The 115,343-nt window shown below is 61.3% G+C and carries 101 protein-coding genes, 1 other RNA gene and 1 pseudogene (1 of these 103 running past the window's edge); 66 read left to right on the forward strand and 37 right to left on the reverse strand.

From position 1 onward, the window contains the following. Positions 1-141 precede the first annotated feature (141 nt). The gene (gene hchA, locus J9885_RS03880; RefSeq protein WP_210548152.1) at positions 142-1,005 is read left to right on the forward strand and encodes a glyoxalase III HchA; all 864 of its coding nucleotides are present in this window, start codon (positions 142-144) and stop codon (positions 1,003-1,005) included. A 101-nt stretch (positions 1,006-1,106) separates the two neighbouring features. On the opposite strand, the gene J9885_RS03885 is transcribed toward hchA, so the two are convergent. Both J9885_RS03885 and J9885_RS03890 read right to left on the reverse strand, forming a co-directional pair. After that, a complete protein-coding gene (locus J9885_RS03885; RefSeq protein ID WP_210548153.1) occupies positions 1,107-2,210 on the reverse strand; it encodes an anhydro-N-acetylmuramic acid kinase in 1,104 nt (367 codons plus the stop codon). Positions 2,211-2,407: 197 nt separating this feature from the next. Further along, positions 2,408-3,721 carry a peptidoglycan DD-metalloendopeptidase family protein gene (locus J9885_RS03890; protein ID WP_210548154.1) on the reverse strand — a complete coding sequence of 438 codons (1,314 nt, stop codon included), beginning with the start codon at positions 3,719-3,721 and terminating at the stop codon, positions 2,408-2,410. Between the two features lie 114 nt (positions 3,722-3,835). Here J9885_RS03890 and tyrS point away from each other — a divergent pair, with 114 nt between their 5' ends. After that, complete coding sequence (tyrS, locus tag J9885_RS03895; RefSeq protein WP_134696963.1) at positions 3,836-5,035, forward strand: tyrosine--tRNA ligase; 1,200 nt, start codon at positions 3,836-3,838, stop codon at positions 5,033-5,035. A 78-nt stretch (positions 5,036-5,113) separates the two neighbouring features. On the opposite strand, the gene ygjK is transcribed toward tyrS, so the two are convergent. Further along, positions 5,114-7,594 (reverse strand): alpha-glucosidase, encoded by a 2,481-nt coding sequence (gene ygjK / locus J9885_RS03900; protein ID WP_210548155.1) that lies wholly within the window; start codon positions 7,592-7,594, stop codon positions 5,114-5,116. Between the two features lie 461 nt (positions 7,595-8,055). After that, entirely contained in the window at positions 8,056-9,312 is a 1,257-nt protein-coding gene (locus J9885_RS03905; RefSeq protein ID WP_134696961.1) for an adenylosuccinate synthetase, read from the reverse strand. A gap of 188 nt (positions 9,313-9,500) precedes the next feature. Here J9885_RS03905 and J9885_RS03910 point away from each other — a divergent pair, with 188 nt between their 5' ends. Next, positions 9,501-10,406, forward strand: coding sequence for a LysR family transcriptional regulator (locus J9885_RS03910; RefSeq protein WP_210548156.1), 906 nt, complete (start codon positions 9,501-9,503; stop codon positions 10,404-10,406). 78 nt (positions 10,407-10,484) lie between these two features. Here the strand turns inward: J9885_RS03910 and J9885_RS03915 are convergent, their stop codons facing one another. Both J9885_RS03915 and J9885_RS03920 read right to left on the reverse strand, forming a co-directional pair. After that, a complete protein-coding gene (locus J9885_RS03915) occupies positions 10,485-11,804 on the reverse strand; it encodes a TAXI family TRAP transporter solute-binding subunit (protein ID WP_210548157.1) in 1,320 nt (439 codons plus the stop codon). A 138-nt stretch (positions 11,805-11,942) separates the two neighbouring features. After that, entirely contained in the window at positions 11,943-13,079 is a 1,137-nt protein-coding gene (locus tag J9885_RS03920) for a PatB family C-S lyase (RefSeq protein WP_210548158.1), read from the reverse strand. 164 nt (positions 13,080-13,243) lie between these two features. On the opposite strand from J9885_RS03920, the gene J9885_RS03925 reads away from it, so the two are divergent. Further along, positions 13,244-14,416: an MFS transporter gene (locus tag J9885_RS03925; protein ID WP_210548159.1), complete on the forward strand. Its 1,173-nt coding sequence runs from the start codon at positions 13,244-13,246 to the stop codon at positions 14,414-14,416. Between the two features lie 45 nt (positions 14,417-14,461). On the opposite strand, the gene J9885_RS03930 is transcribed toward J9885_RS03925, so the two are convergent. Together J9885_RS03930 and J9885_RS03935 are read right to left on the reverse strand one after the other, a co-directional pair. Beyond that, positions 14,462-15,346, reverse strand: coding sequence for a LysR family transcriptional regulator (locus J9885_RS03930; protein WP_043762023.1), 885 nt, complete (start codon positions 15,344-15,346; stop codon positions 14,462-14,464). A gap of 87 nt (positions 15,347-15,433) precedes the next feature. Continuing rightward, positions 15,434-16,189, reverse strand: coding sequence for a YciK family oxidoreductase (locus J9885_RS03935; protein ID WP_043762022.1), 756 nt, complete (start codon positions 16,187-16,189; stop codon positions 15,434-15,436). A gap of 254 nt (positions 16,190-16,443) precedes the next feature. On the opposite strand from J9885_RS03935, the gene sohB reads away from it, so the two are divergent. Beyond that, complete coding sequence (gene sohB / locus J9885_RS03940) at positions 16,444-17,451, forward strand: protease SohB (protein ID WP_134696955.1); 1,008 nt, start codon at positions 16,444-16,446, stop codon at positions 17,449-17,451. Positions 17,452-17,523: 72 nt separating this feature from the next. Here sohB and astB read toward each other — a convergent pair whose 3' ends face one another. Further along, positions 17,524-18,861: an N-succinylarginine dihydrolase gene (gene astB, locus J9885_RS03945; RefSeq protein WP_210548160.1), complete on the reverse strand. Its 1,338-nt coding sequence runs from the start codon at positions 18,859-18,861 to the stop codon at positions 17,524-17,526. Between the two features lie 360 nt (positions 18,862-19,221). Here astB and topA point away from each other — a divergent pair, with 360 nt between their 5' ends. Both topA and J9885_RS03955 read left to right on the forward strand, forming a co-directional pair. After that, positions 19,222-21,843 (forward strand): type I DNA topoisomerase, encoded by a 2,622-nt coding sequence (topA, locus tag J9885_RS03950; protein ID WP_210548161.1) that lies wholly within the window; start codon positions 19,222-19,224, stop codon positions 21,841-21,843. Positions 21,844-21,956: 113 nt separating this feature from the next. Next, entirely contained in the window at positions 21,957-22,127 is a 171-nt protein-coding gene (locus J9885_RS03955; protein ID WP_210548162.1) for a hypothetical protein, read from the forward strand. A 30-nt stretch (positions 22,128-22,157) separates the two neighbouring features. Here the strand turns inward: J9885_RS03955 and J9885_RS03960 are convergent, their stop codons facing one another. The 11 genes from J9885_RS03960 to rimO all read right to left on the reverse strand — a co-directional run bounded on the left by J9885_RS03960 (position 22,158) and on the right by rimO (position 36,673). Next, positions 22,158-22,508 carry an MGMT family protein gene (locus J9885_RS03960; RefSeq protein WP_043762017.1) on the reverse strand — a complete coding sequence of 117 codons (351 nt, stop codon included), beginning with the start codon at positions 22,506-22,508 and terminating at the stop codon, positions 22,158-22,160. Positions 22,509-22,573: 65 nt separating this feature from the next. Continuing rightward, on the reverse strand, positions 22,574-24,127 hold the full coding sequence (locus J9885_RS03965) for a PAS domain-containing methyl-accepting chemotaxis protein (RefSeq protein ID WP_210548163.1): 1,554 nt from the start codon (positions 24,125-24,127) through the stop codon (positions 22,574-22,576). A 195-nt stretch (positions 24,128-24,322) separates the two neighbouring features. Next, positions 24,323-26,179, reverse strand: coding sequence for a beta-N-acetylhexosaminidase (locus tag J9885_RS03970; RefSeq protein ID WP_210548164.1), 1,857 nt, complete (start codon positions 26,177-26,179; stop codon positions 24,323-24,325). Further along, positions 26,164-27,036 carry a BadF/BadG/BcrA/BcrD ATPase family protein gene (locus J9885_RS03975; protein ID WP_210548165.1) on the reverse strand — a complete coding sequence of 291 codons (873 nt, stop codon included), beginning with the start codon at positions 27,034-27,036 and terminating at the stop codon, positions 26,164-26,166. The genes J9885_RS03970 and J9885_RS03975 overlap by 16 nt, the downstream gene beginning before the upstream one ends. Before the next feature lie 104 nt (positions 27,037-27,140). Further along, positions 27,141-28,880, reverse strand: coding sequence for a glycoside hydrolase family 9 protein (locus J9885_RS03980; protein WP_210548166.1), 1,740 nt, complete (start codon positions 28,878-28,880; stop codon positions 27,141-27,143). 84 nt (positions 28,881-28,964) lie between these two features. Beyond that, positions 28,965-29,963: an ABC transporter ATP-binding protein gene (locus J9885_RS03985; RefSeq protein WP_043762010.1), complete on the reverse strand. Its 999-nt coding sequence runs from the start codon at positions 29,961-29,963 to the stop codon at positions 28,965-28,967. Between the two features lie 11 nt (positions 29,964-29,974). Continuing rightward, on the reverse strand, positions 29,975-30,997 hold the full coding sequence (locus J9885_RS03990) for an ABC transporter ATP-binding protein (protein ID WP_210548167.1): 1,023 nt from the start codon (positions 30,995-30,997) through the stop codon (positions 29,975-29,977). 106 nt (positions 30,998-31,103) lie between these two features. Beyond that, on the reverse strand, positions 31,104-32,015 hold the full coding sequence (locus J9885_RS03995) for an ABC transporter permease (RefSeq protein WP_043762008.1): 912 nt from the start codon (positions 32,013-32,015) through the stop codon (positions 31,104-31,106). 1 nt (position 32,016) lies between these two features. Continuing rightward, the gene (locus J9885_RS04000; RefSeq protein ID WP_043762006.1) at positions 32,017-33,000 is read right to left on the reverse strand and encodes an ABC transporter permease; all 984 of its coding nucleotides are present in this window, start codon (positions 32,998-33,000) and stop codon (positions 32,017-32,019) included. 117 nt (positions 33,001-33,117) lie between these two features. After that, positions 33,118-34,800, reverse strand: coding sequence for an ABC transporter substrate-binding protein (locus J9885_RS04005; protein WP_210548168.1), 1,683 nt, complete (start codon positions 34,798-34,800; stop codon positions 33,118-33,120). A gap of 544 nt (positions 34,801-35,344) precedes the next feature. Further along, a complete protein-coding gene (gene rimO / locus J9885_RS04010; protein ID WP_210548169.1) occupies positions 35,345-36,673 on the reverse strand; it encodes a 30S ribosomal protein S12 methylthiotransferase RimO in 1,329 nt (442 codons plus the stop codon). A 299-nt stretch (positions 36,674-36,972) separates the two neighbouring features. On the opposite strand from rimO, the gene J9885_RS04015 reads away from it, so the two are divergent. The 42 genes and pseudogenes from J9885_RS04015 to J9885_RS04220 all read left to right on the forward strand — a co-directional run bounded on the left by J9885_RS04015 (position 36,973) and on the right by J9885_RS04220 (position 75,120). After that, the gene (locus J9885_RS04015) at positions 36,973-37,749 is read left to right on the forward strand and encodes a hypothetical protein (RefSeq protein WP_210548170.1); all 777 of its coding nucleotides are present in this window, start codon (positions 36,973-36,975) and stop codon (positions 37,747-37,749) included. Between the two features lie 148 nt (positions 37,750-37,897). Further along, positions 37,898-38,284: a hypothetical protein gene (locus J9885_RS04020; RefSeq protein ID WP_043761999.1), complete on the forward strand. Its 387-nt coding sequence runs from the start codon at positions 37,898-37,900 to the stop codon at positions 38,282-38,284. Between the two features lie 121 nt (positions 38,285-38,405). Then, positions 38,406-38,723 (forward strand): flagellar hook-basal body complex protein FliE, encoded by a 318-nt coding sequence (gene fliE / locus J9885_RS04025; protein WP_043761998.1) that lies wholly within the window; start codon positions 38,406-38,408, stop codon positions 38,721-38,723. A 55-nt stretch (positions 38,724-38,778) separates the two neighbouring features. Further along, positions 38,779-40,482, forward strand: coding sequence for a flagellar basal-body MS-ring/collar protein FliF (fliF, locus tag J9885_RS04030; RefSeq protein ID WP_210548171.1), 1,704 nt, complete (start codon positions 38,779-38,781; stop codon positions 40,480-40,482). Beyond that, positions 40,475-41,536, forward strand: coding sequence for a flagellar motor switch protein FliG (gene fliG / locus J9885_RS04035; RefSeq protein WP_043761994.1), 1,062 nt, complete (start codon positions 40,475-40,477; stop codon positions 41,534-41,536). Before fliF ends, fliG begins: the two co-directional genes overlap by 8 nt. A gap of 69 nt (positions 41,537-41,605) precedes the next feature. Then, positions 41,606-42,409: a flagellar assembly protein FliH gene (fliH, locus tag J9885_RS04040; RefSeq protein ID WP_210548172.1), complete on the forward strand. Its 804-nt coding sequence runs from the start codon at positions 41,606-41,608 to the stop codon at positions 42,407-42,409. Between the two features lie 59 nt (positions 42,410-42,468). Then, the gene (gene fliI / locus J9885_RS04045; protein WP_042076983.1) at positions 42,469-43,800 is read left to right on the forward strand and encodes a flagellar protein export ATPase FliI; all 1,332 of its coding nucleotides are present in this window, start codon (positions 42,469-42,471) and stop codon (positions 43,798-43,800) included. Positions 43,801-43,826: 26 nt separating this feature from the next. After that, on the forward strand, positions 43,827-44,267 hold the full coding sequence (gene fliJ, locus J9885_RS04050) for a flagellar export protein FliJ (RefSeq protein WP_210548173.1): 441 nt from the start codon (positions 43,827-43,829) through the stop codon (positions 44,265-44,267). Between the two features lie 76 nt (positions 44,268-44,343). Further along, positions 44,344-46,488 carry a flagellar hook-length control protein FliK gene (locus tag J9885_RS04055; RefSeq protein ID WP_210548174.1) on the forward strand — a complete coding sequence of 715 codons (2,145 nt, stop codon included), beginning with the start codon at positions 44,344-44,346 and terminating at the stop codon, positions 46,486-46,488. 57 nt (positions 46,489-46,545) lie between these two features. Continuing rightward, the gene (gene fliL, locus J9885_RS04060; protein ID WP_210548175.1) at positions 46,546-47,052 is read left to right on the forward strand and encodes a flagellar basal body-associated protein FliL; all 507 of its coding nucleotides are present in this window, start codon (positions 46,546-46,548) and stop codon (positions 47,050-47,052) included. 10 nt (positions 47,053-47,062) lie between these two features. Then, complete coding sequence (gene fliM / locus J9885_RS04065; protein ID WP_043761989.1) at positions 47,063-48,133, forward strand: flagellar motor switch protein FliM; 1,071 nt, start codon at positions 47,063-47,065, stop codon at positions 48,131-48,133. Between the two features lie 43 nt (positions 48,134-48,176). Beyond that, complete coding sequence (gene fliN / locus J9885_RS04070; protein ID WP_043761987.1) at positions 48,177-48,572, forward strand: flagellar motor switch protein FliN; 396 nt, start codon at positions 48,177-48,179, stop codon at positions 48,570-48,572. Then, complete coding sequence (gene fliO / locus J9885_RS04075; protein WP_043808438.1) at positions 48,569-48,949, forward strand: flagellar biosynthetic protein FliO; 381 nt, start codon at positions 48,569-48,571, stop codon at positions 48,947-48,949. The genes fliN and fliO overlap by 4 nt, the downstream gene beginning before the upstream one ends. Next, positions 48,936-49,691, forward strand: coding sequence for a flagellar type III secretion system pore protein FliP (fliP, locus tag J9885_RS04080; RefSeq protein WP_043761985.1), 756 nt, complete (start codon positions 48,936-48,938; stop codon positions 49,689-49,691). The genes fliO and fliP overlap by 14 nt, the downstream gene beginning before the upstream one ends. 25 nt (positions 49,692-49,716) lie before the next feature. Next, the gene (fliQ, locus tag J9885_RS04085) at positions 49,717-49,986 is read left to right on the forward strand and encodes a flagellar biosynthesis protein FliQ (protein WP_043761984.1); all 270 of its coding nucleotides are present in this window, start codon (positions 49,717-49,719) and stop codon (positions 49,984-49,986) included. 91 nt (positions 49,987-50,077) lie between these two features. Beyond that, positions 50,078-50,875: a flagellar biosynthetic protein FliR gene (gene fliR, locus J9885_RS04090; RefSeq protein WP_043761982.1), complete on the forward strand. Its 798-nt coding sequence runs from the start codon at positions 50,078-50,080 to the stop codon at positions 50,873-50,875. Then, complete coding sequence (gene flhB / locus J9885_RS04095) at positions 50,868-51,998, forward strand: flagellar biosynthesis protein FlhB (protein ID WP_210548176.1); 1,131 nt, start codon at positions 50,868-50,870, stop codon at positions 51,996-51,998. Before fliR ends, flhB begins: the two co-directional genes overlap by 8 nt. Positions 51,999-52,042: 44 nt before the next feature. Continuing rightward, positions 52,043-52,165 (forward strand): annotated as a pseudogene (locus J9885_RS04100) (flagellar biosynthesis protein FlhB); the annotation flags it as partial. Positions 52,166-52,596: 431 nt separating this feature from the next. Further along, the gene (flhA, locus tag J9885_RS04105) at positions 52,597-54,699 is read left to right on the forward strand and encodes a flagellar biosynthesis protein FlhA (protein WP_210548177.1); all 2,103 of its coding nucleotides are present in this window, start codon (positions 52,597-52,599) and stop codon (positions 54,697-54,699) included. Between the two features lie 16 nt (positions 54,700-54,715). After that, positions 54,716-56,269 (forward strand): flagellar biosynthesis protein FlhF, encoded by a 1,554-nt coding sequence (flhF, locus tag J9885_RS04110; protein ID WP_210548178.1) that lies wholly within the window; start codon positions 54,716-54,718, stop codon positions 56,267-56,269. 1 nt (position 56,270) lies between these two features. After that, positions 56,271-57,146, forward strand: a complete 876-nt coding sequence (locus J9885_RS04115; RefSeq protein WP_197068439.1) for a MinD/ParA family protein — start codon at positions 56,271-56,273, stop codon at positions 57,144-57,146. Further along, positions 57,139-57,855, forward strand: coding sequence for an RNA polymerase sigma factor FliA (locus J9885_RS04120; protein ID WP_042076843.1), 717 nt, complete (start codon positions 57,139-57,141; stop codon positions 57,853-57,855). The genes J9885_RS04115 and J9885_RS04120 overlap by 8 nt, the downstream gene beginning before the upstream one ends. 110 nt (positions 57,856-57,965) lie before the next feature. Beyond that, entirely contained in the window at positions 57,966-58,349 is a 384-nt protein-coding gene (gene cheY / locus J9885_RS04125) for a chemotaxis response regulator CheY (protein WP_010673934.1), read from the forward strand. 12 nt (positions 58,350-58,361) lie between these two features. Further along, complete coding sequence (locus J9885_RS04130) at positions 58,362-59,102, forward strand: protein phosphatase CheZ (RefSeq protein ID WP_043761972.1); 741 nt, start codon at positions 58,362-58,364, stop codon at positions 59,100-59,102. 11 nt (positions 59,103-59,113) lie between these two features. Beyond that, positions 59,114-61,267: a chemotaxis protein CheA gene (locus tag J9885_RS04135; RefSeq protein ID WP_210548179.1), complete on the forward strand. Its 2,154-nt coding sequence runs from the start codon at positions 59,114-59,116 to the stop codon at positions 61,265-61,267. A gap of 31 nt (positions 61,268-61,298) precedes the next feature. Next, a complete protein-coding gene (locus J9885_RS04140) occupies positions 61,299-62,411 on the forward strand; it encodes a chemotaxis response regulator protein-glutamate methylesterase (RefSeq protein ID WP_210548180.1) in 1,113 nt (370 codons plus the stop codon). 2 nt (positions 62,412-62,413) lie between these two features. Next, positions 62,414-63,151 (forward strand): flagellar motor protein, encoded by a 738-nt coding sequence (locus J9885_RS04145; protein WP_043761967.1) that lies wholly within the window; start codon positions 62,414-62,416, stop codon positions 63,149-63,151. A gap of 2 nt (positions 63,152-63,153) precedes the next feature. Further along, complete coding sequence (locus J9885_RS04150) at positions 63,154-64,062, forward strand: flagellar motor protein MotB (protein WP_210548181.1); 909 nt, start codon at positions 63,154-63,156, stop codon at positions 64,060-64,062. A 4-nt stretch (positions 64,063-64,066) separates the two neighbouring features. Beyond that, entirely contained in the window at positions 64,067-64,861 is a 795-nt protein-coding gene (locus J9885_RS04155) for a ParA family protein (RefSeq protein ID WP_134696609.1), read from the forward strand. Beyond that, the gene (locus J9885_RS04160) at positions 64,858-65,733 is read left to right on the forward strand and encodes a chemotaxis protein CheW (RefSeq protein ID WP_210548182.1); all 876 of its coding nucleotides are present in this window, start codon (positions 64,858-64,860) and stop codon (positions 65,731-65,733) included. Before J9885_RS04155 ends, J9885_RS04160 begins: the two co-directional genes overlap by 4 nt. 69 nt (positions 65,734-65,802) lie before the next feature. Next, a complete protein-coding gene (locus J9885_RS04165; protein ID WP_010673942.1) occupies positions 65,803-66,291 on the forward strand; it encodes a chemotaxis protein CheW in 489 nt (162 codons plus the stop codon). Positions 66,292-66,363: 72 nt separating this feature from the next. After that, positions 66,364-66,750, forward strand: a complete 387-nt coding sequence (locus J9885_RS04170) for a DUF2802 domain-containing protein (protein ID WP_043761963.1) — start codon at positions 66,364-66,366, stop codon at positions 66,748-66,750. A gap of 214 nt (positions 66,751-66,964) precedes the next feature. Further along, positions 66,965-67,600 carry a cytochrome c biogenesis heme-transporting ATPase CcmA gene (gene ccmA, locus J9885_RS04175; protein WP_210548183.1) on the forward strand — a complete coding sequence of 212 codons (636 nt, stop codon included), beginning with the start codon at positions 66,965-66,967 and terminating at the stop codon, positions 67,598-67,600. 3 nt (positions 67,601-67,603) lie between these two features. After that, positions 67,604-68,272: a heme exporter protein CcmB gene (ccmB, locus tag J9885_RS04180; protein ID WP_210548184.1), complete on the forward strand. Its 669-nt coding sequence runs from the start codon at positions 67,604-67,606 to the stop codon at positions 68,270-68,272. Positions 68,273-68,437: 165 nt separating this feature from the next. Further along, positions 68,438-69,178: a heme ABC transporter permease gene (locus tag J9885_RS04185; RefSeq protein WP_210548185.1), complete on the forward strand. Its 741-nt coding sequence runs from the start codon at positions 68,438-68,440 to the stop codon at positions 69,176-69,178. A gap of 2 nt (positions 69,179-69,180) precedes the next feature. Continuing rightward, positions 69,181-69,387, forward strand: coding sequence for a heme exporter protein CcmD (gene ccmD, locus J9885_RS04190; RefSeq protein WP_210548186.1), 207 nt, complete (start codon positions 69,181-69,183; stop codon positions 69,385-69,387). Beyond that, on the forward strand, positions 69,384-69,875 hold the full coding sequence (gene ccmE, locus J9885_RS04195; protein WP_210548187.1) for a cytochrome c maturation protein CcmE: 492 nt from the start codon (positions 69,384-69,386) through the stop codon (positions 69,873-69,875). The genes ccmD and ccmE overlap by 4 nt, the downstream gene beginning before the upstream one ends. A gap of 70 nt (positions 69,876-69,945) precedes the next feature. After that, entirely contained in the window at positions 69,946-71,901 is a 1,956-nt protein-coding gene (locus J9885_RS04200; RefSeq protein WP_210548188.1) for a heme lyase CcmF/NrfE family subunit, read from the forward strand. Beyond that, positions 71,898-72,428 (forward strand): DsbE family thiol:disulfide interchange protein, encoded by a 531-nt coding sequence (locus tag J9885_RS04205; RefSeq protein WP_042076868.1) that lies wholly within the window; start codon positions 71,898-71,900, stop codon positions 72,426-72,428. The genes J9885_RS04200 and J9885_RS04205 overlap by 4 nt, the downstream gene beginning before the upstream one ends. Before the next feature lie 10 nt (positions 72,429-72,438). Further along, a complete protein-coding gene (locus tag J9885_RS04210) occupies positions 72,439-72,921 on the forward strand; it encodes a cytochrome c-type biogenesis protein (RefSeq protein ID WP_210548189.1) in 483 nt (160 codons plus the stop codon). Beyond that, complete coding sequence (gene ccmI, locus J9885_RS04215) at positions 72,918-74,231, forward strand: c-type cytochrome biogenesis protein CcmI (protein ID WP_210548190.1); 1,314 nt, start codon at positions 72,918-72,920, stop codon at positions 74,229-74,231. Before J9885_RS04210 ends, ccmI begins: the two co-directional genes overlap by 4 nt. 79 nt (positions 74,232-74,310) lie before the next feature. Further along, entirely contained in the window at positions 74,311-75,120 is an 810-nt protein-coding gene (locus J9885_RS04220) for a VacJ family lipoprotein (protein WP_210548191.1), read from the forward strand. A gap of 112 nt (positions 75,121-75,232) precedes the next feature. On the opposite strand, the gene sodB is transcribed toward J9885_RS04220, so the two are convergent. After that, complete coding sequence (sodB, locus tag J9885_RS04225; RefSeq protein WP_010673954.1) at positions 75,233-75,817, reverse strand: superoxide dismutase [Fe]; 585 nt, start codon at positions 75,815-75,817, stop codon at positions 75,233-75,235. Between the two features lie 287 nt (positions 75,818-76,104). On the opposite strand from sodB, the gene J9885_RS04230 reads away from it, so the two are divergent. Then, positions 76,105-76,449, forward strand: a complete 345-nt coding sequence (locus J9885_RS04230; protein WP_010673955.1) for a Grx4 family monothiol glutaredoxin — start codon at positions 76,105-76,107, stop codon at positions 76,447-76,449. Positions 76,450-76,516: 67 nt separating this feature from the next. Here the strand turns inward: J9885_RS04230 and J9885_RS04235 are convergent, their stop codons facing one another. Beyond that, positions 76,517-77,728, reverse strand: a complete 1,212-nt coding sequence (locus J9885_RS04235) for an RsmB/NOP family class I SAM-dependent RNA methyltransferase (protein ID WP_210548192.1) — start codon at positions 77,726-77,728, stop codon at positions 76,517-76,519. 210 nt (positions 77,729-77,938) lie between these two features. Between J9885_RS04235 and J9885_RS04240 the strand changes: the two genes are divergently transcribed. The 5 genes from J9885_RS04240 to J9885_RS04260 all read left to right on the forward strand — a co-directional run bounded on the left by J9885_RS04240 (position 77,939) and on the right by J9885_RS04260 (position 83,046). Next, positions 77,939-79,927, forward strand: coding sequence for a reprolysin-like metallopeptidase (locus tag J9885_RS04240; protein ID WP_210548193.1), 1,989 nt, complete (start codon positions 77,939-77,941; stop codon positions 79,925-79,927). Beyond that, positions 79,924-80,247 carry a hypothetical protein gene (locus tag J9885_RS04245; protein WP_210548194.1) on the forward strand — a complete coding sequence of 108 codons (324 nt, stop codon included), beginning with the start codon at positions 79,924-79,926 and terminating at the stop codon, positions 80,245-80,247. The genes J9885_RS04240 and J9885_RS04245 overlap by 4 nt, the downstream gene beginning before the upstream one ends. Positions 80,248-80,401: 154 nt before the next feature. Beyond that, positions 80,402-81,040 (forward strand): pyridoxamine 5'-phosphate oxidase, encoded by a 639-nt coding sequence (gene pdxH, locus J9885_RS04250; RefSeq protein ID WP_210548195.1) that lies wholly within the window; start codon positions 80,402-80,404, stop codon positions 81,038-81,040. Between the two features lie 144 nt (positions 81,041-81,184). After that, complete coding sequence (locus J9885_RS04255) at positions 81,185-82,384, forward strand: GNAT family N-acetyltransferase (protein WP_210548196.1); 1,200 nt, start codon at positions 81,185-81,187, stop codon at positions 82,382-82,384. A gap of 140 nt (positions 82,385-82,524) precedes the next feature. Continuing rightward, on the forward strand, positions 82,525-83,046 hold the full coding sequence (locus J9885_RS04260) for an N-acetyltransferase (protein WP_043761935.1): 522 nt from the start codon (positions 82,525-82,527) through the stop codon (positions 83,044-83,046). A 76-nt stretch (positions 83,047-83,122) separates the two neighbouring features. On the opposite strand, the gene J9885_RS04265 is transcribed toward J9885_RS04260, so the two are convergent. Next, positions 83,123-84,163, reverse strand: a complete 1,041-nt coding sequence (locus tag J9885_RS04265) for a GGDEF domain-containing protein (protein ID WP_043761934.1) — start codon at positions 84,161-84,163, stop codon at positions 83,123-83,125. A 375-nt stretch (positions 84,164-84,538) separates the two neighbouring features. Then, positions 84,539-85,039, reverse strand: a complete 501-nt coding sequence (locus tag J9885_RS04270; RefSeq protein ID WP_043761930.1) for an SRPBCC domain-containing protein — start codon at positions 85,037-85,039, stop codon at positions 84,539-84,541. A 182-nt stretch (positions 85,040-85,221) separates the two neighbouring features. On the opposite strand from J9885_RS04270, the gene J9885_RS04275 reads away from it, so the two are divergent. Next, a complete protein-coding gene (locus tag J9885_RS04275; RefSeq protein WP_210548197.1) occupies positions 85,222-85,662 on the forward strand; it encodes a GNAT family N-acetyltransferase in 441 nt (146 codons plus the stop codon). 223 nt (positions 85,663-85,885) lie between these two features. Here J9885_RS04275 and J9885_RS04280 read toward each other — a convergent pair whose 3' ends face one another. Next, positions 85,886-87,271 carry an FAD-binding oxidoreductase gene (locus J9885_RS04280; RefSeq protein ID WP_210548198.1) on the reverse strand — a complete coding sequence of 462 codons (1,386 nt, stop codon included), beginning with the start codon at positions 87,269-87,271 and terminating at the stop codon, positions 85,886-85,888. A 379-nt stretch (positions 87,272-87,650) separates the two neighbouring features. On the opposite strand from J9885_RS04280, the gene dptF reads away from it, so the two are divergent. The 6 genes from dptF to J9885_RS04310 all read left to right on the forward strand — a co-directional run bounded on the left by dptF (position 87,651) and on the right by J9885_RS04310 (position 100,540). Further along, a complete protein-coding gene (gene dptF, locus J9885_RS04285; RefSeq protein WP_210548199.1) occupies positions 87,651-89,270 on the forward strand; it encodes a DNA phosphorothioation-dependent restriction protein DptF in 1,620 nt (539 codons plus the stop codon). A 2-nt stretch (positions 89,271-89,272) separates the two neighbouring features. Further along, the gene (dptG, locus tag J9885_RS04290) at positions 89,273-90,601 is read left to right on the forward strand and encodes a DNA phosphorothioation-dependent restriction protein DptG (protein ID WP_210548200.1); all 1,329 of its coding nucleotides are present in this window, start codon (positions 89,273-89,275) and stop codon (positions 90,599-90,601) included. Continuing rightward, a complete protein-coding gene (dptH, locus tag J9885_RS04295) occupies positions 90,582-95,693 on the forward strand; it encodes a DNA phosphorothioation-dependent restriction protein DptH (protein WP_210548201.1) in 5,112 nt (1,703 codons plus the stop codon). Before dptG ends, dptH begins: the two co-directional genes overlap by 20 nt. A 70-nt stretch (positions 95,694-95,763) precedes the next feature. Beyond that, the gene (locus tag J9885_RS04300) at positions 95,764-97,863 is read left to right on the forward strand and encodes a DEAD/DEAH box helicase family protein (RefSeq protein ID WP_210548202.1); all 2,100 of its coding nucleotides are present in this window, start codon (positions 95,764-95,766) and stop codon (positions 97,861-97,863) included. 197 nt (positions 97,864-98,060) lie between these two features. Next, positions 98,061-100,082 (forward strand): AAA family ATPase, encoded by a 2,022-nt coding sequence (locus J9885_RS04305; RefSeq protein WP_150388944.1) that lies wholly within the window; start codon positions 98,061-98,063, stop codon positions 100,080-100,082. Continuing rightward, positions 100,082-100,540 carry a hypothetical protein gene (locus J9885_RS04310; RefSeq protein ID WP_150388945.1) on the forward strand — a complete coding sequence of 153 codons (459 nt, stop codon included), beginning with the start codon at positions 100,082-100,084 and terminating at the stop codon, positions 100,538-100,540. The genes J9885_RS04305 and J9885_RS04310 overlap by 1 nt, the downstream gene beginning before the upstream one ends. A 101-nt stretch (positions 100,541-100,641) precedes the next feature. Here the strand turns inward: J9885_RS04310 and dndE are convergent, their stop codons facing one another. From dndE to smpB, 8 genes are all read right to left on the reverse strand, one after another. Continuing rightward, positions 100,642-100,989, reverse strand: coding sequence for a DNA sulfur modification protein DndE (dndE, locus tag J9885_RS04315; protein ID WP_150388946.1), 348 nt, complete (start codon positions 100,987-100,989; stop codon positions 100,642-100,644). Further along, positions 100,989-103,007 (reverse strand): DNA sulfur modification protein DndD, encoded by a 2,019-nt coding sequence (gene dndD, locus J9885_RS04320; protein ID WP_210548203.1) that lies wholly within the window; start codon positions 103,005-103,007, stop codon positions 100,989-100,991. Before dndD ends, dndE begins: the two co-directional genes overlap by 1 nt. Continuing rightward, the gene (gene dndC, locus J9885_RS04325; protein WP_210548204.1) at positions 102,997-104,631 is read right to left on the reverse strand and encodes a DNA phosphorothioation system sulfurtransferase DndC; all 1,635 of its coding nucleotides are present in this window, start codon (positions 104,629-104,631) and stop codon (positions 102,997-102,999) included. The genes dndD and dndC overlap by 11 nt, the downstream gene beginning before the upstream one ends. Then, positions 104,628-105,713 carry a DNA sulfur modification protein DndB gene (gene dndB / locus J9885_RS04330; RefSeq protein WP_041209432.1) on the reverse strand — a complete coding sequence of 362 codons (1,086 nt, stop codon included), beginning with the start codon at positions 105,711-105,713 and terminating at the stop codon, positions 104,628-104,630. The genes dndC and dndB overlap by 4 nt, the downstream gene beginning before the upstream one ends. A 134-nt stretch (positions 105,714-105,847) precedes the next feature. Then, positions 105,848-107,872 (reverse strand): DNA phosphorothioation-associated putative methyltransferase, encoded by a 2,025-nt coding sequence (locus J9885_RS04335; RefSeq protein WP_210548205.1) that lies wholly within the window; start codon positions 107,870-107,872, stop codon positions 105,848-105,850. Further along, positions 107,872-108,411: a hypothetical protein gene (locus J9885_RS04340; protein WP_210548206.1), complete on the reverse strand. Its 540-nt coding sequence runs from the start codon at positions 108,409-108,411 to the stop codon at positions 107,872-107,874. Before J9885_RS04340 ends, J9885_RS04335 begins: the two co-directional genes overlap by 1 nt. Before the next feature lie 164 nt (positions 108,412-108,575). Beyond that, positions 108,576-108,935, reverse strand: a transfer-messenger RNA (tmRNA) gene (ssrA, locus tag J9885_RS04345). 177 nt (positions 108,936-109,112) lie between these two features. Further along, a complete protein-coding gene (gene smpB, locus J9885_RS04350; RefSeq protein ID WP_017766150.1) occupies positions 109,113-109,601 on the reverse strand; it encodes an SsrA-binding protein SmpB in 489 nt (162 codons plus the stop codon). A gap of 168 nt (positions 109,602-109,769) precedes the next feature. On the opposite strand from smpB, the gene J9885_RS04355 reads away from it, so the two are divergent. Together J9885_RS04355 and J9885_RS04360 are read left to right on the forward strand one after the other, a co-directional pair. Beyond that, positions 109,770-110,204, forward strand: a complete 435-nt coding sequence (locus tag J9885_RS04355) for an SRPBCC family protein (protein ID WP_043761925.1) — start codon at positions 109,770-109,772, stop codon at positions 110,202-110,204. Next, complete coding sequence (locus J9885_RS04360; RefSeq protein ID WP_210548207.1) at positions 110,197-110,556, forward strand: RnfH family protein; 360 nt, start codon at positions 110,197-110,199, stop codon at positions 110,554-110,556. The genes J9885_RS04355 and J9885_RS04360 overlap by 8 nt, the downstream gene beginning before the upstream one ends. 78 nt (positions 110,557-110,634) lie before the next feature. On the opposite strand, the gene J9885_RS04365 is transcribed toward J9885_RS04360, so the two are convergent. From J9885_RS04365 to yiaY, 3 genes are all read right to left on the reverse strand, one after another. Then, a complete protein-coding gene (locus J9885_RS04365) occupies positions 110,635-111,270 on the reverse strand; it encodes an NAD(P)H-binding protein (protein ID WP_210548208.1) in 636 nt (211 codons plus the stop codon). A gap of 117 nt (positions 111,271-111,387) precedes the next feature. After that, positions 111,388-111,726, reverse strand: a complete 339-nt coding sequence (locus J9885_RS04370) for an outer membrane protein assembly factor BamE (RefSeq protein WP_005325779.1) — start codon at positions 111,724-111,726, stop codon at positions 111,388-111,390. A gap of 132 nt (positions 111,727-111,858) precedes the next feature. Further along, a complete protein-coding gene (gene yiaY / locus J9885_RS04375; protein WP_210548209.1) occupies positions 111,859-113,010 on the reverse strand; it encodes an L-threonine dehydrogenase in 1,152 nt (383 codons plus the stop codon). A gap of 392 nt (positions 113,011-113,402) precedes the next feature. On the opposite strand from yiaY, the gene udp reads away from it, so the two are divergent. After that, complete coding sequence (gene udp / locus J9885_RS04380) at positions 113,403-114,158, forward strand: uridine phosphorylase (protein WP_210548210.1); 756 nt, start codon at positions 113,403-113,405, stop codon at positions 114,156-114,158. A 127-nt stretch (positions 114,159-114,285) separates the two neighbouring features. On the opposite strand, the gene J9885_RS04385 is transcribed toward udp, so the two are convergent. Next, positions 114,286-114,981 carry an RluA family pseudouridine synthase gene (locus tag J9885_RS04385; protein WP_210548211.1) on the reverse strand — a complete coding sequence of 232 codons (696 nt, stop codon included), beginning with the start codon at positions 114,979-114,981 and terminating at the stop codon, positions 114,286-114,288. 197 nt (positions 114,982-115,178) lie between these two features. Between J9885_RS04385 and rihA the strand changes: the two genes are divergently transcribed. Next, on the forward strand, positions 115,179-115,343 hold the 5' portion of the coding sequence (rihA, locus tag J9885_RS04390; protein WP_210548212.1) for a pyrimidine-specific ribonucleoside hydrolase RihA. It continues 771 nt past the right edge of the window; the window shows 165 of its 936 coding nt (coding positions 1-165); its start codon is at positions 115,179-115,181; its stop codon lies beyond the right edge, outside the window.

Consider the following 115,343-nt stretch of genomic DNA (forward strand, 5'->3'; position numbering starts at 1 on the left):
ATTTTCAGCGGCGCGAATGCACCCTGAAGGCACCGGCAGAGGGCGCCGGAGAATGGCAGGAGTGAGGGATGGCTCCCGGTTGCCAGGCCCCCGACGGTCAATACTGTGTGAACGAGTCAACCCAGGATGGAGAGCAGTCCCATGACCGACAAGCCGAACGACGACAAGCAGCCGACCCCGGATCCGGCTGAACAGAATGCCTTTTTCCCCTCACCCTATTCATTGAGCCAGTTCACCTCGACCAAGTCGGACCTTGAGGGGGCCGACTATCCCGCGCCTTACCGTGGCGGCCGCTGGAAGATCCTGCTGATCGGGGCCGATGAGCGCTACCTGCCCACCGACAACGGCACCCTGTTCTCTACCGGCAACCATCCGGTCGAAACCCTGCTGCCCATGTATCACCTCGACAAGGCCGGTTTTGCCTTTGACATCGCCACCCTGTCGGGTAACCCGGTCAAGTTCGAGTGGTGGGCCATGCCGACGGAGGATGAGGCGGTCGTGGGGCTCTATGGCAAATACCAGGAGCAGTTTCGCCAGCCGGCCAGACTGGCCGATCTACTGGTGCGGGCGCTGGGCCCCGAGTCGGACTATCTCGGCGTGTTTATCCCCGGCGGGCACGGTGCCCTGATGGGACTGCCCGAGAGCCGCGAGATGAAGGCGCTGCTGGAGTGGGCCATGGCCAACGATCGCTTCATCATCACCCTGTGCCACGGGCCGGCGGCCCTGCTCGCGGTGGCCAACCCGCAGACCTTTGCCGGCTACAAGATCTGCGCCTTCCCCGACGAGCTGGATGCGCAGACCCCGGCGATCGGCTACATGCCGGGCCACCTCACCTGGCGTTTTGGCGAGCGGCTCAAGGGGATGGGGTTCGAGATAGTCAACAGCGGCATCTCGGGGGAGGTGTGTCGGGATCGCAATCTGCTGACCGGCGACAGCCCGCTGGCGGGCAATCCCCTCGGCAAGCTGGCCGCCACCACCCTGCTGGAAGCGGTGAGCCGTCGATAGCATCACGCCCTTGCAAGAGGGGCTGGCAGAACAGGCAGGTAATTAAAGAGCAGGGCCGTCGAGTGACGGCCCTGCTCTATTGGGTCTGGACCAGGCCTGGCTCAGGCGGGATAGAGAGCGCCCAGCACGGCGGGGCGGCTGGCACCGGTGACGGCCGGCAGGTTGCCGGGCTGGCGGTGGATAAAGCGCTGTGCCAGCCAGGCAAAGGCCGCCCCTTCCATCCAGTCGGGGGCAATCCCCAGCTCGGCCGTGTTGGCGATGTGCCAGCGGGGCAGCAGGGTGGCGAGCTCCGCCAGCAGCGGCGCGTTATGGGCGCCGCCGCCGCAGACATAGAGCTCGGGCCGGCTCTGCGCATCCGCCAGTGCGGGCAGCTGGCGGGCGATGCTGTGGCAGGTGAGCGCCTGCAGGGTGCGCTGCACATCTGCCGGGGCATGAGCGTGACCGGCCAGCTCGCCATCGAGCCAGTCGAGGGTAAACATCTCGCGCCCCGTGCTCTTGGGGTGGGGGGCGGCGAAGTAGGGGTGGGCCAGCAGCTGCTCCAGCAGCGCAGGGAGCAGCTTGCCGCTGGCGGCCCACTGACCGCCGGCATCATAGCTGGCACCCTTGGGGTGGTGGCGGCGATACCAGCCGTCGAGCAGGGTATTGGCCGGGCCGGTATCAAAGCCATAGACGCCATCCGCCTGGCCCGGCAACACCGAGATATTGGCGATGCCGCCGAGGTTGAGCACCACCCGCAGGGCACCGGGGCGGGCGAAGAAGGCCTGATGGAAGGCGGGCACGAGCGGGGCCCCCTGGCCGCCGAGGGCCATGTCCATGGTGCGAAAATCGGCCACCACATCGATGCCGGTCAAGGCCGCCAGCAGAGCCGCGTTGCCGATCTGCAGGGTAAAGCCGAGCTGGGGGCGGTGACGTATGGTCTGGCCGTGGCTGCCGATGGCACGAATATCGGCAGGCACGAGGCCGGCCTTGGCGAGCAGGGCCTGAGTGGCGGCGGCAAACTCGCGGGCGACCAGGTTGTCGGCCACCCCCATGCGGTCGATCTCGTTGTCCCCCGGGGTGCAGAGGGCGTGCAGCTCGTGAGCGGTGGGCCAGGGGTGGCTGAGGGCCGCTTCGACCTTGAGGTGCTCTCCGTCGATGACCACCAGCACGGCGTCAATACCATCCATGCTGGTGCCTGACATCAGTCCGATATAGCGCTCACTCATGACTTAACCCCTTCAGTGGTGCAGGGAGCCCGGGCGATACCATGTTCTGTCCCAGTTCTGGTCCCCGACATCAATCCGATATAACGCTCGCTCATCTCATCTCCCCTGTGTCGTCTTCAGCCAGCGGCCCAAGACGCGAGATAACAATCCGGGGGTCTTGCCCCTGGTATCCTGGTTCCAGGCCACCCAGCCTGGGCTCAACTGCCGTTGCTGTCCCGCTTGTTCTGGGCCAGATGCAGCTCTGCGCCGTCGAGCTTGGCGAGCTGGGGCATGGCCTGGGCCTTGAAGCTGGCCAGTTCCCGTCCGCCGAGGGACTCTGCCTGGGGCAGGGTGAGGGTGCGGGGATTCTTGTGCACGCCGCCCACCACGAATTCATAGTGCAGGTGCGGGCCTGTCACCCGGCCGGTGCCGCCGAGCAGGCCTATGGTCTGCCCCTGCTTCACCCGCTGCCCCTTGTTGACGGTGCGTTTGGAGAGGTGCAGGTACTTGGTCACGTAGTTGCCGGCGTGCTTGATGAAGACGTAGTTGCCGTTGAACTGGTTGTAGCCGGCGGCCACCACGCTGCCGCCACCCGCCGCCATGATGGGGGTGCCCACCGGCGCCACGTAGTCGATGCCGTTGTGGGGGCGCACCTTGCCGGTGACCGGATGCAGCCGGCGAGGGTTGAAGTTGGAGCTGATGTATTTGAAGTTGACCGGCGCGCGCAGGAAGCTCTTGCGCATCGCCTTGCCTTCCGGCGTGTAGTAGTTGCCATCCCCGTTCAGCACGGCGCGGTAGGTGGCACCCTGGTTGACGAACTCGGCAGCCAGGATATCGCCGGAGGCGACCCGCTCGTCATCCTGGTATTTCTCTTCATAGACCACCCGGAAGCTGTCCCCCGGCTGCAGGTCCTGGGCGAAGTCGATGTCCCAGCCGAAGATGGCGGCAAGATCCATGATCTGATCCTCGGTCATGCCAGCGTCCACTGCGGCCCCCCAGAAGCTGGAGCGGATCTCCCCCTTGGCCACCTGTTCGCGGGTGTCGAGTTCGAGCCGCACGGGTCTGGCCACGAAGCCCTCGTCCTTGCGGCTCACCTTGAGCGCCTGCTCCAGACTGTGGGGATAGTAGAGGCTGTGCAGCTCGCCGCCCTTGGTGAGCTTGAAGGTGAGCTCCTGGCCGGGTTTGAGCATGCGCAGGGGATCGGTGCCGGCGAGCTGATCGATGAGGTGCAGATCCGTGGTGCTGAGGCCAAGGCGCTGGAAGATGACCCCCATGTTGTCGCCGCTGCGCACCTTCACCTGTCTGGTGAGGTAGCTTGGCTTGGGCGGGGTGACCACGGGCTCGGCGCGGGCCAGCAGCGCCTCCTCGTCGACCTGCTGCTCGATGGCCAGCTCGTTGCCGTTGTCATCGACCCGGGTGGCGACCGCCTGCTCGCTCGGCCAGGCTGCCAGCATCATGATCAGAATGCTCAGGATAAGCACCATCTTGCGGTGCCAGGTGGGAAGAGAGTTGAAGGCGTGCCAAAGGACCATGAGAAGCAGACGACGTTGAATCCATAAGAAGGTCGGAGTTTACCGCCTTTCCAATTGGCCTGCCATTCCAGTAATATGTCTGGCCCTGTGGAATCGTGATTGGAGAGTCAAAAAATGTCCCAGCTCGAGGTGGCGCTAGCCGAGATCAAGCGCGGAGCGGAAGAAATTCTGGTAGAAGAAGAACTTGTCGCCAAGTTGAAGGAAGGGCGCCCGCTGCGCATCAAGCTGGGGATGGATCCGACCGCTCCCGACATCCACCTGGGTCATACCGTGATCCTGAACAAGCTGAAGACCTTCCAGGATCTGGGTCACGAGATCATCCTGCTGATCGGCGACTTCACCGCCATGGTGGGGGATCCCTCCGGCAAGAACGCCACCCGTCCGCCCCTGTCCGAAGAGGCCATCAAGCACAACGCCCTCACCTATGCGGAGCAGGCGTTCAAGATCCTCGACCCGGCCAAGACCCGCATCGAGTACAACTCCACCTGGCTGAGCGAGCTGGGTGCGACCGGCATGATCAAGCTGGCGGCCAAGCAGACCGTGGCCCGCATGATGGAGCGCGACGACTTCAAGAAGCGCTACAGCAACGGCCAGTCCATCGCCATTCACGAATTCCTCTATCCGCTGCTGCAAGGCTATGACTCGGTCGCGCTGAAGGCGGACGTCGAGCTCGGCGGCACCGACCAGAAGTTCAACCTGCTGATGGGCCGCGAGCTGCAAAAAGATGCCGGCATGGCGACCCAGTGCGTGCTGATGATGCCGCTGCTGGTGGGTCTGGACGGCGTCAAGAAGATGTCCAAGTCCGCTGCCAACTACATCGGCGTGCACGACGCCCCGGGGGAGATGTTCGGCAAGATCATGTCCATCACCGACGATCTTATGTGGAACTACTACGAGCTGCTCTCCTTCCGCCCGCTGACTGAAATTGAAGGCTTCAAGGCGGGCATTGCCGCCGGCACCCTCAACCCGCGGGACGTGAAGATCTGGCTGGCCAAAGAGATCATCGCCCGCTACCACGACGAGGCGGCAGCCGAGGCGGCCCACGAAGACTTCACCCAGCGCTTCTCCAAGAACGCCATTCCGGACGAGATGCCGGAGGTCGAGCTGGCCTTGGAAGGGGAAGGGCTGGCCATCGCCAACCTGCTCAAAGACGCAGGTCTCGTGGACACCACCTCCGAAGCGCTGCGCATGATCAAGCAGGGCGCGGTGAAGGTTGATGGCGAGAAGCTGGACGATGGCAAGGCACTCATCGGTGCCGGTACCGCCGTCTACCAGGTCGGCAAGCGCAAGTTTGCCCGGGTGACCGTCAAGTAAGTCGTCACCTCTGGCGCCGCCATAAGAAAGGCCTCCCTTGCGGAGGCCTTTTTGTTGGCTCATTGCTGCTGATAGGGATCAGCCCTCTGTTTTCAGGAAGTTGCGATAGAGCATGTAGAGGTGGGCCGAGCTCCAGCTAAAGTTGCTGGCCCCCTGCATGGCGCCGGTCTCCGGGTTGTAGTTCTCGCGGATGGGGCCGCTGCCCGCCAGCCCCTCGGCGTTGGCAAACAGCTTGTTGACCAGCATCTGGGCATCGCTTCGATAGCCGTAGTTCTCCAGCCCCTTCACGCCGAAGTAGAACTGATCCAGCCAGACCCGGCCGCGCCAGTAGATGTCGGGGTCGTAGGCCGGGTTGGTCAGCGCCGCCGTGCCGAGCGGCACCCTGGTGTTGAACTCCCGGGCATTGAGCATCACCTCGCGCACCCGCGCCGCCTTCTCCTCGTCCGCCACCTCGGCCCAGAGCGGGCTCCACCCTTCCGGGCCACGGCCGCGGGCGGTCAACAGCTTGCCGACGCAGCCGTTGGCGTCGGGCAGATCCCCCTGGGCTATCTGGCGGTCGTAATAGAAGCCGGAGGCCTCGTCGAACAGGCAGCTGTTGATGTAGCCCGCCAGCTGGGTCGCTCCTTCGCGGTAGCGGCTCGCCTCGTCCGGCTTGCCGAGCAGCTCGGCCATGTCGGCCAGGATGCGTTTCTCCTTGGCGAGGAAGGCGTTGAGCTCCACCGACTCCTGATCGATGGAGAAGCCGATGAGTTCGCCATCATCCCGGTGGTTTTCGAAGAAGAAGACGTTCCAGTCCTGACGCGCACGGGCCAGGTCGCCGCCATAGGTCTTGTCGGCGTAACGCTGCAACTGATCCTGCTCGATAAAGCCGAAGCGGGCGGCGTTGTCCATGCCGGACTCCCAGCCGGCGCCGTGCTGGGCACCGATATCCATGTCGGCGTAGCCACCGACACTCAATACCTGCTGGTAGAGCGCCATGCCGGCGCAGCCATACCAGCCATCCCCCTCGTTGGTACAGCTCGACAGATCCAGACCGGCCGGCACCCCTGCCGGGTACTGCACCTTGAAGGTGATGTTGCCGAACTCGTCGTTGTGCTCGACGTGGCGGGTGGCGCCGTATTCGATGATGCCGTTGCGGTTGTTGTCCCGGGCCCGGTACCACCAGTCGTGATAGGCCCGGATCTTCGGATACATCTCGGCGATGAAGGCCTTGTCCTTGGTGGCGCTGTAGATCTCCCAGATGGCCCAGGCGGAGAGGGGCGGCTTGGTGTCGCGCTCGTTCCAGTTGCCGCCGTCGCCACCCCGATCGGCGAGCTTGTTGTAGAAGACGGCGTCGATCACCATGCCGGCGTCCTGGGGGCGCACCGGATCATCCGCCTGGATCTGGTAGTCATACATGGCGCGCACGTTGTTCTTGGCTACCTCGGGGTTGAAGTGGGCCATGGCGTAGGCGTGCTTCCAGCTGTCCCAGGCCCAGACCCCGTCGAACCAGCGGGCGGTGTTGGAGGGGGTCACCCCGTCGTGCAGGATGGCGCCTGCCGGCGAGCGCCAGTTGCCGTTGAGGGTCTCCATCGCCTTGACCGCGATGCGACGCTCGGACTCCGGGATCCCCTGGTTGGAGAGGCCGCGCTCGAGGTAATCCTCCCAGCGGCGGATGGAGTCATCGAAGTAGTCGGCTGGCCTGGCCAGGAGCGCCTGGCGGCTCTGCTCGAAGCGGCTTGCCTCATCGCTCGAGTGCACATAGCTCTGCAGGGTGTAGATGTCCTGCTGCCCCTTGGCGGCCAGGGTGAGGCTGGCCTCGCTCACGTAGCCAAGCCCCTGCTCGTCGAGGGTGGTGCGGCTCGGCAGGGTGCGATCGATGCGGTAGCTGGCGCTGCCGCCTTGCATGATGTTCCAGGTGCTGCGCAACTCGCCAAACTGGAACGCCACACCGCGTTCGCTCTGGCTGAGGGTGCGGGTCCAGTCGGGGTACTTGCTGGCGACCGTATTCTTGGCATCCCACTGGTTGAGCAGAGCCCCCTGCCAGTTGAGGGTCAGAGTGAGCGGCGCATCCTGGTGGTTGATGAGGCGGGTACGGATGATGGCGGTGCGGGCATCGCCGTAGCGCAGCTCCAGCTCCAGGGTGAAGGGCTCGAACTCGAAGCGTTGCACCAGGGCCCCCGGGATGGCATGGATGTCGTGGCTGCTGGCGCTGGTGAGCGGGAAGGCGCGGCCGCTCTCATCGCTCAGGGTCAGCTTGTCCAGCTCGCTGGCGAAGAAGAGGCTGTATTCCTCCGAGATGACCATGGGGCCGGTGAAGCCGCCCCACTCGCTGTCGCTGGCGGGCAGCAGGAAGCCGTGCCAGGCACCGAGGTCCAGCAGCGGGTTGTATTTGAGGTTGGAGTAGCTGTCAAAGTCACGGAACTGGCGCGGGGTGCCGCTGCGGTCGATCACGTCCTTGTACTGGTTCGCCAGGGTGGCGCTGGGGGCGGCCGGGCTGCTGGATTCATTGCCGTTGCAGGCGGTGAGGCCAAACAGGGCAACGCCCAGGGCGACTGAAAGTAAACTTTTACGAAACATTACTCACTCCAATGATCGTTTGTAGGTTAAGGAAGGTGTTTTTTTAGTTCTGTTTTAGTGAAAACATTTTTGCGTGAGCCATTTTAGGGCAATTTCACGGGGTGTTTGGGAGCTGCATCACGGTATTCAGAGCCGTGGTGTGAGCCTGATCACCCGGTTACACGGAGTTACATGGATTTTTGTTTTAGTAACTATTTACTTTGGCAGTGAGCAGTGAGCAGTGAGCAGTGAGCAGTGAGCAGTGAGCAGTGAGCGGTGAGCGGTGAGCGGGGCAGGGGGGGCCGGTGTGCCGGCATGGACAAGGGAGCTGGCCGATCCTGGCTTTAAGCGGATAGCTGTGCAGTGAAGGGCTTGGGAGGTCGTCACTGCGATCGCGCGACGGTCGGCGGCAAAAAGGCGGGCATAAAAAAACCGGCATCAGGGATGCCGGTTTTGGTGTAGCAGAGAGAGGTTAGGGCGGCTTAGCGCAGGATCATCTCGTCACGGCCCGGGCCGACGGAGACCATGGGCACCGGCACGCCCAGCAGGGCTTCGATGCGCAGCACGTAGTCCTGGGCCGCCTTGGGCAGCTCGGCGAAGGTGCGGCAGCCGCTGATGTCTTCGCTCCAGCTCTCCATCTTCTCGTAGACGGGGGTGAGGGCGGCGGTCTGCGGCCAGATCGGGTTCTCGGTGTGAGCGCCTTGGTAGGCCACGCAGATCTTCAGATCCGGCAGACCGGTCAGGCAGTCCAGCTTGGTCAGGGCCACTTCGGTGGCGGCCTGCAGCTCGACGCCATTCTTGGTGGCGACGGCGTCGAAGTAGCCGACGTCACGGGGACGGCCGGTGGTGGCGCCGAACTCGTTGGTGATCTTGCGGAACTCGTCCTGGTTCTCCATGGCGGTCAGCAGGGTGCCGGTACCGACGGAGGAGCTGAATGCCTTGGCCACGGCGATGACGCGCTCCGGGCGCAGGCCCGGCAGACCGCCACCGATGCCGGCGTAGGCGCCAGACACGTGGGAGGAGGTGACCCAGGGGTATTCGCCGTAGATGAGGTCACGGCCGGCGCCCAGCTGGGCTTCGAACAGCAGGGTCTTGCCTTCGGCCTGCAGGGCCTTGAGGGGCATGCTGACGTTGCAGACGGCGTCCAGCCAGGGAGCGGACACTTCCAGCAGCCAGTCGGCCATTTCCTGGGCGGTCTGGGTGAATTCGAAGTCGGGATAGAGAGCCTTCATCTGCGGCAGTTTCCAGTCCAGCATGAACTGGATGCGTTCCACCAGCACGTCCGGCTGTTTCAGCCAGCCCACCAGGATCGCCTTTTTCATGACCCGATCACCGTAAGCCGGGGCAATGCCCTGACGGGTGGAGCCGTAGGCGCCGTCGCCCAGGCGTTGCTCTTCCAGGGTGTCTTCCAGTGCGTGCAGCGGCAGGCACAGGGTGGCGCGGTCAGAGATGGCGAGCTTGGGCGTGACGCCGGAGGCCTTGACCTCTTCCAGCTCGACGGTCAGCTTTTCGGGGCTGATCACCATGCCGGGGCCCAGCACGACCAGGCAGTCCGGGTTGAAGACGCCGCTCGGCACCTGGTGCAGCTTGAAGGTGCCCAGATCGTTGACCACGGTGTGGCCGGCGTTGTTGCCGCCCTGGAAACGAATGCTGGCGCCAGCCTGGCCTGCCAGATAATCGACGATGCGGCCCTTGCCTTCATCACCCCAGTTAGCACCTACGACTACGATAGACGACATGACTCTTTCTCCTAAGACGTTAGGCGATCATCCTAGGAGGCCGGGGCGGATTAGAAAAATTAATTATCTTTATAATTCCGATAAGAGAGTCATATAATTGTGGTGTATTTATCGACACCATGCCCGCTTCGGGAGGCGTCCCTCCCCACTGGGCGGCGCCCCGGGAGCCGGGGTAGAAGAGGATCCCCATGCTGGACATTCACTGGCTACATACCTTCGTCACCCTGGCCCGGCTGCAGCATTTCGGCCAGACCGCCACCGAGCTGCACATGACCCAGCCCAACGTCAGCCTGCACCTCAAGAACCTGGAGCAGGCGACCCGGGTCAAGCTGGTGGAGCGCAGCCCGTTTCGCCTGACCCAGGCGGGGGAGCGGCTGCTGCAAAGCGCCGAGCGCGCCATCAACGAGCTGCAGCTCTGCCAGTCCGATCTCAATGCCCTGAGCCAGCTGAGTCAGGGGACGCTCGCCATCGCCGCCAGCGACATCATCTCGCGCCTGCTGCTCATCCAGCCGTTCCAGCGTTTCAAGCAGGCTTTTCCCGGCATCGACCTCACCCTGTTCAACACCACCTCGGATCAGGCGGCGGATCTGGTGCGGGCGGGCAAGGCGGATCTCGGCTTCGTGATGGCGCAAAAGCGCAGCGAACCGCTCTTCTACACAGAGCTGCAGCAGGTGACCTGGTGCGCCCTGGGCCACGGCCTTGGCCGCTGGCAGGCGCGGGCGAGCTCGGGGGAGAGAGATCCCCTGGACGAACCCACCCTGATCCTGCTGGGCCACGACACCCGGACCCGGGCACTCATCGACCCCTCATTGCCCCTGCTCGGCCTGCCGAGCTGCCGCATCATGGAGGTGGGCAGCGTGGATGCCCAGCTCGACTGGGCGGAGGCGGGCTTCGGGGTCGCCATCGTGCCGGACTTCTCCCTCCACCCCAGGCTCAAGCTGACCGCCCCCGTGACCCGGCTCACCGACTTTCCCGGCACCAGCCTGGGGTATGTGGTGCGCCAGAACCAGGTGCTGTCGCGGGCCATCAAGCAGTTGCTGCACTGGGTGGAGGAGGAGATCCAGAGCCCGGCCCTGCTGCCAGCCGTCAATTGACGCCGCAGCCCGGCTCGTCGCCGAAAAGAGAAGAGGCCACCCAGGGGTGGCCTTTTCTCTTTTCGTTTCGGGTGCCCGTCACTGGGCGGGCGTTTCCTTCACCTCGACGGCGCCGCTGGGCGTGGAGGGAAGTGGCGCCGTCTGGCCGGTCGCGCCTGCTGCCGACGGGGTCTGGCCTTCGGCGGCGGGCAAGGCACCCGGCGTCAGCACGGCGCTGCCCCGGGCCGGGCTCCCGGTCAGGGCCGGTGCCGTGTCTGTGGCCACCGCGGCCGAGCTCGCCGGCAGGGTGGCGCCGGCGGGTTGCTCCGGCCGGGTCTCGGCGCCTTCCAGCGGGGTGGCCGCACTGGTGGGGGCCGGGGAGTCGGTGGGCAGGGCTCCCGAGGTGGCCTGGGCTCCGGATGCCGTGAGCGCATCCGGCTGCAACATGGGCGCCGGCGCGGCATCCAGCATGCCCGGGTGGAGCGGGGCGAGTTTCCCGGCCTGCATTCCCTCCCAGGTGAGGGTCGTGAGGGCCGGGTGCAAACGGGTGAACTGCTTGAGGCGCTCGTTCAGCACGTCGCGCAGGGTGCGCACCTCGGTCTCGGGCAGGCTGGCCAGCGCCACCAGCTCGGCGGTGACGGCGAAGGTGCTGACCGCACTGGTCTGCCCCGGATAGAGGTTGGCGCCGATGCGGCTGCGCTCATAGTAGGGATACTGCTTGAGCAGCCTGTCTATCTGCTCCCCCTCGATGGGGATGAGGCGTGCCTTGCAGCGACCGGTCAGGTCGCCGATGGCCTGGTTGGGGTGGCCGGCGACCACGAAGGCGGCGTCCAGGGTACCGTTGCAGAGCCCTTCTAGCCGGTTGCCGGGCGTGCTCGGGGGGGGCGGCATGAAGCTGGCCGGCTGCCAGCCCATGGCGTCCAGGAGTGCCAGGCTGGTGACCTTGTCCCCCGAGTTGGGGGCGCCGAGTTCGACCCGCTTGCCTTCGATGTCTGCCAGGGTGGTGATGTTGCTGGTGGCGCTGGCGAGCAGGGTCAGGGACTCCTGATGGAGTCGCAACAGGCTGCGCAGGCGATCGTCAGGAGCCTGGCCCGCGAAGGGGCCGCTGCCCTGTACCGCGTGATGGAGCACATCCGACTGCACCAGGGCCAGTTGAATATCTCCCTTGGTGAGTTCGGCCAGATTGGCGAGGGAGCCCGAGGTGCTCTGCACCGTGCAGTGCAGGCCGTGACGATCGCTCTCTTCGTTGAGCAGGCGGCAGATGGCGCCACCCGTGGGGTAGTAGACGCCATTGAGCGCCCCCGTGCCTATGGTGACATAGGCGGGGGCGGCCAGAAGGGGCTGGGCCAGCATGGCCGCCAGCCAGGGGAGGGCGATGCGTGACAGGCGCAGCAGGGGAAAGAGGGCGAATGGGCGCATAGTGAACCAAAACCGTGGCTGAAAAAAAGGATGAGCCAGGCTCATCCCGTCATAGGTCTCATCTTATCTGCATCGGATGGGAACCTGAATGATTTTTGCCATCTGGCCGCGGCTGACCGGCAGCCGCGGCGCTCCCTGTCAGCGCTGGAGGATGGCCTTCTCCATGCGGGCCAGCGCCTCGGCGAGCCGCGCCCGGGGGCAACCGAAGTTGAGCCGCACGAACTGGCCGTCGCCAAACTGGGCGCCGGGGGAGAGGCCGACCCCGGCCTGCTCGAAGAAGGCAATGGGATCGTCCAGCCCCAGGGCGCTCACGTCGATCCAGGCGAGGTAGGTGGCCTGGTGCCTGGCCAGTTTGATACCGGGCCAGCGGGCAACGGCCTGCTCGATCAGGGCCAGGTTGCCCGCCAGGTAGTCGAGCTGCTCGGTCAGCCAGGGATCGCCCCCTTCGTAGGCCGCTTCGGCCGCCACATAGCCCAGCAGGTTGACGTCGGCACTGATGCCGCGCATCGCCTGCTGCAATTTCAGGCGCAGCCTGGCGTTGGGGATCACGGCGAAGGAGCAGCACAGGCCCGCGATGTTGAAGGTCTTGCTCGGCGCCATCATGACGGCAGAGCGCTCGGCCGCCGCCGGGCTCAGGGCACCGTAGGGGATGTGGCGGGCATCCTTGTCCAGCAGCAGATCGCAGTGGATTTCATCGGAGCAGATCACCAGGTTGTGGCGTTCGGCGATGGCGTCGATGGCCAGGAGCTCCTCGCGGGTGAAGACGGTGCCGCCCGGGTTGTGAGGGTTGCACAGCAGCAGCAGATCCGCCGACGGCGCCTGGCGCTCCAGCTCCTCGAGATCCAGCACCCAGCGTCCGGCCTCCTCCACCATGGGGACGGTGAGCAGGGGGCGGTCGTTGAAGCCCGGCGCCTGCAGGAAGGGGTAGTAGACGGGCTTGGGGGTGATGATGCCGCGTCCGTGCTGGCTCCAGGCCTTGCAGGCGAGGTTGAGGCCCGGCACCACGCCGGGCAGGAAGACGAGCCACTCGGGCTGGATCTCCCAGCCATAGCGCGCCTGCATGCGGGTCTTGATGAGTTCGATCAGCCGGGGGGAGGGGCGGGAATAGCCGAAGACGCCGTGGGCGACCCGCTGGGTGAGCGCCTCCAGGATGGCGGGGGGGGAGACGAAGTCGGTGTCTGCCACCCACATGGGCAGCACATCCTGGCCCTTGTACTTGTCCCATTTCAGGCTCATGGTGCCGCTGCGGTCAATTTCCCGGTCAAAATCAAACATGTTAAATCCTTGTACTGGCCAGAGATGGGCTACCAATGTACGGACTTGGCCGCGCCCCCGCAAGCCTTGAGGTCGCTGTTGACAATGGCATAAGATAATCGCCGTCAAATCGTACGCCTGCCCGTTCCTGGCTCCCTTTTCTCTTCCATATCAATGGTATCTCTATGAGTTTGCTGAGTGCAGCCCGCAAGAGGCCGGATCCCGTCTCTCTCTCCTTTCTTGCCGTGACCTTCATGACCGGGGTGGCGGTGGCGCTCCAGGTGCCGACCCTGAGCCTGTTCCTGGCAGAGGAGGTGCAGGTCCGTCCCTTCCTGGTGGGGCTCTTCTATACGGTCAACGCGGTGATCGGCATCCTCATCAGCCAGTGGCTCGGCCATCGCTCCGACAACAAGGGGGATCGCAAACAACTGATCCTGCGCTGCTGTTTTGCCGGCATCGTGCTCTCCCTGCTGTTCGCCTGGAACCGCCAATACTGGTTGCTGGTGAGCCTGGGGGTGCTGCTGGCGAGCCTGACCGCTACCGCCAGCCCCCAGCTGTTCGCCCTGGCGCGGGAATACGCCGACAGCCGCAACAAGCAGGCCGACATGTTCAGCTCCGTGTTGCGGGCCCAGTTCTCCCTGGCCTGGGTGATAGGGCCGCCGGCTGCCTTCGCGCTGGCCATCGGCTACGGCTTCGAGGTGATGTACCTCGCCTCGGCCCTGGCCTATCTGGTCTGCGCTTTCGTGGTGTGGCGCTGGCTCCCCTCCCTGCCGCTGGCCAGGCCTGCCGAGGGAGAGGTGCGGGTGAGCAGCTGGCGCACCCCTTCGGTGCGGGCGCTCTTCATCGCCTCCACCCTGATGTGGACCTGCAACAGCATGTACCTCATCAACATGCCGCTCTACATCACCCGCGAGCTGGGGCTGGACGAGAAGCTGGCTGGGGTGCTGATGGGAACGGCGGCGGCGCTGGAGATCCCCTTCATGCTGCTGGCGGGTTATTACACCCGGCGCTTTGGCAAGCGGCCCATGATGCTGCTGGCGGTGCTGGCCGGCGTCGGCTTCTACGTTGGCCTGGTCACCCTCTCCAGCCAGACGGCGCTGATCGCGCTGCAACTGCTGAACGCCATCTTCATCGGGATTGTCGCCGGCATCGGCATGTCCTACTTCCAGGATCTGATGCCGGGCCGCGCCGGGGTGGCGACCACCCTGTTCTCCAACAGCATCCGCACCGGCTCCATCATGGCGGGGGCCATCGCCGGCACCGTGGCCGAGATCTGGAGTTTTCACGGGGTCTTCATGGTGGCCATGGCACTGGCCTTGATGGCGCTGGCCGCCTGCTGGCGGGTGCCTAACGTCTAGTGGAGGGGGGCTCAGGCGCCCGCTCCCGGGGGAGGGCGCTGGGGGTTATTTGTCGTCGTCGCTCTGGTATTCGTTGCGCAGGCAGCGCAGCAGCAGCTCGGCTGCCGGACCCAGGGCGTCGACCGCCGGGGTGAGCAGGTAGGTGTAGAGGTAGCGTTCGTTGCCGCCGGCCAGTTCGAGCTGCACCAGGGCGCCACTGGCGAGCTCCTCCTGCACCAGGTGACGGGGCACCCAGGCGTAACCGAGCCCGAGGCGTACCATGCTGAGCACCTCGTGATAGTGGGTCGCCTTCCAGCCGGTGTCGTCCGCATCGTTCCAGTCCACCGAGCGGTGGATGGGGGGATGCAGGCTGATCTGGTTGTAGGTGGCGAGCTGCTCGGTGGTGACGGGCTCCTCCTGTTCGGCGAGGGGATGGCCCGACGCACACAGGGGCAGCAGGCACACCTCGTCCAGGGGCAGGCCGGTGCGATCCTGGGGCAGGTGCTCGGAGAGCATCAGATCCCCGGGTTGCAGCGCATTGAAGTGGCAGTGGATCCGCTCGTGCAGGTTGATGCGACAACCCCGGCTGCGGGGATAGAAGTGGGCCAGCGCCCGGTAGAGCCGCTCCCGCGGCTGCAGCACGGAGACATAGAGGTTGATCTGCGGCTCCCACTGGCGTTCCAGGTTGTTGGCCAGGTTCTCCAGCTCTTCCACCTGCTGACTGAGCTGGCGGGCCCGCTTGAGAAAGATCTCCCCCGCCGGCGTCAGCACCGCCTTGCGTCCCCGTACCTCCAGCAGGGCTACACCCAGACTCTGCTGCAGCTTGGCGACCGCATGATTGAGGGAGGATTGGCTCTTGTTCAGCGCCTCGGCGGCCTGGGCGTAGCCGCCACAGTCCACCACGGCCTGAAAGATCCGCCATTGCTCAAACGTGCTCTTGGGACGAAACATAGTGCAACCTGTCAGGGCAAATGAGATTCAAAGGGACGCGCCTGGCCGCCCCTCTTCACTGTAACCCCATCCGCTGGGATCGTTGATTTATTTGGGCTGGGCCACAAAGGTCCGACCGGTCTGGCCCTGGCTGTCCCGCCCCATCAGATAGAGATAGAGCGGCATCAGGTCGGCCGGGGTCTTCAGGGTCTGGGGATCTTCCGCCGGGAAGGCGCTGGCCCGCATCCTGGTACGGGTGCCGCCCGGGTTGAGGGTATTGACCCGCACCCTGGTGTTCTCCAGCTCGTCAGCCAGCACTTCCATCATCCCCTCGACGGCGAACTTGGAGATGGCATAGGTGCCCCAGTAGGCGCGCCCCTTGCGACCCACGCTGGAAGAGGTGTAGACGATGGAGGCCTCGCCGTGCTCTTTCGCGGTCTGGCGAACGAGGGGCAGCAGCGCCTGGGTCAGCAGGAATTCGGACTTGACGTTGACCTGCATCACTTCGTCCCACTCCTGCTCCTGGATGTGCTCGAACGGCGACAGGGTGCCGAGCAGCCCGGCGTTGAAGAGCACGCCGTCGAGGCGACCGAACTGCTGGGCGAAGGTCTCGGCCATGCCGCGGTAGTGGGCGGCGGTCGCCCCCTTGAGATCCACCGGCACGATGGCGGGCAGGGGATGGCCGGCCGCCTCAATCTGGTCGTAGACCGCCTCGAGTTTGGCACTGGTGCGCCCGAGCAGGATCACGGTGGCGCCGTGGGCCGCGTAAGTGAGTGCCGCCTCGCGGCCGATGCCGTCACCGGCGCCCGTCACCAGAATGACCTTGTCCTTGAGCAGGTCCTGGGGGGCCTGATAATCGAGCATGTGAACTCCTGTTAACGATCCTTGACCTGGCGGATGGACACGCCAGCAAATAGAGGAGGCAAGTGTACTGACCGGGCCCAGCAGTTGGCCAGTATGAGATGGCAAAAATGTGAATAAAACAGGGAGCTAGCGCGGATCGGTGCAGGATGGAACCGGGTCGCGGCAGAGTTTTTGCCTGATGCCGGCAAACTCCTTACTATGTAACAAAATCGACCCTCACCCGACTCATCGGGGGGACACCAGTGGAGCATCAAGTGGCATTTCTGACCGAGTACGGCCTGTTTCTGGCCAAGACCCTCACCTTCCTGCTGGCCATCGGCGCCGTCATCCTGATGATCGCGAGCAGCCGCCAGCCGAAGGCGCGCAAGGGGGAGCTGGTGGTGACCGATCTCTCCAGCGAACTGGAGCAGGGGCGTCATCAGTTGCAGGCGGCGCTGGCTGGCAAGGCCGAGCGCAAGCAGATGGAGAAGGCGCGCAAGGCCGACCACAAGGCCCGCGCCAAGGGCGAGGATGAGCGCAGCCGACTCTTCGTGCTCGATTTTCACGGCAGCATGGATGCCAGGGAGGTAGCCTCCCTGCGGGAAGAGGTGAGCGCGGTGATCGGCGTCGCCCGGCCGGGGGACGAGGTGCTGCTGCGCCTCGAGTCCGGCGGCGGCGTGGTGCACGGCTATGGCCTGGCCGCCTCCCAGCTGCAGCGCCTGCGAGACAAGGACATCACCCTCACCGTGGCCATCGACAAGGTGGCGGCGAGCGGCGGCTACATGATGGCCTGCGTGGCGGACAAGATCCTGGCGGCGCCCTTTGCTATCGTTGGCTCCATCGGCGTGATCGCCCAGATGCCGAACTTCAACAAGCTGCTCAAAAAGCACGACATCGAGTTCGAGATGCACACCGCAGGCCAGTACAAGCGCACCATCACCATGTTCGGCGAGAACGACGATCTGGGGCGGGAGAAGTTTCGCGAGGAGCTGGGGGCCATCCACGAGCGGTTCAAGGCCTTCGTGGCCGAGCACAGACCCAACCTCGACATCGACAGGGTCACCACGGGGGAGCACTGGCTGGCGAGCGAGGCCAAGCAGCTCGGCCTGGTGGACGCGCTCTGCACCAGCGATGACTACCTGCTGGCCCAGGCCAGCCACCACAAGGTGGTCGGCATTCGCTTCAGCAAGCCCAAGAGCCTGACCCAGAAGCTGGGGAAACAAGCGGCGCTGGGGCTGGAGTCCGGCCTTGGCCGGCTGTGGCAGCAAGGCCCCTGGCGCTGAGGCGCTGTTCAGGAGTGGAATAAAGAGAGCCGGGCACTTGCCCGGCTCTCTTTTTTATTGCGTCGGAGCGCCTTAGCGCTGGAAGGGGTAGACGGAGCCGAGTTTCAGGATCTGGGTCAGCTCGTCCAGGGCGGTGCGGGTCTCCAGCACCAGGGAGGGGTCGCGCAGATCGTCCAGGGTCAGGCTGTCGCGGTAGTGGCGATCCACCCAGTTGTCCAGGCGGGTGAACTGGGCATCGTTGATCAGGCAGGCCGGGTTGACCGCGGCGAGTTCGGTGTCGTTCATGGCTACGCGCAGACGCAGGCAGGCGGGGCCGCCGCCGTTCTTCATGCTCTGCTTCACGTCCATGTAGTGCACTCCCTTGATCGGGGTGCCCAGGGTCACCAGCTTGGCCAGGTAGGCGGCCACCGCCGGGTTGTCGCGGCACTCGGTGGGGGCGATGATGGCCATCTCGCCGGACGGCAGGGTCAGGATCTGGGTGTTGAACAGATAGGACTTCACCGCATCCAGTACGGAGACTTCCGCCGTCGGCACCTCGATGAAGTGCAGCTCACCCTCGCCAAACTTGGTACGCACCTCGGCCAGGGCCGATGCAGTGTTGAGGAAGGCCTGCTGGTGGAAGAAGAGCACGTTCTGGTTGCCCACCGCGATCACGTCGTTGTGGAACACCCCCTGATCGATCACGTCCGGGTTCTGCTGGATGAAGACGGCGCTCTCGTCCCCCAGGCCGTGCAGGCGGGCGATGGCCTGGCTGGCCTCCAGGGTCTGGCGGGCCGGGTAGCGCTGGGGGGCGGGGCGGGAGACGTCGAAGGCGCTGCGACCATAGACGAACAGCTCGACCCCGGCCTCGCCATAGGCGCGGCACAGACGGGTGTGGTTGGCGGCGCCCTCGTCACCGAAGTGATCGTTCTCCGGCAGGTGCTGGTGGTGGCTGAAGTGGCGGTCGTTGTTGAAGACGGCGCGCAGGATGCGGCCGGTCACTTCGGGCTCGAGGGAGCGGTGGAACTTGTTGGTCAGGTTGGCGGGGGTGAAGTGGATGCGGCCATCCTGGGTATCGGCACTGGGGGAGACGGTGGCGGCGTTGGCGGTCCACATGCTGGAGGCGGAGTAGCAGGCGGCCAGCACGGCGGGGGCCTGTTTTGCGGCCTGGGCCAGGACGCTTGCATCGTTGCCGGTGAAGCCCAGGCGACGCAGGGTCGCGAGATCCGGTCGCTCCTGGGGCGCCAGCACCCCTTGCACCATGCCGAGCTCGGTCAGCGCCTTCATCTTGCGCAGCCCCTGCTTGGCGGCCTCCTTCGGATTTGACGCCTCCTTGGCATTGTTCTGGGAGGCGACGTTGCCATAGGAGAGGCCGGCGTAGTTGTGGGTGGGGCCGACCAGGCCGTCGAAGTTGACCTCGAAGTGCTTCATGATTACATCCTTTCGATTTTTATATGGGGAGCGGTTCCTTCCGCGCACAAAGCTGCGGCGTGCGGCCATTATAAAGAGATTTCATCCTTTGTAACAAGCTGATAACCAGAATGGGTTTTTATGTCACAAGGGTGGCTGGATATGTCATTTCCAATCTAAAAAAGGGGGGGATATAGCATAAAAACAAAAAAGCGGTTGCGTCCGGCACGCCGGCTTCGCATTAATAAATAAAGAATCAGAGCGGTTCGGGCTGGCTGGCAAATTTGTTCACAAGATTGCTTTTTCCCGTCAAATCTCTTATACAGCCCCACAAAACCGCACGCCAACCCCGTCGGGTGCAACGAGGATAATAGTTACAGCATGGGCAAATCACTGGTCATAGTGGAGTCTCCGGCCAAGGCCAAGACCATCAACAAATATTTGGGCAAGGACTACGTGGTGAAATCCAGCGTCGGTCACGTGCGCGACCTGCCGACCAGCGGCAGTGCCAGCACCGAGCCCAAAAAACCTGTCATTCGCGGCGTCAAGCTCAGCGAATCCGAGAAGGCGGCCAAGGATCGCAACGCCCTGTTCTCACGGATGGGGATCAACCCGACCGCAGGCTGGCAGGCCAACTACCAGGTTTTGCCCGGCAAGGAAAAAGTGGTCAGCGAGTTGCAGAGTCTGGCCGCCAAGGCCGACACCATCTATCTCGCAACCGACTTGGATAGAGAGGGGGAAGCGATCGCCTGGCACCTGCGCGAGATCATCGGCGGCGACGACAGCCGCTACAAGCGCGTGGTGTTTAACGAGATCACCAAGACCGCCATCCAGGAGGCGTTTGCCCAGCCGTCCGAGCTGAACATCCATCGTGTCAACGCCCAGCAGGCCCGTCGCTTCCTCGACCGGGTGGTGGGCTACATGGTTTCCCCGCTGCTCTGGAAGAAGCTGGCCCGCGGCCTCTCCGCCGGTCGGGTGCAATCCGTCGCGGTGCGCCTCATCGTCGACAAGGAGCGCGAGATCAAGGCGTTCGTGCCGGTGGAGTTCTGGGATCTCAACGCCGATCTGCTGACCGCCGAGAAGAGCGAGCTGCGCATGGAGGTGGTCAGCCGCAACGGGGCGGACTTCAAGCCGGTGACCCAGGCTGAGACCTTCGCCGCCGTGGCGGCCCTGGAAGGGGTAGACTACAAGGTGGTGAACCGGGAAGACAAGCCGACTGGCTCCAAGCCGTCCGCTCCCTTCATCACCTCCACCCTGCAGCAGGCCGCCTCCACCCGCCTGAGCTTCGGGGTCAAGAAGACCATGATGATGGCCCAGCGTCTCTACGAAGCGGGTTACATCACCTATATGCGTACCGACTCCACCAACCTCAGCAAAGAGGCGGTCGAGGCGGTGCGGGAATACATCGGCGAGCAGTATGGCGCCGCCTACCTGCCGGCCGAGCCGAACCTGTACGGTGCCAAGGCCAACGCCCAGGAGGCCCACGAGGCGATCCGCCCCTCCAGCGTGCAGGTCACTGCCGAGATGCTGGAAGGGATGGAGCCGGACGCCATGCGGCTCTACGACCTCATCTGGCGCCAGTTCGTCGCCTGCCAGATGACCCCGGCCCAATACGACTCCTCCACCCTGACCGTCAAGGCGGGCGAGTTCGAGCTCAAGGCCCGCGGTCGTACCCTGCGCTTCGCCGGCTGGACCAAGGCGCTGCCGCCCATGGGTCGCAAGGGCGATGACAGCCAGCTGCCAGCGGTGACAGTGGGCGAGGTGCTCAAACTGGTCAAACTCGACCCGCGCCAGCACTTCACCAAGCCGCCCGCCCGCTTCACCGAAGCGGCCTTGGTGCGCGAGCTGGAGAAACGCGGCATCGGCCGCCCGTCCACCTACGCCTCCATCATCTCCACCATCGTCGATCGCGGCTATGTGCGGGTCGAGAGCCGCCGTTTCTTCGCCGAGAAGATGGGGGAGATCGTCACCGACCGCCTGGTGGAGAACTTCGTCGAGCTGATGAACTACGAGTTCACCGCCAAGATGGAAGACAAGCTCGACGGCATCGCCGAGGGGAGCCTGGAGTGGAAGAAGGTGCTGGACGCCTTCTACGCCGAGTTTACCCAGGAGCTGGAGCAGGCCGACAAGCCCCATGAAGAGGGGGGCATGCGCGCCAACCAGATGGTGCTGACCGACATCGACTGCCCCGACTGCGGCCGCAAGATGGGCATTCGCACCGCCACCACCGGCGTCTTCCTCGGTTGCTCCGGCTACGCCTTGCCGCCCAAGGAGCGCTGCAAGAAGACCATCAACCTGGTTAGCGCGGACGAGTTCGTCTCCGCCACTGACGGTGACGAGGCGGAAACCGAGGCGCTGCGTGCCAAGCACCGCTGCGGCGTGTGCGGCACCGCCATGGATGCCTACATCATCGACGACAGCCGCAAGCTGCACGTCTGCGGTCGCAACCCCGATTGCGACGGCTACGAGATCGAGCAGGGGCAGTTCAAGCTCAAGGGCTACGAAGGGCCGAGCATCGAGTGCGATCGCTGCGGATCCGAGATGCAGCTCAAGAACGGCCGCTTCGGCAAGTACATGGGTTGCACCAACGACACCTGCAAAAACACCCGCAAGATCCTGAAAAACGGTGACATCGCGCCGCCGAAGGAAGATCCGGTACCCCTGCCCGAGCTGAAATGCACCCAGTCCGACGCCCACTTCGTGCTGCGTGACGGCGCTGCAGGTCTCTTCCTGGCTGCCAGCAACTTCCCGAAATCCCGTGAGACTCGTGCGCCTCTGGTGGAAGAGCTCAAGCGCTTCCGTGACCGCCTGTCGCCCAAGCACCAGTACCTGGCCGATGCCCCGGCGTCAGATCCTGACGGTAACGCCTCCATCGTGCGCTTCAGTCGCAAGACCAAGGAGCAGTACGTGATGACCGAGGTCAACGGCAAGGCGACCGGCTGGACAGCCCACTACGACAACGGAAAATGGCAGGAGAGCCTGCCCAAGGCGAAGAAAGCCTGACCCGTTGCCGGTCACACAATGACGAAAGAGGCCCCTTGCGAGGGGCCTCTTTGTTGACGATGGCGGTATACTGGAAGAGCTGCATGGATGGCAGCGAAAGACAGGGAGTGGTCATGGAGATACATGAAATTCGGCCAGGCATGACCTGCCTGACGCGGGAAGGCACCGCCTATGTGCTGGAGGTGGACAGGCTGAGCCTGCTGGTGTTGCTGCAACGGGAGGATGAAACCATCCCGGTGCAGGTACGCAGCGACGACATCCTGGGGCCTCTGGCCAATGAATAGCCCCTCGGGGGATCCCTGGCTGGGAGCCCCCTAGAAGGGGAGCAGAAAGAGCAGCTCGGCAAGGTCGGGCTGCCACTGCCACTCCCGCATCCTGACCCGGCCGCCGATCACCGGCACCCCCTCCTCCTGCAATAGCCCCGCTTGCCTGTCAAACCCCGCCGACCCTTTGGGCAGCGAGATGGTGCCCGCCGCCCCCAGCACCCGATGCCAGGGCAGCGTCTTGTCCGTTTCCCGCAGCACCTTGCCCACCAGGCGAGCCCGTCCGGGCAGGCCGGCGAGATCGGCGACCTGGCCATAGCTCACCACGCGACCGGCCGGGATCAGGGCCAGGATGGCCTCGATGCGGGCCACCTTGTCCAGGGGGAGCGATTCCGTTTTCATGAAGTTGACTCGTCAAAACAGCAGAAGCGCCATTGTGGCGCTTCTGTCATATGGCTTGCAATCCGTCAGCCGAAGGTCTGGCTCAGCCCCCTGAGCTCGCTTGCCCGCTTGAGGAGCTCCTGGCTGGAGTCGTCCACCGCCCGGATCTTCTGGCTGTTGGCGCGGGAGTATTCGGAGATCTGGTGGATGTTGCGGCTGATCTCCTCCACTACCACCTGCTGCTGCTCCGCGGCGGCGGCGATCTGGGTGGAGAACTCGGTCACCTGATCTATCTCCTCCAGGACCAGGTGCAGGTTGCCTGATCCCTGGCGGGTCATCTCGACGCATTCCCGGGTCTGGGCCAGGTTGTCCTGCATCATGCCCTGCCAGCGTTCCAGGGTGTGCTGGATCTGGCGAATGCTGCCCTGGATCTGCTCGGTCGCCTTATGGGTGCGGGTGGAGAGGGTGCGCACCTCGTCCGCCACCACGGCGAAGCCGCGACCCTGCTCGCCGGCCCGGGCCGCTTCGATGGCGGCGTTCAGCGCCAGCAGGTTGGTCTGCTCGGCAATACCCTGGATCTCCCCCATGACGCTGCCGATGCGCTCCGACTCGCTGGCCAGCTCGACGGCGGAGTGGAAGGCCTGCTCCGCCTGCTGCGCCAGCTGGGCCATCTGCAGCTGGGTCTGATCCAGCTGCACGACCGTGCTCTGGCAGCTGCTGCGGGCCTCGGTCACCTGGCCATTGGTGTCCTGGATGTTGCGGGCTATTTCGTGGGCCGTGCTGGCCATCTGGGTCATGGCGGTGGCCATCTGCTGGGTCTGGGCATCCTGTTCATTGATGTCGAGGAAGGCCCGGTGGGAAGAGTCCTGCAGGTCGGTCGCCAGGGCCTGCAGCGGGTTGGTGGCATCGTTGACCCGCCCCAGCACGGTGCGGATACGGGCCTGCAGCATCTTGAGGTGGAAGTCGGCGATGGCCCCCGGTTCATCCCCCGAATAGACCAGCCGGGTCAGGCTGTCGTATTGCTGGCCGAGCTGCCTGAGATAGCGGGGCAGGGCGATGAGTTCGCGCCAGTAGGTGCCGGCAATGGCCAGCAGGGGCAGCAGCATCAGCAGCACGGTCAGGGCCCCCTGGGTGAGGGCGGCCCAGCCAAACAGCGCCAGCAGCGGCAAGCCCAGCAGCAGGGGGCGATAGGGGCGCAGGGAGGGGAGCTTGCGAGCCTCCCCCCGTTCGGCCTTGAGCAGGGCCTGGTAGGTCTGGCTTGCCACCTGCTTGAGGGCGGGCTCCGGCTTGCAGCGAACCGACTGGTAGCCGCTTATCTTGCCGTTCTCGTAGATGGGGGTGACATAGGCGTCGACCCAGTAGTAACGGCCATCCTTGCAACGGTTCTTGACCACACCGCGCCAGGGGTTGCCCTCCTTGAGGCGATCCCAGAGATCGGCGAAGGCGGCCTTGGGCATGTCGGGGTGGCGCACCAGGTTGTGGTTGTGGCCGACCAGCTCGTCGACATGGTAGCCGGCGATGCGGCAGAAAGCGGGGTTGGCGTAGGTGATGACGCCGCGCAGGTCAGTGGTGGAGACGAGTTGTTCGTCGGCGGGGAACTCCACTTCACTGTCCACGACCTGTGCGTGTTTGCGGGCCATAGGGGTAAGCTCCGATCTTCTGGCTGGTTGTTATTGTGGATGAGCCGAAGCCTCGCGCGGGGCGCCTTGCCCGGCTTCATCGGGGGCCTCATTTTGCCAACAAAGGCGGATAAAAAGTAGGGGCTAGGTTGGATTTTTGTTGTTGCAGGGTAAAAAAACGGCGACCGAAAGGTCGCCGAAAAGAGAAAGATAACACTACCTTTGTGGCACCCGGTAACGCACCTGCAACGTGTCGAGGATCTGCAGCTGGCCGGGCAGGCGAGCGGCGAAGTGCGTCCACTCCTTGCGGGCGGGATCGCTCCACGCCACCTCTGCGGTGGCCAGCAGGCGCGGGAACAACATGTAGTCGAGACGATCGCGAGAGGTGATCAGTTCCGACCACAAGGGGCTGAGCACCCCCAGGATGTTATCGTTGGCATGGAAATCGGCTGGCGCGGGATCGCAGGCGTAGACCTGTGCCAGATTGAGGGTGCCCGCCCAGTAGAGGCCGGGTTCGTGGATGTCCTGATTCCAGGCCATGTCCAGATAGAGGGACTGGGCCGGGGCCATCACCACGGGATAGCCCGCCGCCGCGGCATCGAGCCCCGCCTGGAAGCTGGTCCAGGCGCAGATGGCCGCCTCCCGGCTGACCTTGTCACCGTGCAGTATCTCTTCCCAGCCCAGCATCTGCTTGCCCCTGGCGGCCAGGTACCGCTGGCAGTGGCGCAGCAGGTGGCCCTGCAGCTCGCGGCAATCCTGATAACCCTCTTTGGCCATCAGCTGGCGGCAGGCGGGGCTGTCGGTCCAGACACCGGTCGGTACCTCGTCCCCCCCCATGTGGATCTGAGAGCCCGGGAAGAGCTCGCACACCTCGTCCATCACGGCTTCCAGGAACTGGTAGGTGCCGGGCAGCGCCGGGTTGAGCACGTTGTCATCGAAATATTGTACCGAGAGGTAGCGGGAGTGATCGGCTTCCTCCACCAGCAGCCCTGGCAGCGCCTTGATGGCGGCGTGGCAGTGCCCCGGGATGTCGATCTCCGGCACTATGGTGATGCCGAGCCCGGCGGCATAGGTCACCAGTTCGCGCACCTCGCTCTGGGTGTAGTAGCCGCCGTAAGGGTCGGGGCCCCCGCTCAGCTGGGGCCCGACGGCCAGGCCGTGGCCGCGCCAGGCCGCCACCTCGGTCAGCTGGGGGAAGGCCTTGATCTCGAGGCGCCAGCCCTCGTCATCGGTCAGGTGCCAGTGGAAGCGGTTGAACTTGTAGAGACTCATCTGTTTGAGCAGGCGCTTGAGGGTGGCGACGGGATGGAAGTGGCGGGCACAGTCGAGGAAGATGCCGCGAAAACCGAAACGGGGTTCGTCCGTCAGCTCGAGGCAGGGCAGGCTCTCGCCGTGCTGCAGGGCCCACTGGGCCAGGCTCACCAGCCCGTGGCGCCAGCCTGCCTCGCCGGCGGCCCGGATGGTGATCCCCTCCGTGGTGATGGAGAGCTCGTACCCCTCGGGGGTGAGCGCTGCCTCCACGAGGTGGATCTCGGCGTCGTGATCCTGGGTCAGGGCGAGGCCCGTCAGCTCGTTGAAATGGGCGAGCAGGGGGGCGAGGGGAACGGGGCCGCTGACATGGGCCCGCTCCGCCAGCCGGAAGTTGCCATCGGTGTAAATCAGATGGGCGGGGTGTGGCACTATGCCGTTGGCGGCCTCCACCTCGGGCAGATCGGGGCCGGCGGGCGGCGGGACCGGCAGGCCCAGCACCTCACCGGCCAGCGTCACGGGCAGCAACTGCCCCTTGGCGTCCAGGCTCAGGAAGAAGCCCTGGGGCAGATCGGAATGGCGCTTGATGGGGGTGTGGCGACAGCAGAAACGCAGCTCGCTGACCCCCTCCTCGGGCACCAGCACCTTGTAGCTGCCGCTCTGGCGCTCCAGGGTCCCCCCTTCGATGGACTGGGGATCGATGTGGCGGGCGAGGCAGAAGTGAAGCTTCCACGGGTTGGTCGGAAGCTGGCTCAGGGTGAAGCGGAACCAGACGTCTTCACCGTCGCGGTGATCGACCTGGGTATGGATCAGGGGTGCAGACATGGGTATTCCTCTGATTGGGCAAACAGGATGGCGCCGTCAAGGGCATCGGCCTTGGGAGTCACCAGGTTGAAACGGGCAAGGCGAGGGGCGAGGCGCATGCCGACTCCCCCCAGCAGGGCTATCTGCCGGGCGCCCTGCTGCTGCATCCCCGCCAGCAGGGTTTGCAGCTGGGCGCAGGTCTCCTCCAGCAGCTGGCTGGCAAGCTCGTCCCCGTCGCTGGCGGCATCGAACACCCAGGGGGCGAAGCGACCGTAGTCGGCAGGCAGGGCGCGAGCGGCCCAGCGTACCACCTCGGCCTGATCCCGCCTGAAGTGATCCATCAGTCGCACCGCCAGGGCGCTGGGGGGCAGAATGCCATCGTGACAGAGCAGGGACTGCTGGATGGCGCGAAGCCCCAGCCAGGCGCCGCTGCCGAGATCCGAGATGGGGAAGCCGCGCCCGGAACAGGTGTGCAGCCGGCCATCCCGGTAGATGAGCCCGGCCGAGCCGGTGCCGGCGATGAGGATGGCACCCTCCTCACCGCCGAAGGCGCCCAGACAGGCACCGAAGGCATCGGAGGTGAGCCGCACGCTCGCGAAGGGGAAGGGCATGGCCAGCAGGGCGTGATAGCAGTCGGCGAGCTCGGCGGAGGCGAGGGCGAGGCCCACTCCCATCTGCTGTTCGCACTCCTGATCAAGTCCGGCCGCCTGCCGGGCGCTGGCGATGGCCGTCAGCACGTTGCCGTGGGCAAAGGGAATGCCGAGCTCCAGATTGGAGCCGGCGGCGCGCCCTTCCCCGAGCAGTTTGCCCGCCCGATCCCGGATGCGGGCCCGGGTGTGGGTGCCACCGCCATCCACGCCGACCCAGAACTCAATCATGTTGACCTCCCTGTACGCTCTGCCAGCTGATGGCCAGGGCAAACCAGGCTGGCTGTATGGAGGAGCCACGGCTCTCCCCAGTGCCAGTGATGTTCGAACCGCTTTCAACCATGGTGGCCTCCTTGCGCGCTCTGCCAGCTGATGGCCAGGGCAAACCAGGCGCCGTGGGGGATCCACTGCTCCCCCCAGCGCCAGTTCTGGTCCAGTCGATCCTTGTACTCCTCCGGGATAAAGGCCACATCGGCCTCGTCATCGAAGCCGGCGGTGATGCCGTTGCAGATCCCCCCGAGGGCGTTGGGATAGCCGGCGGTGTAACTCGGGTTGTTGATGCCGTGGCCCGCCAGCATGCAGGCGTTGAAGGGGTTCTGTCCCAGGATCCAGTCGAGCTGGTGCTGGCCGAAGGTGCGCAGCAACCGGCTCTGGTGCGGCAGCTGCGCCGCGGCGGCAAAGGCCATGGCCGCCAGCGACGCCAGCCGGGCGTTCTCCCCCTGCCACCAGTAACCGGACTCGTTGTGATGGGGCATGAAGAAGCTGATGCGAGGCGCTTCATCGACCCCCTTCACATACTGGCGGGCGAGGGCGAAGGGGTTGCCTGCCCGGGCGCACAGCGCCAGCTCGGCGGCCAGGGCCTGCTCCACCACAGTCTGGACGGCGGCCTGGCGGGCCGGATCCGGTTCCACCCCCAGGTATTCGAGCAGCGCCAGCACCGGCAGGCCCGCCTCGGCGGCGTGATAGTAGGGGCGGGAGCCATCGTCATTGGCGACCCAATGGTGGCCGAGTTCGGGGTGGGGGCGCTGGCGGGCGCACAGCTGGCCGGCCCGATCCCGTGCCTCGGCGAGCCACTCGGGGCCCAATGCTTTGGTCAGCTCGACCGCCGCCAGCAGGGCGCAGTAGTCGTCGATGATGTTCTCGACCCCGTCATCCAGATAGGCGAGGTTGTGCTCGCGCAGGTGCAGGTAGCCGCGCCTGGCCGCCTCGGCGTAGTGGCCGGTGTCGACGTCGCCGCCGAGGTTCTCGCGGGCGGCCCGGGCCAGGGCGGCGATGGTCATGCCGCCCCCCTGCCGGAAGCCCGCCTGCCAGCTGGCGGACTTGATCCCCTGCTGGGTGGCGTAGGCGCACAGCTCCCGCTGCTCGGGATCCTTGCTCCACTTGTCGAACAGGGTCATGTAGAAGAAACCGCTCTCGTCCTGCATCCGGCAGAGGAAATCCGCCCCGTGCAACCCCTCGTCATTGAGCCGCTTGCACAGGTTGATGCCGTCGATGTCGCTGCGGGTCGCCAGCAGTTCGCGGCTCTTGAGCAGGGCCCAGACCACCAATGGGGTCTGCTGGGGGTTGAGGTAGTTGGCGTAGGAGAGGTGGCTCAGGTACTTGCTCACATCGCCGCTGGCGTCGAACCAGCCGCCGTGCACATCCCGGCGCCGGTCGGTGCCAACGAGGCGGGCGTTGCGGTCGGCCCGATCGAAGGCACCGCTCGCACGCTGGCCCTTGAAGTAGTGGATGACGTCGGAGAGGCAGCGCTCGGCCAGCAGCCCCCGGCCGATGGCAAAGGGGGCGGAGCGGACGAGGTGCTCGCGCGAGCCGGCCTCTGAGGCGATGCTGATGACGGCCTCGAGCCGGTAGTGGCCTGGCTCCCGGCAGGCGGACAGGTCGGCGCGCCAGTAGGCGCGGCCCTGCCAGCCGTCGACCCGGCCGGCGGGTTGCAGCTGTGCCTCCAGCAGGATCTGGTCGTCCTCCTGGCGCAGCAGCCTGACATGGCCGCAAAGGGGGAGGTCGGGGGCGGTCTGCAGCAGGGCTACCTTCTCCCCGTCGCACTCATAGCCCACCTGGTTGATCAAGAGTTCCATCAAGGCATTACTCCGGTGGCTCACCCGTGGCGAGTGAGACAGATAGCGGGGCGCGGCCGGAGCTGCCTCCGGCCGCTAGCGTGCTCATCCCTGCTCGTGCAGGTAGCAACGCACGAAGTGGTTGTCGGCGAGTCGGGTCACCGGCGGCAGGCTCTCCTTGCAGCGGGGCATGGCCTGGTGGCAGCGCCCGGCGAAGGGGCAGCCGCGGGATTCCGGCGTCCAGAGCGGGATCTCCCCCTTGCGCCCCCCTTCCAGCTCGGTGTGGATGCTCTTCTCGGGGTCGGGTACCGCCGAGATGAGCAGCTGGGTGTAGGGGTGCTGGGGGTGGTGCAGGATCTCGTCCACCTCTCCCCACTCCACCATGTGCCCCACGTACATGACCGCGAGATCTTCCGCCACGTAGCGGGCGGTGGCGATGTCGTGGGTGATGTAGAGCATGGAGACGCCGAGCTCGTTCTTCATCTGCTCCATCAGGTTGAGGATGCCGATGCGAATGGAGACGTCGAGCATGGAGGTGGGTTCGTCCGCCAGCACCACTTCGGCCTCCACCGCCAGGTTGCGGGCGATGTTGACCCGCTGGCGCTGGCCGCCGGAGAGCTGGTGGGGGTACTTGGCCGCCGTCGCCTTGGCGGGGGTCAGCCCCACCTTCTCCAGCAGGCCATAGACCATGTCGGAGAGATCCCGCTTGTCGCTCACCTTGCTGTGCAGCAGCAGGGGGCGGGCGATGTGGTGGTAGATGGTGTGGGTCGGGTTCAATGAACCGAACGGGTCCTGCCACACCATCTGCACGCTCTGGCGATAGTCCAGCAGGGCGGTGCCCTTGTTGAACTCTTCCAGATCCCGGCCACGGTAGAGGATGCGGCCGTTGGAGAGCTTGTACATCTTGGCGATGATCTTGGCGATGGTGCTCTTGCCGGAACCCGATTCCCCCACCACCGCCAGGGCGCGGCCCCGGTGCAGGTTGAAGGTGATGTCGGACAGCGCCCGCATCTTGCCGCTCTTGATGGCGTTGGAGTTGACGGGGAAATCCTTGTAGAGGTGCTGGACCTCGATGATGGGCGCGTCGGTGTGGGCGATTTGCATGACAGACATCCTTAACAGCCAGCGGCCTTGTCCAGATGGATCGGAAGATCCTGTTGTTCCTCTGCTGCCTCATAGAGATGGCAGGCAGCCTGTTGCCCGGGCCGGATTTCGGTCAGGGCGGTGTACTCCTGGCGGCAGCGCTCGTGCACCTTGGCGCAGCGGGCCTGGAAGCGGCAGCCGACCGGCACCTCCAGCAGGTTGAGCGGGGTGCCGGGTATCCCTTCCAGCACGGTCTTCGGGCCGTGCAGGGGCGGGAAGGAGTTGCCAAGCCCCCTGGTGTAGGGATGCAGGGGCGCGGTCAGGATCGCCTTGGCCGGCGCCACCTCCACCAGCTCGCCGGCGTACATGATGCCGATGCGATCGCAGAACTCGACCATGAGCGAGAGGTCGTGGGTGATGAAGAGGATGGAGAAGTTGAACTTCTCTTTCAGCGCATAGACCTTCTGCAGGATCTCCCGCTGCACCACCACGTCCAGCGCCGTGGTGGGCTCGTCCATGATGAGGAGCTCGGGGTTGAGCGCCATGGCGATGGCGATCACCAGTCGCTGGCGCATGCCGCCGGAGAACTGGTGCGGGTAGTCCTTGAGCCGGCTCGGGTGGATGTCGACGATCTCCAGCAGCTCCTTCGCGCGCTTGATGGCCTCGTAGCGGGTCAGCCCCGGGTTGTGGGCCAGCAGCACGTCGCAGAACTGCTCCTCCATGCGCAGCACCGGATTGAGCGCATTCATGGCGGACTGGAACACCACGCTCGCCTGGCGCCAGCGGTAGCTGCGCAGCCGCTCGTCGTCGAAGGAGAGGATGTTCTCCCCCTTGAAGCGGATCTCGCCGCCGCTGATGTAGGCGGGCGGCTTGTGCAGCCTGGCCACCGAGAAGGCGACGGTGGACTTGCCGCAGCCCGACTCGCCGGCGAGGCCGAAGACCTCCCCCGGCATGATGTCAAAACTGACCGAGTTGACGGCGCGCACGTCGCCGTTTTCGGTGATGTAGTCGACGCAGAGATTGCGAACCGACAGCAGGGGTTGTTGCAGGGTCATGCTGTCTTCTCCTGAGCGGTGACTGGTGCAGGGGCGGCGAGCTGCTTCCAGCGGCACAGGCCCTTCTCATGGAGAGTGCGCAGCTGTAACAGGGGTTGTTGCAGGATCATGCTGTCTTCTCCTGAGCGTTGAGCGGGGCAGGGGCACTGAGTTTCTTCCAGCGGTTCAACCCCTTGTGGGAGCGCAGCTGCGGGTTCGCTATCTCGTCGATGGCGAAGTTGAGCATGGCCAGACCCGCGCCCAGGGTGGCGATGGCGAAGCAGGGGGCCAGGATCTCCCACCAGGCGCCCACCAGGATGGCGCTCGAGGTCTGGGCGTTGTAGAGCATGATGCCCCAGCTCACCACGGTCGGGTCGCCAAGACCCAGGAACTCCAGGGTCGCCTCGGTGACGATGGCGTAGATGATGGAGCCGATGAAGCTCACGCCGATGATGGAGATGAGGTTCGGCAGTATCTCCACCAGGATGATGCGCCAGGCCGGCTCACCCAGCACCTCGGCGGCGATGACGAACTCCTTCTCCCGCAGGGCCAGGGTCTGGGCGCGGATGACGCGGGCGCCATAGGCCCAGGAGGTAAATCCGATGATGAGAGCGATCACCATGGGTGACGCCTCCCCGATAAAGCTCGCCAGCACCAGTAGCAAGGGGAGGTTGGGGATCACCAGCACCACGTTCATCAGGAAGGTGAGGCACTCGTCCACCACACCGCCGAAGTAGCCAGCGGTGATGCCCACCGTGATGGCCAGGGCGCACACCAGCAGACCCGCCCCGAAGCCCACCAGCAGGGAGATGCGGGCGCCGTGGGTGAACTGGGACCAGAGATCGTGGCCCATGCGGTTCGACCCCATCACCAGCTCCACGCCGGGGGGCTGGTGGGGGCGGGCCACCCGCTTGGTGGGCTCGTTGCTGGCGAGCAGGGGGGCGAACAGCGCCATCAGCACGAAGGTGACGACGATGGCGAGGCCGAAGGCAGCCTTCTTGTTGCCCAGCAATATCTTGAGAATGGTCGGCATACGCATCTTATTTGCCTCCTGTACGCAGACGGGGATCCAGGAAGACGTAGAGCACGTCGGCCAGGAAGTTGAAGCTGAGCATGGTGATGGTCATGATGAGCAGTTGCCCCTGGATGAGGGGATAGTCACGGGCCAGGATGCCCTGGTAGAGAGTCAGTCCCAGGCCGGGATAGTTGAAGATCACCTCGGTGATGAGGGAGCCGCCGATGACGAAACCGAGTGCCATGGAGAGGGCGGTGACGCTGGGCAGCACGGCGTTGCGGGCGCCGTAGTTGAAGATCACCCGGTTGCTGGAGAGCCCCTTGGCCTTGGCCATGGTGATGTAATCCTCGCCCAGCAGGTTGATCATGTTGTTGCGCATGGTGATGAGGAAGCCCCCCACCTGGACGATGGCCAGGGTGCCCACCGGCATGATGGCGTGCAGCAGGATGCTCTTGATGTGCTCCCAGCCGAAATCGGCCTTTATTTCAGGGCTGTAGGCGTAGCCGATGGGCAGCCAGCCGAGGCTCACCCCGAACAGGAAGAGGGCGAGCAGGGAGACCACCACGGGAGGGATGGCCTGCATCACCAGGGTGAGCGGGGAGAGGATGCTGTCCATGCGCCCGCCCCGGTACCAGGCGGCGAAGATGCCGACGATGGAGCCGATGGAGAAGCTCAGTATGGTGGAGGTACCCACCAGGAACAGGGTCCAGCCGATGGCGCGTCCGAGCACGTCGGCGACCGGTTGGGGGTAGTAGCGCACCGAGGTGCCGAGGTCCCAGGTGAAGACACTCTTCACATAGGCGAGAAACTGGGTGCCGATGGGGCCGTCCACGAAGCCGAAGGTGGCCTTGAGGGCCTCCAGCGCGGCGGGCTCCATCATGGCGCCGGCCCGGGCAAACATGACGGAGACGGGATCCCCCGGCATGGCTCTGGGCAACAGGAAGTTGATGGTGGCGGCCACCAGGAAGGCGACCAGATAGAAGGAGAAGCGTCTAAGTATAAATCCCATGGTGATACCTTTTACTGCAAGCCTGCCCCGCGCCGGGCAAAGCTCCCCCAACCCCGGCGAGTGCGGGGGATGAAAGACATGGCGGGGAAGAGGGCCCCCCGCAGGGGGCCGGGGTGATTAGCTGTTTGGCTTGAGTGACAGCACGTGCAGCAGACGTTCCGGGGTGTCCGGGTGTACCTGCGGCTTGGCGACCGGGTTGTCGGCACTGAACCAGCCATTGAAGCGCTTGGTGCTGTATTCGTACCAGGTCGGGTTGTTGAACACCGGGATGATGGTCTGGTTGGCCCCGACACGCTCCTGGATGGCGAACATGATCTCCTTCTGCTTGGCCGCATCGGCGGTCTGGGTGAAGTCGTCGATAAGCTTGTCGAGCTCGGGATCCTTGTAGCGGGGCGCCGCGAAGCGGTTGCCGCGCTCACCCATGTTGCGGGAGTGGAAGGCGGTCTCGAAGTACTTGTGCGGGTTGGCACCGGCAAAGTACCCCTGCAGGGCGACGTCGAAATCACCGGTGATCAGGGACTCGGTCCAGACGGTGGCTTCTGGGGTGGCGGTCTTGGCATTCAGGCCCAGGGCCTGCAGGCCTTCCACGCCGATCTGGACGGTGTTGACCCAGTCGGTCCAGCCGTTCGGTACCAGCACCTTGAACTCGATCTTCTTGCAGCTCGGGGTGTCGAGGAACTTGTCGCCGTCACAGTCCTTGTAGCCCGCTTCCTTCAGCAGGGCCTTGGCCCCTTCCAGGTCGAACTTGTTGTATTTGCCGTATTTCTTCTCGACGTCCGGGTTGTCCCAGGAGGCGAATGCCTTGCCCAGGCCCGACGGGTACTCGTTGACGGTCGGGTAGCCGTAGCCCGCGATGTCCACCATGGACTGACGGTCCATGGCCATGGAGAAGGCGCGGCGGAAGTTGATGTCGTTGAAGGCCTCGTTGTTGCCCGGGTTCTTGCTCTGGAAGTTGACGTTGAACGCCACTGTGCCGGAGGCGGGGAACCAGTATTTGTTGTTCTTGGGATCGTTGCCGACATAGAGACGCTCGATGTCCGGCACGAAGGAACCGAACCAGTCCACGTCACCCTTCATCACGGCGGCCAGCACCTGATCGTTGGTGGCCATCTGCGGCATGCGCAGGCAGTCGATGGCGAGGTTGGCGTTGTCCCAGTAGTGCGGGTTGCGGCACTGGGTATAGAGCTGGGCGGAGAAGTTGTCCACTTCGGTGAAGGGACCGGTCCCGACCGGCTTGTCGTTGGTGAAGGCAACCGGGTCTTTTACCGACTTCCACTGGTGCTCGGGCACGATGGGCACCAGTACGATGTCGTTCACCACGTTGGTGTTGACGGCGGCCAGATCGAACTTGACCTTGTACTGGCCCAGCTTCTCGACATTCTTCACCTGGGTCCAGATGGAGCGCTCATCCAGCGCCTTGTTGGCCTTGACCAGGTTGAAGGAGAAGAGCACGTCATCGGCGTCGAAGCCTTCGCCGTCAGACCACTTGACCCCTTCACGGAGGTCGAAGGTGACGGATGTCAGATCATCGCTGAACGCGTAGTTGGTGGCCAGGCGATAGACGGGTTTGCCACCCTGCATATCGTTGAAGATCACCAGGGGCTCATAGATGAAGTGACGGGTGGTGTGCAGCAGACCCGCCTGCAGGAAGGGGTTGAAGTTTTTGACCCATGCGGTTTCCTGCTGGGCAACCAGGGTCAGCACCGTCTTGTTGTCGGCGGCCATGGCAGCGCCGGTGGCACCGGCAAGCAGAGTCCCCAGCATGACCGAGGTAGCGATTTTGGATACTTTGGCAAGCATATTTTTTCCTTTCTTATTGGTCTTCCATGGTTTTGGAATGGAGCACCGGATCCCATGCTTGGATACCGGCCCTCAATGTTGGTCAGGTTTTTCACCCTTGTAGTTGTGTCATCCAACGCCCTTAGAAAAGCAGAGTTAACAGGAAAACAACAACTCTTCATTTCGTCGATATCGTAAAAACTCGAGTGTTCTCGTTATTATCGTCAAAATGTATTTTTAATCCTTTTGAATTATACAGTTACATTAATTCTCACGAAGCACAAAGTGACCCTGAATGACGAGGCAAGGGCGATAATGTGAGGTGGATCGTGCACGTTTTTTATCCACATTCGGCGCTTTTTTTTGAGCAGGAAAGAAGGGATATCTGAGACCGGGCGGAACTGTGCGCTGGCTCACGGGTGGGAAGGGGGATGGCGAGCAGGGCCGACGGAAAGGTGCGGGGGCGGTGCGTGAAGAGGCATCACTGACAGGGAGGCGTTTTCCTGCCGGCAATAAAAAAGCCAGTCGGTGTGACCGACTGGCTTTGTGGGGCATGCTGTCGTGATTACGCGATCAGGCTGGCCCAGAGGTCGTACTCGTCGGCCTCGTCGATGCGAACCTTGACCATATCGCCGGGCTTGAGGCCGGTTTCACCGTTCAGGTAGACCAGGCCGTCGATCTCGGGGGCATCGGCGGCGGAGCGACCGGTGGCTCCCTCTTCGTCCACCTCGTCGATCAGCACCAGCATCTCCTTGCCGACCTTGCGGGCGAGCTTGCGGATGGAGACCTGCTGTTGCAGCTCCATGAAGCGCTGGAAGCGCTCCTCCTGCACCTCGGCCGGCACCGGATCCGGCAGTTCGTTGGCCTTGGCGCCCTCGACCGGGCTGTACTTGAAGCAGCCGACCCGATCCAGCTCTGCCTTGTCGATGAAGTCCAGCAGCATCTGGAACTCTTCCTCGGTCTCACCGGGGAAGCCGACGATGAAGGTGGAGCGCAGGGTGATCTCGGGGCAGATCTCGCGCCACTTCTGGATGCGTTCCAGGGTGCGCTCGACGGTGCCGGGGCGCTTCATCAGTTTCAGGATGCGCGGGCTGGCGTGCTGCAGCGGGATGTCGAGGTAAGGCAGTACCTTGCCATCGCGCATCAGCGGGATGACGTCATCCACGTGCGGGTAGGGATAGACGTAGTGCAGGCGCACCCACATGCCGAGCTTGGCCAGCTCCTCGCACAGGGCCACCATGCTGGTCTTGACCGGCATGCCGTCGTAGAAGCCGGTGCGGTGCTTGACGTCGACGCCGTAGGCGGAGGTGTCCTGGGAGATGACCAGGATCTCCTTCACGCCGGCCTCTTTCAGGCGCTTGGCCTCGGCCAGTACCTCGCCGATGGGGCGGCTCACCAGATCCCCGCGCATGGAGGGGATGATGCAGAAGGTGCAGCGGTGGTTGCAGCCTTCGGAAATCTTCAGATAGGCGTAATGACGGGGGGTCAGCTTGACGCCCTGGGCCGGCACCAGGCTGGTGAAGGGGTTGTGGGTCGGCTTCTCCACGTATTTGTGGACGTGGCCGAGCACCTCTTCATAGGCGTGGGGACCGGTGATCTCGAGCACCTTGGGGTGGATCTCGCGGATCTGGTTCTCTTTGGCGCCGAGGCAACCGGTGACGATTACCTTGCCGTTTTCGGCCAGGGCCTCGCCGATCGCTTCCAGCGACTCCTGTACCGCGCTGTCGATGAAGCCGCAGGTGTTGACCACCACCAGCTCCGCATCGTCATAGCTGGGCACCACGTCGTACCCTTCGGTACGCAGCTGGGTCAGGATGCGCTCGGAATCGACCAGGTTTTTGGGGCAACCCAAGGAGACGAATCCTACTTTGGGGGCCTGTTTTGTGTTGGACATCGCTCAATCACTCTTAGGTGGCTCTTATTCAAGGGCGCGGATTTTACCGGAATGGCTAACCAAAAACTATACAACCGGCGCTGGTGGCCCGAACATTATTTACGGCGGGACAGGATGGTCCGGGGGCCGTGCCACGCCAAGGGGAATGGCGGGGCGGATCCCGACCCGCAGAGGGGAGAGGAGCGGCATCGACCCGGCATACGTCACCGATTGACTCTTTTGCCTGCCGTGACCTTGACCGGAAGCCCTGCCAATCTGCTACTGTGACCCTCGACCCATTGTGGACGCTGGAGGAGAGAATGAAGATTCGATTGACTGTGATTGCCGCGGCCCTGGTGCTGGCATCGACCCCGGGCCACGCCGACTGGGCGAAGGTGAAGGAGGCAGCCTCGGAGCTCGGCACCGCGGTGAGCGACACCAGCAAGGAGGCGTGGAAGGACATCACCGATTTTTCCAAGCAGACCTGGGAGTCGGTGTCCAGCTGGGGGGCCGAAACCTACAGCAAGGCCGGCGCCTGGACGGCGGAGAGTGCGGCCACAGGCAAGGAGTGGCTCGACGCCGCGGACAAGAAGCTCGACACCATGCTCGAGCCCAAGACTCCGGACGAGGCCAGAGCCGCGCTCGATACCATGGCCGATACCGCCCTGGTACGGCTGTTCAACGAGCAGCCCTCCGCCAAGTTGCTGTTTGACCAGGCTTATGGCTATGCGGTCTTCGACTCTCGCAAGTTCTCCCTGATGATCCACACCAATCAGGGCTCCGGGGTGGCCGTCAACCGCACGACCGGCAAGCACACCTATATGAAGATGTTCGGTGCCGGCCTCGCGGCCGGGCTCGGCGGCAAGTTCTATCAGCAGGTGATCCTGTTTGAGGACCAGGCCCGCTTCGATGCCTTCGTCAACAAGGGCTGGGAAGCCACCTCCGAAGTGGGGGCCGTGGCCGGCAAGGAGAGCGCCGAGCTCACCGCCAAGTACAATGGCGGCATGGCCATCTACCAGATTGGCGAGAAGGGGCTGTTGCTGGACGCCAATATTTCGGGTTCCAAGTACTGGCTGGACGGGGATCTGAACCCGTGATTGTACAGGCCTTGAGCAGCCGCCGGTTTTTCTTCGAACAGGGTGCGTTGCCGTCTGTTTAAATGGCGTGAATTGCAGTAAAAAGAGGGCCTTCGGCCCTCTTTTTCATGGGCGCAACCAGGTTCGTCAGCAGGACAAGGAAATGGGTATGACACAAGCATCAGCACAGGACGGGGCGGACGCAGTCCAGAGCAGGGAGTGGGACAAGCAGAGCATTTTTCTGCGTCTGCAGGAGGGGATCCCCACGGCCTTCTGGGTCTGGGGGGACCAGATCTCTCCGCTCGAGCCCGACGAGGGGTCGACATACCGGGGCCACTTCGGCTGGGGGCGTGCCGACGAGGCGACCATGGCGCTGGCACAGGCCATCGTCACCCGGCTGGTGGCGGTGGGGCTGGTTCCTCCCGAGCTGGCGGTGAGCCGTGCGGGCTATCTGCATGACGAGGTGCTGGTCAAGCTGCCCGCCGGGGAGCACTACGATCTGCACCTCAGCTATCTCAGACTGCTGCTGGGAGAAGGGGCGGTGCCGCGCCCCTGAGTGACCGGTTCGTCCTCTTCCCTGCGATCACCCTGTGCCCCGATGTGAGGGCACTCTTCCCTAATTGGCATTCTTATTGCTTGGGGAGTGTCAGTGTCAATGATTTGTCTGGGAAGGGAAGATGGAAATAAGCGCAAGCAGCCTGATGCAAGAGATGCAGGCTCTCAGGGTCGAAGCCGGTGCCACGCCGCTGACCCAACCCGGTCGCCAGGTCAGCTCCGACTTTGGCCAGATGTTGCAGCAGGCCCTCGACAACGTCAACGAACTGCAGGGCGCCGCCAACGATCTGCGCACCCGTTTCGATCTGGGTGACAAGTCGGTGGACCTCTCCGAGGTGATGATCGCCGGGCAGAAATCCTCCATCGCCTTCGAGGCGACGGTGCAGGTGCGCAACAAGATGGTCGATGCCTACAAGACCATCATGAACATGCCGGTCTGACCCAGGCTCATGGCGACCGAGCATCATGACGATGTCAGCAACAAGGACATAAACCGTGGCAACTGATCAAAACGGCGATCTGCTGATGAACAACGAGGGGGGCGCCGCCCTCGACGAGCAAGAGCAGAAGAGCTCGGCGCTGGGCTTCCTGTCCAACACCGATGTGCTGCGCCAGATCACCCTGATCCTGGGGTTGACCATCTGCCTCGCCATCGCCGTCTTCATCCTCTTGTGGGGCAAGGAGCCGGAGATGCGTCCCCTCGGCACCTTCAACACCCAGGAGCTGGTCTCCACCCTGGATTACCTCGATCAGCAGAAGATCCCCTACCAGGTGGATGGCAAGAGCGTGCTGGTCAGCGCCGAGAACTATGCGGATATCCGTCTGCGCCTGACCCGTGCCGGTCTGGCCAGCAGCAGTGACGCCAGCAACGACGGCGAGGCCATCCTGCTCAAGGACTCCAGCTTCGGCGTGAGCCAGCGCATGGAGAGCGAGCGCCTCAAACTGAGCCGCGAGCGCCAGCTGGCGAGCGCCATCGAGCAGTTCCAGAATGTGGCCAAGGCCCAGGTGCTGCTGGCCATTCCCAAAGACAACGTGTTCGCCCGCAACGAGCGCAAACCGAGCGCTACCGTGGTGCTGAGCCTCAAGGGCACCGCCCTCGGCCAGGGGGAGGTGGACTCCATCGTCGACATGGTGGCCTCCGCCGTCCACGGTCTGGAGCCGACCCGTGTCACCGTGACCGATCAGAACGGTCGCCTGCTCAACTCCGGCTCCCAGGATCCCCTCTCTGCCCAGACTCGCAAGGAATTTGCGATGCAGCAGAAGCAGGAGCTGGAGTACAAACAAAAAATTGACGCCATCCTGATCCCGGTGCTCGGGGCCGACAACTATACCGCCGAGGTGGATCTCTCCCTCGATTTCTCCCAGCAGGAGCAGACCCGCAAGACCTACAACCCGGACCTGCCCGCCGTGCGCTCCGAGATGACGGTGGAAGAGAACAGCGCCAACGGCAGCAATGGCGGCGTGCCTGGCGCGCTCTCCAACCAGCCTCCTGCCGCCTCCAACATTCCCGAGCAGGCCGCTGGCGGGGAGGGGGGAACCGCCTCTTCCGGCCGCTCCCGCAAGGAGGCGACCCGCAACTTCGAACTGGACACTACCGTCAGCCATATCCGGCGCCAGCAGGGCGGCATTCGCCGCATGACGGTGTCGGTGGCGGTGGACTACAAGGCGGTGCCCGGCGCCGACGGCGCCGTGACCCGTGAGGCCCGCAGCCAGGCCGAGCTCGACACCCTGCGCCGTCTGCTGAGCGGTGGTCTCGGGTTTGACGTGACCCGGGGGGACACCCTGGAGGTGGTCGCCATCCCGTTCAACCGCCCCGAGCTTGAGACCGTGGCCGACATTCCCGTCTACGAGCAGCCCTGGTTCTGGCGCGCGGTGCGCATCGCCGCCTCCGTGCTGGTCATCATAGTGCTCATCGTCACCGTGGTGCGCCCCATGCTCAAGCGCCTGCTCTACCCGGATGCCAAGCCGGAAGGGGAGCTGGACTTCGACAACCACGCCGTGCTGGGTGGCGATGACGAGCTGAGCCTGCTGGCTGCCCAGGCCGAGGCCGAGCCGGTGTTCGGTCTGCGGGATGGCCAGCTCAAGCTGCCGGATCTGCACCGTGACGAGGATCTGCTGAAGGCCGTGCGCGCCCTGGTAGCGAATGAACCTGACCTGGCCGCCCAGGTCATCAAAGAGTGGGTAACCAAAGATGCCTGAAGAGAATAAAAGCCAGGTCACCGGCAACGACATCACCGAAAGCCAGCGCCTGATCCTGGACCAGATGGGTGGCATGGAGATGGCGGCGGTGCTGATGCTGAGCCTCAACGAGGAGGACGCGGCCCAGATCTTCCGTCACCTCGAGCCCAAGCAGGTGCAGCGGCTCGGCATGTCCATGGCCTCCATGTCGGATTTCAGTCACGACAGGGTGGCGGCGGTGCATCGTCAATTTATCGACGACATCCAGAAGTACACCAACATCGGCATCGGCAGCGAAGACTTCGTGCGCAAGGCCCTGGTGGCGGCGCTCGGGGAGGACAAGGCCAGCAACCTGGTGGACCAGATCATCCTGGGATCAGGTGCCCGCGGCCTCGACTCCCTCAAGTGGATGGATGCGCGCCAGGTGGCCAGCATCATCCAGAACGAGCACCCGCAGATCCAGACCATCGTCCTCTCCTACCTGGAACCCGAGCAGTCCGCCGAGATCCTGAGCCAGTTCCCGGAGCAGGTACGCCTGGATCTGGTGATGCGTATCGCCAACCTCGAAGAGGTGCAACCGGCGGCGCTGCAGGAGCTCAACGACATCATGGAGAAACAGTTCGCCGGTGCGGCGGGTGCCCAGGCCGCGAAGATGGGGGGCCTCAAGGCCGCCGCCAACATCATGAACTACCTGGACACCAACATCGAAGGCCAGCTGATGGACTCCATCCGCGAGTCGGACGAGGAGATGAGCCAGCAGATCCAGGATCTGATGTTCGTGTTCGAGAACCTCATCGACGTGGACGACCGTGGCATCCAGACCCTGCTGCGGGAAGTGCCCGGCGATCTGCTGCAACGCGCCCTCAAGGGTTCGGACGACCAGATGCGGGAAAAAGTCTTCAAGAACATGTCCAAGCGGGCCGCCGAGATGCTGGCGGACGATCTGGAGGCTATGGGCCCGATCCGGGTCTCCGAAGTGGAAGCCGCCCAGAAGGAGATCCTCTCCACCGCGCGCCGTCTGGCGGATGCGGGTGAGATCATGCTGGGTTCCGGCGGTGGCGAAGAGTTCCTCTAAGCCCAGGGCCATAAATGTGCGATGATACCGGCCCCTGCATCCGGCTCTCGATAGGAGTGTCTTCAGCCCATGAATAACAAGAACAACAAGCTGCGCGGTTATCTCAGACCCGAGGATGACGAGGCCAGGGTCGAGGCCTGGGGCTGGCCCGAGATGGAGACCGAGAGCGAGATCGAGAGCAATGCCCTGGGGCTCTCCCCCGACTGGTATCGCCAGGAGCAGGTGCAAGAGGCGCCGCCGGAGGAGCCGGTGGAAGAGCCCGCCCCCAGCATCACCGCCGAGGAGCTGGAGGCGATCCGCCAGGCCGCCTGGGAGGAGGGGATGCGCGAGGGGCGCGAAGCTGGCTTCGCCAAGGGGCTCGAGGAGGGCAAGCTGGAAGGCTTGCAACAGGGCCATCAGGCGGGCCTGGAGCAGGGTCGGGAAGAGGGGCTCGCCATGGGCCGCGACCAGGTGGAGCAGGAGGTGGCCCGCTGGCAAACACTCGCCTCCCGCCTCGCCACGCCGCTCAGCGAGCTGGATGACGCGGTGGAGCAGCAGCTCATCACCCTGGTGCAGCAGCTCGCCCGTGCCCTTATCCGCCACGAGGCCGAGACCTCGCCCCGGTTGCTGCTTGAAGCGCTCAAGCAGGGGCTGGCCCTGCTGCCTGCCGCCGAGCAGGGGGTCACCCTGATGCTGCACCCGGAGGATCTGGCCCGGATTGAGGAGGCCTTTGGCGCCGAAGAGTGCGCCAAGAGGCACTGGCGGCTGCAGAGCGATCCCACCCTCTCCCCCGGGGATCTGCAACTGGCCACCGAGCTTTCCAGCATCGATCTCGTCCTCTCCGGGCGCATCGATCAATTGCTGCGCAATTTCTTGCGCGACAACGCGAGCTGAGCCGTGACCTGGTGTTTTAACCCGCACGGCCTCTCCCCATCTCGCCCTTCGGAGGCAACATGACCGCATCCCTGCTCAACCGGCTGCAAGGCTACCGGGTGCGCGATCAGGCCCCCATACCGCCGGTGGCGGGCAAGCTCACCCGGGTGGTGGGGCTGACCCTGGAAGCCATCGGCTGCCGCGCCGCCATCGGTTCCCTGTGCCGCATCGACACCCAGGATGGGGCCCTGGAGGCCGAGGTGGTGGGCTTCTCCGGCGATCGCCTGTTCCTGATGCCGAGCGAACAGCTCAAGGGGGTCATTCCCGGCGCCCGCGTGGTGCCCGTCACCGAGGATCACGGCATCCCGGTGGGCATGAACCTGCTCGGGCGCGTCATCGACGGCATCGGCCAGCCCCTGGACGGCATGGGCCCCATCATCTCCTCCCAGACGGTGCAGTTCGCCCAGCACCGCATCAATCCGCTGGCCCGCCGCCCCATCCATCAACCCATGGACGTGGGGGTGCGCGCCATCAACGCCGTGCTCACCGTGGGCCAGGGTCAGCGGATGGGGCTGTTCGCCGGCTCCGGCGTCGGCAAGTCCGTGCTGCTCGGCATGATGACCCGGGGCTCGGTGGCGGACGTGGTGGTGGTGGGCCTCATCGGCGAGCGGGGCCGGGAGGTGAAGGAGTTCATCGAGGAGATCCTGGGTGCCGAGGGGCGCGAGCGTGCCGTGGTGGTGGCGGCCCCCGCCGATGCCTCGCCGCTGATGCGGCTCAAGGGGTGCGAGACGGCGCTCGCCATCGCAGAATACTTCCGGGATCAGGGGCTCAACGTGCTGCTGCTGATGGACTCCCTCACCCGCTACGCCCAGGCCCAGCGCGAAATCGCCCTGGCGGTGGGGGAGCCGCCGGCTACCAAGGGCTACCCGCCCTCGGTGTTTGCCAAATTGCCGGCACTGGTGGAGCGGGCCGGCAACGGCAGCGATGGTCAGGGCTCCATCACGGCGTTTTTCACCGTGCTGACGGAGGGGGACGATCTGCAGGATCCCATCGCCGATGCGGCGCGGGCCATCCTCGACGGCCACATCGTGCTGGCGCGGGAGCTGGCGGATGCGGGCCACTACCCGGCCATCGACATCGAGAAGTCCATCAGCCGGGTCATGCCCATGGTGACCTCCCCCGAGCACATGGAGCTGGCGCGCACCTTCAAGCAGTTCTACTCCCTCTACCAGCAGAACCGGGATCTCATCACCATAGGCGCCTACAGCCAGGGATCGGACCCCCGCATCGACCGGGCCATCATCCAGAAACCCTATCTGGATCAGTTCTTGCAGCAGAAGATGCGCGAGGTCATTCCCTACGACGAAGGCCTGCAATCCCTGCACATGGTCGCCATGCCATTGATGCGTTGAGCCGATAATGCCGCTGGAGTGCCGAGATGAGTAAAGGATTGGAGTTGCTGGCGACCCGATTGGTGGAGGCCGAGAATCAGGCCGCCATGGCGCTGGCCAAGGCGCAGCAGGACTTGAAGCTGTTTATGGAGCAGCAAGAGGCGCTGAATCAGTACCGCCAGATCTATCACCAGCAGTGGACCGACCGCGGTCTGCAAGGGATCAGCCCCCAGCAGAACAGCCAGTATCACGCCTTCATCAACAAGCTCGAGAATGCGGCCACCCAGCAGTACCAGGGGGTGCTTCAGGTGCGCGAGGCGCTGGCCCAGTGTCGCACCCAGTGGCTTGAGGCCCAGCAGCGGCGCAAGGCGGTGGAGCTGCTGCTGGAGAAGAAGGCGGATAAGGTGCGCCAGAAGGCTCAGCGTCAGGAGCAGAAGATGCTGGACGATTACACCATCCAGCGTCGTTACCACCAATCTGGCCTGTAATTTGCTTTCTATAGCCTGAACGAGCGGGGCCGACCCCTCGCACGGTCATCACCGAATCGTCGCCAGGGACCCCAGCATGATACAGACCCAGTTGATTAAAACGCCCGCTCAGGTGCTTTCCAGCGACAGCAGTGCGTCCTCGGCGCTTCCCATCGGGGGAGTTGAGGGGGGTCAGCTGCCGGTCGATGGCAAGGTTGCCTTCTCGGACGCCATGGTCAGGGCCCAGCTGATGGGCAAGGCCCCCGCCAGTCAGGCCGCTCTGGCTCCTCGGGTGAGTGACGACATCCCGCAGACGAACGACGCCGATGCCAAATCTTTGGCGTCTGGCGAGCTGGCTGGGGAGGAGACCCAAGCCGCCAAGGCCTCAGGTGACGAGCCGGGTCTGCCCCCCGACGATTTTCTTCAGCAGTTGCAGGCCTCCCTGCGTCAGGACGTGAGCCTGGTGCACCCCGCCGTGCCTCCTTCGCCTCAGGGAGAGAGTGCGCCCGTCGACGGCAATGACTTGCCGCCCGAGTCGCAGCCGCTGGTCGAGTCCCGTGCCCTGTCCGGGCCCGGTGCCGAAGGCAAGGGCGTTACCGCACAGCCTGCACCGATGCCGCCGGGCGGCCCCGTGCCGGGCAGCACAGGACTGACCGGGCTGGCACAAACCGGCCTGGTACAAACAGATCTGGCACAGACCGGGGCGACAGCCCATGGCCCGCTGCAGAGCGGTCTGGCCCAGGGCGACGTGACACAAAGCAACCTTGCCAGAGACGCCCTGGCCCAGACCGGATTGGCAAAGGCTGAGCTAGCACCAGCAGCGGACGGCGAGACGACGCAAACCGCGATGCGCGGCGATGTCCAGGGCGTGGATAAATCTGCTGCGGCCGAGGCTGGTGCAAGCAAGGGGGGACAAGGGGCCCAGGCAGACGCCCTTGTGGCGAGCGACGCAGAGCCCGGATCCGCGGCTCCCGACCAGGTTGCAGAGAAAGGCACAGACAAGGGAACAGAGAAGGGTACAGAGAAGGCCGCCGACACTGGCGCCACACGGGCCAAGACCGAGGGGCCATCCCCCCTGTCCGGCGTGGAGCGGGCGGCTTTGCTATCAAAAGTGATCCCGAGCCCGGAGGCCGCTGCTGACAAGGGTACCGGCACCACGGTACAGCTCGAAGCCCCAACGGCGCAGGCCGGTGCGGCCAGGTCCTTCGGCGAGGGGCTGGTCAAGGTTGGCCTGGACAGCCAGGTGGCAGCCCAGGGTGACGCGCCCAATGCCGCAGGGAATCAGCCCCGTGAGGCCAGCACCCGGGACGGGCTGACGGGCACGACCGGGGACGGCAAGCCCGGCTCGGCTCAGGACACACCGGAGAGCAAGCCGGTGCAGGCAGTCAGGCTCGAACAGAATACGACCAAGCCGGAACAGAATACGGCTCAGGCCGGCAGCCCCAGCCCGGCCGCCACCCCCGTGAGCACCCCGGAGCCGACGCTGGCGGCGCCGCAACAGATCCTGGCCCGCCAGGAGTCCCAGGGGCCCCAGGCCTCCCTGACGGCCTTGTCGGCCGGCATCCAGCAGATGGAGTCGGCCCCCGCGATGGTCAAGGTTGCCGCCGAGTTCAAGAAGAGCGATATGAAGGGGTCCCTGGACGACGTGGGCAAGCCTGGCGGGGTTGAGACCAAGGGGGCGGGACAGACCGACGCCACGGCCTCCCTGCAGCCTGCCCAGACGGCGGCTGGCGAGAGCAAGCCCGCGGCCGAGCTCGCCGCACGGCGAGAGCCCCAGAGCCTGCCGCACCTCAAGCTGGCCACGCCGGAGGCACCGGTCCAGCTGCACCAGAAGGTGAATCTGATGCTGACGGACCAGCTGCAACAGGCGGAGATCCAGCTCGATCCCCTGGGGCTTGGCAAGATGAAGATCCAGATCCAGCTCGACGCCTCCAGCCAGGCCAGCGTCCACTTCGTGGTGCAGCATGGCCAGACCCGGGAGATGCTGGAGCAGGCCATGCCGAGACTGCGTGACATGCTGGCGGGGCAGGGGATCCAGCTCGGTCAGACGCTGGTGCAACAACAACCGCAACAGCAGTCGCAGCAACAGGCACAGCAGCAGGGGCAGTCAGCCTTCGGCGGTCAGGGACAGCAGAGGGGCGGTTTCAATGGCGGCCAGTCACAGGAAGGGGAAGGGACGGCCCGCAGCCTCAGCCTGCTGGTGGAATCGGCAAACGATGCCGGGATCGATTTCTATGCTTGATGCATTCATAAGTAAGTTTATGATACCGAACAAGTTTAAGACTAGGGTGGACAAGGGATGGCAGACGATAACGAGCTGACGCTGAAAGACCCCGCGGCGGCCAAGAAAAAGAAGTTGATCATGATAGTCGCCCTGGTCGTCCTGCTGCTGGGTGGCGGCGGGGCGGGGGCCTGGTTCATGTTCGCCGGCTCGGATGCGCCAGCGGCCGAGGAGGCCGAGGCCAAGCCTGAGGCCAACACGCCCAAGCCCTCGCTCTATGTGGGCATGCCGCGTCCCTTCGTGTTCAATGTGGCGGGGGGGCAGCGGGATCGGCTGGTGCAGATCAAGATCCAGTTGCTGGTGCGGGGCAGCGCCGACGAGACCCTGGCCAAACAGAATATTCCCCTGATTGAAGGCACTCTGCTGCGGGTCTTCAGCGCGGCGACCGCCGAGCAGCTGATGACCTTCGAGGGCAAGGAGAAGCTGCGTCAGGATTCGCTGGAGGAGTGCCGTCGGGTTCTCAATGACCTGGTCTCTTCCCCCGTAATCGAACAAGTGCTGTTTACCGGCTTTGTCATGCAATAAAAGGTGAAGCGTGAGCGATCTGTTAAGTCAGGACGAGATTGATGCCCTGCTGCACGGTGTCGATGATGTCGAAGAGGAGGAGTTGGGGGCGGCCGGGGATCCCGGTATCACCCAGTTTGACTTCTCCTCCCAGGACCGCATCGTCCGCGGCCGCATGCCGACCCTGGAGCTGGTGAACGAACGGTTTGCCCGTCACATGCGCATCAGCCTGTTCAACATGATGCGGCGCACCGCCGAGGTGTCGATCAACGGCGTGCAGATGCTGAAATTCGGCGAATACGTCCACACCCTGTTCGTGCCGACCAGCCTGAACATGGTGCGCTTCCGTCCCCTCAAGGGCACGGCACTCATCACCATGGAGGCCCGCCTGGTCTTCATCCTGGTGGAGAACTTCTTCGGTGGCGACGGCCGCTACCACGCCAAGATCGAGGGGCGCGAGTTCACCCCCACCGAGCGGCGCATCATCCAGATGCTGCTCAAGCTGGTGTTCGAGGACTACAAGGATGCCTGGGCCCCGGTGATGGACGTGGGCTTCGAGTACCTCGACTCCGAGGTGAACCCGGCCATGGCGAACATCGTCAGCCCCACCGAGGTCATCGTGGTAAGCTCCTTCCACATCGAGCTGGACGGCGGCGGCGGCGACTTCCACGTGGCCATGCCCTACTCCATGCTGGAGCCCATCCGCGAGCTGCTGGATGCCGGTGTCCAGAGCGACAAGGGGGACACCGACGTGCGCTGGAGCAAGGCCCTGCGCGACGAGATCATGGACGTCAAGGTGGAGCTCAAGGCCAAGCTGCTGGAGACCGAGCTCTCCTTGCGGGAGCTGATGGAGCTCAGACCCGGCGACATCATCCCGGTGGAGATGCCGGAGAATCTGCTGGTCTTTGTGGAGGATCTGCCCACCTTCCACGCCAAGATGGGGCGGACCAAGGAGAACGTGGCGCTCAAGATCACCGACAAAATCAAACGCCCTGACGGGGTCAAGACAGAGATGCATCTGGTGACCCGGGGGGGCGTGCGCATCGATGGCGAAGCCGAGCTGGAAGAGCTCGAGCGCAGCATCGCAGACAGACACCCCTGATTGACCCTCCCTGCGGGGAGCTTGCAACACTGAGGAATTGAAGATGAGCGACACCGATGACGAGCAGGATCTGATGGCTGACGCCTGGGCGGCCGCGCTGGAGGAACAGGTCACGGCCGAAGCCAGACCCGCCCCCCTGGAGGAGCTCAAGGACGAATCCCCCATCAGCGCCGAAGAGCGGCGCAAGCTGGACACCATTCTGGACATCCCGGTGACCATCGCCATGGAAGTGGGGCGCAGCCAGATCAGCATCCGCAACCTGCTGCAGCTGAACCAGGGTTCCGTCGTGGAGCTGGACAGGGTAGCGGGCGAGCCCCTGGACGTGCTGGTCAACGGCACCCTGATCGCCCACGGCGAGGTGGTGGTGGTGAACGACAAGTTCGGCATCCGTCTGACCGACGTGATCAGTCAAATCGAAAGGATCAAGAAGCTCAAATGATCCGCGCGCTCTCGTTGTGGCTGTTCACCCTGCCCGTGCTGGCCAACCCGGGGGCGGCCAATCCCCCCAGCATCACCTCCTGGCTGCTCTCCAGCCTGATGGTCATCGGCCTCATCCTGGTGCTGGGCTTCCTGCTCAAGAAGAGCAAGCTCACCCAGGTGATGGGGGGCGGCCAGATGAAGGTCATCGCCACCCTGCCGCTCGGTTACAAGGAGAAGCTGATGGTGGTCAAGGTGGGCGGTCAGCAGCTGCTCGTCGGGGTGACGCCGCAGCAGGTCAACTTCCTCTATCGCCTGGAGGAGCCGCTGGACGAGAGCCAGCCCCAGGCGTTCTCCCAGCAGCTCGGCAAATTGATGGGCAAGCATGAAAAAAGTTAACTGGATAGGGGGCCTGGGCCTGCTCGCCATGGTGCTCTCGCCCCTGGCGATGGCCCAGGACGGCATGTCGGCGGTCACCGTCAAGACCATGGCGGACGGCAGTCAGGAGTACAGCCTGACCCTGCAGGTGCTGGCGCTCATGACCGCGCTCTCCTTCCTGCCGGCCATGGTCATCATGATGACCTCCTTCACCCGGATCATCGTGGTGCTCGGCATCCTGCGCCAGGCCATCGGCCTGCAGCAGAGCCCCTCCAACCAGGTGCTGATCGGCATCGCCCTCTTCATGTCGTTTTTCATCATGTCCCCGGTGCTGGATCGCATCAACAACGAGGCGCTGCAACCCTATCTGGCCGAGACCATAGGGGCCAAGGAGGCGCTGGAGAAGGCCGAACTGCCCATCCACCAGTTCATGCTGGCCCAGACCCGGGTCAAGGATCTCAACACCTTCATGGAGATTGCCAACGTCCAGGTGGCAACCCCGGAGGAGGTGCCCCTGCGGGTGCTGATCCCGGCTTTCGTGACGAGCGAGCTCAAGACCGCCTTCCAGATAGGCTTCATGCTGTTCCTGCCCTTCCTGGTCATCGACCTGGTGGTGGCGAGTATCCTGATGGCCATGGGGATGATGATGCTCTCCCCGATGCTGGTCTCCCTGCCGTTCAAGCTGATGCTGTTCGTCATGGTGGACGGCTGGAACCTGATCCTGGGGTCGCTCGCCAACAGCTTCGGGCTGGGCACAGGCTAGCCAGCCAATAGAGAGGAGCCGATAGATGAGCCCTGAAACCTTTGTCGACGTCTTTCGCGAGGCGCTCTGGCTGGTGACCATCATGGTGTGCGCCGTGATCCTGCCGAGCCTGATGGTGGGCCTCATCGTCGCCATCTTCCAGGCCGCCACCTCCATCAACGAGCAGACCCTGAGCTTCCTGCCCCGTCTCGTGGTCACCCTGCTGGCCCTGGGGGCCGGTGCCCACTGGGGGCTGCAGAGCCTGATGGACTTCTTCCAGCTGATGGTCAGCCAGATCCCCGAGGTCGTCGGCTGATGCCTGCCAAGGGGAGCCTGCTCCCCCGCGCTACCGTGGGCGGGGACCTGTGGGGGAATGGGCTGCATGGCCTGACGGGGCCGGTGGCACCATGACCTATACCACTGCGCTCATCATGGAGTGGCTGTCGTCCATCCTCTGGCCGCTCGCCCGGGTGAGCAGCCTGCTGATGGTGATGGCGGTGTTTGGCAGCCGGCTGGCACCGGCGCACATCCGCATCGGCCTCTCCCTCGCCATCACCCTCATCATCGCGCCCCTGCTGCCCCCCATGCCAAAGATTGAGCTCTTCTCCGTGGGCAGCTTCCTGGTATTGGCACAACAGCTGCTCATCGGCATTGCGCTCGGCCTCATGACCCAGTTTCTGCTGGAAACCTTTGTCATGGCGGGCCAGGTCATCGCCATGCAGACCAGCCTGGGCTTTGCCACCCTGGTGGATCCCATGAACGGCCAGTCCGCCCCCGTGGTGGGCCAGTTCTACCTGATGCTGGCGACCCTGGTGTTCCTGGCGGTGGACGGTCACCTGCTGATGCTGCGGATGGTTGTGCTGAGCTTCGAGACCCTGCCGGTGTCGGACAGCGGCCTCACCCTGCCGGCCATCCGCAGCCTGGTGAGCTTCCTCGGGGTCATGTACCAGGCCTCCCTGGTGATGGCGCTGTCCGCCATCATTGCCCTGCTGCTCATCAACTTCGCGTTCGGTGTCATGACCCGGGCGGCCCCCCAGCTCAACATCTTCAGCATCGGCTTCGCGGTGAGCATGATGTCGGGCCTCTTCATCCTCTGGCTCACCATCGGCGGCTTCATGGGGCACTTCGACGCCCTCTGGGAGCGGGTGCAGGAGACCAGTTGTGAGCTGATCAACGTTCAGTGCCTCGGGGGTCAGCATGGCTGATACCGATCAGGAACGCACAGAACAACCCACGGGCAAACGACTGCAACAAGCCCGGGAAAAAGGGCAGATTGCACGATCCAAGGAGCTGGGCACCGCCAGCGTCCTGCTGGCGACCGTGTTCGGCCTCCTGATGATCAAGGAGAGCCTGGCGGACGCCATGGTCAAGGTGCTGACCATGGGTTTTACCCTGGAGCGGGAGCAGGCCTTCGACCCCAATGCCATGGGGGTCATGGTGCCGGCCCTGCTGGGGACGCTGATCCAGCCCCTGGGGCTGCTGTTTCTGCTGGTGATCATCGCCGCCTTCGTCGGTAACACCCTGCTCGGCGGGATGAACTTCTCCTCCGAGGCCATGCTGCCCAAATGGAGCAAGCTGAGCCCCTTGAGTGGTTTGAAGAGGATGTTCGGGGTGCAATCCCTGGTGGAGCTGGTCAAGTCCATCGCCAAGGTGGTCTTCATCTCCCTGTTCGCCTGGTGGATGCTCTCCAGCCAGTTCGACCACCTGCTCAATCTCTCCCTGGAGGGCTTCCCCGGCGGCATCATAGACGCGCTGGACCTGCTGCTGTGGATGCTCATCATCCTCTGCTGCGCCCTGATCCCCATCGTCGCCATCGACGTGCCGTTCCAGACCTGGAACCACAACCGCCAGCTCAAGATGACCAAGCAGGAGGTCAAGGACGAGTTCAAGGACAGCGAGGGCAAGCCCGAGGTCAAGGGGCGGATCCGCCAGCTGCAGATGCAGATGGCCATGCGCCGCATGATGGGGGACGTGCCCAAGGCGGACGTCATCATCACCAACCCGACCCACTATTCGGTGGCCCTGAAGTACGACGCGGGCAAGCCGGGGGCTGCGCCCAAGGTGCTGGCCAAGGGGGTCGACGAGGTGGCGATGAAGATCCGGGAGATTGGCCGCGAGTACGACATTCCCGTCATGTCCTCCCCGCCGCTGACCCGGGCCATCTACCACGCCACCGAGATTGGTCAGGAGATCCCGGAGGGGCTCTTTGCCGCCGTGGCCCAGGTGCTGGCCTACGTCTACCAGCTCAAGAAGTTCCGCCGTGGCCGCGGCCGGCGCCCGACCCCGATCGCCAAGGATCTGCCCATTCCGCCGGAATTTCGCAAGTAAGGCCCTGGATAGCGGCGCCTGAACGGGGTTTCGTCATCCTGCAATTTGCCGCCGTGGTCTAAGGGTTGGCCTACGTCTACCAGCTCAAGACGTTCCGCCGTGGCCGCGGCCGGCGCCCGACCCCGATCGCCAAGGATCTGCCCATTCCGCCGGAATTTCGCAAGTAAGGCCCTGGATAGCTGCGCCTGAACAGGGTTGCATCATCTTGTCAGTTGCCACCCTGGTCTAGGCGTTGGCCTATGTCTACCAGCTCAAGAAGTTCCGTCGTGGCCGCGGCCGGCGCCCGACCCCCGACCCCCGACCCCCGACCCCCGACCCCGATCGCCAAGGGCCTGCCCATTCCGCCGGAATTTCGCAAATAAGGCCCTGGATAGCTGCGCCTGAATTGGATGGCATCATCTTGTCAGTTACCGCTCTGCGCCAAGCACTGCCATAGGACCTTATGGATGCCCTTTTCTGCTTGTTGCCCAGCGACCCGCCGCCAAGCCCGACGGACTTCTGACAGCTTTAAAATAAAAGTCATTTAGATCAATGAATTGAATCATTGGCTTGATATTTGCTTTAATCCGGCACTGGCGGTTGATAATCGAGAAGCACGATGGGATTCAAGGCGGGACTGGGCCGTTTCAAAGAGTACAAGTGGTTGCTGAGCAGAGGGGTAGGGACCCCGCTGCTGGTGCTGGCGTCCCTGGGCATGGTGGTGCTCCCCATTCCGCCCCTGATGCTGGATATCCTCTTCTCCTTCAACATCGCTCTCTCCATCGTGGTGCTGCTGGTGGCCGTTTATACCCGCCGCCCCCTGGAGTTTGCCGCCTTCCCCACCGTCCTGCTGATCGCCACCCTGCTGCGCCTCGCGCTCAACGTCGCCTCTACCCGGGTGGTGCTGCTGGAAGGCCACAACGGCAGTGCGGCGGCCGGTCACGTGATCGAGGCCTTCGGCAACGTGGTGATCGGCGGCAACTATGCGGTGGGCATCATCGTCTTCATGATCCTGGTGATCATCAACTTCGTGGTCGTCACCAAGGGGGCGGGCCGGATCTCCGAGGTGAGCGCCCGCTTCACCCTGGATGCCATGCCCGGCAAGCAGATGGCCATCGACGCGGACCTGAATGCCGGCCTCATCAACCAGGAAGAAGCCAAGAAGCGCCGTCAGGAGGTCACCCAGGAAGCGGACTTCTACGGCTCCATGGACGGTGCATCCAAATTCGTGAAGGGGGATGCCATCGCAGGCATCATGATCCTCTTCATCAACATCATCGGCGGCTTCATCATCGGCATGATGCAGCACCAGCTCACCTTCGGCGAAGCGGCCCAGGTCTACACCCTGCTGGCCATCGGTGACGGCCTGGTCGCCCAGATCCCGTCGCTCCTGCTCTCCATCGCCGCAGCCATCATCGTCACCCGTCAGAATACCGACCAGGACATGGGCACGGCGGTGCTCGGCCAGCTGTTCGAGAACCCCAAGGCCCTGGTGATCTCCGCCGGCATCCTGCTGATGATGGGCAGCGTGCCCGGCATGCCGCACCTGGCTTTCCTGAGCCTGGGGGCCGTGGCGGCCGCCGGTGCCTGGTGGCTGCTGCGCCGCGAGAAGCAGAACAAGGCGCGGGCGGCGAGCGGCGAACTGCTGCCGTCCCAGGGGGATGCTCCGGTGGAGCAGAAGGATCTGAGCTGGGACGACGTCATGCCCGTGGACATCATCGGGTTGGAGGTGGGCTATCAGCTCATTCCGCTGGTGGACAAGAACCAGGGGGGCGAACTGCTCAACCGCATCAAGGGGGTGCGCAAGAAACTCTCCCAGGAGTTCGGCTTCCTGGTGCCTGCCGTACACATTCGCGACAACCTGGATCTCGCCCCCAACCAGTACCGTATTACCCTGATGGGGGTGAGCACAGGCGAGGCCACCGTCTATCACGACAAGGAGATGGCCATCAACCCGGGCCAGGTGTTTGGCCAGATCCAGGGCATTGCGACCCAGGATCCCGCCTTCGGGCTGGAGGCGGTCTGGGTCGCCAAGGAGCAGGTCTCCCAGGCCCAGACCCTGGGCTACACAGTGGTCGATGCGGCTACCGTGGTGGCCACCCACCTCAGCCAGATCCTCTCCAACCACGCGGCCCTGCTGCTGGGTCACGACGAGGTGCAGCAACTGCTCGACATGATAGGGAAGCACCAGAGCAAGCTGGTGGAAGGGCTGGTTCCCGAGGTGATCAGCATGGGCAACCTGGTGAAGGTATTGCAAAATCTCCTCAATGAGGGCGTGCCAATTCGCGACATGCGCACTATCCTGCAGACCCTCGTGGAATATGCGCCCCGCAGCCCGGATCCGGAAGTGCTGACCGCGGCCTGCCGTATCGCCCTGCGCAGACTCATCGTGCAGGAGATTGCGGGCCCCGAACCCGAGCTGCCGGTGATCACCTTGTCACCGGAGTTGGAACGCATATTGCATCAATCCCTGCAAGCAGGTGGGGGAGATGGCGCCGGCATCGAGCCGGGACTGGCGGAGCGGATGCAGCGCTCCCTGGTGGAAGCCACTCAACGACAAGAACTGGAAGGCCAGCCGGCCGTGCTTCTGACATCGGGGATATTGCGCAATACCCTGGCGAAGTTTGTCAAGAATGCCATTCCTGGATTACGCGTGCTGTCTTATCAGGAAGTGCCTGACGACAAGCAGATCCGCATCGTCAGTGCGGTAGGACAGGGCTAGTTAGCGGAGATGACGGGTGAAGATTAAGCGGTTTTTTGCCAAAGACATGCGCACGGCGCTGGCCGAGGTCAAGGAGACTCTCGGGCCCGATGCCGTCATCATGTCCAACAAAAAGGTCACCGGTGGGGTGGAGATAGTCGCGGCCGTCGATTATCAGTCCCAGGTGCCGGGACCCAAGGACGCGCCGGTTCGCCGTCAGTTGAATGAAGAGAGCGTCAATATCTCGTCTGCGGGCAAGCAGATGACGCGCGCGGCGCCGGCCAAGGAACAGAACGAATACTACGCCGATACCCTGGCGGCCCTGCTGGCACGCCAGCAGAAGCTCAATCCGGCCAATCCTGCGGGCAACGGCAATGGTGCCTCGCCCTCCTGGTCCGCCGGTGCGTCAGGCAATGGCAATGGCGCTTCGCCCTCCTGGTCCGCCGGTGCGTCAGGCAATGGCAATGGCAATGGCAATGGCGCTTCGCCGTCGTGGTCCGCCAATGGTGCCGGCACCCAGTCCGCCGGGCTGGCCGCCGCCGGTGCGGCGCCCAGAACCCTGGCTGAACAGGGCCAGTGGGGCGCCGCGCCCGAGCCCGCCAAACCCAAGGCTCGCCCGGCCGCTGCACGCCCTGCCCAGTCCGCCTCGCGGGATCAGGAGATGGAAGGGATGCGCAAGGAGATGGCCAGCATCCGCAAGCTGCTGGAGCACCAGATCTCCGGCCTGATGTGGCAGGAGGTGGAGCGCCGCGAGCCCATGCGCGCCCTGCTCATCAAGGAGCTCAAGAAGATGGGCTTCGACGATGCCTTTGCCGATCAGCTGGCGGGGCTCATCCCGGAAGACATGCCCATTCACCAGGCCATGGCCCAGCTGGCCGAGGTCCTGACCGCCCAGCTCAAGATCAGCGAGGACGAGATCCTGCGCCAGGGGGGGGCGGTGGCCCTGCTCGGACCGACCGGGGTGGGCAAGACCACCACCATCGCCAAGCTGGCGGCCCGCTTTGCCATGAAGTACGGGGCCGAGCAGGTGGCCCTCATCACCACGGACAACTACCGTATCGGCGCCCACGAACAGCTGCAGACCTATGGCCGCATCATGGGCTGCCCGGTGCGCCAGGTGCGCGATGCCGAGGAGCTGGCCAATGCGCTCTACCAGTTCCGCCACCGCCGGCTGGTGCTCATCGATACCGCCGGTGTGGGTCAGCGGGACATCCGCCTGACCGAGCAGCTCGACACCCTGGTCAAGAACGCCAAGGTGCGCATCCGCAGCTACCTGGTCATGTCGGCCACCTCCCAGCGGCGGGTGATGCAGGAGGCGGTGGATCACTTCCGGCGTATTCCGCTCTCCGGCTGCATCCTGACCAAGCTCGACGAGAGCCTGAATCTGGGGGAAGTGATCAACGTCTGCATTCAGAACGCCCTGCCCATCAGCTACATCACCGACGGGCAACGGGTGCCGGAAGATATTCAAGTTGCCAACGCAGCGCTGCTGGTCGGCGCCGCCATGGGGTCGCTGGAGCGGGAAGCAGAGGATCCCTATTTCTGGGGATCGGGTTTCGGCGAGACCGAAGATTCGGAGTTTTATGAGTAACATGTATATGGATCAGGCGAGTGGTCTGCGCAAAATGCGTCAAAACAATCGAGTAAAAGTGATCGCCGTGTCCGGAGGCAAGGGGGGGGTTGGCAAGACCAACGTGACCCTGAACGTGGCGGGAGCCATGGCTGCCCAGGGCAAGCGGGTGATGGTGCTGGATGCCGACCTGGGTCTGGCCAACGTCGACGTCATGCTGGGGCTGCGGGTGCATCGCAACCTCTCCCACGTACTGGCCGGGGAGTGCACCATAGACGACATCATCGTCGAGGGGCCCTACGGCATGATGATAGTGCCGGCCACCTCGGGTACCCAGTCCATGGTCGAGCTCTCCCCCGTGCAGCATGCCGAGCTCATCCGGGCGTTTGGCGAGATGAAAACCCCGGTGGACGTGCTGCTGGTGGACACGGCGGCGGGGATCTCCGACATGGTGCTGAGCTTCACCCGCGCGGCTCAGGACATCATGGTGGTGGTGTGCGACGAACCCACCTCCATCACGGATGCCTATGCTCTCATCAAGATCCTCTCCAAGGATCACGGTGTGTTCCGCTTCAAGGTGGTGGCCAACATGGTCCGCTCCCTGCGCGAGGGGCAGGAGCTGTTCGCCAAGCTGACCCGGGTCACCGACCGCTTCCTGGACACCTCCCTGGAGCTGGTGGCCTGCGTCCCTTACGACACCAACCTGCGTGCCGCGGTGCGCAAGCAGAAGCTGATCGTCGAGGCGTTTCCCAAGTCGCCCGCCGCCCTGGCATTCCGTGCCCTGGCCAACAAGGCGGCGAGCTGGGCCATCCCGAACCAACCGGGGGGTCACCTCGAATTTTTCCTGGAAAACTTGTTGCAAAAGCCGGTCATCACACAGGAAGACTCCCGTGAATAAAGCCCAAGCATACTTGCGTCATCAGGATTCCTACGTGCTGGTCGAGCGTCACGCTCCGCTGGTCAAGCGGATTGCCCAGCATCTATTGGCTCGCCTGCCAAGCAGTGTCTTGCTGGATGACCTGATCCAGGCAGGTATGATTGGGTTGCTCGAAGCCTCCCGCAACTTTGACGGGAGCAAGGGGGCCAGCTTTGAAACCTATGCCGGCATCCGCATTCGCGGCGCCATGCTGGACGAAATTCGCCGCGGGGACTGGGTGCCCCGCTCGGTGCATCGCAACAGCCGCGCCATCGCCGAGGCCATCGAGAACGTGGAGCAGGCCCATGGCCGGGACGCCAGGGACACCGAGGTGGCCGCCAACATGGGGGTCTCCCTCGGGGAGTACCACGCCATGCTGCAGGATGTCTCCTGCGGCAAGATCATCGGCATCGAGGATCTGGGGGTCAGCGAGGACGTGATCGGGCATCCCGATGACGCGAGCCACGGTGGCTACGACGATCTCGCGGCCGAGCGCTTCCAGGGTGCCCTGGCCGAACACATCGCCCGCCTGCCCGAACGGGAGGCATTGGTGCTATCCCTTTATTACGATGAAGAGCTGAACCTGCGCGAGATCGGTGAAGTCTTGAGTGTGAGCGAGTCTCGGGTGAGCCAGATCCACAGCCAGGCCATGCACAGATTGCGCGCCCGTTTGCGAGATTGGAATGTATAAGTCGTTGTACTGGCTACACTGGAACGCCACTCTAAGGCATAATCCGCACCGTTAAACCTGCGATCTGCATCATGTAAGCGAGCCGTCGTGGCGGCTCTTTAGGAGGAACTTTGGACAAGAACATGAAAATCCTCATCGTCGATGACTTTTCAACGATGCGCCGGATTATCAAGAACTTGCTGCGTGACCTGGGATACAACAACACCCATGAAGCAGACGATGGCAACACGGCATTGCCGATGCTCAAGAACGGTGACTTCCAGTTCGTGGTGACCGACTGGAACATGCCCGGCATGCAGGGCATCGACCTGCTCAAGGCGATCCGTCTGGACGACAAACTCAAGCACCTGCCGGTACTGATGGTGACTGCAGAGGCCAAGCGCGAGCAGATCATCGAAGCCGCCCAGGCCGGGGTCAATGGCTATATCGTCAAGCCGTTCACCGCCGCCACCCTCAAAGAGAAGCTCGACAAGATCTTTGAACGCATCGGCTAAGGAGCGGCTGGGATGAAGGCCAAAACGAATGCCATGATCTCGCTTGAACAGGCAAGGATGCTGGTTGCCCATCTGGAGCGAGAAGAGTTTGAACAGGCCGATACCATCCTCGCCGATGTGTGCGCCCCCAATGCGGCGGCCCTGTTCGACAAGGTGGGCCAACTGACCCGCCAGCTGCACAACTCCTTGCAGGACTTTCGCCTGGATCCCCGGATCCCTGACCTCGCGACCCACGAGATCCCGGATGCCAGGGAGCGCCTGAGTTATGTCATCGACATGACGGACAAGGCGGCCAACCGCACCATGGATGCGGTGGAGGCCAGTCTCCCCATCGCCGATCGACTCAACGACAGCATCCAGCTGGTCATGCCCAACTGGAATGCCCTGATGAGCCGGGATCTGGAGCTGGGTCAATTCAAGGCGCTCTGTCATCAACTGAATGATTTCATTAAGGCTTCTGAGACGGATGCCGATAAGTTACGACAACTGCTGACGGAGATCCTGATGGCTCAGGATTTCCAGGACCTGACCGGTCAGATGATCCGCAAGGTGATCAAGCTGGTGCAGGAAGTTGAAACGAAGTTGATAGAGATGCTGACCATGTTCGGTGAGGGCGTGAGCGATCATTCGGCGCGCAGCCTGCCGGCGAGCGGCATCGAGGCGGAAGGGCCCATCATGAACCCGCAGACCCGATCAGATGTGGTCAATGGTCAAGATGATGTGGACGATCTGCTGTCTAGCCTGGGATTCTAATGGAGTGACGCATGGCCTTCGAAGTTGATGAAGACATACTGCAAGACTTTTTGGTCGAAGCATCAGAAATATTGGAACAGTTGTCTGAACAACTGGTCGACCTGGAAAAGCGACCCGATGACAAGAATCTGTTGAATGCCATCTTCCGCGGCTTCCATACCGTCAAGGGGGGAGCGGGCTTCCTCTCCCTGACCGAGCTGGTGGACGTCTGTCACGGTGCCGAGAACCTGTTCGACATGCTGCGCAACGGCAAGCGAACCCTCAGCGCCGAACTGATGGACGTCATCCTGCAGGCGCTGGATGCCATCAACGTCATGTTCGCCCAGGTTCAGAACCGCGAAGAGATCAGCCCTGCCTCTCCCGACCTGCTCCACGATCTGCACGAGCTGTGCAAGCCGGAAGGGCAGGAGCAGCTGCGCACCGCCAGCGTGGCCGCCCAGCCCGAGCCTGAGCCCGAACCCATCCCCGAACCCGAGATCATCGCCGAGGTGGCGCCTGCCGCCGTCAATGGCGGTGGCTCCATCGACGAGATCTCCGCCGACGAGTTCGAGCGCCTGCTCGATGAGCTGCACGGTGTCGGCAAGGCGCCGACCATCTCGGCCGCCCCCGTGCTGAGTGACTCTGGCGACATTACCGACGACGAATTCGAGGCTCTGCTCGACCAGCTTCACGGCCAGGGTCAACACGGCGGCAAGCCGGATCTCGCGCCGCTGCAGGCGGTCCAGAAAGAGGTGGACGAGCTCATCGACGACGACGAGTTCGAGCGCCTGCTGGACGAGTTGCACGGTCGTGGCCAGGGCCCCCAGCACACCATGGCCGCCCCCGCTGCCGAGCCCAAGGCCCCGGTCGCCGAGACCAAGGCGCCTGCGGCCGCCGCCCCCGTGACGCCCCCCAAGGCGCCAGTGGCTGCCAAACCCGCCCCCGAGCCTGCCGCTACACCGGCCAAGGCTGCCCCTGCCAAGCAGGCCGCCCCCGCCGAGAGCAACGCGGTGCAGAGCGACACCACGGTGCGGGTGGATACCAAGACCCTGGACGTCATCATGAACATGGTGGGCGAGCTGGTGCTCGTCCGAAACCGCCTGGTGAGCCTCGGCATCGCCAGCAACGACGAAGAGATGTCCAAGGCGGTGGCCAACCTGGACGTGGTGACTGCCGACCTGCAAGGCGCGGTCATGAAGACCCGCATGCAACCCATCAAGAAGGTGTTCGGCCGCTTCCCGCGGGTCGTGCGCGATCTGGCCCGCACCCTCAAGAAAGAGATCGAGCTGGTGATGGTGGGGGAGGAGACGGATCTCGACAAGAACCTGGTCGAGGCCCTGGCCGATCCCCTGGTGCACCTGGTGCGCAACTCCTGCGACCACGGCGTCGAGATGCCGGACGTACGGGAGAAGGCGGGCAAGCCCCGTCAGGGCACCATCACCCTGAGCGCCTCCCAGCAGGGGGATCACATCCTGCTCTGCATCGAGGATGACGGCGCCGGCATGGATCCGGAGAAGCTCAAGTCCATCGCCATCAGCCGCGGCGTGCTGGATGCCGACAGTGCGGCACGGATGAGCGACAACGACGCCTACAACCTGATCTTCGCCCCCGGCTTCTCGACCAAGTCCGAGATCTCCGACATCTCCGGCCGCGGCGTCGGCATGGACGTGGTGAAGACCAGCATCGTCAGCCTCAATGGCTCGGTGCACATCGATTCGACCTGGGGCAAGGGCACCCGCCTCGAGATCAAGGTGCCCCTGACCCTGGCCATACTGCCGACCCTGATGGTGGAAGTGGGCCAGCAGACCTTCGCCCTGCCGCTCGGCTGCGTGAACGAGATTTTCCACCTGGACCTGAAAAAGGCCAACATGGTGGACGGCCAGCTCACCATCATCGTCCGTGACAAGGCGATCCCGCTCTTCTACCTGCACAAGTGGCTGGTGCGCGGTGCCGGCAGAACGGCCCGTCAGGATCAGGGCCACGTGGTCATCGTCCAGATCGGCACCCAGCAGGTGGGCTTCGTCGTGGACAACCTCATCGGCCAGGAAGAGGTGGTGATCAAGCCCCTCGACAACCTGCTGCAGGGAACCCCGGGCATGGCCGGCGCTACCATCACCAGCGACGGCGGCATCGCCCTCATTCTGGATGTACCCAGCCTGCTCAAGGCCTATGCCCGCCGCCACTGAGCGTCTGGCTCAAGGAGTTAAAAGAATAACAATGGCAGTCAAGGTATTAGTGGTCGACGATTCGAGTTTCTTCCGCCGTCGGGTCAGCGAGATCATCAATCAGGATCCCCTGATGACGGTGATCGACACGGCCCAGAACGGGCGGGAGGCGGTAGACAAGGCGCAGCAGCTGCGGCCCGACGTCATCACCATGGACATCGAAATGCCGGTGCTCGACGGCATCAGCGCCGTGCGCGAGATCATGGCCAAGTGTCCGACCCCCATCCTGATGTTCTCCTCCCTGACCCACGAAGGGGCCAAGGCGACCCTGGATGCGCTGGATGCCGGTGCCCTCGATTTTCTGCCCAAGAAGTTCGAAGACATCGCCCGCGACAAGGACGAGGCAGTCCGCCTGCTCCAGCAGCGGGTCAAGGAGATCGCCCGCAAGCGTTTCCTGATGGCGGCCAGACCCCGGGCGCCGGAGCCCCTGGTGCGGCCCGCCGTCGAGACGGCCCTGAGCCGTTCCACCGAGCGCCAGCCCGAGGCGGTGCGCTCGCCGGTGGCCCCCGCCAGCTTCAAGCGCAGCGGCAAGAGCTACCAGCTGGTGGCAATCGGCACCTCCACTGGCGGGCCGGTGGCCCTGCAGAACGTGCTGACCAAGCTGCCCGGGGATTTCCCCCATCCCATCCTGCTGATCCAGCACATGCCCGGCACCTTTACCGCCGCCTTTGCCGCCCGCCTCAACGGCCTGTGCCAGATCGGGGTCAAGGAGGCAGAGGACGGTGACGTGCTGCGGCCGGGTCATGCCTACCTCGCCCCCGGCGGCAAGCAGATGCTGCTGGAAGGGCGCGGGCCCGGTGCGCGCCTGCGCATCATCGAGGGCAACGACAAGGTCAACTACAAGCCCTGCGTCGACATCACCTTCGCCTCGGCCGCCAAGACCTATGGCGACAAGGTGCTGGCCATCGTGTTGACCGGCATGGGGGCCGATGGCCGGGACGGCGCTCGCCTCCTCAAGGAGCAGGGCGCCACCATCTGGGCGCAGGATGAAGCTTCCTGCGTCGTCTACGGCATGCCCCAGGCGGTGACCAAGGCGGGCATCGCGAGCGAATCCCTGCCGCTGGATCGGGTGGCCCAGCGCATCCTGGTCGAGCTGGGTCGCTGATCATGGGCATCCTCGGCCTGGTGCTGGCCCTGGCGGCCGTCGCCGTCGCCCAGTGGTGGCACGGCGGCAGCCTGCTGACCCTGCTGGACGGTCCGGCGTTTGTCATCGTGGTCGGGGGAACCTGGGGGGCGGTGATCCTGCAGACCCCCCGCAAGTACATGCTCTCCGCCCTCAGGCAGGCGGCCTGGATGCTGTTCCCGCCGCAGCGGGATCTGGCGCAGCAGGCAGAACGTCTGCAAGCCTGGGCCCAGTTTGCCCGCCAGCAGGGGCTGCTCGCGCTGGAGGATCAGGCGGACGCCGAGCCCGACCCCTTCACCCGTCAGGGACTCACCATGATAGTGGACGGGGTCTCTATCGAGGATATTCGTCGCCTGCTGGAGGCGGACATCGACATCGAGCAGGAGCGCAACGAGCACTCTGCCAGGGTGTTCGAGGCCATGGGGGGGTACAGTCCGACCATCGGCATCATAGGGGCGGTGATCGGGCTCATCCAGGCCATGTTCCATCTGGAGGAGCCGGGCGTCCTGGGGGCCGGCATCGCCGTGGCCTTCGTCGCCACCATCTACGGGGTCGGGTTTGCCAACCTGCTCTATCTGCCCATCGCGAACCGCCTGCGGGCCTTCCACTACCATTACGGTCTCTATCAGGAGATGACCCTGGAGGGGCTGCTGGCCATCGCCCACGGGGAGAACGGTCAGCAGGTTGAACGACGGCTGCGGGCCTATCTGAAAGGGGAATAGCCATGCGCAAGCGCTATCGTTTGCACCTGCAAGGGCGAGAGCATCTCGATCGCTGGCTGGTCTCCTACGCCGACTACATGACGCTCATCTTCGCCCTCTTCGTGGTGCTCTACTCCGTGGCCATCGTTAACAAGGAGGAGTATCGCGCCGTCATCGAGGGCATGACCCAGGCATTCAGCCAGGCACCGCGCAGTGACGGGCTGCTGGAGGGGCAGGGCAGCTCCCTGCTGAACAACCCCGTATCGGCTGCCCCCTCCCTGCTGGAGAGCGATGCCTCGCCATCTCCTTCGCAGGCCCCCATCACGGGCACGCCAGTTCAGCAAGATGGCACGGCCCTTGCCACGATAGACGTGCAGCTCCAGCAGGCCATGGGCACCCTGGTCGATGCCGGCGTGGTCAAGCTGGCGCAGGACGACAACTGGCTGACGGTGGAGCTGAGTTCAGGCCTCTTGTTCAGCAGCGGCAGCGCCTTTCTGGGGATCAATGCCGGCCCTGTGCTCGATACGCTTTCAGGTATTCTGAAACCGGTCGATAACTATGTCAGGGTGCGGGGTTACACGGATAACCAGCCGATAAACAACGAAATTTTCAGCTCCAACTGGACGCTGTCCGCCGCCCGCGCCGAGGCGGTGCTGAGCGCTCTGGTAGGCAATGGCATCGCCCCCGGGCGGCTCGCTTACGAGGCGTACGGGGAGTTCTCCCCCTTCGCGGACAATGGCACCGAGCAGGGGCGGTTACAGAATCGCAAGGTGGTGGTCGCCATATCCAGGTTCGCCTGGGTGCCGCCGCCCCCCGTCAAACCGCTGACGGTGGTGCCGGCACAGACAACGCCACAGAGCGTCGACAGTGACAACATCAGGGTGATCTCCTTGCCCGGTGGCGGGATACGCATAACAACAAGGCAGGATTGATACAGTGATTGTTTGGACGGTTGCCAATCAGAAGGGTGGAGTCGGTAAGACCACCACGGTCGTCTCCCTGGCGGGCATTCTGGCCCAGCGTGGCCAGCGGGTGCTGCTGATCGACACCGACCCCCACGCCTCCCTGACCTCCTATCTCGACTTCGACTCGGACAGGCTGGAGGGCACCCTGTACGAGCTGTTCCAGGCGGCCAAGCCCAGCGCCGAGCTGGTCAACCGGATGACCCTCAAGACCCGGTTCGAGAACATCAGCCTGCTGCCCGCCTCCATCACCCTGGCCACCCTGGATCGGGTGATGGGCAACCGGGAGGGGATGGGGCTGGTGCTCAAGCGCGCCCTGTTGCGGGTGCAGGATCAGTTCGACTATGTGCTCATCGACTGCCCGCCGGTGCTGGGGGTGATGATGGTGAACGCGCTGGCGGCCTGCGATCGCATCCTGGTGCCGGTGCAGACCGAATTCCTCGCCCTGAAAGGGCTGGAGAGGATGATGAAGACCTTCGAGATCATGCAGCGATCCAAGCGGGACAAGTTCCGCTACACCGTCATCCCGACCATGTTTGACAAGCGTACCCGCGCCTCCCTGATGACGCTGCAGTCCATCAAGGAGCAGTATGGCGAGGCGGTGTGGAATGCGGTCATTCCCATCGACACCAAGTTCCGGGATGCCAGCCTGGTGCACATCCCCCCGTCCATCTATGCGCCGGGCAGCCGCGGCACCTATGCCTATGAGACACTGCTCAACCATCTCGACGCCCTGGAGCGTCAACGAACCCAGGAGGTGACGTCATGAGAGAAAACACCCAGGTTCGGGCCATGGACGACTATTTCCACTCCCTGCTGCTGGACGATGCCCTGCTGCGGGAAGACCCGGACGACGAGGTTCCGGCCCCGGCGCTGCAGCGTCAGCCTGCCGCCTCACCGGAGGTGGCCGCCGTCCCTTATCTGGAGGCGGACAACCGGCTGGCCCAGCTGAGCGAGCTGCTGGCCCAGGTGGGGCAGGTGCAGTTCGAGATGGATGCCCTGAGCCACGAAGAGACCCATGTCGAGCCATTCCAGCTGGAGGCCGAGGTCGTTGAGCCGGAGCCGGAGGTGGTCGAGCCCGAGGTGGTCCTGGCACCGCCCGAGGTCGTGGTGGGGGAGGCCGAACCCGTCGCCCTGACACTGACGGCGCCCGAGCCTGCGGCCGAGCTCGCTCCCGCCCCCTCGACCTGGGAGAACCTGGACACCGGCAACGAGTTTCAGGCGCTCTTCTTCGACGTGGCCGGCGTGACCTTCGCGGTGCCCCTGACCGAGCTCGGCGGCATCCACCAGCTGGGGGAGGTGACCTCCCTGTTCGGCCAGCCGGGCTGGTACAAGGGGATCATGACCTCCCGCGAGCAGAAGATGAACGTGGTGGACACGGCCCAGTGGGTCATGCCGGGGCAGCATCTGGAGATGGAAGATTACAAATATCTGATTATGCTGGGGGAATCACCCTGGGGACTGGCCTGTCATCAGTTGAAGGGCACCGAACTGCTGCACCGGGATCAGGTGAAGTGGCGCCATCAGGAGGGCAAGCGCCCCTGGCTGGCGGGCATGGTCAAGGAGAAGATGTGTGCTCTGCTCCACGTCAGGGAGCTGCTGGTGTTGCTTGGCCGCGGCGTGAACATTGAAGGCCGCTGACAAGATCGGCACAGCCATGGTTTTATTGCTAATTTTACCCGTTGACGGGTTCATACAAGGATCAAGAAGATGACAGAGAAGCGCAACATCGCACAAAATCTGGCCGAAGACGAAGTGCTGCAGTGGGTGACCTTCCAGTTGGAAAACGAGACCTATGGCATCAACGTGATGCAGGTTCAGGAGGTGCTGCGCTACACCGAGATCGCCCCGGTCCCGGGCGCGCCGGACTATGTGCTGGGCATCATCAACCTGCGCGGCAACGTGGTGACCGTCATCGACACCCGTTCCCGCTTCGGCCTGCCGGCCGGGGACGTGAGCGAGAACTCCCGCATCGTGATCATCGAGGCGGAGAAGCAGGTGATCGGCATCATGGTGGACAGCGTGGCCGAGGTGGTCTATCTGCGTTCCTCCGAGATCGATGCCGCCCCGGCGGTGGGTACCGAGGAGAGCGCCAAGTTCATCCAGGGCGTCAGCAACCGCGACGGCCAGCTGCTGATCCTGGTGGATCTCAACAAGCTGCTCTCCGACGAAGAGTGGGAAGACATCGGTTCCCTGTAACGGAACGAGAAGGCGCCGGGCGGGGCGAATGGCCCATGCCCGGCGCCCTTTTGATAGGAAGGTGATGGTTTGATGATTGAATTCGCAGCCTTGGGGTTGTCCTTGCTCGCACTGGTGCTGGCCCTCTACGGGGTACTGGGGCACCGTCGTCGCCAGCGAGAGTCCGAGGCCAGGATGGAGGCGCTGCAGGGGCAGCTGGAGAGCCTGCGCAAGCAGATGATGGAGCTGCACACCGGCGCCATCGGCATGGGCCAGCGTCTGCAGAGCGCAGAGGGCGCCATGCAGAAGATCCAGGACAGCCAGCAGGAGCTCACCCTGCAGGATCCGGAGCGCCGCCTCTACAGCCGCGCCGCCAAGATGGTGGAGCTCGGCGCCGATCTCGACGAGGTGATGAGCGAGTGCGAGCTGCCCCAGGCCGAGGCGGAGCTGCTCATCTCCCTGCGCAAGGGGCGAAGCTGATCCCGGTGCCGTGAGCGTGGGGCAAAGGCGCTCCCGCATCCCCCGAGTTGATGACTCGATCCGGGAGAGGGTGTCGCCCTTTCCCCCTGCATATCGCGCCTGACACGGGCGCGATCTTCCCCACAAATCTTGTTGATTATCGGCATCTTTGAAAAGACGCCTCCGGATCCTGTGTTAAGATGCAGGCCGCCTCATTTTCAACGATTCAATCCTCATGCTGCTTCAAGCGAACAATCTGAGCTGCGTACGTGAAGATCGCACCCTGTTTGAACAACTCTCCTTCGCGGTGCGCTCCGGGGATCTGATGCAGATTGAGGGGCCCAACGGGGTGGGCAAGACCAGCCTGTTGCGCCTGCTGACCGGCCTCTCCCAGCCCTTCGCCGGGGAGGTGTGCTGGAACGGCGAGGATATCCGCCGCTGCCGGGACGAGTACCATGCCAGCCTGCTCTATCTGGGCCATCAGCCCGGCGTCAAGGCGACCCTGACCCCCCTCGAGAACCTCTCCTTCTACCAGAAGCTGCACGGCACGGCCGGGGGCGACGTGGATCTCTGGCAGGTGCTGGCCCAGGTCGGCCTCGCCGGTTTCGAGGATTATCCCGCGGGCCAGCTCTCCGCCGGGCAACAGCGGCGGGTGGCGCTGGCCAGGCTCTGGCTCAGCGACAAGCCGGCGCTCTGGATCCTGGACGAGCCCTTCACTGCCATCGACAAGCAGGGGGTCCGGGTGCTGGAGCGGTTGTTCCTGACCCATGCGGATCGGGGGGGTATGGTGCTTCTCACCACCCACCAGGATCTCACCCTGATGCAGGGGCGCCTCAAGACCCTCTCCCTGTCCTCGCCGTTGCAGGAGTAGCCCATGCTGCGTGCCGTCATACACCTTATCCACCGTGAATTGCTGATGGCCCTGCGCCAGCGGGCCGAGATCTTCAATCCGCTCTGGTTTTTCCTGATCGTCATTACCCTCTTTCCCCTCGGCGTCGGGCCCGAGCCTCAGCTGCTGGCCCGCATCGCCCCCGGCATCATCTGGGTGGCGGCCCTGCTGGCGGCCATGCTCTCCCTGGAGCGGCTGTTTCGCGATGACTTCAGCGACGGCGCCCTGGAGCAGATGATGTTGATGCCCCATCCGCTCGGGCTGCTGGCCCTGGCCAAAGTGATCGCTCACTGGTTGCTGACGGGGCTGCCGCTGCTGCTGATCTCCCCCTTGCTCGCCATCCTGCTCTCCCTGGACCTGAAGACCTATCTGGCCGTGGTGGCCACCCTGGCGCTGGGAACCCCGGTGCTGAGCCTGCTCGGGGCGGTCGGGGTGGCGCTGACGGCGGGGCTGCGCAAGGGCGGGGTGCTGCTCAGCCTGCTGTTGCTGCCGCTCTATATCCCGGTGCTGATTTTCGCCACCTCCGCCATCGAGGCGGCGAGCATGGGGTTGCCCTACGCCGGGCAGCTCGCCATCCTGGGAGCCATGCTGGTGGGGGCCCTGACCCTGACTCCCCTGGCCATATCGGCGGCGCTGCGGGTCAGCGTCAACTGATTAATTTGTTGAAAGGTCCTTTTTTGAGGCCGGTTTTTGGGTGATATTGTTGAGATAGATCAAGGGGATGGCTGCTTATTGCTTTCGGGGGATATGATGTTTTTCCCCCATGGGTATGGTAGGCACCGCCACTTAAGAATTAATAACTGAAAGGTTCTGTGAGCTATGTGGAAATGGTTGCACCCTTATGCCAAACCCGAACGCGCCTATGCGCTGGCTGGTACCCTGCTGCCCTGGTTTGCCGCGACAAGTCTGCTCGCCTTCATCATAGGCACCGTCTGGGGGCTGGCTTTTGCCCCCGCTGACTACCAGCAGGGAGACTCTTTCAGGATCATCTACATCCACGTGCCCTCCGCCATTCTCTCCATGGGGGCCTACTCCACCATGGCGGTGGCGGCCTTCATCGGCCTGGTGTGGCAGCTGCGCATGGCGGACATGACGGTGGCGGCCATCGCCCCGGTGGGCGCCGTGTTCACCTTCATCGCGCTCTTTACCGGCGCCGCCTGGGGCAAGCCCATGTGGGGCACCTGGTGGGTGTGGGACGCGCGTCTCACCTCGGAGCTCATCCTGCTGTTCCTCTATCTCGGTGTCATCGCCCTCTACAACGCCTTCAGCGACAAGGTGGTGGCGGGCCGCGCCGCCGGCATCCTGGCGCTGGTGGGGGTGATCAACCTGCCCATCATCCACTACTCGGTGGAGTGGTGGAACACCCTGCACCAGGGCGCCACCATCACCAAGTTTGACAAGCCTTCCATCTCCCCCGAGATGTTGTGGCCGCTGCTGATCATGATCCTGGCGTTTGCCACCTTCCTGGGAGCCCTGACCCTGATGCGTTTTCGCAATGAGCTCCTGATGCGGGAGTGGCACCGCCCCTGGGTCGCCGACATCGCCAGGCAGGAGAAGTAAGCATGCACTTTGCCTCGTTCAGTGATTTCATGGCCATGGGGGGCTACGCCTTCTACGTCTGGCTCTCCTTCGGTCTGACCCTGCTCTGCCTGGTCGGCATCGTTATTTCTACCCGGTTGAAGACCCGCAGCCTGATGGGCGAACTGCGCAACAAGCAGGCGCGGGAGGCCCGCCGCAAGGCGGCCCAGCAGATGGAGAATACCCTATGAACCCGCGCCGCAAGAAACGCCTCACCATCATACTGGCCATCAGCCTGGGCCTCGCCAGCGTGATCGGCCTGGTGCTCTACGCCCTCAGCCAGAATATCGACCTCTTCTACACGCCGAGCGAGCTGGTGGAGGGCAAGGGGCCGGACAAGATCAAGCCGGAAGAGGGGCAGCGCCTGCGCATCGGCGGCCTGGTGGTGCCGGGGTCTGTGGTGCGGGATCCCAAGAGCCTCAAGGTCTCCTTCAAGCTGGTGGACAACGGCGGCCACATGGTGACGGTGGAATTTGACGGCATCCTGCCGGATCTGTTCCGCGAGGGGCAGGGCATCGTTGCCCAGGGCAGCCTCAAGGATGCCAGCACCGTCAGCGCGTTCGAAGTGCTGGCCAAGCACGACGAGAACTACATGCCGCCGGAAGTGGCGGATGCCACCAACGGCATGCACTTCAAGCCCGAGTACACAGAGGCGCAGCTGAAGGGGGCCAAGCAATGAGTCCCGTCCATCTCCCCCGTTTCACCGCCGGCCCGGCCGGTGTCTGCGTGTCATCGAAAGGAAATAGCCAATGATCCCGGAATTAGGGCAGTTTTCACTGATCCTGGCCTTCGCCACCGCCCTGCTGCTGGGGAGTTACCCGCTGATCGGAGCCCATCTCGGCCGCCTCGGCATGATGTCGGCGGCCCGGCCGCTCGCCTATAGCCAGTTTCTGCTGCTGCTGCTGTCGTTCCTCTGCCTCACCTGGGCCTTTATCGACAACGACTTCACCGTGCAGTACGTGGCCACCAACTCCAACAGCCTGCTGCCGCTGCAGTACCGCATCTCGGCGGTGTGGGGGGCCCACGAGGGGTCCCTGCTGCTCTGGGTACTGACCCTGGGGGGCTGGACCGCGGCCGTCGCCCTGTTCAGCCGCCGCCTGCCGCTCGATGCGGTGGCGCGGGTGCTCGGAGTGCTCGGCCTCATCTCCGTGGGGTTCACCGCCTTCGTGCTGTTCACCTCGGATCCCTTCACCCGCACCCTGCCGTACTTCCCGGTGGACGGGCGTGATCTCAACCCCCTGCTGCAGGATCCCGGCCTCATCTTCCACCCGCCCATGCTCTACATGGGCTATGTGGGCTTCTCGGTGGCCTTCGCCTTTGCCATTGCCTCCCTGATGACGGGGCGGCTCGACGCCACCTGGGCGCGCTGGTCCCGTCCCTGGACCATGGCGGCCTGGGTCTTCCTGACCCTGGGCATAGTGCTGGGCTCCTGGTGGGCCTATTACGAGCTCGGCTGGGGGGGCTGGTGGTTCTGGGATCCGGTGGAAAACGCCTCCTTCATGCCCTGGCTGGCGGGCACGGCCCTGCTGCACTCCCTGGCGGTGAGCGAGAAGCGCGCCACCTTCAAGGCCTGGACCGTGCTGCTGGCGCTCTCGGCGTTCTCCCTGAGCCTGCTTGGCACCTTCCTGGTGCGCTCCGGCGTGCTGGTCTCGGTCCATGCGTTTGCCTCCGACCCGACCCGGGGCCTCTTCATCCTGGGCTTCCTGCTAGCGGTGATCGGCAGCTCGCTCCTGCTGTTTGCCTTCAAGGGCTCCCAGGTCAAGAGCCACGGCAAGCACGAGCTGTGGAGCCGGGAGACCCTGCTGCTTGGCAACAATATCCTCTTGGTGGCGGGCCTGCTCACCGTGCTGCTCGGCACCCTGTTGCCCCTGGTACACAAGGAGCTGGGGCTCGGCAGCATCTCCATCGGCACCCCCTTCTTCAACCACATCTACAGCTGGCTCATCATCCCCTTCGCCGTGTTGCTGGGGGTGGGCCCCCTGTTCCGCTGGCGTCGGCAGGAGCTGGGTGAGCTCAAGGGCAAGGTGATCCTCGCCCTGGTGCTGAGCCTGGCCGCCGCCTTCCTGCTGCCGCTCGCCTTCGCGGAAGACTTCAAGCCCTGGGCCGCGCTCGGCATCGGCCTCGGGACCTGGATCATCGTCACCAGCGTGCAGGAGACCTGGGTGCGCGCCACCCACAAGCACGGCTTCGCCACCGGGGTGCGCAAGCTTGGCAACAGCCACTGGGCCATGATCCTGGGCCACGTGGGGCTCGCGGTCAGCATCATCGGCATCGCCTGCACCCAGAACTACAGCATCGAGAAGGACCTGCGCATGCAGGCCGGCGATCGCGTCCAGTTTGCCGATTACGAGTTCGTCTTCACCGGCATTGCGGAGAAGAACGGCCCCAACTACGAGGGCTTCAAGGGCGTGCTGGAAGTGCACCGGAACGGCAAGCAGGTGGCCCTGCTCAAGCCCGAGAAGCGGATGTACACCGTCAGCCGGATGCCGATGACCGAGGCCGCCATCGACGCCGGCCTCACCCGGGATCTCTACGCGGCCCTTGGCGAGCAGCTCGACAACGGCGCCTGGGCGGTGCGGATCTACTACAAACCCTTCGTGCGCTGGATCTGGTTCGGCGGCGTCTTCATGGCCATCGGCGGTGTGCTGGCCATGCTGGACAAGCGCTACCGGTTCGGCCGCCGTGACGAGGAGGCCAAGGCATGAACAAGAAGACCTGGCTCTATCTGCTGCCCTTCATCATCTTCCTGCTGGGGGCCCTGTTCCTGTTCAAGGGGCTCTACTCCGATCCCACCAAGCTCGAATCCGTGATGGTGGACAAGGAGGTGCCCGTGTTCACCCTGCAGGACATCTACGATCTCGGCAAGCAGCACGACAGGAGCATCCTCAAGGGGCGCCCCATGCTGCTCAACGTCTGGGCCACCTGGTGCCCGACCTGCTACGGGGAACACACCTACCTCAAGGAGCTGGCGGGGCAGGGGATCTACATCGTCGGCATGAACTACAAGGATGAGCGGGACAAGGCCATCAAGTGGCTGGCGGAGCTCGGCAACCCCTACCAGGTCAACCTCTATGACCCCGACGGCATGCTGGGGCTGGATCTGGGGGTCTATGGCGCGCCCGAGACCTTCTTCATCGACAGCCAGGGCATCATCCGCTATCGCCACGTGGGGGACGTGAACCCGGAAGTCTGGGCCAGCACCCTCAAACCCATCTTCGATGCCATGAAGTGAGGCCTCCCCGATGAAAACACTGATCGCATCCCTGTTGCTGCTGGCGGGCCTCTTCGGTGCCGGCCAGGCCAGCGCCGCCATCGATGTCTACACCTTCGACAACGACGCCCAGGAGCAGACCTTTCGCGAGCTGACCAAGGAGCTGCGCTGCCCCAAGTGCCAGAACCAGGACATCGCGGACTCCAACGCCGGGCTCGCCAAGGATCTGCGAGACAAGACCTACCAGATGGTGAGGGAAGGCAAGGACAAGCAGGAAGTGGTGGACTACATGGTGGCCCGCTACGGCAACTTCATCCTCTATGATCCCCCCCTGATGGCCTCGACCCTGATCCTCTGGCTCGGCCCCCTGCTGGTCATCGTCATCGGCGCCGTCACCGTGGTGGTACGCAGTCGCCGCCATGCCCCCGTCACCGCACAACAGCCTGAAGGCGCCCTGAGCGCAGAGGAGCAGGCACGGCTTTCCGCCCTGCTCAAAGAGGAAGAGAAACCATGACCCCATTCTGGATACTGGGTGCCGCCCTGCTGGTGCTGGCAAGCCTGGCGCTGATCGTGCCGCTCTGGCGCGGCGAGGGCCGGCAGAGCATCAGCCGCTCGGCCCTCAACAAGCAGCTCTATCGCCAGCGCCTGCTGGAGATTGGCGAGGAGCGTGAACAGGGCGTCCTGGCGGAGGATCCTGAGTCTTTGGTGGAGCTGCAGCGCAGCCTGCTGGACGACATCCCCGACGTGGAGCAGAGCGCCCGTGGCGGCAAGAGCCTGATCTGGATCCCCGGGGTGCTGGTGCTCGCGGCGGTGAGCGTCGGCCTCTACGCCAAGCTCGGCGCCTGGCAGGAAGTGAGCCGCTGGCAGGATGCCAGCAGCCGGCTGGGGGAGCTCAGCAACCGCATCCTGGTGGAGCGGGACGCCCAGGTGACCGAACAGGATCTGCTGGACTTCACCCTGGGGCTGCGCACCCGGCTGAAAGAGGAACCGAACGACTATCGTGGCTGGCTGCTGCTGGGTCGCCTGACCCTGGATGGCAATGACCCCGAGATGGCCCGCGAGGCGCTGGAGCGTGCCTACGCCCTCGCGCCCCAGAAGGCCATGGTGGCGGTGCCCTATGCCCAGGCCCTGATGATGACGGGAGAGGAGGCCAGGGCGGATCAGCTGTTGCAGGCCGTCATCGCCGAGGATCCCGCCAACATCGAGGCCCGCTCCGTCCACGCCTTCATGGCGCTGCAAAAAGAGGATTTCCAGACCGCCCTCGCTCGCTGGCAGGCCATGCTGCCGCTGCTGGAGAAAGGCTCGACCCGCCATACCATGGTGGAGCGATCCATCGACTATGCGAAGCAGCAACTGCGCCAGCGCGGGCTGGCGGTGAACGTCGCCCCTGCCGCACAGGAAGGGGAGGCGTCCGCCCAGACGCAGGAGGCCCAAACACAGGAGGCCCAAACACACGAGGCCCAAGTGCTGGCGGTGAAGGAGGGGGAATTCCCCCTGCGCATCACCCTGGCGCCGGGTATTCAGCTGCCTGAGGATGCCCACCTGTTCGTCTTTGCCGTGATCCCGAACGGCCCGCCCATGCCCATCGCGGTCAAGCGTATCCCGGGTCCGCACTTCCCGCTCACTCTGTCCCTGGGTGACGGGGACGCCATGATGGAGGGCAGCAAGCTGGCAGCCCATGCCGAACTGCAGTTCAAGGCGCGCCTCTCCCGCGGCGGCAACGTCATGAACAAGGAGGGCGCCTTCGAGGGAGTCTCCGTCACCGTGCCGACAGGCACTCTTCCTGCAGCGCCGATTGACATCCGCATCGATCACGCCCTCTAATACGTCTTTGGTCCGCCCGGAAGGGGCGGGCCATCATATAATTCATACCAATACCCAATAAAAATCTTAGGACTTTCATATGTATCTGCGTTCAGGAGCATTGGCGGTGGCATTGCTGCTTGGAGGCTGTGCGGGCGGCCCTCCCAAGGCGGGCCCAGAGAGCCTGAATATCGGCGAAACCCCCAGCCATCCCGGAGCAACCAGCACGGCCAGCGACCCCCGTGACCCCTTCCAGGGGGCGAACCGGGCCATGTGGGCCGTCAACTACGACGTACTGGAGCCCTATGTGGCCCGTCCTGTGGTGCACGGCTATGCCCGCTATGTCCCGCAAGGGATGAGGGACAGCATCGAGAATTTCGTGGACAACTTCGACGAGCCGAGCAGCATGGTGAACCACCTGCTGGTGGGTGACCTGAAAGGGGCCGGCACCAACCTGGGCCGTTTCACCCTCAACACCACAGTGGGTCTGCTGGGTCTGTTCGACGTGGCCAGGCATGCGGGCCTCGAGCGCAACATGCTGGAGATGGACACCGTGCTCGGCAAGGCCGACATCGGGGATGGCGCCTATCTGATGATGCCGGTCTACGGCCCGACCACGACCCGGGAGCTGGTGGGGGATACCATCGATACCATCTATTTCCCCTATGCCCTGCTGACCTTCCCGCTGCGGGTGGTGCACTGGGCGCTGGACGGCCTCGGCACGCGCTCCAAGCTCATCGATCAGGAGCGGATCATCGATAACGCCCTGGATCCGTATGCCCTGACCAAGGACTTCTACCTCCAGTACAACGACGGCAAGGTGACGGGTCGCAAGCCCGAGCTTCAGGAGCAGAAGCCGCAAGAGGATGAAGGCAACCTGGACGACTACATGGACGAGATCGACCAGTAAGGCCTCCCCGGTTCGACGAGGCGCCTGCGGGCGCCTTTTTCATGGGCGGGAAACGTCGCCCATAAAAAAACGCCCCGCAAGGGCGGGGCGTTTTGGCAAGAGTGCTGTGCTATCAGGCAGCCAGGTTCTTGGCCACGAATTCCCAGTTGACCAGGGCCCAGAAGGTTTCCATGTACTTCGGACGCAGGTTGCGGAAATCGATGTAGTAGGCGTGCTCCCACAGGTCGACGGTCAGCAGCGGAGTGGTACCGGCTTCGGTCAGCGGGCAGCCTGCGTTGGAGGTGTTGACGATGGCCAGGGAGCCGTCAGCCTTCTTCACCAGCCAGGTCCAGCTGGAGCCGAAGTTGCCGATGGCAGACTTGGTGAACGCATCCTTGAACTCGGCGAAGGAGCCGAACGCCTTGGTGATGGCATCGGCCAGGGCGCCGGTGGGCTCGCCACCGCCGTTCGGGGAGAGGCAGTGCCAGTAGAAGGTGTGGTTCCAGATCTGGGCGGCGTTGTTGAATACACCGCCAGTGGAGGTCTTGATGATCTCTTCCAGGGACTTGCCTTCAAATTCGGTACCCGGCACCAGGTTGTTCAGGTTGACCACGTAGGTGTTGTGGTGCTTGCCGTGGTGGTATTCCAGGGTTTCCTGGGAGATGTGCGGTTCCAGAGCATTGATTGCATAGGGCAGAGCGGGAAGTTCGAAAGCCATTTTCTACTCTCCATTGGCTGGTCCGTGCGAAGGCGACGGTTGCAAGACATTGCGTACTCTTTTCTGTCTCGAAAAGAATTGTTCTTGAAATGAGGGGGCCTGGCGGCCCAAAGCCCGTCGATTGTAGCAGCATCAAAGATGGGCGAACAACTCTTGATTCTCGCCATGATCCGGATCAAGCTGCGTCGTATTGATGCATGACTTCTTTCGTTCTGAACGGTTTGCCAGTTTGTGGTCTGCCCGGATTGCAGTAGAATGGCCGCCGAAATCGCTCCAGTGAGGCATTTATGGAAACTATCGAAAAGATCAAACAGCAGCTGGCTGAGAATCCCATCATCCTGTACATGAAGGGATCCCCCAAGCTTCCCAGCTGCGGTTTCTCTGCCCAGGCCTCCCAGGCCCTGATGTCCTGCGGCGAGCCCTTCGCCTACGTCGACATCCTGCAGAACCCGGACATCCGCGCCGAGCTGCCGAAATTCGCCAACTGGCCCACCTTCCCGCAGCTGTGGGTCGAGGGGGAGCTGGTCGGTGGCTGCGACATCATGATCGAGATGTTCCAGGCCGGCGAGCTGCAGACCCTGATCAAGGAAACTGCCGCCAAGCACAAGCAGGATGACGCTGCTGCCGAATAAGGCCGCATCCGCATCATGCAAAAAGGGGAGCCACTGGCTCCCCTTTTCTTTGTGCCCACGACAGGCATCAGGCGATGCGTTCGAGGCGCGCCATGTAGAAGCCGTCGAAGCCGGTCTCCGCCGGGCTCACGGTGCGATCGTCCAGCAGGCGGAAGTGCTCGTTGGCGGCGAGGAACTTGTCCACCTGCTGGCGGTTCTCCTCGGGCAGGATGGAGCAGGTCGCGTAGACCAGCATGCCGCCCACCTTCACCATCTGGCTGTAGCGCTGCAGGATCTCTTCCTGCAGGGCGACCAGCACCGGCAGGCGCTCGGCGGTGTCGCGCCACTTGGCATCCGGGTTGCGCTTGAGCACGCCAAGGCCGGAGCAGGGCACGTCAAGCAGCACCCGATCCGCGCTCTCTTTCAGGCGCTTGACGGTCTTGCTGCTGGTGATGACACGGGTCTCCACGTTGTGGGCCCCGGCGCGGCGGGCGCGCTGCTTGAGGTTTTCGAGCTTCCACTCTTCCACGTCCATGGCCAGCAGGCGGCCCTTGCCCTGCATCATGGCGGCCAGGTGCAGGGTCTTGCCGCCGGCGCCGGCGCAGGCATCGATCACCCGCATGCCGGGTTTGACGTCGAGAGCGGCCGCCACCAGCTGGGAACCCGCATCCTGCTGCTCGAAGCAGCCATCGGCGAAGGCCTGGGTGCGGAACAGGGCGGCATCCGTGGTGACCTGCAAGGCGGTTTCCACGCCGTCGACGGGGACCGTGGTGACATGTTCCTTGGCCAGGATGGCCTGCAGCTCGTCCCGGGTGCACTTGAGGGTGTTGGTCCGCAGGTAGCGCTTGGGCATCCAGGCCAGGGCCGCACGCTCGGCAGGCCAGGCCTCACCCAGCTGCTCGCTGCCGAGTTTTTCCAGCCAGGCAGGGCAGCCATCCATCAGCACCGGGTTCTTCTTCGCCTCGGTCAGGCGGCGACGGAACGCCTCCTCGTTGAAGCGATCCAGGGTCGGGTGGTTCGGCTGGTCTATCTTGTGGAAGGCGTGCCAGCTGTGCAGCAGCGGCCAGACGTTCTTCTCGGCCTGACGAACCTGAATGCCGGTCAGGAAGCAGTAGAGGCTGAGGCGGCGCAGCAGATCGCCGGTGACCAGGGCAATCCTTGCCTGTTCTTGCGGTTTGAGTTCGATGCCGGAGAAGTGACGGGCATAGGCGCGGTCGAGGGTAAGACCCTGACCCAGCACATCGTCAACGATGGCAACGATCAGATCCCCGAAACGGGGCAACAGTGGGGACTTGAGCATGAGATTAACCTTGGCCAAAGAAAGGGTGAACCGGCCCCGTCGAAGAGGGGTTCTGGAACGGACAAATCCGCGCAATGATAGGGGCTAGTGTGTCTTGGTGCAACCTTCCCCATCCGGGGAATGTACAGTGGATCTTGCTGGACTAATCGGACCAGCAGACAAATGATGCCGTGGCAGTTCAGGCGAACGCATTTAAAAAGGAATAATAAGATGCATTTGATGAAATTTTCTCCGCTGGCCTTGCTGGTGGCCGGGTTGATGAGCTCAGGCAGTTTGCTGGCGGCGCAGTGGCAGACGGTGGCGGCACGGGCCACCGCCGCCGATGGTTACGAGGTGCGGGCGCATCAGTATCGCGTCGTTACCGCTCCCGCCGATGACCTGGCCGCCCTGAAGGAGGGGGAGCGTCGGCTGACCCTGCCGCTGCCGGACGGTCAGGAAGTCACCTACAGCCTGCAGCCCTATGATCTGCTGCCAGCGGATCTGGCCGCCAAGTACCCCGCTATCCAGGCCTTCAAGGGGCATGACGAAGCCAATCCCGTCGAGACTGGCCGCTTCGATCTCGGTCCCCAGGGTTTCCACGCCATGTTCAGCCACCAGGGCAAGATGGTGTTCATCGATCCCCTGCGCAATGGTGAGGGCTATGCGGTCTATTACCAGCAGGATGCCCATAGTAGGCTGGAAGAGGAGGCGGACAAGGTCATCGGTGGCGAGGTCAAAAAGCTGGCCCGTCAGGTGCTGGTGGATGGCAACGAGCTCAAGCGCTATGTCATTGCCATCTCGGCGGCGGGGGAGTACACCCAGTTTCACGGGGGCACCGTCGAGGGGGCCCTTGGCGCCATCGCCACCCTGCTCAACCGGGTCAACGAGGTGTACCGGCGCGACGTCGCCGCCGAGTTCCAGCTGGCCAGCGGCAATGACACCATCATCTTCACCGACGCGGCCACGGATCGCTTCTTCAACGGCGATGACCCGTCCGGGTCTGGCCTGAACGATGTCGACGTCAACGTGCAGGTGCAGGCCGATGCCCTGACCAAGGGCTTGGGGGCGTTCGATATCGGTCATGTGGTCAACACCGGAGGCGGCGGTTTGGCGGGGCTCGGCGTGCTCTGTACCGACGGGAAGTCGGCGGGGATGACCGGCTCCCCCAACCCGGTGGGAGACGCCTTCTTCATCGACTACGTGGCCCACGAGATCGGCCACCAGTTCGGTGCCGAGCACACCTTCAACGGCACCACCGGCAGCTGCGGCGGTGGCAACCGGGAGGCGAGCCAGGCCTGGGAGCCCGGCAGCGGCAGCTCCATCATGGCCTACGCGGGGATCTGCGGGGAAGAGGATCTGCAGGCCAACAGCGTGCCCTATTTCCACAGCAAGTCCATCGAGCAGATGCGGGCCCACATGGCCACGGTGTCGAGCTGTGGCACCACGCAGGCGCGCACCAACAATGCACCCCAGGTGGCGGCAGGCAACGACCATGTGATCCCGGCCAACACCCCCTTCGTGCTCAAGGGGAGCGGCACCGATCTGGATAACGACGCCCTGAGCTACACCTGGGAGCAGATCGATCTCGGCACCGAGTCCTTCAGTGCCGCCAGCATGGTGGACGACGGCTCTCGCCCGCTGTTCCGCTTCGTGGCGCCGACCAGCGTGCCGGAGCGCGCCCTGCCGAGCCTCACCTCCCTGCTCACCAACACCCTGGCGAAGGGAGAGGCCTGGCCTGCCACCAACCGGGATCTCCATTTCCGCCTCACGGCGCGGGATGGCCAGGGGGGCGTCAGCAGTGACGACATCAAGGTGCAGGTGGTCGACACCGGCAAAGCCTTCGCCCTGACCAGCCCCCTGATCACGCCGATTGCGGCGGGCCAGAAGCAGACCATCGGCTGGGAAGTGGCGGGCACCAGTGCCGCCCCCATCAACTGCAGCAAGGTGGATCTCTTCATGACCCGGGACGAGGGGACGAACTGGACCCTGCTGGCCAGCGGCCAGCCCAACTCGGGCTCTGCGAGCGTCACCATCCCTGCCGGCAACGACGGCACCGCCAGGTTGAAGGTGGCCTGCAGCGACAACCTCTTCTTCGCCATCAGCCCGGTCAAGCTGTCGGTGACCCAGCGGGTGGAAGAGAGCGGCGGTGGTGGCGGCGGCTCCCTCGGTTTCTGGGCCCTGGCTCTGGGCCTGCTGGGCTGGCAGCGGAGGCGGGCATGAGGCTGGCCAGCGTGTTGCTGCTCACCCTGCTTGGCGGCTGTCAGGCCGACGCCGATACCCTGGATCAGGCGGTCAACGCTAGCCTGGACAAACAGGATTACCGGCTCATCGTGCGGGCCGGGCGAGGTGAAGTGGCTCCCGGTATCGGGGCAGACGAGCAGGCTTCGGCCAAGGCGCGCTGCGGCGTGCGCTATCTCGAGGGGTTCGGGGATGCGATCAAGCCGGACCAGAAGGAGGCGCATGCCAGGCTGAGCGCCTATGCGGCGCAATACAATCAGCGCATGCTGGCCCATTGTCCGCCCGAGGGCGGCAAACCCTAGGCGGTGTTTGCCCGGCGGTAGGAAAAGGGAGGCTGATGCCTCCCTTTGTCTTTGCCGCCATTTGGCCGAGACGAGGCTTGTACCCATGGCGTGCTCGTCGCACAATGCCTCCACGCATCGCCGCATGGGCGGCAAAGAGAGAAGGAAAATCAAGATGATGGATGTGGCTGATCTGCGTCGTGAATACACCAGGGGCGGATTGCACCGGGCCGATCTGCCGGCCGAGCCCCTCGCGCTGTTCGAGAAGTGGCTGGCCCAGGCGTGCGAAGCCAGGCTGACCGATCCCACCGCCATGGTGGTGGCCACCGTGGACGCTGACGGACAGCCCTGGCAGCGAACCGTGCTGCTCAAGCACTACGATGCCCAGGGCATGGTCTTCTACACCAACATGGGCAGCCGCAAGGCGCATCAGCTAGAGGGTAATCCCCGCATCAGCCTGCTCTTCCCCTGGCATACCCTCGATCGCCAGGTTCATGTCACCGGCCGGGTGGAGAAGCTCGGCCCCCTCGAGGTGATGAAGTATTTCCACAGCCGCCCCAAGGACAGCCAGATTGCCGCCTGGGTCTCCAAGCAGTCCAGCCGCATCTCGGCCCGCGGCGTGCTGGAAGCCAAGTTCCTCGAACTCAAGCAGAAGTTTGCCAGTGGCGAGGTGCCGCTGCCGAGCTTCTGGGGCGGTTTCAGGGTGAAAATCGACACCGTCGAGTTCTGGCAGGGGGGGGAGCATCGCCTGCACGATCGCTTCTACTACACCCGCGAAGGGGAAGGGTGGCACATCGAGCGGTTGGCTCCCTGATGCAGGTCGCCAGGCCCTTCCTAGAAGAGCCGCTGTGGATTGGGGCGCGGTTGAGCGCCGGGTCTGTGCCATGGTCCCTGACCCGCACTCTGTGATAGTCAGGTTTTTTGCCCGCGCCGACCTCTCGTTGCCACAGGGGGATGCATGGATCTGTTGATCGAGGGGGCGCTCTGGCGACCTCACTGGCAGGGGGCGCTGCTGGACTGGCAGCGCCAGGGGCATCGCTGGTGCTTGCTGCTCGGCAAGGGGGAGGTGCCAGCGCCGTGGGGGGCCTGCCAGCCGGACGAGATCCTCTCGGCCAACGCCCTGCTCAGCGCCTGGCTCGGGGGCGCGGCATCCCCCGTGATGGCGGCGGATCCCAGCCAACAGATCCTGATCGCCGCCTCCGGCGCCCTGCTGACCCTGGCCAGGGAGCACGGCCTGCTCACCCTGGGGCCCGCAGGAGCCGACCACCCACTGAGATCCGATGATGACCTTGGGCACGCCCTGCAACGCCTGCTTGCCCGGCGCCTGACCACGCCTGTGCTGCGTGACGCCGGCACCCAGGATTCTCCGGCGCTGGTGTTGCGCCCCCTGCAGCCCGGCGATGAGAGCGCCATCCTGTGCTATTGCTCGGACGAGGCGATCGCCCGCTATACCCTCAATATCCCCCATCCCTATCCGCCGGAGAGTGCCCGGGACTGGCTCGCCATGAGCTGGCGCAAGACGGCCCTGGGGCTGGGGCGAACCTGGGCTTTGACCCTGCCGGAGGGGGAGGAATCGGCCCCGCTGATCGGGGCCATCTCCCTGCACTGGCACGGGGAGCTGGCCTGGTGGCTGGGCGTGCCCTGGCAGCGCAGGGGGCTGGCCACCCGGGCCGGGCACCTAGTCAGGCAGTTTGCCTTCGAGCAGTTGCACCTGCCTGCCCTGACCGCCCGCCACATGCCGGGCAACCTCGCCTCCGGCCGAGTGATGGCCAGGCTTGGTATGCACCATTGCGGGCGCTGGCCCGACTCGGCGCGAGAAGCCATGGAGCTCGATCACTGGCGGCTGGACAGGGCCCCCTCCCTGCCGGCGGATCTGATGGCAAGGCTGGCCCCCTTGCTTGCGGACGAGCAGGTGGTGGTGGCCATACTGCACGACGAGAGCGGCGGGGGCGCGGCCCTGGCGCTCTTCATGGCAGGGAAGGTCACGGAAGGCGAGCTGACACTCTGCGGGCTCAGGCTGCGTCGCTATCCCCTCGCCAGGCTGGAGCCGGACGCCCCCGCAATGCCGGAACATGGGGGCGGCGTGCTGCTCAAGGAGCAGGGAAGGCTCGGCCTTGCCTATCTGCTGCGCTGCGCCGGCCAACCGGGAGGCCTGTGAGGGGCGGGTGGCGGAGAGAGCTGGGCGCGGGTGCCAGTGATTTTCCTGAGTCCGTCCTCCCATTTTCAGACAATGGCACTCAAGTGGCGGGCAATTTCTGTGAAATAATGGCCGCCCTGCTGTACGAGGAGTAACGCTGTATGTTGAGAACCGAGCGTCCCGGCGACATGTTGCCAGTCTATGAGCTGGTGAGTGCCGCCTTTGGTCGTCCCGACGAGGCCGAGCTGGTCAACCGCCTGCGCGAGTGTGGGGCCGCCGTGGTCACCATGGTCGAAGAGGAAGAGTACGAGTTCATGGGGCACCTGATGCTGAGCCCGATCACCATTGCCGGGCAGGAAGGGCCCTGGCTCGGGCTGGCCCCGGTGGCCGTTCATCCCGACTGGCAGGGGCAGGGCATCGGCTCGGATCTGGTACGAGAGGGGCTGGACACGGCGCTGGAGATGGACTGGAAGGCGGTGGTGGTGCTCGGCGATCCCGCTTATTACCGCCGTTTCGGATTCAGGCCCGCGAGCGACTTCGGGCTGCACTGCATCTACGAGGTGCCCGCCGACTGCTTCATGGCGATGGAGCTGCAACCTGGCGGCCTCGATGGCGTGCGCGGCGAGGTGCTCTATCACCCCTTGTTTGACGAGCTGGAAGAAGAGCCGGCATCGGACGAGTGAACAAGAAGGTGATGAAACGATGCCGCCCCCAGGGGCGGCATCTGTTTTTATGGCGGGTGGATGCGCATCACGGGGCTTAAATGGACTGCTGCTTGGCCTCGTACATCGCCTTGTCTGCCGCACCGATGAGTTGTTCGGCCGTGAGGAAACTCTCGTTGCCGGTCACGCAGATGCCGATGCTGATGGAGTACTCGGGGTAGGAGGTGCTGAAGGCCGCCTCGATGCGATCGCTGATGTGCAGGGCGGTGGCCTTGCTGGCCTCGGGCAGGATGACACAGAACTCGTCCCCTCCGATCCGGCAGGGGAAGTCCGTGTTGCGGCAGCTATCCGAGATGGCCCGCCCCAGGGTCTGCAGGACTTCATCCCCCTTGGCATGGCCAAAGGTGTCATTGATGAACTTGAACTTGTTGACGTCGATATAGATCACCGACAGGTAGGTCTTGCGACGGACGGCTGTATTGAGCTCGCGAACGATGGCGCGCAGCATGGCCCGCTTGTTGTAAAGCTCGGTGAGGGGATCGCGCTCCGCATGGGCACTCAGGATCTTGGACTTCTCCTCCAGCTCGCGGGCATAAGCTTCCATCCGTTTCTTGGCATTCTCGACGGCGCTGAGCAGGGTGCCGATATAGGTATCAAACACCAGCGCAGTGTCGAAGCTGATGAGCTTGTCGAGGGCGCGCAACACCTGCGGCAACTCTGCCTGATCGGGCATGTGGGCGATCAGCACGTCTTCCACCAGATATTTGAGAGTGCAGCTGGCGGAGAGGTAGAGCTTGGGTTCCACACCGATCCGCTTGTGCACCAGGCCGATGCGAAGTCGGCTGTTGACATAGGTGTGATCGTAGTGGCCGGAGAAGAGATCCTGAATGTAGCGTCGCTGGGCACTGCGCAGTCGCCGCAGGGTGTCGGAGTCGCCGATCAGCAGGGCAATCTCATCAAACTCCGTCTGTTTCTCGTAAAACTTCTCGACGATGCTGTCGAGATGCTGCTCGATGATGGGCTGCTGCTGCGCGAGAAGATCCAGCTCGGCCTGGGTCAGCTTGAAGAGATCCATCCTGTGCTGGATCTCGACCTCATTGATGTTGAATTGCTCAAGCAATGTTTTCTCAATCAACATGGTTACCTCATGTCTCCGGGCCGGGTGCCGGGGGATGGCGATTATCGTCTTCTTCTGGTCATTGCCTGGTGGAAGCCGGCGTCCACCGATGCCCATGGTCCTGCGAAATGTGTCGAATGAAGCAGCACACTAATACTATCTAGCTGTTTTTATTAAAAAACAATATGCCGTATGAGGAATGTGTCCCCGGGGGCGCACAAGTCATGTGCTTGTCAATTCTCCTCGCCTTGCAGAAGCGGCGGGCCCCCTTCTGCTGCTGTCAATCGAGCCTCTTGCCCGGCAACACGCCATGACAAGAAGGGTCTGCCGCCGTCCTGCTTGTCAGCCCCAAGGCGACAGGGTAGGGGACCCGGGTGCGCCGGGCCTCACCACGGATCACTGCGCCAGCGACTTGAGCTGCTGCTTGGTGGGCGGGTTGTCCCAGTCGATGGGGCCGTGGGTGAAGCGGTACTGCAACCTTGGCAGGCTGAGCTCCAGCCACTCCTCACGGAAGTAGGCATAGCCCAGATCCCAGTCAGGATCGTTGGCCCAGCCGGTCTGCAGGAAGTGAAGCCGGGTGCCCTGGCCTTCCGGCACGAAGCGCAAGCTGACCTGGGTCTTCTGCTGGCGGATATGGGGGAAACTCGGGGGGAAATTCCAGCTGAAACTCAACAGATCATGGGGCATGACCGCCATCACGCGGCACCCTTCGCTGCCACGCTCCCCCAGGGGGGCGTCGGGTCTGAAATAGATTTCGAACGGTCCATTGGGCTCCGGCACCATGAGGCACTCCGGTGCCAGGAAGCTGCGCAGGCCGCTCTCCGTGGTCCAGGCATGCCAGACATCGTCAATGTGGGCGGGTATCAGAATACTGCCTTCTATCTGCTTGTTATCCATAAATCAATGAACCTCAAACCAGCCAAGGACGGGACTTGGGCAGTATAGCCCCTCGGATGAGAAAATAGGCAGCCCTGTGTCACAGGGTTTTGTCTTCAATAGGGTCCATGCTGCCGAGTTGACACCACGGCGGGATCCATCGAGAGTGGGAAAGCGTGACGACCCACTTCAAGGATGGCTTCATGATCCGAATGATGAGAGATGCAGACGAACCCCTGCTGGCGCAACTGTTTCTGAAAGGACGGCGCCAGGCTTTTCACTGGGTCGATCCCTCCCTGTTCCGGCTGGAAGATTTTGCCGAGCAGACCCGGGGCGAGCAGATCTGGGTGGCGGAGAAGGGGGGTAATCCCTGTGGCTTTGTCTCCATCTGGGGGGCCGAGAGCTTCGTGCATCACCTCTATGTGGTGGCGGACTGGCACGGACAGGGCATGGGGCGTGCCTTGCTGGCGACTGGCTTGGCCGGATACCCGTCCCCCGCGTCACTCAAGGTGGCCACGCGCAACACGACGGCGATGGCCTTCTATCACCGTCTGGGCTGGGAAAACACGGAGGAGACCGGCCACTGCGAGATCACCGGGCCCTGGCGCAGACTGATCCTGACGCCCGAGGCCGCGGGGGAATGAGCCGCTGACCTACTGCGGCAACCGGCGCACCGCGCATTAACCTCCTGCCCAAGCGGGACATAAAAAAGCCACTTCGCGGGAAGTGACTCTACAGGACATCCGGGGGAGGGTCAGGCTCTGATGGCGCATTGCCGCGCCTGACCCCCGCTGGCGGTAGCCTGCCTAGCCCTGACCCAGGGGGTCCTCGCGCCGTCGCCCACTCGGCGTCAGTACCTCCCCTTTCTCACACCGGCTTGATGTTCTGGTTCATGCGAAAGAAGTTGGCGGGATCGTACTTCTTCTTGAGCGCCACCAGGCGATCGTAGGTCGCACCGTAGGCGAAGGAGATGCGATCCGTCTCGTCCTGGGTCAGGAAGTTGATGTAGGCACCGCTGCTGGCAAAGGGCTGTGACGCGGCGAAAAACTCGCGCGCCCAGGCGATGCAATGGGCATCCTCGTCGGCCGACTCCCAGCGGCCGTGCACGTTCATCACATAGTGGGCATCCCGGCTCGAGTAGGCCATCGCCTCTGGCGAGACGCGGGCCGTCTGGCCGCCGATCGTGCCGATGAAGATCTCGCACTGGGGTGAGGGCAACTTGCCGGCGTACTCGATGATGGCGTCAATGGCGCCGTCGCTCAGCCGCGCAAAGTTGTGCGACTTCCAGTAGTTGCGTGCCCCCTTCGTCAGGAGGGGATCGAACGCCTGTTGCCAGGCGACGTATGGCTGCACCCCGACGTGTTCGCCGAGCACGGTACCGAACCCGCGCAGCGGGGCGATCAGTATTTCACCCTCCCTGGGATCCCCCGCGTAGCACAGGGCGAGGGCGACCATCTCCTTGCCGTGTGCCTCGGCGGGCAGGAAGGGGAGGGGCGGCGCCTTGCGCGTGACCATCCAGACGCTGAGTTCATCCGGCATGGTCTCGGTGAAGCGGGCGAACTGCGTGATCACGGACTTCGCCTGGTCGAATGGAAAGACGATGAGCCCGCTCAGCACATCCGGCCCGACGGTATGGAGCTGGAACTCGAAGCGGGTGACGATACCGAAGTTGCCGCCGCCACCGCGCAGCCCCCAAAAGAGATCCGCGTGTTCCGCGTCGCTGGCGTGCAACAGGCGACCATCGGCGGTGACGACCTCGGCGGCGATCAGATTGTCGATGGTCATGCCGAACTTGCGGCTTAGCCAGCCAAAGCCGCCGCCAAGGGTCAGGCCGGACACCCCTGTGGTGGAGTTGATGCCCAGCGGCGTGGCGAGGCCATGACGCTGGGCGGCCGCATCGACATCGGCCAGGGTGCAACCTGGCCCGACGCTGGCCCGGCGGGTTGCCGGGTCCACCTGCACGCCGTTCATCGGCGAGAGATCTATCATCAGGCCGTCGTCGCACACGGCATTGCCCGCGATGTTGTGTCCACCTCCCCGAATGGAGACGAGGAGGTTGTGTTTGTGGGCGAACGTGACGGCCTGCACGACATCGCCGGTGGACGTGCAGCGGGCGATGAGCGCGGGTCGACGGTCTATCATGGCGTTCCAGATCTGGCGCACCTCGTCGTAACCTGTGTCGTCAGAACGCAGTACGTCACCCTGGAAGTGCGCTTTGAGCGCCTGGATATCTGCATCTTGTAACGGTTTCATGGCACTGCCCTTTTTGTGTACACCTGACCAGTGAGTATGGTGCGATTCACCAAGGGTGCTTATGAGGCGGGGGCGTGCTTGGCCCATCAGTAGCGGATGGCGCCAGTGAGGTGCTGTTCATGTTCTGATGGCGGTTGTGCCGGATTGGTTTGTGATAGGGCCTTGGTCTAATTTCCAAGACTTTTCATATGTGAGTATTAGCAGCCGAGCCTGCATTTGGACTGCCTTTCAGTGTGACAAATATCGTTCCCAAAACACAGATTCCCCTGTCATGATGCGATGAATATCAAGGAGTCATACAAATACTCGCCTTTCTAGTGGTCTCTCTATGATTCAATAGGTTAGTATCCTGAAGATATGGAAACGGCAGGGTTATACCGTGAGCTCAATCCCCCTTCGCAAGGCCCTCGGGGTCTTGGCTAAATCTTCTTCCTTCTCGGTCAAGACGACAACACAACGTCAGAGAGATTTGTTTGATGATCTCAAGGATTATCTCTACGTTACGCCCGAAATCGAACATGACTTTGAGAAGTGCCTCCGTTCATTGCAGCCTGGTGAGTGCGTGTTTTTATGCGGCAGTAGTGGTGATGGCAAATCTGAAATATTGTCACGTAGCTATGACCAATATAAAAACAGATGCACTTTCCATCTGGATGCAACCCATAGCTTTTCGCCTCATCAATCAGCAATCGATGCGCTAAACGAACTCTTTGATCGCGTAGGAGACGGCGCTCTACCTCTGGTGGTTGGTATCAATATCGGTATGCTGGCCAACTTTGCCAAAGAAGGGGCTGAGCGGCACAGTACACTGCGTGGCGTGATTGAGCGCTTCTTGGATAGCGGCGAGAGATCGCAAGGGACATATCACTTTCTGGATTTCGAGTCCTATCCAAAATTTCGTTTTAATGATGACGCAGGCAGCTATTCAAGCTTTATGCGTCAACTGCTCAAGCGGTTAACCCAGCCAACCGATGACAATCTGTTTCATGCTATTGCGCTTGCAGATGAGCAACGTCAACGCGACATGCGCCTCATCGCCAATTTCAGGCTGTTGGCCAATGAGCACGTGCAAGAGATTATTATTACCACTCTGTTCAAAACCCGTTTGATCAAGGATCAATTCATTACGACTCGTGCCTTGCTGGATCTGCTCCATCAGCTTCTGGCCGGGGAGCATTACCTCTTTGACAACCTGTTTTTGGGTAAAGACAGCGAGCTAAGCCTGCGTCTTGCTGACTTTGATCCTGCCTTGATTCATACCCAAGCGATAGACCAGTTTGTTCTGCGTTATGAGCTGAATCTACCGGATGAGGCGCTAGATGCCTTTATGGACGAGCTGGCAAAGCTGGGGCTCATGTTCAACGAGCCTCGTGATAAAGCGGGTCAAGCCGCATCCCTTCTGCGCCTTTTTTATCTGCTCAAGGACTGCGAGCTTGGCAATAACTACCATCACCAATTCAAAGTCGATTTTGAAGAGCAGGTACTTGAACACTATGCCACCGTCTGGCTGCAGCATAGCCAGTACCTGGGGGAGGGTGGAAGCCAGCTGGCCTTGCGCAATTTCTATGTGAAGGCGCTGATCCCGGCCATTTTTGTCTATGCCAACCGCAATGCCCCTGAGTTGTCAAAGCGTGAGCTTTCTCTTGGTCAATTTGGCCAGTGTCATGTCGCGGCACCTGTCGAGCTGAAAGCTGATTACAGCGCAATTCAGCGCCAGCATGTCGAGAAACACGATCATTTCAGCGCCTATCTGAAGGTTGATGAGCAGCCCTTGGCTCCGATGGCAATCAACCTCAATCTGTTTGAGCTGATCTGTAAGCTCAACAATGGCTATCGGCCAAACAAGTACGACAAGAATGCCATCGTGTTGCTCGATGAGATGGTTGAGCAAATCCGCGCTGTCGCTAAAAAGAGCTCTGTTCTTCACTATTACGAAGGTGATCAGCATTACCGTCTTGGTTTGGATGACGGCATGATCACTGTAGAAGGAACCAGATAGTCATGTCTCTGTATCCAATTCCTGTCAGATTAGCTCCGGTTGATAAAAACAAGCTCACCAACTACTGGCCCATTCGCAACAAAGGCAATGAGTTTGACTGGGATACCGTGACCGGTGTCGTGCTGGGGCTTTCCTTGCGCAAGCAGGTGACTGCCTATGAATTTGAGCAATTTAAGGAGGAGTGCAAAGCCCGGTTTGTAGGCAAGCTAGATGATCCTGATTTTTGGCAGGTGCTTGAGCGAGCCTATTTTTCAAATGACTCACTCTTTAACATTTCACCGCTGTTCCTGTTGTTTAAGGCCAAAGGGAAGAAGAGTGGACAAGCCGATCTCAGCGCACCAGATACGCGATTGTGCAAATTGTTTGCAGGCCTGTTGGGGGATTTCTTTCTTGCAGATGCGCTCGATGACAAGCTCAACTTTGTCGAGCAAGAACTGTTGTCAGTTTTGCAAGGTAGGCTGCAAAGCGGCAGCCTGGTAAAAAATGAGGATGAGCAACCTTATCTGCCGTTTTTGAATGCCGTATTTCGTGAAGATATTCGCTTTTTGGCTGCACATCCCCAATATCTGCTGCAAGCCTTGCCTAGCACACTCAAGCTGTATGCCTTTGCTTACTGTGCTCAGCTGGCGCTGAATGTGACCGACTGGCAACATGAGCCCCAAAGCAAGCCTCTCTACTTTATTCTCGATTCGGAAAAGGCCAGCTCTGAACGTACATCGGTAAAGCGTTCTGGCTACAAGCTGCTGGCTGCGGCCAGCGAGCGGGTTTTCCCGCTACTTTCCGCCCTTGACGTGCTCCAGTTGCCAGGGGATGCCAAGAAAAGACCGCTCTGGCAGGTTTATCGCGATGCCACGGAATATGCTGACCAGACTCAGTTGCTGGAAGATTTGAACAACTATCTGCAGGCCTTTAGAGAGAAGCGCGGGTTACGGCCTGAGCGTCCTCTCACAAACGGCGTGGCAGAAGCCTTTGAGCAGCTCAAAGAATTGGCTCTGGAGCAATTCCGTGATGCCAATACCTCCCGTGGCGGCGTGAACAAGAAATATGTCAAAGAGCTGGAAGATAAGCTGCTCAGTGATTTTATTCAGGCCCGGGGGGCCGCTGGCCGCACCCTGGTACTGAATCAGGATCAGCTGTTGCTGTTGACCAATCTCACCATCGGCAAGGCCGATAAGCTGCGCCTGCACGATCTGCGTAAAGGCTTCGAGCTGCGCGGTTTTTATCTTGATAACCAGTCATTGCAGCAACTGGTCAGCTTCTATGAGCGCATGGGCAATGTAGAACGAATGAGTGATAGTGGAGACGCCGTATATGTCCGCAAGACCCTTTGAGCATTTTCTGGCCGAACGTTTTATCGAGTGGGTCAGTGCCGACATTGAGCCGGGCTCTCGTTACCAGTTCAAATCCCCCAGCGCAGAAAATGGTTTGGTGCTCTATCAGTCACTGGTGACCTTTGCTGCTACAAATACGCTAGCTACGGCCGATGGCATTGACCTGCCGTATATAGAGTGCAATGGCGTGCGGGTTTTGCCTGTGTTGCATGGTGAGGCTCCGGGATTTACTGAAAACTATATTTCCCGTTTACGTGATCTGGTCGCAGGGCGCAGTGCAGAATTTGAAAAAGCAGCCCTGCTCATTATCCACAACAGCATGCTGGATACCCTGATCAACAGTGCGCTTGATTTGGGGGCGCCCGGTGCGGTCTGGCATCCGGATAGTCTCTCGCAGCAGCTTGGCGCACTGATTGATGTCGGCAGCAGTAACAAGGAGCTGTCAGCCTGCCTGCTTGAAGAGCAGCTGGCCCTCATCACCGAAGAGGGGGCGACTGTATTTGGTTTTGCTCCTCTGTTTAGTGCACTTGATCAAGATGGTGTTCTGGAGTTTGATGAGCTTCAGCTATTCAATGACCCGGTCATTTTGAGCTGGAGTGGCAAGAAGGCCCAGATCAGCAAGCGGCTCCAAGCCAACCGCAAGCTGCGGCGCGAGATTGAAGATGCGGTTGAGCATTATGATCTCGATCAGCTCGAGAGCGTCCTGAAAGAGTTCAGCGCCAAGTTTATCCGCCAGCATTTCCAGGATGAGAGCTGGCGTGATCTGGAATTCGAGGCCTACCTCAAAGAGATTGAAGCCAACAAAGCGCAAAAGTTGCTATTGGAAGAAGTGGCCGTTGACAGCGGTTCACTGCAACAAAGAGCCAAGAGCCAGAGCAAGGCGGGACAACGCGACCTGAGCCTGCTGATCCAGCTCCCGCCGGGAGAGAAAACCCTCAACCTCTCTTTTACCTTCATCGGTAATGATCTGGACGAGAGCCAGTTCAAACTGATGCACAATGGGCCGCTAAAAAATGCGGTCACTTACTCTGTCAGCCGTGTCGGAGGTAAACGCTGCTGGGCGACGGTGACCTTGCCCGTCACAGGAGAACCCAACTTTTTTAGCCTTGAGCTTAAACGCGATAACCGCTCCGAAGAGTACAAGTTCCGCTGTCTGGTGGTAGAGCAGGGAGATTTCTATTTCGATGAGTTGCTGCACTGCTTCCGAGTGGATGCGGGCAAGAAGTGGCTGACCCTGCTGCTGGAAGAGAACAAGTTCAAGGTCAACCCAGAGCAAGACGCCATCATGCATCTGGTTGACGATGAGGGGGAAGTGGACTGCAGCGCCTGTGGCTGGGTGAATTTTGATACGCTGGCCGAGCAGAGCGAACAGATCCAGTTTGAGCTGGTCAATGGCGAGCGTCGCTTGCCCATCAATATTGAAGGCCCGGCCGCCGATGAGAGCATTTGCGTTCCGTTGCTGTTTGACAGAGATCGTTTCGCCAAGCTGCTCAGAGATGACCGTAATGCCGAGTATCTGCGGGCCAAAGGCAAGATCATTTTCGATAACAGCGAAAGTGGCGTGGTTGGGATCCGCCAGCAGCTGCTGAATCTCGAAGCTCGGATGGTTGATGAGCGGGCCTTGTATATCGGTTTGAGCGCCGACCCCATGCCACTTGCGGCGATTAGTGCAAGGTTCCCTGATTTGCATGGCGCTTATGCCGCCCTGCTTGACTATCTGCAACACCAGAAAACATTGCCGAGCCTGGTGGCCTGGGGCGACAGCTATTGCGCCCTGGTACAGCGGGTGCTGGATGCCTACGAAGCGGCATTAAGCGAGATACCAACCAATGCGGTGTTGGCGCTCGAGCACAAACAGTTGATGCGCATCGGTCTGTGCCGCCAGGATGAGTGGCAACGCCTAAGCCCGCTGCACCCCTTGGTACTTGCCTATCACCTGCAATTGGTGGCCGAGATAAAAGCCGATCGCGATGAAGATGGCGTCAGCTCTTTTGCCGAATTGCCAGAGGTGACCCGCGAGCGCCTGGTTGCATCTGGCTTGCTGCCTTTCGTTTATGACAATGACTCTGGCTACGCCCATCTGCTGCCGGTGCGGGAGAACAGCTTCTGGCTCGATGTGGTGCCACAAAAGCAGGAGAGCTACAGCTACATCAAGCGTCTGGTGCGCGACAAACTGGCCGAGTTTACCCAGGCCTATTCCCGACTGTTCAGTGCCGGGGCCAAGAGCACCCTGATCGTCAATGCCATCAATCAGGCGAGTGCGGCAGAGCTCTTCCTCGGTTTGATCGAACACTTCAAGCTGCACAAAGAGCAGGCGATCGCCATCCATGTGAACTTCTACGATGAGCGGTTGCAATTCAATGACTTCGACCGCTTTGCCGAAACGGCCGCTTATGACGAGCTGAAAACCTGGCTTGGCTTGAACACCACTGCGCTGCGTGCTGAGGCCGATATGCTGATCGATCTGATCCGCAGCCGTCTGACCTACAGCAAGTTCACCCTGCCCAACGAGCGCGAGCAGTTTGCCTATGCCCATCTGGCGTTCTTCCGCAACCAGGAGCCGGTAGAGTGCCATCCCATCAATACCGATGAGGCACTGAGTGGTGTGCTGTGTGATGGTTTGATCGCCGGGGAAGCAGCTGAAACGAAAGGGGCGGCCTATTTCACAGCCTTTGGTCTGCGTGGCGTGCCCTATCAAGGGGTACAGTCGCTGCGGGTGGCCCGCATGCTGGGCAACCTGTGGCAGCCGGCCAGCCAGAGCAATGCCCAGTATCTGGCAACCAGCCTGGGGCTGGCGGTCAGTGCCGATTTCAAGGCACTGCTGACCCGCTCTTATGACAGCGCACTGTGGACCACCATCATCGATCCCAAGGTGACCCTCGATTTCTTCACCAGTCAGCAGGATGTGGTGCTGATCCACTACTCGGATCAATACACCAGTGCGGCCGGTTACGATGCCATCACGGTGACCAAGCAGGTCGACCTCTTTAAACGCTTGCTGCAAAAAGAGGGTCATGGACAAGGGGAGACGCTGCTCTCCGAATTCAATGCCTTCAACGGCGAGTGGCTGCTCAAGATGCTTACGGCCAACGACAAGGAGCGCAAAGAGAAGAACGGCATCATCGGTGCTTACAAGTTTGTCTCGGCCTTGTTGCGGCATTCTGATATCTGCTGGGTCCCCCTCTCCGTGGCCGAGATGATCCGCGTCTCTGGCAATGTTGGCCTCAAGATGAGCGACAGCGAGTTCTCCCGTCAGGTGCATGGGTATCGCAAAGGGGCCATTTCCGATGACGTGCTCTTTGTCGGCTTCAAGGGCAAGCAACTCTATTTGTTGCCTCTGGAGGTCAAGACCGGTGTCAGACCTGACTTTGCCTATGCCGGGCAACAGGCGCTGGAGCTTAAACGTTACCTGATGGAAGAGGTGCTTGGCCCCAACACTCTGGCCGCACGGCTCTACCGTGGTCTCTTTATTCGCCAGGTGCTGATGCAGGTCGACAAGCTTTGCCTCTATCAGGTGATGCAGCCAGCGCAGCTTGCACCGCTGTTGATCGAGCGGGAGTGGTGGCTCAAAGGGGAATATACCCTGGCCAGCGTGCCCGACTATCCCGAAGGCTTTGTGGTCGCCCATATCGAAAGCGACAGCTTCTTTGTGCCTCGCTACCAGATTACCGAGCGGGGGGTATTGCAGGTTGAACTGCCCTACGCCTTGCTGGGTAGCCTTATTCAGGCCTGTAGCGCCCCTGCGCTTGATGAGCTGGTGACCCTGTGCCATGTAGACAAACAATATCTGCTGGGGCCCAGAGAAGAGGTGGCGGAGCCTGAATCTGGCTCTCAACCGCAGCCAAAAGAAGGGGGCAATGAGGCGGTGGATATGGCGCCAGTGGCACCAGCCACTGATATCCAAAACACCGATCCGGTTACCCCAATAGCGGTGGAAACCGGACTGACCGGCGAGCCGATAGAGCCCATACGTATCCTGTTTGGCCACGAGGCGCTGCGGCAAACGCCGCTCTATTGGGAGCCGACCAATACAGCCCGCTTTATGAATACCAATACCGGCATCATTGGCACCATGGGCACCGGCAAAACCCAGTTTACCAAGTCGCTGATCACCCAGCTGATGCGCCAGCAGGACAACAACGTCGAGGGCGCACGGATCGGCCTGCTGATCTTCGATTACAAATCTGACTATGTGGATGATGCTTTTAGCGAGGCAAACCAGAGCAAGCGGCTGCGGTTGTATCGCCTGCCGTACAATCCGCTCTCGCTCTATGGCGATATGCCGATGCTGCCGGTGCATACCGCGACCGGGTTTGCCGAGACCCTGGCCAAAGCTTTTGGCCTCGGGCCCAAACAGCAGCTGCGACTGCGCAAGTTGATCCTCGATGCCTATGAGCTGGCGGGAATCAGCAGAGCTGATGCCAGCACCTGGTCAAGGCCTGCGCCCACCTTGGCTCAGGTGTGGGATCTCTATCTTGAGCAGGAGAAGGTAGAAGAGGACTCTCTCTACGCGGCGCTCGACTCGCTGGTCACTTACGAGATCTTTGAAACCATGCCGGATAAGGTGAGCTCCCTGTATGAGCTACTCGATGGTGTGACGGTGATCGAGCTGGCGGGCTACTCACCCCAGATCCAGAACCTGGTGGTAGCCCTGACGCTGGATCTCTTCTATTCGCAGATGCAAAAACGCGGTAAGCCGCAAGTCAACGGCGATTATCGCCAGATCACCAAGATGCTCCTGGTCGACGAGGCCGACAACTTTATGTCGCAGGACTTCCCCAGCCTGCGCAAGATCCTGAAAGAGGGGCGCGAGTATGGGGTAGGGGTGATCCTCTCAACCCAAGACTTGAGTCACTTTAAAACCGGGGAAAACAACTACGGCTCTTATATTTTGACCTGGGTGGTGCATCGCGTCGCCGAGATCAAGAATGCCGATATCAAGGCCATCTTTAATAAAGATGATAAGACCGAGCAAGAACAATTAATGGAAACCATCCGCAAGCTGGATAAGCACTTTAGTCTCTATATTGATGGAGATAAAAAGGTATCTATGATGCGGGATAGAGCGTTTTGGGAATTAAGCTATGAATAGCTCTATGATATCTAAGACCTTTTTTGTGAAATATTGTATTGAACTACAAATTTAAAATAGCGATAAAAATATGCTGAAACAAGCGGGTTTACGTTATACATATTCGTCTGAAGATAGTTCTATAGTAAAAGATTTTTATGTGCCTGCGCTGAAAAGCAGTTGTTATTACGACCGAGCAGTCGGTTTTTTCTCCTCCGCATCGTTAAGCATTGCTGCACGTGGATTAGCTCCGTTGCTGCAATCCGGTGGGACCATGAGATTGATTATTGGTTATCCTGTTAGCACAGAAGACTTTGATGCGATCCAAAACGGTATAGGTATCGGGCCGCATTTGACTGTTATACAGCAGAAATCAGCAGACTTCTTTGCCAATCTGCAAACCAACCTAGAGTGCCGTCGCTTCGACACCCTATCTTTTTTGGTAGCGACTAATCGTTTACAAATCCGTTTTGCATTTCGTCCAAGAGGCATGTATCACGAAAAAATTGGAATTATCCGTGATGCTGCTTATGACCGTGTAGCCTTTATCGGTTCGGCAAACGAAACTGAAAACGCACTATGCGATGATCTAAACTCGGAGTCGATAAACACCTATTTTAGTTGGGATGAGGCAATCTACAAATGCTATGGCCTAGATATTGAAGACCGTTTTGAAAGGCTTTGGCGAGATGAGCTACCGGTTACTAAAACTGTTCCAGCAAGCGCAGAATTCATCGCACAGCTAGCTGCATACCATGATGGTAAGGATGTAACGCGCATCATAAATGAGTTACAACAGCTTGAGCAAGATATTCAGGAAAAGAGTTGGGAACCATTCCGTGAACTGCCAGAGTTACCGGCATTCATCGGTCGCCATAAGTATCAGCTTCGAGAACATCAAAAAGAGGCGTTAGCTTCCTGGATCAAGCAGAAATATCACGGAATACTAAAATTAGCTACCGGGGCGGGTAAAACCATTACTGCCCTGCACGCCAGTACAGTGCTTTCAACACATAAACATTTTGCTCGTGGATTGTGTGTGGTGGTGGCGGTGCCTTACCAAGGATTAGCAGAGCAATGGCATGAGGAAATGAAGGCATTTAATATCCATGCTCTACTTTGTTATAAATCGCAAAATATTTGGTTGCAAGAATTTAAAAACAGGATTGCGGAATTCAATATTGCCACCACCCAAACCTTTTTGGGAATTGTCGTGGTCAATGACACATTAAAAAAGTCAACATTTCTGGACGAGATCAATAAAGTACCTTCAGATAGACTGTTATTTATTGGTGATGAATGCCATAACCATGCGAATTCTAGGTTGATAAATATTCTGCCTAAAGCTAGGTTACGGTTGGGTCTTTCTGCTACTCCGTGGACTGACAGTGAAATAGATAAACGAGATATTTTGACTGGCTACTATGGTGAGGTGGCTGCTGAATATGGTCTTAAAGAAGCGATTGATGACAAGGTGTTGTGTCCTTATGACTACTTTCCCATTATCTGCGAGATGAATAATGACGAGGCCGACAACTATGAGGCTCTGTCCGCGAAGATCGCCCAGATGGAATCGATAAAAGAATCCGGCGGTATAGTGAATGAAGATGTATTAATGCACCTTTATCTCAAGCGTACCCGTTTGTTAGGTAATATAATTTCAAAAATTGAGCATTTGGATCGACTAGTCCAAGAAAAAGGGGTGCAAACTCATACGTTGTTTTACTGCGGTGAAGGAGGGGGAGATAATAATTTTGAAGACGATGAGAAAACAATTGATGAAGTCACCAAGATTTTACATCAAAGAGGTTGGCGTACTTCGAAATTTACCAGTGAACAGTCGCTATCAATGAGAAAGCAGATCATGGAGAATTTTAAAAATGGAGAGATCGATGCTCTAGTTTCTAAGCGGGTGTTAGATGAAGGAATCGATATACCAGCCTGCAGCCAAGCTTTTATCATGGCAAGCTCACGTAACGAACGACAATATGTACAGCGACGCGGTCGGGTGTTGCGGCGAGCACCTAATAAAGACAAGGCTGTTATCTATGACTTTGTAACCATCCCCCCTGTTGGTCGAAAGCATCAAAATTGCTTTGCCTCGATGATGCAGCAAGAATTACGCCGGGTTGAAGATTTTTCCTCACTAAGCCTTAACAAATTGCGCATGGACTATGACAATGAATATTGATGAAGTAAAAAAGTATCTAAATGAGTTAACTGATAAGCCAGATCTGCTTGATAGTAATTTGAGCATCCATGAATTGACGATCCACGAGATTATACGTGCAGAAAAAAAATATTCGTATGGGCTCGATAATACTACATCATCCGCTAGACAGGATGAGATTGAACGCATCGTATTACTGGGAATTGGGAAATATAACAATGAAGATAAAAAGAATTAAGTTAATTAATTTTCGCCAGTTTTATGGTAAAAATAACATCATTGACTTTTCAATCGACCCTGAACGTAATGTCACGTTGATACATGCAGAAAATGGTGTCGGTAAAACAACTTTGCTTAATAGTATTCTTTGGTGCTTTTACGATAAATTCACTGCTGATTTTGAACAGCAAAAAAATATTATCAATATTGATGCAGAGGCCAATGGGATTAATCAGTGTGAAGTAGAAGTGGAGTTTATTCACGAGGGGAAAACATATGGTGCTAATAGAAGATATGATGGGCAGACACAAAAGTCAACACTAGATTTATTTATTATTGATAATGGTAGCTATCAGCCAATTCGCAGTGAACGACGATTGCTTAATAGTGTCATTCCTGAAGACATGGCAGAGTATTTCTTATTCCATGGCGAAGGGATTTCTCAACTTCAGTCAAAAGAATCTAACTTTCGCAAAGCGATTCGGGATATTTTAGGTTTTACTTTAGCAGAGCAAGCGATTCATGATCTAGATGTAATCAAGCAAAAATGGAAATCTCGTCTCCAGAAGATCAATGCTAACCAAAATAAATTCATTAAAGCCCACTCGGAACTTAACAATCACGAGTCTGATCTGAAAGGAATGCAAGAAAAACAACAGCAACTTATGGAAAATATTAGTGATTTTAATGCAGAAAAGAGGAGTCTTGAAGAGGCGATAATCAATTGCAAGAATACTGATGCTACCGATCTGAAAAAACGCCTATCGAATACAGAGGATACCATCAGACGTCGTAATCATGATCTACAGCGTGAGAATAGTAAGCGGCAGCGCCTTATTAGTACCTATGGGTGGAAGGTTTTTGGAATTGAGCTAAGTGAAAGTAGCTTGGATTTTATCGATACCAGCACTCTGACCGGCAGAATACCAGCTCCTTATGATGAAACCCTGGTTAATGATATTGTGTCTTCAGGACTATGTATCTGCGGTCGTGATGTCAAAGAAGGGACCCTAGAGCACGAGAAAATTGTCGGTCTTTTAGATCGTGCTAATACACCAGAAATAAAGAATAACATAATGAAAGCTCGTTCTTTTGCTCAAACCATTGGTAATGGTGCGCAAACATTCATCGAGGAATACAACGATATTAATCTGGCTATTAAGAAGTTACATAATGAGCTAGCAAACCTTGGTGATCTTAGAGATGATTTAAACATCAAAATCGATGATATTGATGATACAATTCTCAAAGAATTACGAGCGAAAGAACGTGAAGTTGCATCTAAATTGTCTCGTGCAGAGGTATCTATTAATTCTCTAGTGAGGGAAATTAATGCCAAACTCGCTGTTATCCAACAAATTAAGCGAGAGGTGGAGAAGCACTCTCCGCAAGATGCCGAAAGCTATCAGATTTATCAATCCATTGCCTTTATCGAAGAGCTTATTAGCCTATGCAATGTTAAGCTAAGCGAGACAGAAACGCAGTCTAAAATACTCATTGCTGCAGACGTCAATGAGATTCTAAGTAAATTCAGCCGAAAAGATTTCTCTGTTAAGGTAAGTGATAGTTTTAACTTCGAGCTTATACGTGAAGGCGGTGGCATTGTAGCTAAAAGTAAAGGAGAGAAACTGCTTTTAAATTTGGCATTTGTCTCAGCCTTGATAAAGATGGCAGCCCAACGTAGTAAAGCGGAAGGCAAGTTTCTTCAGCCTGGTACTGTTGCACCATTTATCATTGATGCTCCCTTTGGTGAACTCGACGAGACCTATCGCAAAGCCACAGCTCGCTTTTTACCAGAAAATTCCGAGCAGCTCGTACTTTTGTTATCATCGTCCCATTGGAGGGGGACTGTGGGTGAAGAGATTAAAAGTAAGGTGGGCCGAGAGTACATATTGGTATCACACAAAAAATCTGCACGTGGTAGCAAACCGCTTGATGAGATTAATATATATGGAAAAGTATTCAATCAGTCAAACTACGACAGTGATTTTGATGGAACATCCATCCTTGAGGTTAAATAATGGCCACGATCTATATTGACAAAAAATACAGCAATCTGTGTGCCCAATTAGTGGATGACAAAGTTGCACAAACCGGCGAGAAAATATTTAATACCTATATGGATCTTTCGATATTCTCTGCCATGATCGCGATGGAAAAGGGTCGCATACCCGTGGAAAACAACGGGACAGAGATTCCAGATAGGGTGTTTTATAACAACCAGAAAGAAGGGTTAGTCTATCTTATTGCTCTTTTGGAGACTAAAGATCCCTATGTACTCAAGGATGACAAACAGTGTTGGAGAATTTTTCAAGAATACGTTAACACTGGTATGTCCGAGATTTCAAGTTGGTTGATAGATAATCCAACTGATGATACAGGTGTAGACACTTTACTTAATTCTATCGCTGAAAAAGCATCAGCACTACTCAATACAGAAACACAAAGTGGGGATATTCCAGAAATTGATTTTTTCTAACTTAGAAAGGAAAGTATTGGAGTTATATTGACTAGGTGTTTAGTGCTCCATGTAGAGTTGGTCATAAAATGACACCATATAGATGGTGTCATTTTATTTTTTCATAAATTATTCGTGAATGCGTTTAAACTTCTATGATTGCGTAATGATGCTATGCCATCCTCAACATGAGCCGCCCAGGCTTTTATCCACTCTTTATGATCCAGGTCAGGATAAATCATCTGGAGGGTGAGCTCGGTCACAACCAGTGTTTCTCCCAGCCAGGTTATTTTGTCGAGGACTAGGCTGCCATCTAGTTTCTTATGGTCAGGATGGTAGCGAAAATCAGTTTCCACTGAACGAAAAAAAGCCAGGCGAGCTGCCACATTGGGAGTGATCCCGGTATTGGCTTTTAATCGTTTAAGCTGCTCTTCCGTTTGGCGGGTGAGTTGCATGCGATTCGGGAGCATTAATAAACCTCCTTGGCTTGCACTTGGGCAGGACTCTCTTTCCAGAAGTAGCCCTTGGTCAGTTTTGATGACTTGGTCAGCGCATCAAAGCGGATCTGATAGGCATGAGAGATATCATCCACCAGAGCACTGGCAAAATAACGTTCATCCACTTCTGTATCGGTCGACAGCAATATCACCTGATGACTGGCAAAGGGGAAGTAGTGATGAATTAGCTTGTCTCTATGGTGTGAGTCAAGACGCCCCAGCGGGGTATCAATAATGACCGGCAGTTGTCGACCAGATGTTTTAGCCAAGGCTTCCAGGATCGCGATGGCATAAATTTGCTTCTCACCAGCAGAGAGTGACTTTCTATTGATAGCTATCCCAGCTTCGTCTACCAGCTCTACATCAAAGGTGTGAGGATTGATCCTGGCCTTAATCTGCAGATCTTCTTTTCTGGCCAATTTTCGGTAGGCCACTTCAAAATTCTGCTCCAGCGTTTTAACCCGAGCTTGGGTCAATACATCGCTGTACTCATCCAGTAAACTGATGGTCTCATTGGCATATTGCACGGCACTCACGGCACCATATTGCTCTCTGGCTTTATCATGCAATCTTTGGATCTGGCGGGCGCAATCCAGTTGACTCATTACCGCTTGTTTGGCTTGTTCCAGCAGAGCCTTGTATTTGTGGCGCTCTTCTTGCCGTTGATTGTCCATGTCTCGCAGGGTTTGGAAAATATCCATCAGCTGCTCATCATCAGGTGCTCGCTCAATATTGCTGGCTGCTTGCTCCAGTTGATGTTCAACCTCGGCCAATTCACGACGTTGTGCATCAAATTTGCTCCAGGCCCGTTGGCAATCCTCACTGATTGCCGCGATGATGACGTGAGTCTCGCGCTCAGAGATGTCAAAGAGGACTTCACCTTGCGGCTTGTTGGCCATAAAGCTGTCAAGCTGCTCTTCGATCGCCTGGGTTGTGATGGCCAGCGTCTCTTTACCTTTAAAGCCGATATTGGCTTTAAGCTGTTCGAGAAAAAGATTGAGCTCTTGGGAAAAGCTGCGAGCCCTTTTTATCTCTATTTCTCTGGCCAGCTGTTGCTGCAGTTTGGCCATGGTGTTGGGGGCCAATGCAAAGGGGAGTGATCCATCACATTCATGGCGCAGACTCTTTTCAAGCTGTTCTTTTTCTTTTACCCGTTCAGCAACTTTCTGCTGCTCCTGATTTTTTGTCCGCGCAAAAGCACCGCCTTGTGCTGCCAGCATGGCTTCATATTTCTGAATATCCTGGGTAATAAGGCCAATCCTTGCCATCACCAAGTCAGCTTCAAATCGATAATGCTCGGCCTGTTTGGCAAACTGCTTTTTATTCTGCTCCAGCTCGGCCAATTTGTGCTGTTGTTGGGTGCCCAGCTCTTTGGCTCCTTGCTGCTTTAAATAGATGCCAAGGTCGGTGCGCAGTTTGGCGATCAGGTCAAGGCCGAGCAGGCGGCGTACCGCGGTCTGCAGAATCTTGCCCGATTCATCCTCTGCCAATGAGGCGATCTTTTCGCCATCAAAAAAGAAGAGATCAGCAATACCGTGCGGGATTAACTCATTGAGAAAACCCTGGCACTGTTCATAGTTAAGCTCGTCCAGCTCGACTCCGTTTTGCAGCAGTTTGAGTCTATCTTTTTTATTGCGATTCCAGCTGCGAATAACGGTAAATTCAGACTCAGTGCCCCCCTGGTTATAGGTAAAAACCAGCTCGATAGAGGCATCTTTAGGTTGTTGAGAGACACTGACACCGTTATGGATAAGTGCAGTAAGTTGGTCAATATAGTCCTGATTGTGGATGAGGTTATCAAAGGCCAGGCGTCCATACAGCGCTAAACGGATGGCTGACAAAATCGACGTTTTGCCAGCGCCGTTGAGGCCACCGAACAGCACGATAGGTCTATCAATGTTCTCATTTCCACGTTTTTGTGGGGTCAGCTCTATTTCGTGGTGACCACGAAATACACGAAAGTTATGCAAGACCAACTTCTTAATGATCATTTTTTACTGCCTCACTAAACAGTGCTGCCATATCGTCGGCTTGTGCCAATTGCTTTTGCAATCCAGCAAGCGACTGTTCAATTTGTTCCACTTCTTCTTGATAGAGATCGCGCTCATTGCGCTTTTGTAATTGTGCCTGTTTCTGCTCAATGGCTTCGAGGCTGCCCCAATCCTGTTTCAGGATGGTTCCTATTTTGGCGAAAACGCCTTGGCGGCGGCTAAGCCCTTCAAGGGATATTTCGAGCTCTATCAGCTTCATCACCATTTCGGGCTCGACATCATAGCCCTGGCTTAGTTGTGCCAGCAGTTCGGCATCGCTGGCATTGAAGCGTGACTGATCGTCGATTAGCCAGTCGAGGTCTTCGCCATACACTTCCCGATATATAGCTGGCAGTGAGTCATTCCAATCCGGTTCGTTAGGGTCGGTTAACCACTCCTGGCGAATCGCATGTAGCTCTGGCTTGGTGATCAGAGTAATGGCGTGGCCACGCAAGTTGAGGTCACGCTCCATCTCCAACAGCTCTTTAAGCCATTCTTGGCGGTATTTCAGCCAATAAGGGCCGGGAACGTGCTTGCGCTCTGCGCTAAGCTCTTCACCCTCTTTGGCGTATTGGTAGCTCACCTTGCCGGTGCGGCGCTTGTAGTTACGGTAGGTATCTTTTTGCGCAGGGTCTGTGGTCAGAGCTAGCTGATTACGAAACTTGAGCAGGGGTAGCATCCAGTCTTCGCCGTTTTGGATCAGGCTCTCCATGGCTCGGTCTTTGGTGACCACGGTACAGGTCCAGCAACCAAAGCGTGAATTACCACAAGAGGGGGTGCTGTCATCAATGACCAATGGACATTCACCCTGACCCGAGGAGTCCATATAAAGAGTCCAGAGCGGGCGATTATTGCCGCCCCAGGGATTTTCCCACTCTTCCACATCATCCGGCGCGTATTTGAAGGCGCCGCGCAGCAGTTTCCAGACATCCTCAACATCCCAGGTGTCGATAGGGGTGTAGATGAAGGCATTGGCCAGCGTGGTATGGCGGGCAAGACGGGTTCCATCAATCTTGTGCTTGGCAATGACCTGGGCACGGGAAGCACTCTCGCTGCTGCGAGAGCCAAGCACAACGATCACCTCTTCAAACTGGCTGACCTTGTCTTTGATAAAGTCACTGACCGGGTTGATCTTCATTCGCTCGGTACACCAGCGGAAGCTGCGAGTCGGGGCAGGGTAGCCTTTGCCGAGCAGGTTTACCCAAAACGTCTCATGGGTTTTGGGTACGACAGGGTGAGAGGTAATGGGTAACGCATCGCGTTTGGCGCCCTTTTCGATTTGATCCATGGTCCGAATGATCAAATCGACGACAACAGGGGTCTCGACCAGGGTGTCTGATGAAACGACAAAGACATCTTTGTGGCGCAGTTCAGGCGGTAACCCCAGCAGTGCCAGATAGACCAGCGTCAGCACAGCAGAAGAGTCTTTACCTCCGCTATAACCAATGACCCAGGGACGTTTGTCTGCGCAATAGATACGTTGTACTTCAGCTACATACTCTGCCAGTGGGCGGCCGGCAAAGGGCTCGGTATTGATGAAATCTTCGTAATCGGCCAGATCATGGGCCTGAATCAAGGGGTTCATTGAGAGACAACCTGAGCTTCAAGTACCTTCTCCTCGGGAGTGAGGGGGAGGTTGAGTGATGTTTTAAGTGCGTTGCAGGTAAGCTGGAGCGCGGTGGTTGACTTGCTTAGCTTGCCATGCGACATGGTTCTGCGAATCCATTCCGGGTTGGTTTTGCGCCAATCAATGGTTTTGAGCTTACCAAGGTCTGCTTGCCAGGTATCAGGATGCTCGCTTATCAAAAAGCGGCCGAGCATCCCGAGAGCTTGCAGGCCGACCCCGTGAGCATGGACATACTCCTGCCGGAGTTGGGCTGGCGATACTTCTTTACGACTGGCCATCTGCCAATCTGGCATCTGGTCGTAGACCGCTTTCCAATAGAGAGCCGCCAGCTTGGCCTCTTCATCTGTGCAGCCCTCTTTAGGCCCCTTGCCCAGTAGGGCCCGAGTTGCCTGCTTGATGCTACTTAAGGTGAAGAGCTTGCTGGAGAGCTGGGAGATGCTCGACTTTTCCATCTCAGTAAGCCCGACGAAGGGCTCCATGCTAGTAGCCAAATGGCGAGCAAGCTCAGAGCCTTGATCTCTATGGTCATAGAGCGTTGACAGTGACGGACTGGGTTTGACCGCGTACTTGTTGAGATCAGCAAACATTTGCTGGCTTCGGGTTAACCCTTCGTCGACAAAGAACAAGACAGGGATGTTGTCCTGACCCAGTTCGGGGCGTTCTACCAACGCCTCTTCGATAGCTTTGCGGCGGTGCTGACCATCGTTGATCAGGATCTGTGCATCCATGGGCACCCGTAAAGTGCCCAGATTGTTGGAGCCGGGGTGCTCAGCAAACTCGACGTCAACAGCAATTGACGCAGTCAAGGCAGAGAATACGTAATCCTTGGGATTCTCCAAGAGGTATCGCACCATTTCCGGGATCCGGGATTTGTTCAATGTGCGTTGAGCCCGCAATTCAGGGGGGACTTCGCTCTCATCGAAGTTGAAAATTTTGGGGATGATGCGCATCGGGCAGGTCGCGATATAGAAGGGGCGACCGGCTTGTATCCCACGCACTGCGGGGAATGAGTAGCAGTAGTCAGCGTCGAAGTGGTTCATGATGATGCTCCTGACTAGCCCTATTTGAGCTCTGTGTTTACGTCAAAATTAACGTAACCACGTGTTGTTATAAGACTGTAGATTAGGTTTTAGCGAGGAGTAAGTGGTTTTTACGTTATTTTTGGGCGCTGATTTTACTCTTTTACGCTACAAATACGAAAGCCTGAAATTCGCCTTTTTTGCTCTTTGAGAGCTGATTCATATAGTTGGCGACTCAGGTGATGCTCTGTTTCCAGATCCATCCCAAGCAGTTTGTTCAGTCTTTGCTCCAGTGCTCGTTGTGCCTTGAAGCTCGGATCATCCGGTGCCATCAGATAGCTTTTGTTGAGCAGTGGTGGCCGGGTCTGCTCATTGATGTAGTCAAAGAAGTCGACCTCCTGATCGGCCATCTTGATCTTGACCCGCTCCACCAGATGGGGGATGGGTTTGCTGAAGTCGTCATACCCCATCAGGCTCACCTTGCCGGAGCGGATGTGCAGCTTGATCACGTCGATATCGGTCAAGTCACCGTAGAGCTGGCAAGCCGCGCCGAGGTAGACACGCAGCAGAGGTGGTAATTGCGCAACAAAGCATTTGTGCAGCAGCAGTGAATGGCTGGGATAGAGCAGGCTGTTGGGGAGCTGTTGATGGGCAAGCTCGCAGGCCTGGTTGATGAGGGCGATATCCGCAATCTGGTAGAGCAGTGCTTTGGCGGCCTGTTGTGCTTGCGGGTTGCCACCGAAAAAGGCTTTGATATCCCGCTGCAGCTCGCTGGGGTACATGGTATAGGCTTGGCGTTTGCCAAACAGGTTGAGCGCCAGGTAGACCAGCAAATCTTGCTGCCGCTCCAGCTCGGCCTGCTTTAACTGGGCAAGGTCAAAATGCTGGCCAAGCAGGGTCATGGCTTTGCGATGGCTGCCTGCTATCTCTCTTAATTCGTCGCTTTGTTCAAATTCGTCATTGGCGGGAATTCGGCCAAGGGTCAGAGCCCGCTGCCAGAAGGCTTCAAACAGCGGTTGATGACGAGTGATCAGTAGTGCTGCTGCGGCCTGATGGTTGGGGGTGGGCGAGGTCAGCTGTTGCCAGCTGTGGTTTCGGCGTTGACGCTGCGCCAAAAAGCGCTGCTCTTCGAGCTTGTCTTTGAACACATAGAAGATGCCGGGCCCCACGGCGATGGCATTTTCATCCAGTGTTTTGTCTATGTAGTGCTTGAGCTCGCTTTGGTTGTAGTAGCGCTGAAAGGTGTTGCGCGAGGTGATGACGCCATCTTTATAAGGGGTGAACTGGGCAATAAAGCTGTCGTTGGCCAGCATGGCCGAGACGACCAGCAGTGTTTGGGTCAGCTCCCAGGCGCCGAGCAGTGCCTCCATCCGCTCATCTTGATCCTCAATCACATTGATCACAAAACCGAGATTGACCAGATGGGAGAGCACCTTCTCGCCATCCGGGCGAAAGTTCGGGTCCCAGCCCAGCGCGTCAATACCGTGTGCTTCGAGTTCCCGCAGGTCATCCCCTCGACCGCAACCGTAATCAAACAGCGCATAGTCGCCGTCGAGATAACCATGGCGTGCCAGCATCTTCATGGGGGCTGAGAGTTCATGGCGAACCAGCGCGGTTTTATGGCGATCAATTTGTGGGCCCCCCTCTTCGGGCGGCAGGGCGGAGGTGCGAAACAGGCGCCCATCAACCAGTTGGTAGCCATGTCTTGCAATAAGCCGCTCCCACGATGCTTTGAAGCCAATCATGCGGGGATGATCGTAAAGTCCCGCCAACTCCCCCTCTTCGGTGATCTGGCGACAGCTCTCTGCCTGTGGGTGATCGGGGGTCAGCATGCACTCTTTGCGATGCAGAATGGGGGGATTGTCTTGGCTGTCGTAGCGGGTAACGGTATGGCTCAGTTTGGCCAGATCAACGGTCACGCTCTGCTTGAGGCTGGGGTAGGCCTCTTCGAAGAATGTGGGGTAGCTGAGCAGTGACAGCCGAAAGTCCTGCTTTGCCAACTTGACCAGATCCCATTCACACTCCGGCAGTTTGAGCGCTTGTGCCACCGCACAGACAAAACGGTAGAGCTGTGGGCTGGTCGTGGCCAGGGTTTCTTTGTGCAGATAGACCGCGTCGGGCAGCACTTTTTTGTATGGCAGGGCAGCGACCAGTTGCGTGAAGCGCTCGGGGGTCAGCATCAGCACATTCCTTTGAGTTGGGTGAGTGTCAGCCGCTTGGGCATTCGTCTTCCATGGTGAGTGGTGAGTTCGACCAAGGCGCGGTTTTGTTCGGGCCCATAGCTGATATGCAGTGGCCGGTCTGGGCCATAGAGATAGAGACGATCAAACGGGGTGTGCTGCGCCAACCAAAGGGCTACCTGATAGCTGTTCTTCCCTGGGTATATCAGATCAACCGCGGCCCCTTGCCGAGGACAGATAACTCTTCCTAGCTGATTGAGTTCACAGGCCGCATGTTGATCCAGTGTGGGGGCTATACCGGGGGAGGCGTTGGAAAGAATGACTTTGCGCAGTGTTACTCCGCAAAACCCATAGGTAAGCAAAGGGTGGCCAAATGCTTCTACCAGCGGGTCGAGAATATGTGTCGCCAGTTCACGGTAGGCCAGCCAGCTTTCGGTTTGTTGCGGCAAGTTTGGGCATTGGATGCGTTGCCAGGTTTCACCACAGTGAAACAGCATCTCGAAGGTGAAATGTTGGCTGCAGGCATCCTCTAAGCGCATGACGAATCCATATGAACCAGTGCGTTATATTACTGGTTTTGCCTCCACAGCAGATCTATCAATCCGTGAGAGTGATCTCGAAAAGCCAACAGGTTGGGTCGTTGTGAAGCACATGAACAAATAAAAAAGGGCCACCTCTTGCGAGGTGGCCCTTTCCAAACGTTTGGTGGAGCTGGGGGGATTTGAACCCCCGTCCAAAATTACTACATCCTTGGCACTACATGCTTAGTCACTCTTTACATTCGCCAACACGCTGCGGAGAGACACGCCACGCATTGACTAGCTCGATTGGTTTTAATGCTTCCGCCCCGAGCAGGACTTCCACACGATCCTGTGAAGGATGACCTTCCAATTCCCTAGGACACAGGCAAGCTAGGGGAGAAGGGCTCTGCGCAGGTTATTAAGCTGCGAGTGCGTAGTTTTCGTCGTTTGCGACTATTTTTTTGCGGTTTATTAACGAGGCCTACCGCACCTCGGCATGCACCTTGGGTTTCGTGAATCTTGTCGAATCCAGAATCAGCCCCAAGTTGTTAAGAGGGATTGTACGCAAAAATGCTGTCATGGCAAGGCGTTGATGGCAATCGATCGGTCATGGCCATTCGACTGCTGATTTATTGGGCGCCAGAGGGATGGAGAACGCAAGCTGCGGGCCGGAAAAGAAAAAGTCCGGGCTGTGACCCGGACCTTGTCGTGCTATCGGATTAGCCGCGGTTCTTGTTCTTCATGATGCGGGCTTTTTCCCGATCCCATTCGCGGGCCTTGGTGTCCTCGCGCTTGTCGTGTTCTTTCTTGCCTTTCACCAGGCCAATCTCGACCTTGACCCAGCACTGTTTCCAGTAGAGGGCGAGCGGCACTATGGTGTAGCCCTGGCGGGCGATCAGGCTCTCGAGCTTGTCGAGTTCGCGACGGCTCAGCAGCAGTTTGCGGGTGCGGGTCGGGTCACACACCACGTGGCTGGAGGCTGCCTGCAGCGGCAGGAAACTGGATCCGAACAGGTAGGCTTCGCCATCACGGAAGATGACGTAGGCCTCGCTGATGTTGGCCTTGCCCGCCCGCAGGGATTTGACCTCCCACCCTTGCAGGGACAGGCCGGCCTCGATCTTCTCTTCGATGAAGTACTCGTGGCGCGCGGTTCTGTTGAGTGCAATGGTGTTGGACCCGGCTTTGTTTTTACTGTTCTTTTTGCTCATGACGGGCGATTTCCGGCAATGACTGGGAGGCTCGTATTATACGTAGGCGGGGACGGCTGTAAAACGCGCAGCGGCTCGAGTGGCCGCTTTCTGAACAGTTTGACCGAGGTTTTACCTCCAAAAGTGCGTTCATGGTGATAAAATCGGCCCGATTGATGAGGAAAACCCATGCCCCGTATTACTCGCAGTGCCCTGGTGATGTTCAGCGCGGAACAGATGTTCCGGCTGGTCAATGATGTTCACGCCTATCCCGAGTTTCTGCCCGGCTGTGTCGGCAGCCGCGTGCACGAGTCGGGGGAGGACTACATGATGGCCTCGGTCGATGTGGCCAAGGCGGGCATCGCCAAGACCTTCACCACGCGCAATCAGCTGGACGTCAACCGCACCATCAAGATGGAGCTGGTCGAGGGCCCCTTCAGCAAGCTGGCGGGGTGGTGGACTTTCACGCCCCTGGACGAGGACGCCTGCAAGGTGGAGTTCGATCTGGACTTCGAGTTCACCTCCAAGCTCATCGAGCTGGCATTTGGCCAGATCTTCCGTGAACTGGTGGGCTCCATGGTGCTCGCCTTCTCCAATCGCGCCAAGGTGGTGTACGGTGTCTGACCTGCTCAATATCGAAGTGGCCTATGCCTTGCCCGAGCGGCAAACTGTGCTCAGCCTGCGCGTCGCCCCGGGCACCAGCGTGCTGGCTGCCATCGAGGCGTCCGGCATAGTGCAGAAGCACCCGGAGATCGATCTGGCGGTCAACAAGTTCGGCGTCTACAGCCGCCCGGTCAAGGGGAGCGAACCGGTGCAGGACGGGGATCGCATCGAGATCTACCGCCCCCTCATCGCCGATCCCAAGGACATGCGCAAGAAGCGGGCGGAGAAGGCCAAGGAAGAGGGACGGGCCGATGTGGTCACCGGCGGGCGACCGGACGTCCACCGCAAGCGGGACGACGGCGAGTCAGCCTGACGAAGGATGCAATGACAAGGGGCGCTGCGGCGCCCCTTGTTGATCTCTCCTGGTCATGACACCGCCGAGGCTGGGCATTTACAGCGCGAGCAGGCGCTCGTTCTCCACGGTCTCGATGCCGCGCTCCTGCTGCGCCAGCAGCGCCATGGAGTGGGCCACCTGGCTGGCCTCTATGGCTCGCCAGCGCCGCAGACGTCCGCGCAGCAACGGCCTTATCAGCGGGTAGATGGCCTGGGTGATTTGCTCCGACAGGCGCGGTGGCTGGCGATCGCCGAGCAGCATGGCGGGGCGCAGGATGACGAGCCGCTGCCACTCCTGTGCCAGCAGGGCCTGCTCCATCTCCCCCTTGGTGCGGGGATAGAGGGCGAAGGAGCGGGGATTGGCCCCCAGGCTGGAGATGACCAGCAGGCGTCGGCAGCCGTGGCGGCGGGCGAGGGCGGCGAAGGCCAGCACATAGTCGAGGTCGACCCGGCGAAAGGCCTCGGCGGAGCCTGCCTCCCTGCGGGTGGTGCCGAGGCAGCAGAAGGCGAGATCGACGGGATTGGGCAGCTGCACGGCGTCCAGCGCGTCGAACGGGACCGGTAACCAGGTGCGATGGGGGGCGGGGTCACCGGGCGTGCGGCAGAGCAGGGTGAGCCGGTGTTCGGGGCCCAGCTCGCGGAGCAGGGCCCGGCCAATGAGGCCGGTCGCCCCCGCGATCAGGATCTGGCTCATGACGACCTCCTTGGAACGATACGGGCGATGTGTCTCGAGCATGGCCCGGCAGCGGCGCCCTGGCTAGCTTGTCCCCGGATAAAACAAAACCGGCCTGGGCCGGTTTTGTCATGGAAATCAGAGCGGGGTCGTGAAGGCGGCGGGGAGGGGGAAGTCTCCCGTGGCGGTGGCCAGCCTGTCACCCACGAAGTTCAGGGTCAGCTCCTTGCGCTCCTTGTCGCCACGACCGGGCTGGAACTCGTAGAGATAGTACCAGGTGTTGGGGTCGAAGCCGTCGCGCAGCATGGGGGAGCCCAGGACGAACTCGACCTGCTCGCGGGTCATGCCCTGGCGCAGCTTGTCGACCTGCTTTTGTTCCACGTAGTTGCCCTGGGGAATATCGATGCGATAGACCAGGCTGCAACCGGACAGGGTGAGGGCGGTCAGGGCCGCGGCAATCAGGTGTTTCATCCGCATATCGGGTTCAGATCATCCATACAGTCTTTTTAGCTCGCCAAATCATACCCACTCCCCGTGCGGAAGTAAAAAGCCATTGATCCATCAGCCAATAAAAAGGGCCGCAAGGCGGCCCTGGCAATCTGGTATCCGTCACATGGCGGCGCGGAAGATGGCGACAATCTCGGCGTGGCTCGCCTGCTTGGGGTTGGTGAACCCGCAGGCGTCCTTGAGGGCGTTGTCCGCCAGCACGTCGAAGTCGTCGGCCCTGACCCCGAGCTGCTCCAGGCCGGCGGGGATCTTGACGTCGCGGGCCAGTGCCTTGATGGCCTCGATGGCGGCGGCGGCGCCCTGCTCGTCGCTCATGGCGCTCACGTCCACGCCCATGAAACCGGCCACGTCCTTGAGGCGGCCTGCGCTCACCTGGGCGTTGTAGGCCTGGACGTGGGGCAGCAGCACGGCGTTGCAGACCCCGTGGGGCAGGTCGTAGAAGCCGCCGAGCTGGTGGGCCATGGCGTGCACGTAGCCCAGGCTTGCGTTGTTGAACGCCATGCCGGCCAGGAACTGGGCGTAGGCCATCTGCTCGCGAGCGTGCAGATCATCCCCCTGATCGACGGCGGTGCGCAGGTGCCTCGCAATCAGCTGGATCGCCATGACGGCGCTGGCATCGGTCACCGGGGTGGCGGCGGTGGAGACATAGGCCTCGATGGCGTGGGTCAGGGCATCCATGCCGGTGGCGGCGGTGAGGCCGGCGGGCTTGGCCAGCATCAGCTCGGGGTCGTTGACCGACATCAGGGGGGTGACGTGCTTGTCGATGATGGCCATCTTCACGTGACGAGCCTCGTCGGTGATGATGCAGAAGCGGGTCATCTCGGAGGCGGTGCCGGCGGTGGTGTTGATGGCGATGAGCGGCAGCTGCGGCCTGGCGGAGCGATCCACCCCTTCGTAGTCTTTGATGCCGCCGCCGTTGGCGGCCACCAGGGCGATCCCCTTGGCGCAGTCGTGGGGAGAGCCGCCGCCCAAGGAGATGACGCAGTCGCAGCCATGGGCCTTGATCATCGCAAGACCCGCTTCCACGTTGGCCACGGTGGGGTTCGGCTTGGTCTCGTCAAACACCACGCTGTCGATGTCGTGTTCCGCCAGCAGGGTGCCGAGCCTGGCGACCACCCCAATCTGGTTGAGCACGCGATCGGTGACGATCAGCGCCTTGCGATGCCCATGGCCCTGGATATCGGCCGCCGCTTCTTGCAGGCAGCCCGCCCCCATCAGGTTGATAGCGGGAATGTAGAACTTGAATGTTGCCATGATGGACTCCGTTTGCTTAGCCATTAAGTGGTATACGGGCGCCAACATAGCAGCGTCGAAGGGGATGAACAGGGTTCAATAGTATCTTGTTTGCAAGTTTGTGGACTCGATCGCGCTCTGGTTATGAAGGGTGGAGAGGGGCTTGACAAGGGAGGTTGATTACGGGAGAGCATAAAAACGTTTTTCAATAAATTCATCACGTTAGAAAACGTTTCGCGCCGTTTTTGTCATCTTTGATGCGCAGAAGTGTGAAGCGCATCAAGGAATTGGAAAAGGGTTTCGACCATAGTTGGCCCCTCCCCGAACGAGGGGAAACAGGCTTGAAAGTACCATAAAGAATCACCTTCACTGCACTCGGTCGCGAGGCGGCGGGGCGCAATCAGGAGTCCACTATGTCTGACGTATTTCACTTGGGTTTGAAGAAAGCGGATCTGCAAGGCGCCACCCTGGCGATCGTTCCCGGTGATCCTGAGCGTGTGAAGCGCATCGCCGAGCTGATGGACAATCCTGTGTTGCTGGCCAGCCACCGCGAGTTCACCACCTGGCGCGGCGAGATGGACGGCAAGGCCGTCATCGTCTGCTCCACCGGTATCGGTGGCCCCTCTACCTCCATCGCCGTGGAAGAGCTGGCCCAGCTGGGGATCCGCACCTTCCTGCGCATCGGCACCACTGGCGCCATCCAGCCGCACCTGAACGTGGGCGACGTCATCGTCACCACCGGCTCCGTGCGCCTCGACGGTGCCAGCCTGCACTTTGCCCCGATGGAATTCCCGGCCGTGGCCGACTTCGAGTGCACCACCGCACTGGTCGAGACCGCCAAGGAGCTGGGCTCCAGGCTGCACGTGGGCGTGACCGCTTCCTCCGACACCTTCTACCCGGGTCAGGAGCGTTACGACACCGTATCCGGTCGCGTGGTACAACGCTTCCAGGGTTCCATGAAGGAGTGGCAAGCCATGGGCGTGCTGAACTACGAGATGGAGTCCGCTACCCTGCTGACCATGTGCTCCAGCCAGGGCCTGCGTGCCGGTATGGTAGCCGGTGTCATCGTGAACCGTACCCAGCAGGAAATCCCGAACGCCGAAACCATGGCGAAAACCGAATCTGATGCAATCAAGATCGTGCTGGGCGCCGCCCGCAAGCTGATCTGATAGCACCACACCGCGTGGGGGGTGGGGGCCGTTGCGAAAGCGCGGCCCCTATCTTTATCCGCCGTATTCGCCATTCTCCGCCGTCTCTCCTTCTCTGCGTTCTCCCCCCGTCGAATCCCCACCGCCCCTAGAAGGGCGCATCGCACCGCACCCTCATGGGCTCGCCGCTCACTGGATGGACAAGGTCCAGGGCGCTCGCGTGCAGCATCAGCCGCGGCGTCAGCTCGGTGCCGGGCAACCGCAGGCCGCCATAGAGATCGCAGCCGAGGATGGGGTGCCCCAGCCACTGGCTGTGGATGCGCAGCTGGTGGGTGCGGCCCGTCTCGGGGACCAGCCTGACCCGGGTCAGTGGGATGTCGCCCTGCGCCTCCCGGCGCACCAGGCGCTCCAGCACCTGAAAGCGGGAGCGGGCCGGCTTGCCGCGGACGGCGCAGATGCTCATCAGGGGGAAGAGGGCCGGATCCTTGGCGATGGGGGCGTCGATCACCCCCTCGTCCGCCGCCAGATGGCCGCACAGCAGGGCCTCGTAAGCCTTGCTCACGGTGCGCTGGCTGAACTGGTGGCAGAGAAGGGCATTGATGCCCTTGTTCCTGGCCACCACCATGATCCCCGAGGTGCCAAAGTCGAGGCGGTGCACCAGGGTGCAACCGGGGTACGCCTGCACCAGCCGATGGTGCACCGAATCGAGGTTCTGCGGGTTCTTGCCCGAGAGGCTCAGCAGGCCGCTCGGCTTGTTGATGAGCAGCAGGTGTTCGTCTGCAAAGAGGATCTCGATGGCGGCGTCGCAGGGCGGGGCAACAAAGGTATCGACGATGACGGACATAGGGCACGCTGGCTGGAAAAGGGGGAAGGGATCATACCCGAACGGTTGAGGCGCGGCGAATCGGGATGCATGAGGCCAATGGAAGAGGCCAAGTGTTTGATCTGACAGGGTGAGTCCGTTTTGTGACTCCCTCCCGAGTTAATGAGGCCGCCGCTTGCTAAGGTATGGCTCCCTGTCACGTTGCAAGGAGTCCGTCCATGGCGCTGCCCGTTATTCTCGATTGCGATCCCGGCCACGATGATGCCATCGCCCTCATCCTGGCGCTGGCGAGCCCCGAATTGCAGGTGCTGGCGGTCACCACCAGTGCGGGCAACCAGACACCGGACAAGACCCTCCACAACGCCCTGCGCATCCTGACCCTG

It is taken from the genome of Aeromonas sp. SrichE-2G (assembly GCF_017939565.1).
GTDB lineage: Bacteria > Pseudomonadota > Gammaproteobacteria > Enterobacterales > Aeromonadaceae > Aeromonas > Aeromonas taiwanensis.

Coding starts and splice junctions, on each gene's coding strand:
- ygjK (WP_210548155.1), bottom strand. CDS start 7,594: ATGTTTCGTAAAAGTTTACTTTCAGTCGCCCTGGGCGTTGCCCTGTTT.
- udp (WP_210548210.1), top strand. CDS start 113,403: ATGTCTGACGTATTTCACTTGGGTTTGAAGAAAGCGGATCTGCAAGGC.
- ccmB (WP_210548184.1), top strand. CDS start 67,604: ATGCTGCGTGCCGTCATACACCTTATCCACCGTGAATTGCTGATGGCC.
- J9885_RS04130 (WP_043761972.1), top strand. CDS start 58,362: ATGAAGGCCAAAACGAATGCCATGATCTCGCTTGAACAGGCAAGGATG.
- tyrS (WP_134696963.1), top strand. CDS start 3,836: ATGTCCCAGCTCGAGGTGGCGCTAGCCGAGATCAAGCGCGGAGCGGAA.
- J9885_RS04235 (WP_210548192.1), bottom strand. CDS start 77,728: ATGCTCAAGTCCCCACTGTTGCCCCGTTTCGGGGATCTGATCGTTGCC.
- J9885_RS04340 (WP_210548206.1), bottom strand. CDS start 108,411: ATGCGCTTAGAGGATGCCTGCAGCCAACATTTCACCTTCGAGATGCTG.
- J9885_RS04270 (WP_043761930.1), bottom strand. CDS start 85,039: ATGGATAACAAGCAGATAGAAGGCAGTATTCTGATACCCGCCCACATT.
- J9885_RS04310 (WP_150388945.1), top strand. CDS start 100,082: ATGGCCACGATCTATATTGACAAAAAATACAGCAATCTGTGTGCCCAA.
- J9885_RS04140 (WP_210548180.1), top strand. CDS start 61,299: ATGGCAGTCAAGGTATTAGTGGTCGACGATTCGAGTTTCTTCCGCCGT.
- J9885_RS04145 (WP_043761967.1), top strand. CDS start 62,414: ATGGGCATCCTCGGCCTGGTGCTGGCCCTGGCGGCCGTCGCCGTCGCC.
- J9885_RS03915 (WP_210548157.1), bottom strand. CDS start 11,804: ATGCGCCCATTCGCCCTCTTTCCCCTGCTGCGCCTGTCACGCATCGCC.
- dptG (WP_210548200.1), top strand. CDS start 89,273: ATGTCTCTGTATCCAATTCCTGTCAGATTAGCTCCGGTTGATAAAAAC.
- J9885_RS04355 (WP_043761925.1), top strand. CDS start 109,770: ATGCCCCGTATTACTCGCAGTGCCCTGGTGATGTTCAGCGCGGAACAG.
- J9885_RS03990 (WP_210548167.1), bottom strand. CDS start 30,997: ATGACCCTGCAACAACCCCTGCTGTCGGTTCGCAATCTCTGCGTCGAC.
- sodB (WP_010673954.1), bottom strand. CDS start 75,817: ATGGCTTTCGAACTTCCCGCTCTGCCCTATGCAATCAATGCTCTGGAA.
- J9885_RS03910 (WP_210548156.1), top strand. CDS start 9,501: ATGCTGGACATTCACTGGCTACATACCTTCGTCACCCTGGCCCGGCTG.
- J9885_RS04385 (WP_210548211.1), bottom strand. CDS start 114,981: ATGTCCGTCATCGTCGATACCTTTGTTGCCCCGCCCTGCGACGCCGCC.
- ccmA (WP_210548183.1), top strand. CDS start 66,965: ATGCTGCTTCAAGCGAACAATCTGAGCTGCGTACGTGAAGATCGCACC.
- J9885_RS03995 (WP_043762008.1), bottom strand. CDS start 32,015: ATGCGTATGCCGACCATTCTCAAGATATTGCTGGGCAACAAGAAGGCT.
- J9885_RS04135 (WP_210548179.1), top strand. CDS start 59,114: ATGGCCTTCGAAGTTGATGAAGACATACTGCAAGACTTTTTGGTCGAA.
- J9885_RS04185 (WP_210548185.1), top strand. CDS start 68,438: ATGTGGAAATGGTTGCACCCTTATGCCAAACCCGAACGCGCCTATGCG.
- pdxH (WP_210548195.1), top strand. CDS start 80,402: ATGATGGATGTGGCTGATCTGCGTCGTGAATACACCAGGGGCGGATTG.
- J9885_RS03925 (WP_210548159.1), top strand. CDS start 13,244: ATGAGTTTGCTGAGTGCAGCCCGCAAGAGGCCGGATCCCGTCTCTCTC.
- J9885_RS03975 (WP_210548165.1), bottom strand. CDS start 27,036: ATGATTGAGTTCTGGGTCGGCGTGGATGGCGGTGGCACCCACACCCGG.
- ccmE (WP_210548187.1), top strand. CDS start 69,384: ATGAACCCGCGCCGCAAGAAACGCCTCACCATCATACTGGCCATCAGC.
- ccmD (WP_210548186.1), top strand. CDS start 69,181: ATGCACTTTGCCTCGTTCAGTGATTTCATGGCCATGGGGGGCTACGCC.
- J9885_RS03970 (WP_210548164.1), bottom strand. CDS start 26,179: ATGTCTGCACCCCTGATCCATACCCAGGTCGATCACCGCGACGGTGAA.
- J9885_RS03985 (WP_043762010.1), bottom strand. CDS start 29,963: ATGCAAATCGCCCACACCGACGCGCCCATCATCGAGGTCCAGCACCTC.
- rimO (WP_210548169.1), bottom strand. CDS start 36,673: ATGTCCAACACAAAACAGGCCCCCAAAGTAGGATTCGTCTCCTTGGGT.
- J9885_RS03905 (WP_134696961.1), bottom strand. CDS start 9,312: ATGTCGTCTATCGTAGTCGTAGGTGCTAACTGGGGTGATGAAGGCAAG.
- dndD (WP_210548203.1), bottom strand. CDS start 103,007: ATGATCATTAAGAAGTTGGTCTTGCATAACTTTCGTGTATTTCGTGGT.
- dndB (WP_041209432.1), bottom strand. CDS start 105,713: ATGAACCACTTCGACGCTGACTACTGCTACTCATTCCCCGCAGTGCGT.
- J9885_RS03980 (WP_210548166.1), bottom strand. CDS start 28,880: ATGGAACTCTTGATCAACCAGGTGGGCTATGAGTGCGACGGGGAGAAG.
- fliJ (WP_210548173.1), top strand. CDS start 43,827: ATGAGTAAAGGATTGGAGTTGCTGGCGACCCGATTGGTGGAGGCCGAG.
- J9885_RS04275 (WP_210548197.1), top strand. CDS start 85,222: ATGATCCGAATGATGAGAGATGCAGACGAACCCCTGCTGGCGCAACTG.
- J9885_RS04305 (WP_150388944.1), top strand. CDS start 98,061: ATGAAGATAAAAAGAATTAAGTTAATTAATTTTCGCCAGTTTTATGGT.
- flhA (WP_210548177.1), top strand. CDS start 52,597: ATGGGATTCAAGGCGGGACTGGGCCGTTTCAAAGAGTACAAGTGGTTG.
- J9885_RS04005 (WP_210548168.1), bottom strand. CDS start 34,800: ATGCTTGCCAAAGTATCCAAAATCGCTACCTCGGTCATGCTGGGGACT.
- fliH (WP_210548172.1), top strand. CDS start 41,606: ATGAATAACAAGAACAACAAGCTGCGCGGTTATCTCAGACCCGAGGAT.
- fliQ (WP_043761984.1), top strand. CDS start 49,717: ATGAGCCCTGAAACCTTTGTCGACGTCTTTCGCGAGGCGCTCTGGCTG.
- J9885_RS03890 (WP_210548154.1), bottom strand. CDS start 3,721: ATGGTCCTTTGGCACGCCTTCAACTCTCTTCCCACCTGGCACCGCAAG.
- J9885_RS04015 (WP_210548170.1), top strand. CDS start 36,973: ATGAAGATTCGATTGACTGTGATTGCCGCGGCCCTGGTGCTGGCATCG.
- ccmI (WP_210548190.1), top strand. CDS start 72,918: ATGACCCCATTCTGGATACTGGGTGCCGCCCTGCTGGTGCTGGCAAGC.
- J9885_RS04205 (WP_042076868.1), top strand. CDS start 71,898: ATGAACAAGAAGACCTGGCTCTATCTGCTGCCCTTCATCATCTTCCTG.
- J9885_RS04230 (WP_010673955.1), top strand. CDS start 76,105: ATGGAAACTATCGAAAAGATCAAACAGCAGCTGGCTGAGAATCCCATC.
- yiaY (WP_210548209.1), bottom strand. CDS start 113,010: ATGGCAACATTCAAGTTCTACATTCCCGCTATCAACCTGATGGGGGCG.
- dptH (WP_210548201.1), top strand. CDS start 90,582: ATGTCCGCAAGACCCTTTGAGCATTTTCTGGCCGAACGTTTTATCGAG.
- fliR (WP_043761982.1), top strand. CDS start 50,078: ATGACCTATACCACTGCGCTCATCATGGAGTGGCTGTCGTCCATCCTC.
- fliE (WP_043761998.1), top strand. CDS start 38,406: ATGGAAATAAGCGCAAGCAGCCTGATGCAAGAGATGCAGGCTCTCAGG.
- J9885_RS04200 (WP_210548188.1), top strand. CDS start 69,946: ATGATCCCGGAATTAGGGCAGTTTTCACTGATCCTGGCCTTCGCCACC.
- astB (WP_210548160.1), bottom strand. CDS start 18,861: ATGAAGCACTTCGAGGTCAACTTCGACGGCCTGGTCGGCCCCACCCAC.
- J9885_RS03960 (WP_043762017.1), bottom strand. CDS start 22,508: ATGAAAACGGAATCGCTCCCCCTGGACAAGGTGGCCCGCATCGAGGCC.
- fliP (WP_043761985.1), top strand. CDS start 48,936: ATGAAAAAAGTTAACTGGATAGGGGGCCTGGGCCTGCTCGCCATGGTG.
- J9885_RS04150 (WP_210548181.1), top strand. CDS start 63,154: ATGCGCAAGCGCTATCGTTTGCACCTGCAAGGGCGAGAGCATCTCGAT.
- J9885_RS04365 (WP_210548208.1), bottom strand. CDS start 111,270: ATGAGCCAGATCCTGATCGCGGGGGCGACCGGCCTCATTGGCCGGGCC.
- fliN (WP_043761987.1), top strand. CDS start 48,177: ATGAGCGACACCGATGACGAGCAGGATCTGATGGCTGACGCCTGGGCG.
- J9885_RS04300 (WP_210548202.1), top strand. CDS start 95,764: ATGCTGAAACAAGCGGGTTTACGTTATACATATTCGTCTGAAGATAGT.
- J9885_RS04260 (WP_043761935.1), top strand. CDS start 82,525: ATGTTGAGAACCGAGCGTCCCGGCGACATGTTGCCAGTCTATGAGCTG.
- fliL (WP_210548175.1), top strand. CDS start 46,546: ATGGCAGACGATAACGAGCTGACGCTGAAAGACCCCGCGGCGGCCAAG.
- J9885_RS03885 (WP_210548153.1), bottom strand. CDS start 2,210: ATGAGTGAGCGCTATATCGGACTGATGTCAGGCACCAGCATGGATGGT.
- J9885_RS04055 (WP_210548174.1), top strand. CDS start 44,344: ATGATACAGACCCAGTTGATTAAAACGCCCGCTCAGGTGCTTTCCAGC.
- smpB (WP_017766150.1), bottom strand. CDS start 109,601: ATGAGCAAAAAGAACAGTAAAAACAAAGCCGGGTCCAACACCATTGCA.
- J9885_RS04245 (WP_210548194.1), top strand. CDS start 79,924: ATGAGGCTGGCCAGCGTGTTGCTGCTCACCCTGCTTGGCGGCTGTCAG.
- J9885_RS04160 (WP_210548182.1), top strand. CDS start 64,858: ATGAGAGAAAACACCCAGGTTCGGGCCATGGACGACTATTTCCACTCC.
- J9885_RS04115 (WP_197068439.1), top strand. CDS start 56,271: ATGTATATGGATCAGGCGAGTGGTCTGCGCAAAATGCGTCAAAACAAT.
- J9885_RS04240 (WP_210548193.1), top strand. CDS start 77,939: ATGCATTTGATGAAATTTTCTCCGCTGGCCTTGCTGGTGGCCGGGTTG.
- J9885_RS04210 (WP_210548189.1), top strand. CDS start 72,439: ATGAAAACACTGATCGCATCCCTGTTGCTGCTGGCGGGCCTCTTCGGT.
- dndE (WP_150388946.1), bottom strand. CDS start 100,989: ATGCTCCCGAATCGCATGCAACTCACCCGCCAAACGGAAGAGCAGCTT.
- J9885_RS04020 (WP_043761999.1), top strand. CDS start 37,898: ATGACACAAGCATCAGCACAGGACGGGGCGGACGCAGTCCAGAGCAGG.
- fliO (WP_043808438.1), top strand. CDS start 48,569: ATGATCCGCGCGCTCTCGTTGTGGCTGTTCACCCTGCCCGTGCTGGCC.
- J9885_RS04255 (WP_210548196.1), top strand. CDS start 81,185: ATGGATCTGTTGATCGAGGGGGCGCTCTGGCGACCTCACTGGCAGGGG.
- fliG (WP_043761994.1), top strand. CDS start 40,475: ATGCCTGAAGAGAATAAAAGCCAGGTCACCGGCAACGACATCACCGAA.
- topA (WP_210548161.1), top strand. CDS start 19,222: ATGGGCAAATCACTGGTCATAGTGGAGTCTCCGGCCAAGGCCAAGACC.
- J9885_RS04335 (WP_210548205.1), bottom strand. CDS start 107,872: ATGCTGACCCCCGAGCGCTTCACGCAACTGGTCGCTGCCCTGCCATAC.
- J9885_RS04280 (WP_210548198.1), bottom strand. CDS start 87,271: ATGAAACCGTTACAAGATGCAGATATCCAGGCGCTCAAAGCGCACTTC.
- J9885_RS04000 (WP_043762006.1), bottom strand. CDS start 33,000: ATGGGATTTATACTTAGACGCTTCTCCTTCTATCTGGTCGCCTTCCTG.
- J9885_RS03965 (WP_210548163.1), bottom strand. CDS start 24,127: ATGGCCCGCAAACACGCACAGGTCGTGGACAGTGAAGTGGAGTTCCCC.
- dndC (WP_210548204.1), bottom strand. CDS start 104,631: ATGAACCCCTTGATTCAGGCCCATGATCTGGCCGATTACGAAGATTTC.
- J9885_RS04265 (WP_043761934.1), bottom strand. CDS start 84,163: ATGTTGATTGAGAAAACATTGCTTGAGCAATTCAACATCAATGAGGTC.
- fliI (WP_042076983.1), top strand. CDS start 42,469: ATGACCGCATCCCTGCTCAACCGGCTGCAAGGCTACCGGGTGCGCGAT.
- hchA (WP_210548152.1), top strand. CDS start 142: ATGACCGACAAGCCGAACGACGACAAGCAGCCGACCCCGGATCCGGCT.
- J9885_RS03930 (WP_043762023.1), bottom strand. CDS start 15,346: ATGTTTCGTCCCAAGAGCACGTTTGAGCAATGGCGGATCTTTCAGGCC.
- J9885_RS03935 (WP_043762022.1), bottom strand. CDS start 16,189: ATGCTCGATTATCAGGCCCCCCAGGACCTGCTCAAGGACAAGGTCATT.
- J9885_RS03920 (WP_210548158.1), bottom strand. CDS start 13,079: ATGTTTGATTTTGACCGGGAAATTGACCGCAGCGGCACCATGAGCCTG.
- J9885_RS04170 (WP_043761963.1), top strand. CDS start 66,364: ATGATTGAATTCGCAGCCTTGGGGTTGTCCTTGCTCGCACTGGTGCTG.
- J9885_RS04370 (WP_005325779.1), bottom strand. CDS start 111,726: ATGCGGATGAAACACCTGATTGCCGCGGCCCTGACCGCCCTCACCCTG.
- flhB (WP_210548176.1), top strand. CDS start 50,868: ATGGCTGATACCGATCAGGAACGCACAGAACAACCCACGGGCAAACGA.
- J9885_RS03955 (WP_210548162.1), top strand. CDS start 21,957: ATGGAGATACATGAAATTCGGCCAGGCATGACCTGCCTGACGCGGGAA.
- J9885_RS04165 (WP_010673942.1), top strand. CDS start 65,803: ATGACAGAGAAGCGCAACATCGCACAAAATCTGGCCGAAGACGAAGTG.
- J9885_RS04220 (WP_210548191.1), top strand. CDS start 74,311: ATGTATCTGCGTTCAGGAGCATTGGCGGTGGCATTGCTGCTTGGAGGC.